The 113,131-nt window shown below is 67.8% G+C and carries 103 protein-coding genes, 1 tRNA gene, 4 pseudogenes and 1 riboswitch (1 of these 109 cut by a window edge); of the genes and pseudogenes, 58 read left to right on the top strand and 50 right to left on the bottom strand.

Translation table 11 applies throughout. From position 1 onward, the window contains the following. The 5 genes from AB5T46_RS11465 to AB5T46_RS11445 form a co-directional block, all read left to right on the top strand. A protein-coding gene (locus AB5T46_RS11465; RefSeq protein WP_370564087.1) for a protein kinase domain-containing protein crosses the window boundary here: on the top strand, positions 1-343 show its end. Its footprint begins 2,291 nt before the window's first position; 343 of the gene's 2,634 nt are visible here — the last part of the coding sequence; its start codon lies off the left edge, out of view; the stop codon is at positions 341-343. A gap of 124 nt (positions 344-467) precedes the next feature. Beyond that, the gene (locus AB5T46_RS11460) at positions 468-866 is read left to right on the top strand and encodes a hypothetical protein (protein ID WP_370564086.1); all 399 of its coding nucleotides are present in this window, start codon (positions 468-470) and stop codon (positions 864-866) included. Positions 867-1,037: 171 nt separating this feature from the next. Beyond that, positions 1,038-2,549 (top strand): OmpA family protein, encoded by a 1,512-nt coding sequence (locus AB5T46_RS11455; protein ID WP_370564085.1) that lies wholly within the window; start codon positions 1,038-1,040, stop codon positions 2,547-2,549. A gap of 250 nt (positions 2,550-2,799) precedes the next feature. Beyond that, a complete protein-coding gene (locus AB5T46_RS11450) occupies positions 2,800-3,330 on the top strand; it encodes a hypothetical protein (protein WP_370564084.1) in 531 nt (176 codons plus the stop codon). A 45-nt stretch (positions 3,331-3,375) separates the two neighbouring features. Continuing rightward, positions 3,376-4,431: a hypothetical protein gene (locus tag AB5T46_RS11445; protein ID WP_370564083.1), complete on the top strand. Its 1,056-nt coding sequence runs from the start codon at positions 3,376-3,378 to the stop codon at positions 4,429-4,431. A 38-nt stretch (positions 4,432-4,469) separates the two neighbouring features. Here the strand turns inward: AB5T46_RS11445 and AB5T46_RS11440 are convergent. Further along, positions 4,470-4,574 (bottom strand): annotated as a pseudogene (locus AB5T46_RS11440) (TatD family hydrolase); the annotation flags it as partial. 69 nt (positions 4,575-4,643) lie between these two features. On the opposite strand from AB5T46_RS11440, the gene AB5T46_RS11435 reads away from it, so the two are divergent. From AB5T46_RS11435 to AB5T46_RS11400, 8 genes are all read left to right on the top strand, one after another. Then, positions 4,644-5,120 (top strand): hypothetical protein, encoded by a 477-nt coding sequence (locus tag AB5T46_RS11435; protein WP_370564082.1) that lies wholly within the window; start codon positions 4,644-4,646, stop codon positions 5,118-5,120. A 162-nt stretch (positions 5,121-5,282) separates the two neighbouring features. Then, positions 5,283-6,173, top strand: coding sequence for a LolA-like protein (locus tag AB5T46_RS11430; RefSeq protein ID WP_370564081.1), 891 nt, complete (start codon positions 5,283-5,285; stop codon positions 6,171-6,173). Between the two features lie 169 nt (positions 6,174-6,342). Further along, positions 6,343-7,431, top strand: a complete 1,089-nt coding sequence (locus tag AB5T46_RS11425; protein WP_370564080.1) for an OmpA family protein — start codon at positions 6,343-6,345, stop codon at positions 7,429-7,431. A gap of 111 nt (positions 7,432-7,542) precedes the next feature. After that, a complete protein-coding gene (locus AB5T46_RS11420; RefSeq protein WP_370564079.1) occupies positions 7,543-8,049 on the top strand; it encodes a hypothetical protein in 507 nt (168 codons plus the stop codon). Between the two features lie 556 nt (positions 8,050-8,605). After that, positions 8,606-11,728 (top strand): TonB-dependent receptor domain-containing protein, encoded by a 3,123-nt coding sequence (locus tag AB5T46_RS11415; protein ID WP_370564078.1) that lies wholly within the window; start codon positions 8,606-8,608, stop codon positions 11,726-11,728. A 217-nt stretch (positions 11,729-11,945) separates the two neighbouring features. Beyond that, positions 11,946-12,497, top strand: coding sequence for an ECF-type sigma factor (locus tag AB5T46_RS11410; protein WP_370564077.1), 552 nt, complete (start codon positions 11,946-11,948; stop codon positions 12,495-12,497). Further along, positions 12,497-15,208 carry a serine/threonine-protein kinase gene (locus AB5T46_RS11405; protein WP_370564076.1) on the top strand — a complete coding sequence of 904 codons (2,712 nt, stop codon included), beginning with the start codon at positions 12,497-12,499 and terminating at the stop codon, positions 15,206-15,208. Before AB5T46_RS11410 ends, AB5T46_RS11405 begins: the two co-directional genes overlap by 1 nt. Positions 15,209-15,536: 328 nt before the next feature. Continuing rightward, on the top strand, positions 15,537-17,468 hold the full coding sequence (locus AB5T46_RS11400) for a YadA-like family protein (protein ID WP_370564075.1): 1,932 nt from the start codon (positions 15,537-15,539) through the stop codon (positions 17,466-17,468). Positions 17,469-17,536: 68 nt separating this feature from the next. Here AB5T46_RS11400 and AB5T46_RS11395 read toward each other — a convergent pair whose 3' ends face one another. Next, positions 17,537-18,328 (bottom strand): TatD family hydrolase, encoded by a 792-nt coding sequence (locus AB5T46_RS11395; protein WP_370564074.1) that lies wholly within the window; start codon positions 18,326-18,328, stop codon positions 17,537-17,539. Positions 18,329-18,378: 50 nt separating this feature from the next. Between AB5T46_RS11395 and hrpB the strand changes: the two genes are divergently transcribed. Both hrpB and AB5T46_RS11385 read left to right on the top strand, forming a co-directional pair. Beyond that, entirely contained in the window at positions 18,379-20,919 is a 2,541-nt protein-coding gene (gene hrpB, locus AB5T46_RS11390; protein ID WP_370564073.1) for an ATP-dependent helicase HrpB, read from the top strand. A gap of 112 nt (positions 20,920-21,031) precedes the next feature. Next, positions 21,032-21,427: a hypothetical protein gene (locus tag AB5T46_RS11385; RefSeq protein ID WP_370564072.1), complete on the top strand. Its 396-nt coding sequence runs from the start codon at positions 21,032-21,034 to the stop codon at positions 21,425-21,427. Between the two features lie 82 nt (positions 21,428-21,509). On the opposite strand, the gene AB5T46_RS11380 is transcribed toward AB5T46_RS11385, so the two are convergent. Both AB5T46_RS11380 and AB5T46_RS11375 read right to left on the bottom strand, forming a co-directional pair. Further along, entirely contained in the window at positions 21,510-22,616 is a 1,107-nt protein-coding gene (locus AB5T46_RS11380) for a hybrid sensor histidine kinase/response regulator (RefSeq protein WP_370564071.1), read from the bottom strand. 124 nt (positions 22,617-22,740) lie between these two features. Further along, entirely contained in the window at positions 22,741-23,280 is a 540-nt protein-coding gene (locus tag AB5T46_RS11375) for a pseudouridine synthase (RefSeq protein ID WP_370564070.1), read from the bottom strand. Between the two features lie 189 nt (positions 23,281-23,469). Here AB5T46_RS11375 and AB5T46_RS11370 point away from each other — a divergent pair, with 189 nt between their 5' ends. Together AB5T46_RS11370 and AB5T46_RS11365 are read left to right on the top strand one after the other, a co-directional pair. Next, a complete protein-coding gene (locus AB5T46_RS11370) occupies positions 23,470-24,285 on the top strand; it encodes a hypothetical protein (RefSeq protein WP_370564069.1) in 816 nt (271 codons plus the stop codon). Positions 24,286-24,382: 97 nt separating this feature from the next. Beyond that, positions 24,383-25,129 carry an MHYT domain-containing protein gene (locus AB5T46_RS11365; RefSeq protein WP_370564068.1) on the top strand — a complete coding sequence of 249 codons (747 nt, stop codon included), beginning with the start codon at positions 24,383-24,385 and terminating at the stop codon, positions 25,127-25,129. A 169-nt stretch (positions 25,130-25,298) separates the two neighbouring features. Here AB5T46_RS11365 and AB5T46_RS11360 read toward each other — a convergent pair whose 3' ends face one another. The 3 genes from AB5T46_RS11360 to AB5T46_RS11350 form a co-directional block, all read right to left on the bottom strand. Continuing rightward, positions 25,299-25,709: a PPC domain-containing protein gene (locus tag AB5T46_RS11360; RefSeq protein WP_370564067.1), complete on the bottom strand. Its 411-nt coding sequence runs from the start codon at positions 25,707-25,709 to the stop codon at positions 25,299-25,301. 100 nt (positions 25,710-25,809) lie between these two features. Then, complete coding sequence (locus tag AB5T46_RS11355; protein ID WP_370564065.1) at positions 25,810-26,688, bottom strand: class I SAM-dependent methyltransferase; 879 nt, start codon at positions 26,686-26,688, stop codon at positions 25,810-25,812. Between the two features lie 52 nt (positions 26,689-26,740). After that, entirely contained in the window at positions 26,741-27,697 is a 957-nt protein-coding gene (locus AB5T46_RS11350) for a LysR substrate-binding domain-containing protein (protein ID WP_370564064.1), read from the bottom strand. A gap of 88 nt (positions 27,698-27,785) precedes the next feature. Here AB5T46_RS11350 and AB5T46_RS11345 point away from each other — a divergent pair, with 88 nt between their 5' ends. The 3 genes from AB5T46_RS11345 to AB5T46_RS11335 all read left to right on the top strand — a co-directional run bounded on the left by AB5T46_RS11345 (position 27,786) and on the right by AB5T46_RS11335 (position 30,046). Continuing rightward, positions 27,786-27,950 carry a hypothetical protein gene (locus tag AB5T46_RS11345; RefSeq protein WP_370564063.1) on the top strand — a complete coding sequence of 55 codons (165 nt, stop codon included), beginning with the start codon at positions 27,786-27,788 and terminating at the stop codon, positions 27,948-27,950. A 99-nt stretch (positions 27,951-28,049) separates the two neighbouring features. Then, a complete protein-coding gene (locus AB5T46_RS11340) occupies positions 28,050-29,027 on the top strand; it encodes an aldo/keto reductase (RefSeq protein WP_370564062.1) in 978 nt (325 codons plus the stop codon). Continuing rightward, positions 29,024-30,046, top strand: a complete 1,023-nt coding sequence (locus AB5T46_RS11335; protein ID WP_370564061.1) for an NADP-dependent oxidoreductase — start codon at positions 29,024-29,026, stop codon at positions 30,044-30,046. Before AB5T46_RS11340 ends, AB5T46_RS11335 begins: the two co-directional genes overlap by 4 nt. 309 nt (positions 30,047-30,355) lie before the next feature. Here the strand turns inward: AB5T46_RS11335 and AB5T46_RS11330 are convergent, their stop codons facing one another. Together AB5T46_RS11330 and AB5T46_RS11325 are read right to left on the bottom strand one after the other, a co-directional pair. Then, positions 30,356-32,590 carry an NADP-dependent isocitrate dehydrogenase gene (locus tag AB5T46_RS11330; protein ID WP_370564059.1) on the bottom strand — a complete coding sequence of 745 codons (2,235 nt, stop codon included), beginning with the start codon at positions 32,588-32,590 and terminating at the stop codon, positions 30,356-30,358. A gap of 202 nt (positions 32,591-32,792) precedes the next feature. Next, positions 32,793-33,184: pseudogene (locus AB5T46_RS11325) on the bottom strand (hypothetical protein); the annotation flags it as partial. Positions 33,185-33,355: 171 nt separating this feature from the next. Between AB5T46_RS11325 and AB5T46_RS11320 the strand changes: the two are divergent. Next, complete coding sequence (locus tag AB5T46_RS11320) at positions 33,356-33,577, top strand: AbrB/MazE/SpoVT family DNA-binding domain-containing protein (RefSeq protein ID WP_370564057.1); 222 nt, start codon at positions 33,356-33,358, stop codon at positions 33,575-33,577. Positions 33,578-33,585: 8 nt separating this feature from the next. Then, entirely contained in the window at positions 33,586-34,011 is a 426-nt protein-coding gene (locus tag AB5T46_RS11315) for a type II toxin-antitoxin system death-on-curing family toxin (protein WP_370564056.1), read from the top strand. Positions 34,012-34,107: 96 nt separating this feature from the next. Here the strand turns inward: AB5T46_RS11315 and AB5T46_RS11310 are convergent, their stop codons facing one another. Together AB5T46_RS11310 and AB5T46_RS11305 are read right to left on the bottom strand one after the other, a co-directional pair. Next, positions 34,108-34,842, bottom strand: a complete 735-nt coding sequence (locus AB5T46_RS11310; protein WP_370564055.1) for a hypothetical protein — start codon at positions 34,840-34,842, stop codon at positions 34,108-34,110. A gap of 99 nt (positions 34,843-34,941) precedes the next feature. Further along, entirely contained in the window at positions 34,942-35,841 is a 900-nt protein-coding gene (locus AB5T46_RS11305) for a dienelactone hydrolase family protein (RefSeq protein ID WP_370564054.1), read from the bottom strand. Positions 35,842-36,264: 423 nt separating this feature from the next. Between AB5T46_RS11305 and AB5T46_RS11300 the strand changes: the two are divergent. From AB5T46_RS11300 to AB5T46_RS11285, 4 genes and pseudogenes are all read left to right on the top strand, one after another. Beyond that, a pseudogene (locus AB5T46_RS11300) lies at positions 36,265-37,417 on the top strand (saccharopine dehydrogenase family protein). A 26-nt stretch (positions 37,418-37,443) separates the two neighbouring features. Next, entirely contained in the window at positions 37,444-37,779 is a 336-nt protein-coding gene (locus AB5T46_RS11295) for a DoxX-like family protein (RefSeq protein WP_370564053.1), read from the top strand. After that, the gene (locus AB5T46_RS11290) at positions 37,779-38,255 is read left to right on the top strand and encodes a DUF2269 family protein (protein WP_370564052.1); all 477 of its coding nucleotides are present in this window, start codon (positions 37,779-37,781) and stop codon (positions 38,253-38,255) included. The genes AB5T46_RS11295 and AB5T46_RS11290 overlap by 1 nt, the downstream gene beginning before the upstream one ends. A 264-nt stretch (positions 38,256-38,519) precedes the next feature. Beyond that, a complete protein-coding gene (locus tag AB5T46_RS11285) occupies positions 38,520-40,010 on the top strand; it encodes a serine hydrolase domain-containing protein (protein ID WP_370564051.1) in 1,491 nt (496 codons plus the stop codon). 61 nt (positions 40,011-40,071) lie between these two features. Here AB5T46_RS11285 and AB5T46_RS11280 read toward each other — a convergent pair whose 3' ends face one another. Further along, entirely contained in the window at positions 40,072-40,962 is an 891-nt protein-coding gene (locus tag AB5T46_RS11280) for a LysR family transcriptional regulator (RefSeq protein ID WP_370564050.1), read from the bottom strand. Between the two features lie 98 nt (positions 40,963-41,060). Here AB5T46_RS11280 and AB5T46_RS11275 point away from each other — a divergent pair, with 98 nt between their 5' ends. The 9 genes from AB5T46_RS11275 (at position 41,061) to AB5T46_RS11235 (ending at position 47,649) form a co-directional block, all read left to right on the top strand. Then, on the top strand, positions 41,061-41,930 hold the full coding sequence (locus AB5T46_RS11275) for an SDR family oxidoreductase (protein WP_370564049.1): 870 nt from the start codon (positions 41,061-41,063) through the stop codon (positions 41,928-41,930). A 33-nt stretch (positions 41,931-41,963) separates the two neighbouring features. Continuing rightward, positions 41,964-42,437: an AtaL-like protein gene (locus tag AB5T46_RS11270; protein WP_370564048.1), complete on the top strand. Its 474-nt coding sequence runs from the start codon at positions 41,964-41,966 to the stop codon at positions 42,435-42,437. A 254-nt stretch (positions 42,438-42,691) separates the two neighbouring features. Beyond that, positions 42,692-43,087: a BlaI/MecI/CopY family transcriptional regulator gene (locus AB5T46_RS11265; RefSeq protein ID WP_370564047.1), complete on the top strand. Its 396-nt coding sequence runs from the start codon at positions 42,692-42,694 to the stop codon at positions 43,085-43,087. After that, positions 43,084-44,607: a M56 family metallopeptidase gene (locus tag AB5T46_RS11260; RefSeq protein WP_370564046.1), complete on the top strand. Its 1,524-nt coding sequence runs from the start codon at positions 43,084-43,086 to the stop codon at positions 44,605-44,607. The genes AB5T46_RS11265 and AB5T46_RS11260 overlap by 4 nt, the downstream gene beginning before the upstream one ends. Before the next feature lie 39 nt (positions 44,608-44,646). Then, positions 44,647-46,191 carry a serine hydrolase domain-containing protein gene (locus AB5T46_RS11255; protein ID WP_370564044.1) on the top strand — a complete coding sequence of 515 codons (1,545 nt, stop codon included), beginning with the start codon at positions 44,647-44,649 and terminating at the stop codon, positions 46,189-46,191. Positions 46,192-46,305: 114 nt separating this feature from the next. Then, positions 46,306-46,785, top strand: a complete 480-nt coding sequence (locus AB5T46_RS11250; RefSeq protein ID WP_370564043.1) for a hypothetical protein — start codon at positions 46,306-46,308, stop codon at positions 46,783-46,785. A 73-nt stretch (positions 46,786-46,858) separates the two neighbouring features. Then, entirely contained in the window at positions 46,859-47,152 is a 294-nt protein-coding gene (locus AB5T46_RS11245; protein WP_370564042.1) for a VOC family protein, read from the top strand. A gap of 59 nt (positions 47,153-47,211) precedes the next feature. Continuing rightward, entirely contained in the window at positions 47,212-47,427 is a 216-nt protein-coding gene (locus tag AB5T46_RS11240; RefSeq protein ID WP_370564040.1) for a hypothetical protein, read from the top strand. 9 nt (positions 47,428-47,436) lie between these two features. Further along, positions 47,437-47,649: a GNAT family N-acetyltransferase gene (locus tag AB5T46_RS11235; protein ID WP_370564039.1), complete on the top strand. Its 213-nt coding sequence runs from the start codon at positions 47,437-47,439 to the stop codon at positions 47,647-47,649. Between the two features lie 30 nt (positions 47,650-47,679). Here AB5T46_RS11235 and AB5T46_RS11230 read toward each other — a convergent pair whose 3' ends face one another. Next, positions 47,680-48,585: a sigma-70 family RNA polymerase sigma factor gene (locus AB5T46_RS11230; RefSeq protein ID WP_370564037.1), complete on the bottom strand. Its 906-nt coding sequence runs from the start codon at positions 48,583-48,585 to the stop codon at positions 47,680-47,682. A 74-nt stretch (positions 48,586-48,659) separates the two neighbouring features. Between AB5T46_RS11230 and AB5T46_RS11225 the strand changes: the two genes are divergently transcribed. The 5 genes from AB5T46_RS11225 to AB5T46_RS11205 all read left to right on the top strand — a co-directional run bounded on the left by AB5T46_RS11225 (position 48,660) and on the right by AB5T46_RS11205 (position 56,238). After that, positions 48,660-49,118 carry a carboxymuconolactone decarboxylase family protein gene (locus AB5T46_RS11225; RefSeq protein ID WP_370564036.1) on the top strand — a complete coding sequence of 153 codons (459 nt, stop codon included), beginning with the start codon at positions 48,660-48,662 and terminating at the stop codon, positions 49,116-49,118. Between the two features lie 359 nt (positions 49,119-49,477). Then, positions 49,478-51,466, top strand: coding sequence for a TonB-dependent receptor domain-containing protein (locus AB5T46_RS11220; RefSeq protein ID WP_370564035.1), 1,989 nt, complete (start codon positions 49,478-49,480; stop codon positions 51,464-51,466). 1 nt (position 51,467) lies between these two features. Next, positions 51,468-55,391, top strand: a complete 3,924-nt coding sequence (gene cobN, locus AB5T46_RS11215) for a cobaltochelatase subunit CobN (RefSeq protein ID WP_370564034.1) — start codon at positions 51,468-51,470, stop codon at positions 55,389-55,391. Then, entirely contained in the window at positions 55,388-55,879 is a 492-nt protein-coding gene (locus tag AB5T46_RS11210; RefSeq protein WP_370564033.1) for a MotA/TolQ/ExbB proton channel family protein, read from the top strand. The genes cobN and AB5T46_RS11210 overlap by 4 nt, the downstream gene beginning before the upstream one ends. Further along, positions 55,879-56,238, top strand: a complete 360-nt coding sequence (locus tag AB5T46_RS11205) for a DUF2149 domain-containing protein (protein WP_370564032.1) — start codon at positions 55,879-55,881, stop codon at positions 56,236-56,238. The genes AB5T46_RS11210 and AB5T46_RS11205 overlap by 1 nt, the downstream gene beginning before the upstream one ends. A 268-nt stretch (positions 56,239-56,506) precedes the next feature. Here AB5T46_RS11205 and AB5T46_RS11200 read toward each other — a convergent pair whose 3' ends face one another. From AB5T46_RS11200 to AB5T46_RS11155, 10 genes are all read right to left on the bottom strand, one after another. Next, positions 56,507-56,971, bottom strand: a complete 465-nt coding sequence (locus AB5T46_RS11200) for a metallophosphoesterase family protein (RefSeq protein WP_370564031.1) — start codon at positions 56,969-56,971, stop codon at positions 56,507-56,509. Positions 56,972-57,132: 161 nt separating this feature from the next. Beyond that, positions 57,133-58,206 carry a fatty acid desaturase gene (locus AB5T46_RS11195; RefSeq protein ID WP_370564030.1) on the bottom strand — a complete coding sequence of 358 codons (1,074 nt, stop codon included), beginning with the start codon at positions 58,204-58,206 and terminating at the stop codon, positions 57,133-57,135. Positions 58,207-58,473: 267 nt separating this feature from the next. Continuing rightward, positions 58,474-58,770 (bottom strand): VOC family protein, encoded by a 297-nt coding sequence (locus tag AB5T46_RS11190; RefSeq protein ID WP_370564028.1) that lies wholly within the window; start codon positions 58,768-58,770, stop codon positions 58,474-58,476. Positions 58,771-58,854: 84 nt separating this feature from the next. Then, positions 58,855-59,556: an RES family NAD+ phosphorylase gene (locus AB5T46_RS11185; RefSeq protein WP_370564027.1), complete on the bottom strand. Its 702-nt coding sequence runs from the start codon at positions 59,554-59,556 to the stop codon at positions 58,855-58,857. Continuing rightward, on the bottom strand, positions 59,557-59,970 hold the full coding sequence (locus AB5T46_RS11180) for an antitoxin Xre/MbcA/ParS toxin-binding domain-containing protein (protein ID WP_370564025.1): 414 nt from the start codon (positions 59,968-59,970) through the stop codon (positions 59,557-59,559). 318 nt (positions 59,971-60,288) lie between these two features. Next, positions 60,289-60,780, bottom strand: coding sequence for a hypothetical protein (locus AB5T46_RS11175; protein WP_370564024.1), 492 nt, complete (start codon positions 60,778-60,780; stop codon positions 60,289-60,291). A 45-nt stretch (positions 60,781-60,825) separates the two neighbouring features. Further along, a complete protein-coding gene (locus tag AB5T46_RS11170; RefSeq protein WP_370564023.1) occupies positions 60,826-61,188 on the bottom strand; it encodes a LysM peptidoglycan-binding domain-containing protein in 363 nt (120 codons plus the stop codon). A gap of 231 nt (positions 61,189-61,419) precedes the next feature. Next, entirely contained in the window at positions 61,420-62,241 is an 822-nt protein-coding gene (gene queF / locus AB5T46_RS11165; RefSeq protein ID WP_370564022.1) for an NADPH-dependent 7-cyano-7-deazaguanine reductase QueF, read from the bottom strand. Positions 62,242-62,345: 104 nt separating this feature from the next. Beyond that, entirely contained in the window at positions 62,346-63,680 is a 1,335-nt protein-coding gene (locus AB5T46_RS11160; protein ID WP_370564021.1) for an amidohydrolase, read from the bottom strand. A 214-nt stretch (positions 63,681-63,894) separates the two neighbouring features. After that, positions 63,895-64,854 carry a ribonucleotide-diphosphate reductase subunit beta gene (locus AB5T46_RS11155; protein WP_370564020.1) on the bottom strand — a complete coding sequence of 320 codons (960 nt, stop codon included), beginning with the start codon at positions 64,852-64,854 and terminating at the stop codon, positions 63,895-63,897. A 168-nt stretch (positions 64,855-65,022) separates the two neighbouring features. Between AB5T46_RS11155 and AB5T46_RS11150 the strand changes: the two genes are divergently transcribed. Then, positions 65,023-65,373: a four helix bundle protein gene (locus AB5T46_RS11150; protein WP_370564019.1), complete on the top strand. Its 351-nt coding sequence runs from the start codon at positions 65,023-65,025 to the stop codon at positions 65,371-65,373. A gap of 86 nt (positions 65,374-65,459) precedes the next feature. Here AB5T46_RS11150 and AB5T46_RS11145 read toward each other — a convergent pair whose 3' ends face one another. The 3 genes from AB5T46_RS11145 to AB5T46_RS11135 form a co-directional block, all read right to left on the bottom strand. Further along, entirely contained in the window at positions 65,460-67,862 is a 2,403-nt protein-coding gene (locus AB5T46_RS11145; RefSeq protein WP_370564018.1) for a ribonucleoside-diphosphate reductase subunit alpha, read from the bottom strand. 233 nt (positions 67,863-68,095) lie between these two features. After that, a riboswitch (cobalamin riboswitch) is annotated at positions 68,096-68,403 on the bottom strand. A 154-nt stretch (positions 68,404-68,557) separates the two neighbouring features. Further along, entirely contained in the window at positions 68,558-68,971 is a 414-nt protein-coding gene (locus AB5T46_RS11140) for a DUF3037 domain-containing protein (RefSeq protein ID WP_370564017.1), read from the bottom strand. Next, entirely contained in the window at positions 68,952-69,725 is a 774-nt protein-coding gene (locus tag AB5T46_RS11135) for a HipA family kinase (RefSeq protein ID WP_370564166.1), read from the bottom strand. The genes AB5T46_RS11140 and AB5T46_RS11135 overlap by 20 nt, the downstream gene beginning before the upstream one ends. Positions 69,726-69,884: 159 nt before the next feature. On the opposite strand from AB5T46_RS11135, the gene AB5T46_RS11130 reads away from it, so the two are divergent. After that, positions 69,885-70,691 carry a fructosamine kinase family protein gene (locus tag AB5T46_RS11130; RefSeq protein WP_370564015.1) on the top strand — a complete coding sequence of 269 codons (807 nt, stop codon included), beginning with the start codon at positions 69,885-69,887 and terminating at the stop codon, positions 70,689-70,691. 91 nt (positions 70,692-70,782) lie between these two features. Here AB5T46_RS11130 and zapE read toward each other — a convergent pair whose 3' ends face one another. The 5 genes from zapE to AB5T46_RS11105 form a co-directional block, all read right to left on the bottom strand. Then, positions 70,783-71,943, bottom strand: a complete 1,161-nt coding sequence (gene zapE / locus AB5T46_RS11125; RefSeq protein ID WP_370564014.1) for a cell division protein ZapE — start codon at positions 71,941-71,943, stop codon at positions 70,783-70,785. After that, positions 71,936-72,610, bottom strand: coding sequence for an alpha/beta hydrolase (locus AB5T46_RS11120; RefSeq protein ID WP_370564013.1), 675 nt, complete (start codon positions 72,608-72,610; stop codon positions 71,936-71,938). Before AB5T46_RS11120 ends, zapE begins: the two co-directional genes overlap by 8 nt. Positions 72,611-72,636: 26 nt before the next feature. Further along, positions 72,637-74,382: an ExeM/NucH family extracellular endonuclease gene (locus tag AB5T46_RS11115; RefSeq protein WP_370564012.1), complete on the bottom strand. Its 1,746-nt coding sequence runs from the start codon at positions 74,380-74,382 to the stop codon at positions 72,637-72,639. Between the two features lie 77 nt (positions 74,383-74,459). Further along, entirely contained in the window at positions 74,460-74,975 is a 516-nt protein-coding gene (locus AB5T46_RS11110) for a c-type cytochrome (RefSeq protein ID WP_370564011.1), read from the bottom strand. A 126-nt stretch (positions 74,976-75,101) separates the two neighbouring features. Continuing rightward, positions 75,102-75,178 (bottom strand) — tRNA-Arg (locus tag AB5T46_RS11105). Between the two features lie 180 nt (positions 75,179-75,358). Between AB5T46_RS11105 and AB5T46_RS11100 the strand changes: the two genes are divergently transcribed. Next, positions 75,359-75,532, top strand: a complete 174-nt coding sequence (locus AB5T46_RS11100) for a hypothetical protein (protein WP_370564010.1) — start codon at positions 75,359-75,361, stop codon at positions 75,530-75,532. Positions 75,533-75,649: 117 nt separating this feature from the next. Next, positions 75,650-76,294 carry a phosphatase PAP2 family protein gene (locus tag AB5T46_RS11095; RefSeq protein WP_370564009.1) on the top strand — a complete coding sequence of 215 codons (645 nt, stop codon included), beginning with the start codon at positions 75,650-75,652 and terminating at the stop codon, positions 76,292-76,294. Positions 76,295-76,976: 682 nt separating this feature from the next. On the opposite strand, the gene AB5T46_RS11090 is transcribed toward AB5T46_RS11095, so the two are convergent. The 15 genes from AB5T46_RS11090 to AB5T46_RS11020 all read right to left on the bottom strand — a co-directional run bounded on the left by AB5T46_RS11090 (position 76,977) and on the right by AB5T46_RS11020 (position 94,606). Further along, positions 76,977-78,329 (bottom strand): O-antigen ligase family protein, encoded by a 1,353-nt coding sequence (locus tag AB5T46_RS11090; RefSeq protein ID WP_370564008.1) that lies wholly within the window; start codon positions 78,327-78,329, stop codon positions 76,977-76,979. 218 nt (positions 78,330-78,547) lie between these two features. Next, complete coding sequence (locus tag AB5T46_RS11085; RefSeq protein ID WP_370564007.1) at positions 78,548-79,597, bottom strand: hypothetical protein; 1,050 nt, start codon at positions 79,595-79,597, stop codon at positions 78,548-78,550. Positions 79,598-79,603: 6 nt separating this feature from the next. Further along, positions 79,604-80,587, bottom strand: a complete 984-nt coding sequence (locus tag AB5T46_RS11080; protein WP_370564006.1) for a glycosyltransferase family 2 protein — start codon at positions 80,585-80,587, stop codon at positions 79,604-79,606. A 23-nt stretch (positions 80,588-80,610) separates the two neighbouring features. Further along, positions 80,611-81,915 (bottom strand): lipopolysaccharide biosynthesis protein, encoded by a 1,305-nt coding sequence (locus tag AB5T46_RS11075; RefSeq protein WP_370564005.1) that lies wholly within the window; start codon positions 81,913-81,915, stop codon positions 80,611-80,613. Next, positions 81,912-82,919 (bottom strand): UDP-N-acetylmuramate dehydrogenase, encoded by a 1,008-nt coding sequence (murB, locus tag AB5T46_RS11070; RefSeq protein ID WP_370564004.1) that lies wholly within the window; start codon positions 82,917-82,919, stop codon positions 81,912-81,914. The genes AB5T46_RS11075 and murB overlap by 4 nt, the downstream gene beginning before the upstream one ends. Continuing rightward, on the bottom strand, positions 82,912-84,255 hold the full coding sequence (locus AB5T46_RS11065) for a UDP-N-acetylglucosamine 1-carboxyvinyltransferase (RefSeq protein WP_370564003.1): 1,344 nt from the start codon (positions 84,253-84,255) through the stop codon (positions 82,912-82,914). Before AB5T46_RS11065 ends, murB begins: the two co-directional genes overlap by 8 nt. Positions 84,256-84,307: 52 nt before the next feature. Beyond that, on the bottom strand, positions 84,308-85,099 hold the full coding sequence (locus tag AB5T46_RS11060) for a WecB/TagA/CpsF family glycosyltransferase (RefSeq protein WP_370564002.1): 792 nt from the start codon (positions 85,097-85,099) through the stop codon (positions 84,308-84,310). Further along, complete coding sequence (locus AB5T46_RS11055; RefSeq protein WP_370564001.1) at positions 85,077-86,090, bottom strand: NAD-dependent epimerase/dehydratase family protein; 1,014 nt, start codon at positions 86,088-86,090, stop codon at positions 85,077-85,079. The genes AB5T46_RS11060 and AB5T46_RS11055 overlap by 23 nt, the downstream gene beginning before the upstream one ends. A gap of 24 nt (positions 86,091-86,114) precedes the next feature. Next, positions 86,115-87,281: a nucleotide sugar dehydrogenase gene (locus AB5T46_RS11050; RefSeq protein WP_370564000.1), complete on the bottom strand. Its 1,167-nt coding sequence runs from the start codon at positions 87,279-87,281 to the stop codon at positions 86,115-86,117. Positions 87,282-87,394: 113 nt separating this feature from the next. Further along, the gene (locus tag AB5T46_RS11045) at positions 87,395-88,732 is read right to left on the bottom strand and encodes an undecaprenyl-phosphate glucose phosphotransferase (protein ID WP_370563999.1); all 1,338 of its coding nucleotides are present in this window, start codon (positions 88,730-88,732) and stop codon (positions 87,395-87,397) included. 555 nt (positions 88,733-89,287) lie between these two features. Further along, positions 89,288-91,495, bottom strand: a complete 2,208-nt coding sequence (locus AB5T46_RS11040; protein ID WP_370563998.1) for a YjbH domain-containing protein — start codon at positions 91,493-91,495, stop codon at positions 89,288-89,290. Between the two features lie 20 nt (positions 91,496-91,515). Then, positions 91,516-92,310 (bottom strand): capsule biosynthesis GfcC family protein, encoded by a 795-nt coding sequence (locus AB5T46_RS11035; protein WP_370563997.1) that lies wholly within the window; start codon positions 92,308-92,310, stop codon positions 91,516-91,518. Beyond that, the gene (locus AB5T46_RS11030; RefSeq protein ID WP_370563996.1) at positions 92,307-93,053 is read right to left on the bottom strand and encodes a YjbF family lipoprotein; all 747 of its coding nucleotides are present in this window, start codon (positions 93,051-93,053) and stop codon (positions 92,307-92,309) included. Before AB5T46_RS11030 ends, AB5T46_RS11035 begins: the two co-directional genes overlap by 4 nt. A 24-nt stretch (positions 93,054-93,077) precedes the next feature. Continuing rightward, entirely contained in the window at positions 93,078-94,175 is a 1,098-nt protein-coding gene (locus AB5T46_RS11025; protein ID WP_370563995.1) for a polysaccharide biosynthesis/export family protein, read from the bottom strand. Between the two features lie 113 nt (positions 94,176-94,288). Further along, positions 94,289-94,606, bottom strand: coding sequence for a hypothetical protein (locus AB5T46_RS11020; RefSeq protein ID WP_370563994.1), 318 nt, complete (start codon positions 94,604-94,606; stop codon positions 94,289-94,291). Between the two features lie 844 nt (positions 94,607-95,450). On the opposite strand from AB5T46_RS11020, the gene AB5T46_RS11015 reads away from it, so the two are divergent. From AB5T46_RS11015 to AB5T46_RS11000, 4 genes are all read left to right on the top strand, one after another. Beyond that, complete coding sequence (locus tag AB5T46_RS11015) at positions 95,451-95,888, top strand: low molecular weight protein-tyrosine-phosphatase (RefSeq protein WP_370563993.1); 438 nt, start codon at positions 95,451-95,453, stop codon at positions 95,886-95,888. A 255-nt stretch (positions 95,889-96,143) separates the two neighbouring features. Then, positions 96,144-98,372, top strand: coding sequence for a polysaccharide biosynthesis tyrosine autokinase (locus AB5T46_RS11010; RefSeq protein WP_370563992.1), 2,229 nt, complete (start codon positions 96,144-96,146; stop codon positions 98,370-98,372). Between the two features lie 135 nt (positions 98,373-98,507). After that, positions 98,508-99,407, top strand: a complete 900-nt coding sequence (ubiA, locus tag AB5T46_RS11005) for a 4-hydroxybenzoate octaprenyltransferase (RefSeq protein ID WP_370563991.1) — start codon at positions 98,508-98,510, stop codon at positions 99,405-99,407. Positions 99,408-99,481: 74 nt separating this feature from the next. Next, positions 99,482-99,685, top strand: a complete 204-nt coding sequence (locus AB5T46_RS11000; protein ID WP_370563990.1) for a hypothetical protein — start codon at positions 99,482-99,484, stop codon at positions 99,683-99,685. A gap of 227 nt (positions 99,686-99,912) precedes the next feature. Here AB5T46_RS11000 and AB5T46_RS10995 read toward each other — a convergent pair whose 3' ends face one another. Then, positions 99,913-100,665, bottom strand: a complete 753-nt coding sequence (locus AB5T46_RS10995; protein ID WP_370563988.1) for a double zinc ribbon domain-containing protein — start codon at positions 100,663-100,665, stop codon at positions 99,913-99,915. A gap of 49 nt (positions 100,666-100,714) precedes the next feature. On the opposite strand from AB5T46_RS10995, the gene bioB reads away from it, so the two are divergent. The 7 genes from bioB to AB5T46_RS10960 all read left to right on the top strand — a co-directional run bounded on the left by bioB (position 100,715) and on the right by AB5T46_RS10960 (position 106,653). Then, a complete protein-coding gene (gene bioB, locus AB5T46_RS10990; protein WP_370563987.1) occupies positions 100,715-101,806 on the top strand; it encodes a biotin synthase BioB in 1,092 nt (363 codons plus the stop codon). Continuing rightward, positions 101,803-102,171, top strand: coding sequence for a hypothetical protein (locus tag AB5T46_RS10985; RefSeq protein ID WP_370563986.1), 369 nt, complete (start codon positions 101,803-101,805; stop codon positions 102,169-102,171). Before bioB ends, AB5T46_RS10985 begins: the two co-directional genes overlap by 4 nt. Then, positions 102,164-103,381: an 8-amino-7-oxononanoate synthase gene (gene bioF / locus AB5T46_RS10980; RefSeq protein WP_370563985.1), complete on the top strand. Its 1,218-nt coding sequence runs from the start codon at positions 102,164-102,166 to the stop codon at positions 103,379-103,381. Before AB5T46_RS10985 ends, bioF begins: the two co-directional genes overlap by 8 nt. Next, positions 103,378-103,833: an ACT domain-containing protein gene (locus tag AB5T46_RS10975; protein WP_370563983.1), complete on the top strand. Its 456-nt coding sequence runs from the start codon at positions 103,378-103,380 to the stop codon at positions 103,831-103,833. Before bioF ends, AB5T46_RS10975 begins: the two co-directional genes overlap by 4 nt. 5 nt (positions 103,834-103,838) lie before the next feature. Continuing rightward, positions 103,839-104,642, top strand: coding sequence for a pimeloyl-ACP methyl ester esterase BioH (gene bioH / locus AB5T46_RS10970; RefSeq protein ID WP_370564165.1), 804 nt, complete (start codon positions 103,839-103,841; stop codon positions 104,640-104,642). A 174-nt stretch (positions 104,643-104,816) separates the two neighbouring features. Next, positions 104,817-105,707, top strand: a complete 891-nt coding sequence (gene bioC / locus AB5T46_RS10965; protein ID WP_370563982.1) for a malonyl-ACP O-methyltransferase BioC — start codon at positions 104,817-104,819, stop codon at positions 105,705-105,707. A 349-nt stretch (positions 105,708-106,056) separates the two neighbouring features. Further along, positions 106,057-106,653 carry a hypothetical protein gene (locus AB5T46_RS10960; RefSeq protein ID WP_370563981.1) on the top strand — a complete coding sequence of 199 codons (597 nt, stop codon included), beginning with the start codon at positions 106,057-106,059 and terminating at the stop codon, positions 106,651-106,653. A gap of 119 nt (positions 106,654-106,772) precedes the next feature. On the opposite strand, the gene AB5T46_RS10955 is transcribed toward AB5T46_RS10960, so the two are convergent. Together AB5T46_RS10955 and AB5T46_RS10950 are read right to left on the bottom strand one after the other, a co-directional pair. Continuing rightward, complete coding sequence (locus AB5T46_RS10955; protein ID WP_370563980.1) at positions 106,773-107,396, bottom strand: YdcF family protein; 624 nt, start codon at positions 107,394-107,396, stop codon at positions 106,773-106,775. Then, entirely contained in the window at positions 107,393-108,379 is a 987-nt protein-coding gene (locus AB5T46_RS10950; protein ID WP_370563979.1) for a pyridoxal-phosphate dependent enzyme, read from the bottom strand. The genes AB5T46_RS10955 and AB5T46_RS10950 overlap by 4 nt, the downstream gene beginning before the upstream one ends. A 120-nt stretch (positions 108,380-108,499) precedes the next feature. On the opposite strand from AB5T46_RS10950, the gene AB5T46_RS10945 reads away from it, so the two are divergent. Next, positions 108,500-109,153 (top strand): hypothetical protein, encoded by a 654-nt coding sequence (locus AB5T46_RS10945; protein ID WP_370563978.1) that lies wholly within the window; start codon positions 108,500-108,502, stop codon positions 109,151-109,153. Between the two features lie 480 nt (positions 109,154-109,633). Beyond that, complete coding sequence (gene mnmG / locus AB5T46_RS10940; protein WP_370563977.1) at positions 109,634-111,523, top strand: tRNA uridine-5-carboxymethylaminomethyl(34) synthesis enzyme MnmG; 1,890 nt, start codon at positions 109,634-109,636, stop codon at positions 111,521-111,523. A gap of 8 nt (positions 111,524-111,531) precedes the next feature. Here the strand turns inward: mnmG and AB5T46_RS10935 are convergent. Further along, positions 111,532-112,535: pseudogene (locus AB5T46_RS10935) on the bottom strand (integron integrase). Positions 112,536-112,717: 182 nt separating this feature from the next. Here AB5T46_RS10935 and AB5T46_RS10930 point away from each other — a divergent pair. Further along, a complete protein-coding gene (locus AB5T46_RS10930) occupies positions 112,718-113,125 on the top strand; it encodes a DUF6892 domain-containing protein (protein WP_370563976.1) in 408 nt (135 codons plus the stop codon). Positions 113,126-113,131 lie beyond the last annotated feature (6 nt).

Below are 113,131 nucleotides of genomic sequence, written 5' to 3'. Positions count from 1 at the left end.
CAAGGGTGCGCTGGCCGACAACCATCTGGCGGATGCGCTGTGCGAGCAGGCGACCCTGTACCTGGATCTCGGCCGACCTCGCCCGGCTTCGACCGCGGCTCGGCGCTGCCTCGCCATGCGGGCTGCGGCGCTGCCGCAAGCCGCCTGGCAGCGGGCCGAGGCGAAAGCGATCGTCGGGGCCTGCGAGCTCGCCGCCGGCGATCCTGCTGCGGCATCGCGCCTGGAAGGCGCTGCGGCAAGGCTGTCCGGCCTTCTCGCCGAAGAGCACCCCCGGGTGCAGTGGCTTCTTGCAAGGCTCCGTCCGCGCACGGTGCGGACTTCCGGGCCAAATTCCGCTTACTAAGGGTAGCGGGCGTGTCCATTGCATTCGGCCCGGCCGGATGACGGGACGTTCATGGGCGCACGACCGCGATCGTTGGACGACATGGCACATGCGCCCTTGACCCATACGCCTTAGGAAGTGAGATATGAAGAAGATGTTTAGGATCTCCGGAATCAGTGCGGCCATCGTGCTTCTGGCGTCATGTCAGGGCTCGCCTGTTGGCAACATGATGAGATCCGAGAGGAGCATGACGCTGAGTGACGTCATGCAAGGCTGGGTCGGAAAAAATGAGGCTGACTTGGTAGCAGACTTGGGGGCTCCGTTCTCGTCTTATCAAAATAGGGACGGATCCGTTGTCATCACTTGGAAAGAGATTACAAAGCTCTACAACCGGACCACGCAGCTTTACGATTTCGCGCATTGTGAGAAAACATTCCTGATCGATCCATCTGGTGTCGTGTCCAAGTGGAAGTACAAGAATTGCCGCTCCACCGTGCGCGGAACCGTGCTCGCAAGCACGCCGATTCCACGGCCATCCCTTTAGTGCCTTGTAAAGGAAATTGGCTTCCGTCGACGATGCGGACCGGCAATGCGCCCGGAGAGTTCGGGTCGACCCTGGCTCCATGCTGCTTGCCATGGGGTGTGTCGATGGAAGCCGGTCGACGTGCAGGCGCGCCTGAAAGCCACCGAAATTGAGGACAGACAGGAGCTCCCAATGGTCCGACAGACCATCGCCGTTTCATGCATCGCCCTACTCCTGGCAGCCGGTTGCAGCGAAGAGCGGCCCGCCGACCCCGCAGCCGAAACAACGGCGCAGGAGACGCCGACCGAGGAAGCCGAGCCTGCGGAATCTTCCGCGGAAGAGCCGGACGATGCGACTCTAGAAATCCGGCAAGCAGACGCCTCCCTGGCCGAAAGCCGGTTCGACACGAGTCGAGTGCCGGTGACCGATCACGATCTCGGTACATTTCCATTCCTGGCATTTCCGTCAGGATACGAACCGGTAAACCGTCCGCACAATCGCGCTTATGCGCGCTTTCCGTACTGGTTGGGGGATGGCGTCCGTTGGGTGGAAGGCAGGACATACTCCACCGCTATCGGCACCAAGCGCGGCAAGACCTACTCGGAACTCGAGCTGCGCCGCAACATGGAGAAACTGCTGGAAGCGGTCGGTGGCGTCGAGATATTCGAAGGCACCGTGGGTCGTACGGTGTACTACGAGAACCCGTACGAGGACGAGATCGGTGGCGGCTTCATCGATGCGGTCAACGGCTATACCGATGACGATGCCGAGGTGACCGTGCATCTGATCCGGCAGACCGACCGTGAGGTCTGGGTGCAGCTGGCCACAGACAGCCTGAGCGCCGGTTACGTGTTGACCGAAACCAGGCCGTTCGAGGCCACCGCGAAGTGGGGCGACGAGTTCCCCCATTTCACCGCGCCGGACGGATACGAGGTGCGGACGCAACAGCGCGATTTCGACCGTTTCCCATTCTGGGCAGGCGATCGTTGGGAGTGGGTTGAGGGCAGGACGCTCGATGCGCGCGTCACGCACAAGGATGGCAATCGCTATTCGATGCACGAGCTACAACGCAATCTGGATGCCGCGATCGAGCAGGTCGGCGGCACCAAGGTATTCGAGGGCACCATCCCGGAGGGTTCGTTGCAGGATATCGACGAGGAGATCTTCAGAACGTACAGCGACGGCGCCGGATTCCGATGGAACAAGCCGATCACGATCTACAAGGTGGAGCGCGACGGCAAGGAAGCCTGGATTCACTCGCGGCTGGAATATCTCAGCGGCGGCTGGGTCATCGCCGAACGCGAAGGATTCGAGCAGACGGCTGGACTGATCGAAGCCGATCGACTCAAGCAACAACTCGATACCGACGGCAAAGTCGCCCTGCAAGTCCATTTCGCGACCGACAAGGCCGATATCCTGCCGGAGTCGCAACCGCAGATCGAGCAGGTTCTGAAGCTGCTGCAGGACGACCCCGACCTGAAGCTGTCGATCGACGGACATACCGACGACACGGGCAGCGTCGAGCACAACCAACGGCTATCCGAAGCGCGCGCCCGCTCGGTAGTCGCCGCGCTGACCGACCAAGGCATCGACGCCAATCGCTTGAAAGCCCGAGGCTTCGGGCAAGGCAAGCCGGTGGCCGACAACGACACTGAGGAAGGCAAGGCCGACAACCGCCGGGTTGAACTGGTACGACTGGATTAGCTGCGATCTCTCAGTAGGTTGTTCATCAAACCTTCGCTGAACCGATACGGCGATCACGGAATCGAACTGCACCAGCGAACGCGGTGCGGACATCCGCGCCGAGTTCCGCTTATTAAGTAGAGCCATGCTTGATGGCGGTTGCCCAGTTTGATCGGCGATCGAGTTCAATGCTTGATCGATGAGCTCGAGTATCAGAAAGGTTCGATCTGCAATCTGCGTTTTGACTTTAACTCGACAAAAGGAGTTTGCAATGAAGCCTATAGCGGTACTTTTAATCCTCATGCTTGGCATGAGTGACGTGAATGCGCAGAGCAACGATTGCACTGGCGATCAAATTCTGGACATCTACGTAGATGTCAGAGACAACGAAGTTCCGATGCTTGACGGCTTGAGTACTGAAGACAAGCAAAAAATATCCGTCATGTATCAGGGCATCATCGACGCGGTGGAGTCTCAACTCCTGCCGAGTACCAATGGCGAGGCGCCGGAACCTCGCATGCGAAACGATCTGAACCTAGTAAATATATCCACAAACGACACACTCACCGGGACGCTTGCAATACAAACGGATTTGATTCTATCGCTATTGCAGGCGGAAGATCGCGAAAACCTTATCGATACGCTGAAAGAGGCCGTTGCCGCTTTAAATGGAGAGTCGAGCATAACGTTCGGGGACCACCAGGACCACATGAATAGGGGGATTGTCGAAAATGCGCTGGAGTCGTATGGCTGTCCATCGGATCTCATGCAGGACTATGGAATATCTGGCTACACCCCTTAAGTTGGCAACGATGGGTTCTAAAGATAATCCAAAGGAGATAAGGAAATGAGAGCGATAGCGATTTTGACCCTGTGTCTGCCGCTGATGGCCACAGCCAATGCGCAAGAGGGGTGCGCTAGCAGCGGGGCCTTGCAGCGGTACGAGGATATAAGGGACAACCACATTTCTGCGATTGATGAGCTGGGCGACGCCGAAATCGAGCTCGCCAAGACAGCATACGGCGCGATTCAATCTGGCGTTATAAAGGAAATAGTTCGGCGCACAGGGGCCCATAAGTATGGGGTTAATATGCTGATGCCGATTCTTGGCAACGCAGGCAACATTTCGGACACCCTGTCGCCAGAGCCTGAAGTGCGGCTTGATGGTGCGCTCGGTATTCTCAACAACATCGCATGGAAGTTTATCCAGCCCCTAGGGATGGATGATCTTGCTAAAAGCATAGTGGATGGTCTTGGTGGGTTGGCCCCCGCTTCTCCGGGAGAGATGCAGGATCGATTGAATAGAATGCAGTTAGCTGAAACAATGAAGGGGCATGGCTGCTCGGAAGATACTTCAGGTTTGCCGGCATACCAGGATGAAGGTTTGGATCTTTATGGAATGGACTATGGCGCATGCGAGTATTTGGATTTTTCCTCTATGATTTCTCCGTTTGATTATGAAAAAGAAAGGAAGGGAAACGTAGGCGGAGGGGATTTTTGGTGCGATCAATCCGCGTTTAGCAGTGAGGATGGAAGAACCGTGTCGGATCAGGGTGGTGTAGAGGTACGTGCCTACCGTTACACTTCCGTTGAGGCTACAAAGGCTCATTTTGACGAGTTAAACGCCGCTTTGGGCGGTCCCAGCCTAGGTGCGATGGGCGCGCCTAATATTTTTTCAGAAGAATCAGTAGGATATACTGTTCACAACGAGTATGGCTCAGAAAAGGCAGAAGGATATATTGGGATTTATAGAGATCTAAATCTGCTGGTTAGAGTATCTGCAGTCGTCAGTGCAGATGATAAGCCGCTAATGAAACTTCCCCTGTCATCGGCGAGTCATTCAATCGCAAAGCAAGTGTTTCAGATCATGTGGGAGGCAAGGCAGAGCGAGTCGGAGAATTGACCTGTAAGCCACGGAAAACGTCCAGTTGTTGCGGACGTTCATGTCTTGATTTCAGGCGGGCTGAAGAAAGCGCGCACGGCGGTGGCATTGGCCACCGTCACCTCGACGTCCTCGCCGCGGTCGCGTGCGAGCTCCTCAACGAGACCGAACTGAACGCGACATCTTCATTGATGCCCCCGAGACCGCCAGCCATTCCCACGAAGGAACTCTCCATGACGACACCCACTCTGCCTTCCGCCATACGCATCGCCGCATCGGTCACGCTCGCATGCGCGATGGCTGCCTGCAACCCCGTTGACGACGAAGCAAAGGCCGCGCCCGAGGCCATCGACGAGTCGGCGACGTCCTCGGAAGCTGCGCCTGCGGAACCCGCTGGAACCGAAGGCGCGCCTGCACCGGCAGCCATGATCGACTCGCATGCCAAGCTCGCCGGGTTCGGCGGCAGCGTGCAGGCGGTGGCTGAAGCATGCGGCGGCTCCAGTGCCGACGAGCTGGCTGCCGCCAAACGGCAGCAGAAGGCCTTATTCATCCAGGGCGGCGGGAACGAGGCGGCGTTCGAAGCCGCGTTCGAAGCCGGCTACGACAAGACTCGCACGGAGATGGCCAACGCAACGCCCGCGGAGCGCGCGAAGGGGTGCGCCGAGATCCGGGAGATGTCCGAGGCCGCAGCCGCCATGCCGACATCGTAGCCGCCGGCTCGTGACCCGGGCTGCATTGAAACCGGCAACGGGCGTCCTGGCGTCCACCATGGCGGCGATGGATCCCATCGGCACTCGCAGCGGAAACGTGGCGCCGGACGGTCGTAGCGGAATGCCATTCGACAGCAATCTGCGCGTTCTCGACAAGGCGGCTTGATCATCGTGAAAACCAAACCGTTCGAGATCGCCGCGGCGTTGTTGCCGGCCGGTCCTTGTCTGATTCCCAACCCATCCCCGATCATGCCAACCCTCTTCAAGCTTCTGCCTGCCGTCGTTCTCGTGTTCTCGCTTGCCGCCTGCGACAGTGGCGGAGACGGCGATGGCGATATCGACGACGGCGAAATCGATGTCGAAATCGACTGTGAGGCCTATCCCGGTTTTCCCGGCTGCGGTTCGAAATTGCGTCCCGGCTTTGCCAAGTTCAGTTTGGGCGCCGCCGAAGCCGTGCGCTGGGCGGGTAACGATGGCTGCATGCAGCTCGACTTTCGAACGGGCAGGCACGGCGATGAAAACAAGCTGACGAAGGTCGAGGGAGAGGTCACGAACGGGTGCAACAATGAGGTCTCGCACTTCGAGTTCGTCTATCGGCAGTCGTCACGCACGCCAGGAAAGAAGAGTTGGACGACCGCCTATCGGCCGCTCAACGAGGTTGCAGCCGCTGATTTGCTGGATTCCTGTACCCAGGAGACCCGGCCGGACCCGTCGGTTGCCGTGGGGCACTGGTGGGAAGCCAACAACACCTACGCCGAGAATCCGCTGTTGGGCATCATCGCCCCGGTCGCCTACGCCACGAAATTGATTCCATTCGATGACGACGGCTTTGAGCGGGTCGGCGAAGAAACCATCGACGGCGTGGAGACCGTTCACTTCCGAAACGAACGGGCCAGCGTCTGGCTGATCGCCGGAGATGATCGAGATCGCCCGGTGCGCGCCACGGACGACGATGGGTCCAGGGACATGCGCTTCACGGAGTGGGATGCCCCATTCGCCGCGCAGATTCCGGAGGAGTTGCGACGACTCGAGCAGATCTGCACGAGGAACTAGCGTCGGCGGTATTCCAATGGGTGCATTCTTGTCATGGACTGCAGATGCCAAGCCAATAGCGGGTACTACGGGCTCACGGACATCCAACAGACAAATCGGTCGCGAGTGAGCATGGCGATGCTGCCATGGGCAACGTGGCCAGCCAAAACCCTTTCGGGAGAAACAAGAGATGGACAACCGACCTTGCCAGTCGCTGCGGACCGGCCTGGCTTTGATGCTGCTGGTTGGGGCGCTTGTTGCCTGCGGCAAGCGCCAACAGACCGATGATGCGACCACCCAGAGCAACGAACCCGCGGAGCAGATCGGGCAGACCGTAGAGCCCGCAGCCGGACAGGAGCTGGAGCAGCCGGGGGACAGCAAAGCCGCCGCCGACAAGGGCGACACGCCAGTTGGCTTTGACCTGGACAGCATTCCGATCTCGACCGCTCCGTTGGGCGAGTTCCCATACTTCTCCGTTCCCGAGGGCTACAGAGAGGACTCGCGCAATGCAAGACGCCTGGATTTCGCGCAGGTGGCGTTCTGGACGGGCGACCGCTTCGAGACGGTCGAAGGCAAGGTGTATGCCACCGGGATCCGGGTGAAGTCCGACAGCGACAAGCAGTTCTCTGCCCTGGAAGTCGTCCGCAACCTCGAACATGTCGTCACTTCGGCCGGTGGCGTGCAAGTGGCCGATGGCCAGGTGCCGAGGGAGGCCCGCAAGGACAAGGCCATCGAGGCGCTGATGCGCGAATACCATACCGAGGCCAAGTGCTGGGCCCATGATCCCATGCAGACGTTTGTCCTGCGCCGCACGGACAGGACCATCTGGGTGCGGACCTGCAAGAGCCAACGTTTTGCGGGCCTGATCGTCGCCGAAACGCAACCCTTCGTGCCGACTTCGAAACTGCTGCCGGCCGAGACGCTCAAGCAGAAGCTTGAGGCCGATGGCAGGGTGGCGCTTCAGGTCAACTTCGCCACCGACAAGGCCGACATCCTGCCCGGGTCGCAGCCCCAGATCGCGCAGGTGCTGCAGTTGTTGCAGCAGGACCCGGCGTTGAAGCTTTCCGTCGATGGGCACACCGACGACACCGGCGGTGCCGCCCACAACCAGGCATTGTCCGAGGCCCGCGCGCGCGCGGTGGTGGCGGCGCTGGCCGCCGAGGGGATCGATCCGGCACGGTTGCAGGCGCAGGGTTTCGGCCAGGATGCGCCCGTGGCCGACAACGCGACCGAGCAGGGCCGGGCGCAGAACCGTCGCGTCGAACTCGTCCGCATCTGAGCCCGGCCGACTCCGCACCGGGCGCAGGCGCCGGTTCTGCCCCCGGCCGCCGGGGACCGCCGCCCGCGCACGCGGGCCGCTTTTTTCCAATCGCGTCGACAAGGAGTGCCCATGACCACAGCACCGATCATCCGCAAGATCCGCCCTCTCGCCGCCGTCTCGATCGCCATCGCCTTGGCCGCGTGCGCCGCGGATGCACCGGAGGCCGCCGCAACGCCGGCACCGGTCACGACAGATACCGCGGCTCCCGTCGACCTGGCGGAAGCGGCCGTACCGGAAACTGGCGCGTCGGCGACAGAAGCGGAAGCGGGCCCGGAAGGGCAGATGATGGAAACATGGGTCGTCGCCGCGCAGGCCGGCGGTGGCCTGCATGCGCTTGCCGAGGCCTGCGACGACTATTCCGCCGGCGAACTCGAAAAGATGAAAGCGGAGCAGAAGCAAGCCGTCGTGGACGCGGGCGGCGATCCGGAACAGTTCGAGACCGTATTCGCGTCGTCGTACGACCAGGCCAGGCAGAAGATCGTATCCGTGCCGAAGGCGGAGCTGGCCAAGGAATGCGCGTCGGCGCAGCAGATGAAAGCGATGGCAGAGAAGATGGAACAGCAGGGCCAGCCGTAAGCCGTCATGATCGCTCCCGGCGTCGCGCAGCCGGCGCCGGAGCGTCGTGCCCGCGCGGTCCGGGAGACACCTGTGCCGGACCGGTTTCCGGGTCGGAGAGACGGGTGATGCGATTGACCGACCGTCCGCATCGCGGCTCTTCGTCATCATGCTGGCAGCGGTTGTGGCTGCTCCGGCGCGGGGTCGGCTTGCGCAGCTGACGGCCGCCAGCCGATCGTGTCTTGGGGACGAACCTCCACGCGCAGTCGACGGATGTCGGCACCGTCACATCCACGTCTGGTCGGCACGGTTCGCAGCCCGGTGGATGCGCAGCTGCTTCCCGTGACGCCGGCTAGCCACCGCGATGGGATCAGGACAACCCATTGCCCCCGAGCAGCCTGTGCGCCGCGGTTTTCGCCAACAAAAGTTTAGTCCGGGCCAGGTAATGATCAAGTCCTGCACATCCGCCGCGGAGAGGCCGGGTGGGGCACTTGTTAACGTTTTTTTTCAGGAGTAAAGGGAAGGAATCCGTATCCGGATCTCCGTGATGCGGAATGCCTATTCAGGGAGGTGGAACATGATCGCCATCCAGAATTCAGGGGCCCGGTCCTGGGCTTGCAATGCGCTCGGTCTGGGAATCGTCCTCGCGCTGTCCTCGCCGGCCTACGCGCAGCAACCGGATCCGCCGCCAAGCACGGATGAAGCCGCCGACCCGACCGAGCTCGACACCATCGTCGTCACCGGCTCGCGTATCCGGCGGGCCGGCTTCGATACGCTGGAGCCGGCAACGGTCGTGTCGCGCGAATACATCGACGAGCGCGGTCTGACCAACGTCGCGGACGCGCTCAATGAAATCCCGGGCTTCGGCGTGGGCATCACGCCCGAGGGCGCCCAGTCGAGCTTCGGCGTCGGCGTCAATTTCGTGGACCGGTTCGGGCTCGGCAGCAATCGCACGCTGACCCTGGTCAACGGGCGCCGCTTCGTCTCCAGCAATCCTCCCAGCCTGTTCGGGCCGGCGGCGCCCGGGGTCCAGGTCGACCTGAACGTGGTTCCGACCGCGATGGTCGAGCGGGTCGAGAATCTCGCCATCGGCGGAGCGCCGACCTACGGCTCGGACGCCATCGCCGGCGTCGTCAACGTGATCCTGCGCAAGGACTACGAAGGCGTCGAATCGGGCCTCAGCTACGGAGTGACGGAGCAAGGCGACAACGAGCGCTACAACGCTTATGCGTTGTTCGGGCAGAACTTCGGCGACGGCCGTGGCAATGTCACCTTCTCGATGTCCTATGACAAGGTGCAGGGCGTCCTGCAGAAGGAGCGCGACTTCTTCGCCGAGGGCTATACCAACACAACCAACCCTTTGGCCGACGTCATCGACGCGGTGTTTCCGGGCCGGTCGGCCGCCACCGATGGGCGCTACAACCCCGATGTTCCCTACAACACCGGCAGCGGCGACGGAATTCCAAACGGCGTGCTGATCCGCAACCGCCGGATCTGGACCACGCCGTTCGGAGGGCTCATCTCTCCCGTGGATACGGGGCCGTTCCGGCCCGGTTCGGCCAATCTGATCCCGGGCGGATTCGGCCCCGATGGCGAAACGGTCCTGGCATTCGATACCGACGGCAACCTGGTGCCCTACGGTCCGGGTAGCACCTTCTCGCCGGTCGACGCCAGCGGCGGCGACGGGCTGAACCTGGTCGAGGCGGGGCAGATCACCGCCGACGTCGAGCGCAACACCTTCAATACCACCATGCGCTGGGGGCTGACCGACTATGTCGATGTGTTTCTCGAAGGTACCTTCTACTCCGCCGAGAGCACGGAATTATCCGATCAGTGGATGTACAACGCGCCGTTGTTCGGCGGTCTGAGCCAGATGATCCGGTTTCCCGGCGATCATCCGATGCTGACGCCGCAGGCGCGTGCCACTTTGGCGGAGCTGGGCGTGTCCGAGTTCAACCTCTCCAAGGCTTCCCGCGACCTGGTCACGAACAATGCCAGCAGCACCACCGACCTGAGCCGCGTGGTCGCGGGCCTCGAAGGCAGCTTCGAACTCGGCGAGCGGGTTTTCTACTGGGAAGGCTATGCCAACTATGGCCGGAGCGACTCGCGGTTCTTCGGCACGTCGCTCAATCAGCAGAAATTCATCAACGCCCTGAATGTCACGTTGGATGCGCAGGGGCAACCCGTGTGCTCACCGACGCCGATTCCGGGCCTGGCGATCCCGGGCGGCGGCACGCCGGTGGCCGATCCCAACTGCGTGCCGCTCGACATGTTCGGTGATGGCCGTCCCAGCGACGCAGCGCGCGGCTATGTGACCGAACGCACCGAGTCGCAGGCGTTGCTGGAGCAGCAAGTCTTCAACGTCAACCTGTCCAGCACCCTGCTCGATCTCTGGAGCGGACCGTTGCTCTACAACATCGGTTACGAATACCGCAAGGAAAGCGGCCTCTTCGATCCGGGCCCGTTCCTCGAGCAGGGGCTGGGACGGGGGGTGCCGATCACGCCGTTGAATGGCGAGTTCAACACCGACGAGTTCTTCGGCGAGTTCGTGCTGCCGCTGGTGAATCCGGACAGCGAATTGCCGGGGCTGAAAAAGCTCGAGGTCGTCGGCAAGTACCGAACCGTCGACAACACCATCAACGGCCGCGCCAATACCTACACGTACGGACTGCAATGGAAGCCGGTCGACGATCTGGAGATGCGCGGCAACTTCACCCGTTCCATTCGTGCGCCGGCCATCACCGAACTGTTCCTGCCGCAGGCGACTTCGTTCCAGTTCGTCACCAACGACCCTTGTGACTCGCGCTTCATCAACGGTGGCCCGAATCCGGAAGCGCGCCAGCGCAACTGCCAGGCTTTTCTCGACCACTACGGCCTGAGCTCCTTCACCTCGACCGCGGCAGGCGCTTCGATCCAGGGCATCTCCGGCGGAAATCCAGATCTCGACAACGAGGCCGCGGATTCGGTCACCTATGGTTTCACCTGGGCGCCGTCGTTCCTCGAGGGACTGACCGTTGCGGCCGACTACTACAAGATCGAGATCGAATCGGTGATTTCCAACCTGACGGCTACGCAGCTGGCATCCGCCTGCTTCGATAGCGACGATTTCAACACGACCGACGTGCCGAACGCCAATCCGTTCTGCAGCCAGATCACCCGCAATGCTCCGGGAAGCCCGGATCCGGGCCAGGCGACGACTTTCGTCAGCGGCTTCGTCAATGGCCGCTACTTCAACATGGAAGCCTACTCGGCCGAGATCCGCTATCGGTTCGATACCGACCGCTTCGGCCAGTTCAATGTCGGCCTGCTCGGTTACTTTCCGCAGGAGCTTACCGTCGACAATACCGGCACCAGTCCGGATCCGGCGGTGGACGAGATCGGCACCTCCAAGCGGCAGTACCAATTGCTCGGGCGCTGGGAGTACGGAAACGTCGGTCTCAATCTGTCTGCCAACTACCAGAGCAGTGCGGCGTTCAACGTTCTCGACACGGACGAAACGCGGGACATCCTGCGGGTGGACAGCTATTGGCTGTTAAATGCCGGCGCCAGCTACCGGTTCAGCGAGCGCGGAAAGCTGCGGCTTGCGATCAGCAACCTGCTCGACGAGGATCCGCCGTTCCCGGGATTCATTGCCGGTATCGGCAATTACGACATCCTCGGCCGGCGATACAACCTGGCCTTCGAGTGGAAGTTCTACTGACCCTGCCGGCGTAAACGCTCCATCCGAGGCCCCGCGGTACCGCGGGGCCTTTTTACTGCAGGCGTTCCATCGCAGTGGCGGATCCGATGCCGGGGCGCATGGTCGCGTGCTCCACGGCGCGATTCGCATTCAGCCGCATCTGGGAGTTCGACCGCTTCGCCCCTCCGCACGACGCCGGAGGTAGTATGGCGCGCAGGGGCAGGAGCAAGGGGTTGGCGTGGACGGGGAGGCAATTACCCAATTGCTGGCGCAGGCGCGCGCCGGCGAGTCGGCGCGGCTGTCGGCGGTGTTCGAATCGCTGTACCCGGAGTTGCGGCGGCTGGCGGCCTCGCGCCTGGCAGGTGGCGATCACACGGTCACGCCGACAGTGCTGGTGCACGAGCTGTACCTGCGTGCGACCACCGGCGAGCCGCTCTCGGTCACCGACCGCCATCACTTCTTCGCCGCGGCGGCCAAGGCGATGCGCTGGATCCTGGTCGACCATGCGCGCCGCAGGTACAGCGAAAAGCGCGGCGGCGGGCAGATCGCTGTGACCCTCACCGAAGGCCTGCCGATGGATGCCGCGTCCGAGCAGGTACTGGCGCTGCACGAGGGACTCGAGGCGCTCGGCGAGATCCACCAGCGGCAGCGGGAAGTCGTCGAGCTGCACTACTTCGCCGGACTCGAGTTCGCCGAGATCGCCGAACTGCTGGGAATCTCCACGCGCACCGCGCGCCGCGAATGGGAACGCGCCCGCGCGTTCCTGTACGCCATGCTCGACACGCCCTAGTGGATGCGCGGCAGAGGGTCGCCTGGCGCGAGGCGGACCGCATCCTGGACGGCCTGCTGGACCTGCCGCCGGAACGACGCGCGGCGGCCTTGGCGGCCACAACGCTCGACGCCGACGTGCGCGCGCTGGCGCAGCGTCTGCTGGCGGCGCATGACTGCCGCAGCGGCCCGCTCGAGGCGGCGCCGGCGCTCGAGCTGGCCCTCGCCGATGCCGGCGACGCGCTGAAGGACCGCCGCCTCGGTCGCTGGCGCCTGCTCGAGCAGATTGGCCGCGGCGGCATGGCCGTCGTCCATCGCGCCGTTTCGGCGGAAGCGCCGGTCGGGCAGCAGGCCGCGGTCAAGGTGCTCACCCTCGGCGCGCTGGCCGGCGGCGGCCGCGAGCGTTTCCTGCGCGAACAGCAGCTGCTTTCGCGCCTGCGGCATCCGGGCATCGTCCCGCTCTACGACGCCGGGGTCGCCGAGGACGGCACCCCCTGGCTGGCGATGGCGCTGATCGACGGCAAGCGCATCGATACCTGGTGCGAGCAGCGTCGACTCGAGATCGAGCAGCGCGTCGATCTGGCGTTGCACGTCGCCGATGCGCTCGCCCATGCACACCGCAGCCTGGTGATCCACCGCGACATCAAGCCGTCGAACGTGCTGGTCGACGACGACGGCCATGCGCAGCTGCTGGATTTCGGCATCGCCCGCCTCGATGACGAACAGGAAGCGGAGCGGACCGCGACCGCGCTGCGTGCGCTCACGCCCGAGTACGCCGCGCCGGAACAGTTCCTCGGCGCACCGCCGAGCACGGCGATGGACGTCTACGGCCTGGGCGCGCTGCTGTACCGGATCCTCACCGGCCAGTCGCCGCGGCCGCAGGGCCTGCACGGCATCGATACGCAAACGCTGCCTCCGTCGCGGGCGGTACAGCGCGATCCGGAATGGCCTTCGCCCACGCGGCGGCTGTGGGTACGGCGCCTGCGCGGCGACCTCGACACGGTCGTGATGAAGGCGCTGGCCAGGCAGCCCGAGCAGCGCTACGCCAGCGTCGAGGCCTTGGCGGAAGACCTGCGGCGCTGGCGCGGCCGGCATCCGGTCCGCGCGCGTCCGCAGAGCCGGCGCTATCGTGCGGGGCGGTTCGCGGCCCGGCACCGGCTGGGCGTGACCGCCGCCGCGTTGCTGGCGCTGACGCTGGCCGCAGGCATCGCCGGCACGCTGTGGCAGGCGCACCAGGCCCGGCAACAGGCGGCCCTGGCGCAGGCGGCGCAGCAACGCACCGCGCAGGCGCTGGCGCGCTCCAACGCGATCCGCGATTTCCTGTTCGAGCTGTTCCGCACCACCGCGCCGGGCAAGCCGCGCGAGCAGCTGCCGACCACCGCGGAACTGCTGACCGCGGCGGTCGAACAGCTGCCCGAGCGCTTCAGGAACGATCCCGAGACCGAGGCCGAATTTCTCGCCGCCATCGCCGAGGTCTACTACCAGCGCGACCTGCCTGAGCACGTCGAGTTGCGCCGCCGATTGCTGCAGCTGCGCACGCCGCAGCGGCTGCGGCAACCGGCGGCCTACGCAACGGCGCAGGCCGACCTGGCGCATAGCCTGGCCAGCGCCGATGCTTCCGACCAGGAAGAGTCGCAGCGGCTGTTCGCCGAGGCCATCGCGCAGTTGGAGCGCTCGGCGCCGGACTCGACGGAGCTCGCCCATGCCTATCGGCAGCGCACCACGCTGCACATGCATCGCGGGGACGGCGCCGCGCGGCTGGGCGACAGCGAGCGCGCCTGGGACATCCTGGCCGGCCGCGACGAGGTCAGCGAGCGGGAGCGGTTTTTCGCGGTCGCCGCCGTGGCCGCCGGCCACCACCAGGCGGGCGGCTATGCGAAGTCGCTGGGTTTCTACGACCAGGCCATCGATCTGGGCCGGCGCGTGTTCGGCCGGGAACACGTCCATCCCGCGACGCTCACCCTCAACCGTTCCGGCGCGCTGTCGCACCTTGGGCGTTTCGCCGAGGCCGAGGCCGGCCTGCTCGCCAGCCTCGCCGACTACGAACGGATCTTCGACAAGCCGCGCGGGTACATGCTGGCCGCCTGGCGCGAGCTGGAGCTCCTGCACTATCGGCAGGGGCGTTACGAACAGGCGCTGCAGGCACGCGACCAATGGGACCGGCTGTTGCACGAGGCCGAACCGGACAACCGCGAGGAGCAGGCCAAGAGCCGGCTGTGGCGGGCGCGCAACCTGGTCCGCCTGGGCCGGGTCGCCGAGGCCGAAGCGCTGCTGCGCGCCGCGACGCCGGTGTTGCAGGTCGACGGCGGATCGGGCGCCCGCAACCGGTTGATGGCGGCATCGAGCAGCCTGCGCCTCGCCTGTGATCGGGCACTGCCGACGGGGCTGCCGGAGATCCGCGAACAGGCGCTGGCGCTGGCGCGCGAGATGAACGGCCAGGACCTGGTCCACGCTGCCGAGGCCCATGCCGTGGTCGGGTACTGCGCCCTGCGCGACGGCGATCCGCGCCAGGCGCTGCTGCATCTGCAGCGCGCCGCGGCATTGCATGCCGCGCTTCCGCAAGGCGATGCCGCCGAGGTCGCCGAGCACCTGCTGTGGCGCGGCCAGGCGCTGACGGCACTGGGCGACGCCGGGCAGGCACGGGCGACCTGGGACCAGGCGCAGCACCTGCTGCAATCGGCCGACCTGCAGGCCCATCCGGTGAGTGCGCAATTGCGCCGCGCGATGCGCTGATCGAGCTGTGACACCGGCGTCGGTGCGAATTCGGGTGAGTCGTCGGCTCCGAACGGGACATTCCGCTCGCTGAAACCGCCGTGCGCGGCAGCCATGCCGAAACAGCCGCTGTCGCGATCGGCTGCGTCCCATGCCGAGGAAAACGGGCGATTCGGCAGGAATACCTCCAAAGGCCATCTGCCTGCCGCACACGCTCAAGCGGGGCGTGGCCATCGGCGCCCCCCAAATACGGATGTATGACCAGGAACGGATCGCGGGCAGACGTCGCCGCGACCGCGACAGGGGTTCGGCCGGCCGCTTCCGGCCTCATGCACACGGGAAGAAGACCATGAAAACGTCCTGCAATCGTCATCCGCTGTCCGCGGCGCTGATCCTGGGCCTTGGCCTGCTGGCGGGGCCGGCCTGGGCCGGGGACACCTGCGAAATGAACGACGGCGACCCCACCACCCATGAGGTGACCGGTGGCGCAACGGCGGCCGGCGGCTCGGCCTTCGCCTGCGGCGGCAACGCCGATGCCGCCGGCGATTCGTCGACCGCGATCGGCGACTTCAGCGACAGCCTGGGTCTCAGAAGCACGGCCGTCGGTGCTGTGAGCCGGGCCTACGGCGATTTCAGCACCGCGATCGGCGGCGGCGCCCGCGCCGAAACCCATGCGACCGCGCTGGGCGTCTCCAGCGTCGCCAGCGGCGACCACAGCGTTGCGCTGGGCGGATGGATGGACATCGACGGCGACGGGCTGCTCAGCCAGAACGAGGTGGCCCATGCCGCCGGTGAGAACGCGGTCGCGCTCGGCGCCGCCGCCCAGGCGCTGGACGTCAACGCCACCGCGCTCGGCACCCGGAGCGTGGCCAGCGGCCTACGCAGCACCGCGATCGGTTTCGGCAGCGAGGCCGGCGCCGTCGGCAGCACGGCCATGGGCTTCGAAAGCCTCGCCGACGCGGCGGGCGCCATCGCGGCGGGTGGCTGGCTCGACGAAAACGGCAACGGTATCGTGGACGCGCACGAGACGACCCACGCCGGGGGGAACGGCGCGAGCGCGTTCGGCGCCGCGGCGCAGGCGACAGGTTCGTTCAGCACCACGAGCGGCGCGTTCAGCCGTGCGGAGGGTGTTGCGTCCATGGCCGGCGGGTTGCGCAGCCATGCCGAGGGCGGGCGCAGCACCGCGATCGGCGTCGACAGCCACGCGCTCGGCATCAGCAGCACCGCGCTCGGCGATTCCAGCGCCGCCGAGGGCGATTTCAGCGTCGCGACCGGCCGTTCGGCGGTGGCGCAGGGCGAGTTCGGGGTGGCGGTCGGCTACGACAGCCTGGCCAGCGGCGGCGGCGCCACAGCGCTGGGTGCGTCGGGCTCGGCCACCGGTGGCGACGCCACCGCGGTCGGGTACTTCAGCGTCGCCGCCGGCAGCCAGGCCGCGGCGTTCGGTGCGATCAGCAATGCGTCGGGCATGCAAAGCACCGCGATCGGCGGCGTCGCCGTCGCCAGCGCCGACGTCTCCACCGCGCTCGGCCATACGAGCCGGGCGACTGGCTTCGGCAGCACGGCGCTGGGCAACAGCAGCCTGGCCACGGGTATCGGCAGCACCGCGCTGGGATACGGTTCGGTCGCCGACCGCAATGGCACGGTGTCGGTCGGCACAAGCGTCAGCCAGAGCCAGATCGTCAACGTCGCCGCCGGCACCGAGGGCACCGACGCGGTCAACCTCGACCAGCTGCAGTCGACGCTGGCCACGGCGAACGCCTACACCGACACCGCCGTCGCCACCGGCGGCACCGCCACCAATGCCTACACCGACAATCGCGAGGCGGCGATCCGCGGCGACGTGGCGGCCGGCGATGCCGCCACGCTGAGCGCGGCGGAAACCCACGCCGACGCGGGCGATGCGGCGACCCTGACGGCGGCCAACGCCTATACCGACACCCAGATCGCCGGGTTGGCCGGCTTCGACCCGGCCTCCATCAACGGACGGATGGAGGCGCTCGAGGATCGCTTCCTCGAGGTCGACGGTCGCCTGCATCGGCAGAATCGCCGCATCGACCGCCAGGGCGCGATGAGCTCGGCGATGCTCAACATGGCGATGAACGCCGCCGGCTCGCAGAGCCCGCGCGGTCGCATTGCGGTCGGCGCCGGCTTCCACGGCGGCGAGCAGGCGCTGTCGATCGGCTACGGCAAGCGCATCGGCCAGCGCGCCTCGTTCTCGCTGGGCGGCGCCTTCAGCGGCAGTGAGAAGTCGGGCGGCATCGGCTTCGGTGTGGACCTGTAATCCGGAATCCGTTCCGGAGACAGCGGATCGGGCGCCCAGCGCGATGCCGCGCAAGCGCGCCGCGCGAATCAGTCCGGCAGGCGGAAGAGCGCCCGTGCGGCGGCGGCGGTCGCGGCGGCGGTGACGGCGACGTCCTCGCCGCGATCGCGCGCCAAGCCCTCGACGATGTGCGGCAGGAAGGCGGGTTCGTTGCGGCGGTCCTTCGGCATCGGCCTGAGCGTGCGCGGCAGCAGGTAGGGCGCATCGGTCTCCACCATCAGCCGGTGCGCGGGGATGTTCGGCACCAGCTCGCGCAGGTGCGCGCCGCGACGCTCGTCGCACAGCCAGCCGGTGATGCCGATGTGCCAGTCCCGGTCCAGGTAGTCGAACAGTTCCTTGCGGGAGCCGGTGAAGCAGTGCACGACGGCCGCGCCGAGGCGGCCGTCGAACTCGCGCATGATCGCCATGAAATCGTCGTGCGCGTCGCGCTGGTGCAGGAACAGCGGCTTGCCGTTCTCGGCGGCGATCTGCAGCTGGCGTTCGAACGCCCTGCGCTGCGCCGGGCGCGGCGAGAAGTCGCGGAAGTAGTCGAGCCCGCATTCGCCGACCGCGACCACCTCCGGATGCGTATGCAGCGCGCGCAATTCGGCATCGCACTCGTCGGTGTATTCGGCGGCGTGGTGCGGGTGCACGCCGGCGGTGGCGGACAGGAAATCCGGGTGCGCCTGTGCCAGCGCGAGCGCCTTCGGCGAATGCTCGCGGCTGGCGCCGGTGATGACGATCCGGCCGACGCCGGCGGCGCGGGCGCGCTCCAGCACTGCATCGCGGTCGCGGTCGAAGCTGTCGTGGGTGAGGTTGGCGCCGATGTCGATCAGGGGCATGTGCAGGCAGTGAGCGGGGTTGCGACATTGTAGGAGCGCGCTCCTACACAATGGGGAGGATGGTACGTCCCGACTTCCCGATCGATGCGCTGCTGCCGGACGTGCGCGCCAGCCTCGCCGCGCATCCGCGCCTGGTGCTGGAGGCGCCGCCGGGCGCCGGCAAGACCACCCAGGTGCCGCTGGCGCTGCTCGACGCCGGCTGGCTGCAGGGCCGCCGCATCGTGATGCTGGAACCGCGCCGGGTCGCCGCGCGCGCGGCCGCCGGGTTCATGGCGCAGCAGCTGGGCGAGGCAGTGGGCGAGACCGTCGGCTACCGGATCCGCTTCGACAGCCGCATCTCCGCGCGCACCCGGATCGAGGTGGTCACCGAGGGCATCCTGACCCGCATGCTGCAGGACGATCCGCTGCTCGAAGGCGTCGGCGCGCTGCTGTTCGACGAGTTCCACGAGCGCCACCTGGCCGGCGACCTCGGCCTGGCGCTGGCGCTCGACGTGCAGGCGGGGCTGCGCGAGGACCTGCGCATCGTGGTCATGTCGGCCACTCTGGATGGCGAGCGCCTCGCCGGTTTTCTGGATGCGCCGCGCCTGTCCAGTGCCGGACGCAGCTTTCAGGTCGAGGTGTCGCACTTCCCCGCGCGCCGCGAGGAAGCCCCAGAACACCACGCCCGCCGCGCCGCCGAGCACGCGCTGCGCGAACACCCGGGCGACGTGCTGGTGTTCCTCCCCGGACGTCGCGAGATCGACCGGCTCGCGGCGATGCTCGAATCCCTGCGCTCCGGGCCCCGCTCCCGGACCATGCCGAAGCCCGGCATGCCGCCCATACCGGCAGCGATCGAGATCCTCGCCCTTCACGGCGACCTCCCCGTCGAACAGCAGGCGCGCGTGCTTCAGCCGCACGCCGACGGCGACCGCCGGGTGGTACTTGCCACCAACGTCGCCGAGTCCAGCGTCACCCTGCCCGGGGTGCGGGTGGTGATCGACTCGGGCCTGGCGCGCGAGCCGCGGCACGATCCCAACAGCGGCTTCTCGCGGCTCGACGTGGTGACGGTGGCACTGGCCTCCGCCGACCAGCGTGCCGGCCGCGCCGGCCGCGTCGCCGCCGGCTGGGCCTACCGGCTGTGGCCGCAGTCGCAGCGGCTCGAACCGCAGCGGCGGCCGGAGATCGCCCAGGTCGAACTGGCGTCGCTGGCGCTGGAACTGGCCGCCTGGGGCAGTGATGCGCTGCGGTTCCCCGATCCGCCGCCGGCGGGCGCGCTCGCCGCCGCGCGTGACCTGTTGCGCCGACTCGGCGCCCTGGAGGACGACCACCGCATCACCGCGGCCGGCCGGCGCATGCTCGCGCTCGGCACCCATCCGCGGATGGCGGCGATGCTGCTGGCGGCGGCCGGCGACGCGCAGCGCCCGCTGGCCTGCGATCTGGTCGCGCTGCTGGAAGCGCGCGATCCCCTGCGCGGGCGCTCCGATGCGCTGGCCGTGCGTTGGCAGGCATTGGCCGCCTTCCGCCACGGACGGGCCCCGGCCGACGCCCATCGCGGTGCGCTGGCGGCGATCGACGCCGCGGCCGCGCAGTGGCGCCGCCGCCTGCGCATCGCCGCACCGCCGCCCGCATCGGTGCCGGCGCATGCGCTCGGCGACCTGCTCGCGCATGCGTTCCCCGATCGCATCGCGCGCCAGCATCCGCAGGACCCGTATCGCTACCAGCTCGCCAACGGTCGCATGGCGCGGCTGTTCGACGACAGCGCGCTGTACGGCGAACCGTGGCTGGTCGCCAGCGAACTGCGCTTCGAGGCCAAGGACGCGCTGCTGCTGCGTGCCGCACCGGTCGACGAGACCGCGCTGCGCGCCGCATTCGCGCCGCGCTTTCGCGAACACGACGAGACGCGCTGGGACCCCGCGCGCCGCGCCCTGGTGGCCGAACGCGTGCGCCGCTTCGACGGCATCGTGCTCGACAGCCGGCCCGGTGCGCGCGTCGATCCGCAGCAGGCCGCGCGTGCATTGACCGACGTCGTACGCCAGCTCGGCCTCGACGCGCTGCCGTGGAGCGACGGCCTGCGGCAATGGCGCGAGCGCGGACGCTGCCTGCGCGAGTGGATGCCCGAACTCGACCTGCCGGACCTGTCCGACGAGGCGCTGCTGGCGACGCTCGACGACTGGCTGCTGCCGGCCTTCGCCGGCAAGACGCGCCTGGACGCGCTGGACGCGCCGGCGCTCGGCGAGGCGCTGCGCGCCGGCGTCGACTGGCACCTGCGCCGGCGGATCGACCTCCTGGCGCCGGAGCGGATCGCCGTGCCGTCGGGCATGCAGCGACGCATCGACTATGCGCACGGCGCCGCGCCGGTGCTGGCGGTCAAGCTGCAGGAGCTGTTCGGCCTGGCGGATACCCCGCGCATCGCCGACGGCCGGGTGCCGCTGACGCTGCACCTGCTGTCGCCGGCCGGGCGGCCGCTGCAGGTCACCCAGGACCTGCGCAGCTTCTGGGAACGGACCTGGCCGGAGGTGCGCGGAGAAATGAAGGGGCGTTACCCGAAGCATCCCTGGCCGGAGGATCCCTGGAACGCCGCGCCGACCCATCGCGCCCGGCCCAGGACATGACGGACCGCCGCATCGGTGCGGCGTCAGCCCGACAGGCCGGGCGATCACGTCGCCGCTACGGCGGCGCGTCGATACTTGCGGCAAGTGCGACCACCGCCACGAGGATTCCGCGATGAGCAAGCTCGACACCCTGCAGGGCAGGGCCCTGGAACTGGTTGGACATGTTGGCGACGGCGTCCGCTATGTCATTCCCGACAACGCAGGCAAGTGGCTGCAGGCCGGCGCCGTGCTTGGGGCGGCGCGTACCGGCGCGAAGACCGCGAGCCATGTGGTGCGGCGCAATCCGACATTGGCCGTGACGGCCGCGGTCGCCGTGGGTGCGGGCCTGGCGCTCTACGCGATCCTGCGCAGGCAACGGAAGGCGAACGGCCAGGCTGCCGGCGCGACGATCGAAGGCCGGTCCAAACGTGTCGATGCCGATCGCACCTCGCGTCCGCGCAAGGCCGCCAAGCGGCGTGCGTCGAGCGCGCGCAAGCGCACCGAGGGCGGCACCGAAACCGGAGGCTGATCGCCGAAGCGGGCCGTGGACGCTGCGTGCGGGCGTTTCCCGCGCCGTGGCCGCGGCTGCAGGGGCCTCCCTTCCCGTTCGCTCATGACCTCGTGCGCGCTTCCGGCAGTTCGACGACGAAGCGCGCGCCGCCGCCCTCGCGGTCCTCGTACCAGAGCCGGCCGCCGGCTTCGCCGATGATCTGCCGGGCCAGCGACAGGCCGAGACCGCTGGACATGTCGCCGGCCGCCGGCGGGCCGTCGTGCAGGCGCACGAACGGCTGGAACAGCTGGCGCTGCTCGGCAGCCGGGATTCCCGGGCCGCGATCCTCGACCAGCAGCCGCAGGAATCCGGGTCCGCCGCGGCGGCAGGCGATTTCGAGGTCGCTGCGCGGCGCGTATTTCATCGCGTTGGTGACCAGGTTCTCCGCGACCTGCCGCAGCACCAGCGCATCGACCGCCACCTGCATGTCCGACTGCGCGGGCATCACCTTCAGGTGACGCTCGCGCGCCTCGTACTGCAGCCCGTAGCGGTTCTCCAGCCAGCGCACGACCTCGGGCAGCGAGGCGACGCCCTCCTGCGGCGCGACCTGCCGCACCGTGCGCTGGGTCTCAAGATAGCGCCTGATGTAACCGAGCGCATCGTTGGCGCTTTCGTGGATGGTTTCCAGGTAGCGCGCAACGCGCTCCTCGCGCACGTTGCCGCTGCGCAGCATGTCGATCGCGAACAGCACGCTGCTGAGCGGGTTCTTGAGATCATGCGCGACCAGGTTGACCAGTTCCTGGCGTTCGCGCGCCACCCGCTCCAGATGATCGCGGGTGAGCTTGAGGCCGACGTGCGCCGCGACCCGTGCCAGCAGCTCCTCGGGCAGGAACGGCTTGGTGACGTAGTCGACCGCGCCGGCGTCGAAGGCGCGCAGCAGCTGTTCGCGATCGCGCGCAGCGGTCAGGCACACCACCGGCAGCCGCATCAGCGGCTCGCGCTGCTTGATCTCGGCGAGAACCGCGAAGCCGTCCATGCCGGGCATCAGCACGTCGAGCAGGATCAGGTCGGGCAGTTGCTCGGAGGCGATCCGCAGCGCTTCTTCGCCGTGGCCGGCGTTGAGCACCTCGTAGCCGTTGCGCGCGAGCAGGGCCCCCACCACCCGCAGGTTGGCCGGCTGGTCGTCCACGACGAGGATGCGCCCCGCAGTGGAGCGGCCTTTGACCATGTCGCATCGTTCTGAACGGGGGTGTTCGGGCAACTTAGCAGAAACGCAAACGCGCCACTTCACTGACGAGCACGCGGATTGCGCGGAAGTCCGGCCAGGCTGAAGGGTTCAGCGTCGCGAAGACCTAGTCGTCCAGTTCGCGCCAGTGCCCGGGCGCCAGCTCGCCCAGGCGCCATGGCCCGATCGCGACCCGCACCAGGCGCAGGGTCGGCAGTCCGACCGCCGCCGTCATGCGCCGGACCTGGCGATTGCGGCCCTCGCGCAGCACCAGTTCCAGCCAGGCGTCGGGTACCGTCTCGCGATGGCGCACCGGCGGGTCGCGCGGCCACAGTGCCGGTGTCGCGATCGTCCGCACCGCGGCCGGGCGCGTGCGCCCGTCGCGCAGCTCGACGCCGTCGCGCAGCGCCGCGAGTCGTCGCGCATCCGGCATGCCCTCCACCTGCGCCCAATAGGTCTTGGGCAGCTTGTGCCGCGGGTCGGTGATCCGGTGCGCCAGCGCGCCGTCGTCGCTCAACAGCAGCAGGCCTTCGCTGTCGCGGTCCAGGCGCCCGACGGGATAGACGCCGGGCGGCAGGCCGAAAGCGGCAAGCGTCGGCCGCGGCGGCGTACTGCGATCTGTGAACTGGCACAGCACGCCCCAGGGTTTGTTCAACGCGATCAGCATGGGTCCGGATACGGGAAGCGATGTCGACGCTGCCGTGGTGCGCGGCACCGCTGTGCCGGGTTCATCATTGTGAGTGCGCTCCCGGTTTTTGTCCGCAGAACTTGTTATTCATGACATGGCCGCAGGCAGGAGGGTAACCACCTTCCGGGCGGCAGACAGGATGCGGTGCGTATCCGGGGGAAGGGAAGCATGGTGACCATCGAGCTGAAGGTCGTCTCGGAACAACGCAATGGCCTGCTGCTGGCGCTGGGCGAGGTGCTGCTCGCCAACCAGTTCAAGCTGCTGCGCCATCGTCGCGCCAACACCGACCGCAACGTGGTGATGGTGCTGGTCGTGCAGGGGCCCGAAGCGCGTCTGTTGCCGCTGGAGGAACAGCTCGGCACGCACTGGATGGTGCGCAGCTTCGAGGCGGCGCCGTACGAACCCGGGGTGTCGACCTCGCCGCAGACGTTGGCCGAAGTCGTCGCGTCGATCGATCCCGCCCATGCCGATGCCCTGCCTGCGTCGTCCGCTCCGACCGCTGCGCCTGCCGCGCCCGCCGCGCAGTCGGCAGCGCCCGATCCGGCGCGCGTGGAGGTGCTGCTGCCGCAGCTGGCGCGCGACTATCCGCGCGTGTTCGGCCTGGTGCTGGGGTTCGAACGCAGCCTGGAGCCGGCGCAGCGCGCCACGACGATGCGCTACATCGGCACCCGCGTCGGCGCCTGGGTCTACAAGCGCGACTTCGCCCTGGGCGCCGCGCTCGACCTGTCGCGCTCGATCAGGCACGTCGCGCTGCCGGCGATGCGCCAGCTGCTGCCCACCGAGCCCGACGGCGATGCGCTGACCACCGGCGGCAGCCCGTTCTGCGTGGTCGCCGGCCATTCCGTGACCGCGCAGTGCCATTTCCTGTGCGGGTTCCTGGAAGGCCTGCTCAACGAATCCGGAAGGCTGCCGCGCGTGCGCGTGTCCGAGACCGCGTGCCGCGCCGGCGGCGCCGCTGGATGCCGCTTCGTGTTCGACGCCTGAGACCCGGCCGCCGAGCGTCGCCCAGGTCGGTGCCCCGCAGCGCGATCGCCAGGTTCCAAGCGCCCGCCCGGCGGGACATCCATCGAGGAGAACGTTCATGCCACACGACCATGCCATCCAATGCGTCCACGACCCGCTGCTGGTCGTGCTGTCCTACCTGGTGTCCGTGCTGGGTGCGTTCACCGCCCTGCAGATCGCCATCGGCATTCCCGCCGCACGCACCGATGCGCAGCGCCGGGCCGCGATCGCCGGCGGTGGTGCGGCGATGGGCGGCGGCGCGATCTGGGCGATGCACTTCATCGCCATGCTGGCGTGCCGGATGGACATTCCGGTGACCTACGACCCGGCCCTGACCCTGCTTTCGGCGCTGATGGCGATCGGCGCCTGCATGCTGGGACTGACGATCGCCGGCACCGGGCTTTTCAGCTGGGGCAAGCTCGCCCTGGCGGGCACCTGCATGGGACTGGGCGTGGCGGCCATGCACTACACCGGCATGGCCGCGATGCGCATGCCGGCGACGCCGCACTACGACATGGGCGTGGTCGCGCTGTCGATCGCGATCGCGATCGTCGCCGCCGCCGCGGCGCTGTGGCTGGCGTTCAACCTGCGCGGCTGGGTACAGATGCTCGGCAGCGCCCTGGTGATGGGCGTGGCGGTCTGCGGCATGCACTACACGGGCATGTACGCGGTCGGCTTCGTTCCCACCGGCGAGGCGGCCATGTCCGGCGGCCTGGGCGGCGACTATCTCGGCATGGGCGTGTTCATGGTGACCACGCTGCTGCTGTCGGCGATGCTGGTCATCATCCTGCTGCGCCGGCAGCGCCGGGCGGCGGTCACGATCTGAAGGATGGCTTCGGCTTTCCGGTCGGGTTCCGTTCGTTGGCGGCGCTCTTCTGGCTGCGCGAGGCAGTCCGGGCCGGTGCTTTGACCGGCGCACTACGCCGGGTCGTCGTACCCACGAAGCGCCCGCCCCATGGCGGCGGGCGCTCGTGTCGAGGCCGGGGACGCTGCGCTCAGTCGTCGCTGACCACCAGCGCGCGCAGGCTGTAGTCGCCGGTGTGGCCTTCGCCCATCGGCAGCGAGTTCAGGCGCACGGTGTAGGTACCGGTCGCGGGGGCCGACACCACCAACAGCGAATCGGTGCCGCCGCCTTCCTTGTCGTCGTTCTCGGCGACGCGGTCGCCGTCCGGGCCGAACAGGATCAGCACGGTGTCGAAGTCCTCCGACTTGGCGCTGATCGCGACCAGCTGGCCGGCGTCGAGATCGAGCGCGTAGTCGTGGCTGCGGCCGCCGCTGTCGCTGGAACGATCGCTGGCCTGCAGCGCGCCTTCGATGGCGCGTCCGGGTGTGAGCTTGTCGGCGGCGAACGCCGGGGCGGCGGCCAGCGCCGTCAGCAGCGCGAGCGAGAACAACGGAAGACGCATTCGGATCCCCTGGAGGGCGACGGAATTGTCGCGGCGCGCAGAGTACACCGGGCGCGACCGGGGAGGCGCGCCTGCCGCCGGCCGGCAGGCGCGCGCCGGATCATTCCGGCTTGACGAAGCGCAGCGTCATCCGGTCGCTCTCGCCGATCGTGCGGTACTTCTCGGCGTCGGCCTCCTCGTGCCTGTTCGACGGCGGCAGGGTCCAGACGCCGTTCGAGTGGTCGCGGGTGTCCCCGGGATTGGCGTTGATCTCGCTGTTGTCGACCAGGCGGAACCCGGCGCCCTCGGCCAGGGCGATGACGGTCTGCTCGCCGACGTAGCCGGACTCGTCGTCGGCCGGCAGTTCCTTCTCGGCGCGGTGCTCGACCACGCCGAGCACGCCGCCCGGCTTGAGCACGCTGAAGAAGCCCTCGAACATCGCCTCGGCGGTGTCGTCGCCGAGCCAGTTGTGGACGTTGCGGAAGGTCAGCACCGCGTCGGCCGAGGCGTCGTCGCCGAAGCGCGGCGCTGCGGGATCGAACTCGACCATGGTGGCGCGGCCGTAGACCTCGGTGGGCTCGCCGCCGAGCCGTTCGCGCAGGCCGTCGCGGCCACGGGCGTAGTACTCACGGCTGCGTTCGTCCTCCTGGCTGTCGGGCGCGACCACCGCACCCACGTAGGTGCCGTTCTCAGACAGGTAGGGCGCCAGGACCTCGGTGTACCAGCCGCCGCCGGGGGTGATCTCGACCACGGTCATGTCCGGGGTGATGCCGAAGAAGGTCAGTGTTTCCTTCGGGTGGCGGTACTGGTCGCGGGCGACGAACTCGGGCGTGCGCCAGTCGCCGGCCAGCACCGTATCGAGCGCGGACGAAGCATCCACGGCGACGTCGGGCGCGGGCACCGGAGTCTCGCTGTCGGTTGCCGGCGGTGGCGCATCGTTCTCGGCAGCGCAGGCGACGAGCAGGGCGGGCAACAGGGCGGCAAGCAGGACACGCTTCATGACATCTCTCCGTGAACGGGGGTCCAAGCCTAGCGCCAAACGCATCGGCGCGTCAGCGCGTCAGGCCATCGCGCGCGCGCCGGCTGCCGCGGGCCATGGCGGCGGCATGGACCCGCGCCTCGCCGTGCAGCCAGTCGCGGAATGCGCCGAGCGCGGCATGGCCGCGATTGCGCGGCGGATACACGAGGTAATGCGCATAGTCGGTTTTCATCCGTTGCCGCCCGAGCCGCCGCAGCTGCCGGGATTCGAGCAGCAACCGCACCCGCGTCAGGCGCCCGAGCGCCACGCCGAGCCCGGCGGTGGCGGCCCGGTGCAGCGCTTCGGCGTCGTCGAAGCGCGCGGCGAACCGCGCCGGCATGTCGCCCCCGTGGCGCGCGAACCAGGCCGGCCAGGCGTCGGGATCGGGATCGCCGAGCAGCGGCCAGTCCTGGAGCCGTTCGACGCCGGCCTTGCGCATCCGCGCCGCCAGCGCCGGGCTCGCCACCGGCGCCAGCCAATCGTCGAACAGGTGTTCGGCGACCACGCCAGGCCATTGCCCGCGCCCGGTGCGCAGCGCCGCATCGACCTGGCCAGGTCGGGAGAAGTCGACCACTGCCGCGTCCGACAGCAGGTTCAACTCGACCTGCGGCTGCGCGGCCAGGAACTCCGGCAGCCGCGGCAGCAGCCAGGCCGACGCCAGCGACGGCACCACGCTGAGCGTCAGCACGTCGTCGCGGCGCGCGGCGAACGGGCGCAGCGCCTCCTCGATCGCATCCAGGTGCGGCGAGACCTGCTCGAGCAGGCGCTGTCCGTCCGCGGTCGGATGCACGCCGCGCGGCCCGCGCTCGAACAGGCGGCGGTCGAGCCGCTGTTCCAGCGAACGGATCTGATGGCTGAGCGCGCTGACCGTCAAATGCATCGCTTCGGCGGCGCGGGTGAGATTGCCGGCGCGCGCCGCCGCCACGAAGCCCTGCAGCGCGTGCAGCGGCGCGCGGATCCCGTCGGGGCGTGTGGCTGGAGTTGAATTCAATTCAAGGCTGCCTTGCGAATACGTCGCTTTTCCGCCGTGGACTATCGGCCTATCTTCGATCACGGTCAACTCGAAGAGGGAAAGCGTCATGAACATCTGGAATGAATTGCTGTTCCTGCAGGGGCATGTCGCCAGTCCGCGGCTGGCGCTCGCGCTGGCCGATGCCGAACCCGCCGCGGAGCCGGCGCCCGCCGTCGCGCCGCCGCCCCGCGGCGACGAGCATCGCCGGTGCGCCGCGGCGGCTTGCGGCTGAGGCGTTGCGCCGCCGGAACACAGCATCACGCCGCGGATTCGCGCACCGGCAACATCGACGCCGGTATCTTGGTCGGCCTTGCCAACCCCGGAATCGCGCATGGCCGCAGCAGGAGACGCAAGACCGCTCGGCCGCTCGGGCCTGCGGATCCGTCCGCTCGCCTTCGGCGGCAACGTGTTCGGCTGGAACGCCGACGAGAAGACCGCGTTCGCGCTGCTCGACGCCTTCGTCGACGCCGGCTTCTCCCTGGTCGATACCGCCGATGTCTACCCGGCCTGGGTGCCTGGCAACCGTGGCGGCGAGTCGGAGACGATCATCGGCCGCTGGCTGGCGGCGCGCGGGGGCCGCGACCGGCTGGTCGTCGCCACCAAGGTCGCCAAGTGGAGCGCGCGTCCGGGGTTGTCGCCCGACAACATCGCCGCCGCGGCCGATGATTCGCTGCGGCGCCTGCAGACCGACTGCATCGACCTGTATTTCGCCCACGAGGACGATCCGGACGTCCCGCTCGAGGACACCCTCGGCGCGTTTGCGCGCCTGATCGAACGGGGCAAGGTGCGCGCCATCGGCGCCTCCAACTATGGCGCGCCGCGGCTGGCCGAGGCGCTGGCGGTGGCGCAGCGGCATGGGCTGCCGCGCTACGAGGTGCTGCAGCCCGAGTACAACCTCCACGACCGCGCGGACTACGAGTCGTCCCTCGAACCGCTGGCGCGCGAACACGGCCTCGGCGTGATGAGCTACTACTCGCTGGCCAGCGGCTTTCTCAGCGGCAAGTACCGCAGCGCCGCCGACGCCGCCAAGAGCGACGCCCGCGGCGCCACCGTGGTCCGGCGCTATCTCGACCGCCGCGGCGAACGCATCCTCGAGGCGCTCGATGCCGTGGCCGCCGCGCACCAGGCCACCCCGGCGCAGGTGGCGCTGGCCTGGCTGATCGCGCGCGAGTCGATCACCGCGCCGATCGCCAGCGCCACCAGCCTCGAGCAGCTGCGCGAGCTGCTCGCCGCCGCCGACCTCTCGCTGTCGGCGGCCGACATCGCCGCGCTGGACGCCGCCGGCGCCGACACCGGGGAGCCGTCATGACCGCCGCCGACAACATCCGCATCGTGCTCGCCTCGCGCCCGCAGGGCGAGCCCGCCGCCGAGAACTTCCGCGTCGAACGCGTGCCCCTGCCGCGGCCGGCCAAGGGCCAGGTGCTGCTGCGCAACCGCTGGCTGTCGCTCGACCCGTACATGCGCGGACGCATGAATGCCGGGCGCTCGTACGTCGCGCCGATCGAGGTCGATGCGGTGATGGAGGGCGGCACCGTGTCCGAGGTGCTCGAGTCGCTGCATCCGGAATTCGAACCCGGCGACCTGGTGCTGGCCGACGGCGGCTGGCAGACCCATGCCGTGGCCGACGGCGACACCCTGCGCCGCAAGCTCGATCCGCAGGACGCACCGGTCACCTCCGCGCTCGGCGTCTACGGCATGCCCGGCTTCACCGCCTATGCCGGCCTGCACGAGATCGGCAAGCCGCGGCCGGGCGAGACCCTGGTGGTCGCCGCCGCTTCCGGCCCGGTCGGCGCCACCGTCGGCCAGATCGCCAAGCTGCGCGGCGCGCGCGTGGTCGGCATCGCCGGCGGCGCGCGCAAGGTCGCGCACCTGCGCGACGATCTCGGCTTCGACGTCGCCCTCGACCACCGCGCCGACGACTTCGCCGAACAGTTGAAGGCGGCGGTGCCGGACGGCATCGACGTGTACTTCGAAAACGTCGGCGGCCACGTGTTCGACGCGGTGCTGCCGCTGCTCAACGAGTTCGCGCGGGTGCCGGTGTGCGGCCTGATCGCCCACTACAACGACAGTGCGCCGCCCGAGGGACCCGACCGGCTGCCGCAGCTGATGGGGCTGGCGCTGGCCCGGCGCCTGACCATCCGCGGCTTCATCGTCTTCGACTTCAACAAGCTCTATCCGGAGTTCCTGCGCGAGATGGGTGCGTGGCTGCGCGACGGCAAGGTCCGCTACAGCGAGGACATCGTCGAAGGCCTGGAGAACGCGCCGCAGGGCTTGATCGGCCTGCTGCGCGGCGAGAACTTCGGCAAGCAACTGGTGCGGATCGCATAGCAAGCAAAAATTCCCCTCGATCCCTGGGAATTTCGCGCATTTCTGGCGCCTGTCTTCCCCCTTTGAAAAAGGGGGATTGAGGGGGGACGAAAGCCGCCGCTTGCAAGCCGCAGGCTTGCGGCGGCTTGAGCGCCCCCGCGCGATGCTCGCGCGGCGGGAGACACGGCGGATTGCGTCATCCCGGCGCATCCGACGATGCCGGTATCGCGCGCATGGCGCGCTCCTACGGATCGGTATTGCCACCCGTCCGGGATGACGAAAAAAAGGCCCGGCAATGCCGGGCCTTTTCGGTACCGCGTTCACTGCGCCTCAGCCCGCGGCCAGGCGCTCCAGCGCGGCGTTGAAGGTCTCGCTCGGGCGCATCGCCTGCGCGGCCTTGGCATGGTCCGGATGGTAATAGCCGCCGATGTCGACCGCCGCACCCTGCACGCGGTTGAGCTCGTCGACGATCGCCGACTCGTTCTCGGCCAGAGCGTGCGCCAGCGGCGCGAACCGTGCCTTCAACGCGGCGTCGTCGTCCTGCGCCGCCAGCGCCTGCGCCCAGTACAGCGCCAGGTAGAAATGGCTGCCGCGGTTGTCCAGCTCGCCGACCTTGCGCGACGGCGAGCGGTTGTCGTCGAGGAATCGGCCGTTGGCCGCGTCCAGCGTCTTCGCCAGCACCCGCGCGCCGGCGTTGTCGTGGCGCTCGGCCAGATGTTCCAGCGACGCCGCCAGCGCCAGGAACTCGCCCAGCGAATCCCAGCGCAGGTGGTTCTCCTCGACGAACTGCTGCACGTGCTTGGGCGCCGAGCCGCCGGCGCCGGTCTCGAACAGGCCGCCGCCGGCCATCAGCGGCACCACCGACAGCATCTTGGCGCTGGTGCCCAGCTCCAGGATCGGGAACAGGTCGGTCAGGTAGTCGCGCAGCACGTTGCCGGTGACGGAGATCGTGTCCTCGCCCTTGCGGATGCGCTGCAACGAGAACTTCGTCGCCTCCACCGGCGGCAGCACGCGCAGGTCGAGGCCGGCGGTGTCGTGGTCCTCCAGGTAGGCCTCGACCTTGGCGATCACCTGCGCGTCGTGCGCGCGGTTCGCGTCCAGCCAGAACACCGCCGGGGTCGCGCTCAGGCGCGCGCGGCTCACCGCCAGCTTCACCCAGTCGCGGATCGGCGCGTCCTTGGTCTGGCACATGCGCCACACGTCGCCGGCCTCCACCGCGTGCTTGAACAGCACGTTGCCGGCCTCGTCCGTCACCCGCACGGTGCCGTCGGCGGGGATCTGGAAGGTCTTGTCGTGCGAGCCGTACTCCTCGGCCTTCTGCGCCATCAGGCCGACGTTGGGCACGCTGCCCATCGTCGCCGGGTCGAACGCGCCGTTGGCCTTGCAGTCGTCGATCACCGCCTGGTACACGCCGGCGTAGCAACGGTCCGGGATCACCGCCTTGGTGTCCTGCAGCTGGCCGTGGGCATTCCACATGCGGCCCGAGTCGCGGATCATCGCCGGCATCGACGCGTCCACGATCACGTCGCTGGGCACGTGCAGGTTGGTGATGCCCTTGTCGGAGTTCACCATCGCCAGCTCCGGACGGGCGGCGTACACGGCGGCGATGTCGGCCTTGATTTGCGCCTGCTTCTCTTCCGGCAGCGTGCCGATGCGCGCATAGAGGTCGCCAATGCCGTTGTCCGGGTCGAAGCCGACCTGCCGCAGCGCCTCGGCATGCTTGTCCAGCGCCTCGCCGTAGAAGGTGCTGACCGCCTGGCCGAACAGGATCGGATCGGAGACCTTCATCATGGTCGCCTTCAGGTGCAGCGAGAACAGCACGCCCTGCGCCCGGGCGTCCTCGATCTGCGCCTGCAGGAACGCCGCCAGCGCCTTGCGCCGCATCACCGAGGCGTCGGCGATCTCGCCGGCCTGCACCGCCACCTTCTGCTTGAGCACCGTGCTGCCGCCGCCGGCGTGCAGCAGCTCGATCTTCAGGCCGCCGGCCGCGCCGATCGTCGCCGAGCGCTCGCTGCCGTAGAAATCGCCGTCGTCCATGTGCGCCACGTGCGTCTTCGAGTCCGCGCTCCAGGCGCCCATCCGGTGCGGATGCTTGCGCGCGTAGTGCTTCACCGACAGCGGCGCGCGGCGATCGGAATTGCCCTCGCGCAGCACCGGGTTCACCGCGCTGCCGGTGACCTTGCCGTAACGCGCGTGGATGTCGCGCTCGTCGTCGTCCTTCGGCTCGTCCGGGTAGTCCGGCAGCGCGTAGCCCTGGCCCTGCAGCTCGCGGATCGCCGCCTTCAGCTGCGGCTCGGAGGCGCTGATGTTCGGCAGCTTGATGATGTTGGCGTCCGGCGTGGTGGCCAGCGCCCCCAGCTCGGCGAGGTGGTCGCCGATCCGCTGCCCGGCCGTCAGCCGCTCCGGGAACTGCGCGAGGATCCGCCCGGCCAGCGAGATGTCGCGGGTCTCCACCGCGATGCCGGCGGTGGCGGTGAACGCCTGCACGATCGGCAGCAGCGACTGGGTGGCGAGGAACGGGGCTTCGTCGGTCAGGGTGTAGATGATCTTCGGCGTGCTGGGCATGGGGGCGTCGGGATCCTGCGGGCGAGAAGGGGAAGCGCGGCGCGGGGCAAGGAAACCGGTGGCCCGGCCATGCACGGCCCGCGAGCGGTCGGTCGGCCCTGCCGCGGAACGGCGCGAGCGATCACGCCATTGTCGCGTGTTCCGCAGACGCGGGCAAAGCACGGTAAACCCCGAATGCCGATGATGCACAGCAGGAGGGGCTTCAGCCCCGGCCCGCCGTAGTCGGCGCCGAAGCCTCCTGCAGACGGTCGCCGTCGGCGGCCGCTTCGCGCTGCGGCGCCGGCTCCCGGCCGAACACGCTGCGGCCGCCGTCGGCATGCGATTGCCGGCGTTCGTCGGCGATCAATTGCCGGGCCGAAGGCCCGTCGGCATGGCGTTCGCGCCGGCGGCCCGTGCGTCCAGGCGCTCGAGTGCCTGCAGCTGTTCCTCGCAGCCGAGCTTCATGTTGCGCACCGCGCGCTTCAGCCCGCCGATGATCTGGTCGTACACGCGCGTCGGCACCGGAAACGGATGCCGGTCCTTGCCGTGCGCCGGCGATAAGCGCGCCGGATCAGTGAACCGACACCGCGCGCCGTGTAGCGCCTCGGCCACCAGCCCCCCGCTGCACTGCTTCCATCTGTGGCGCGCCCACGTACCGCTTCCCCCGCACATCCGGCTAGCCCCTCCCGTGCGTTCGGAAGAAGCGGGCGCGCCGAAACAGGGCTTGCACGCCCACACGAGCAGGCGTATATACGTTAGTTATAACGAAACCCCGGAGCCACGCCCATGAAGCTCAAGATCACCACCATCGGCAATTCCGCCGGCGTCATCCTGCCCAAGGAACTGCTCGCCCGCCTGCGCCTGGCCAAGGGTGACGAGTTGTTCGCGCTCGAAACCCCCGACGGCATCAAGCTCAGCGTGTTCGATCCCACCTTCGCCGCGCAGATGGACGTAGCCGAGAAGATCATGCGCGAGGATCGCGCCGTGCTGCACAAGCTGGCGCAGTAGCCGCGGCCATGATCATCTGGATCGAAAAGCCGCTCGCGCTGGCCATCCACGACCGCCAGCTGGCCGAGCACGGCGGCAACCCCGGCGTGCGCGACGAGGGCCTGCTGGACTCCGCCCTCGCCCGCCCGCAGCAGCTGCACGCCTACGGCGACCCGCCGCCGGACCTGGCCGACCTCGCCGCCAGCCTCGCCTTCGGCCTGGCCCGCAACCATCCCTTCATCGACGGCAACAAGCGCACCGCGCACGTCTGCTATCGCGTGTTCCTTGCCCTGAACGATGCCGACCTGAAAGCCGGCGACGAAGACAAGTACGTCACCATGCTGGCGCTCGCCGAAGGCAGCCTGCCCGAAGCCGACTTCGCTGCCTGGCTGCGCCGGCATATCGCGCCAGCCGACACCAGGCTGCACGAGCCGCGGGCGCGCTACGCGCGCTGAAGCGGCGCGGCGGGTTGAGGCGTCGCCGCTTGCGGTGGACCGTCCGGTCGCTCACGACCCGAAGCGGACATTCTTGCGACCCGGATCGGGTATTGGTCACCGATTCGGTCCCGCTGCCAATCCCAGCTCGAGAGCATGCCAACAATCGTAGAAGAAGGTTCGGTCGAATGAGGATTGGACGTGTGCAGGGTCGAAATCGCGCGCGGCCTCAAACCGGCAGGCGGGATTGGTCGGATGCGCGCAAATGAGTAGCCAATAGGTGTCATAGCCTTTTGCACGATAGTCGGGCAACAGCTCCTGCTTGACGTCCACACGCTCCTGAAGAATCTCTTTGGTGAGGGGGGCGACCCAACTCGCCTCGGAGCACTGCCATATTCCACGTCTAGATTCGCGCCAGAATCTGAGTTCTCGGAAGTACTGTCTCAGCATGGAGGGCAGGCGCTCGCCAGACACAGCCACCACGTCATACTCATGCTCGAGACGCAGACTGAGAAGGAACTCGACGATCCGTCGGCTCAGATCGGAGCGATTCACAGTTCGAAGGTCTGCTTTGTCGAAGAACGAGAAGCACACACTTAGTGGAGGCCCGTTTTGCGCTTCGTACCCGCGCTTGGCGCGCTCCAGTATGTCGTCCTTCGGAGCGCGTCTCGCACGCTCTTCTTTGCTCTTTTGGATTTCAGTGATCTCAACACCTATCGTACTGCCATCCAGGACGATAGCTAAGTCGGGTGATTCAAATTCACCTGACAGAAACTGAGCGGGAATAGCTAGCTGCTGCAGCAAGCCATGAAGCATTGCGCGTTCGAACTGCTTCTTTCGTAACGCCGTCACGTTGATCCTACCTGTCGGGAGTTGCTTCCTCTCGAAGCGAAAGCCACATGATCTCATGTGTCAAGTGGATAGTCCGCTACTGGCCGTAGGTGTCCGTTCTCACGGATTGGATACGCGGTCGACGATCCATTCGACGATCGCGTCGAATCTCTCTTGATCGAGAGGATGTCCGCGGTCGACGCGGAGCTCGGTGATGAAGTCGCCGGGGACCTTGGCTACGACCTGGTCTGCATCCCTTGAGTACTTGTCCTTGGTACCCGATACGACCAGTGTCGGCCGAGGTCCGATGGCTGAAAGAACATCGTGCGTGTCAATCTGGCGAGCGAGCCCGGGCACGGTCTCGAAAAGGGTGATCCCGGTGCCCTCCCGGCGACGCGTCTCAAAGCTGCACACAGCACCGCTGACGCATGCGAACCTGCATCGCGAATCAACTGCCGCGTGGTAGAGCGCCGTGTAGCCACCGTACGAGTGTCCTGCCACGCCCACGAGCCGCTCGTCTACGTCAGCGGCTTGGAGCAGAACGCTTAGGGCTCGCTGGGCGTCATCAAGGCACTTCCTCATTAGCAGGTCGCCATCCAGCAACCGGTAGCTCATGGCGTTGTAGTGCTGAAGCCAATCGTAGTAATCCGGCTCTACCCCCTGAACCGATCCTCGTCGATCCTCGAAAGTGATGGAGTCCGGGGCCAGAACCGCGAGACCTCTACGAGCGAGCGCTGGCCCGAAGGCTTGAAACGCGTCGCCCACAACGCCGGCTACCTCGCTCTTGCCGAAGTGGAACTCCCCGTTGTGTTGGTGGAAGACAACCACTCCACCGAGCGTATCGCGCCCCATGGGCGTGAACAGGAAAGCCGGAATGAGATCACCTTCGAGTCCCCGGTATTCGATCCTTTCACGGGCGAATCCGTCGTTCTCGTCGGCGTCGCCTCGCTGGAATTCCATCGGAACAGGGTCCGCTAGGCCAAGGCGCTCTTGAAGCGTCGTAGAGAGGTCGGTCATCATCTGTGGATAATAGCTCGCAGGATGGGATGGCTCGTTAGCTGCCTCATAGAAAGGCCGGACGTTCTTCATTCAAGCCGACGCCACTTCGCGGTGCGACTCATGCATGCGTCGGACGTCTGGTTCTGGCCTATTCTGTTGAAAAACTCGCCCGCCTCGGAACTGATCGGAAAATCGCAGCGCGAGAGTTCTATTTCGACAGATTTCGAGCCCAAATTCTGCTGAAATCGAATCGATTTGGCGCCTGATTCTGGAAGCCCAGAGTTTTTCAACGGAATAGGCCGAAAGGGGTCCGGCAGTCTTTGACGGTCGCGCTTACCCATAACCTCGGCCAGCAAAGACCGTCAGCCCTGGGCGATTCGACGGTGCGCCAAACGAGCCTGTTCGGCGATACTGCTTGCTGCGTCCAAGGGGCACTGGGAGCGGATGAAGACACTGGTACTGGGCGGCTACGGAAACTTCGGCGCTCGCATCTGCCGGGCGCTTGCGGGCGATGCGAACATCGACCTGCTGGTAGCGGGACGCAATGCGGGGCAGGCCCGACGATTCGCAGACACCCTGGACGGGCGGGCCAGCGCCGTCCCGATCGACTGCAATGCCCCCGGCTTCAGCCAGGCCTTGGCCGTACTGGACGTCGACTTGGTGATCCACACTGCCGGCCCGTTTCAGGAGCAGTCGTATGCGGTGGCACTTGCGGCCGCAGGTGCCGGGGCGCACTACATCGACCTGGCTGACGGCCGCCGCTTCGTCTGCGATTTTCCACGGGTACTGCAGGACGCATTCCAGCGGGCTGGAAGAACGGCCATCAGCGGCGCGAGCACGGTGCCGGCTCTGTCCTCGGCCGTTGTCGAGCACCGCCGGTTGGCGGGCCCTGCATGCGATCGACATGTGCATCGCGCCTGCGCAGAACGCACCGCGGGGCAAGGCGACGTTGGCGGCGGTGTTGAGCTACTGCGGCAGGCCGGTCGGGCTCTGGCGAGACGGACAGTGGACGCAGGCGCCCGGCTGGGCCGCGCCCGAGCGCGTCGAGTTCAAGCGATTGCGCCCCCGCATCGGCGCGCTGTGCGACATCCCCGATCTCGAACTGTTCCCGGCGCGATATGGCGTGCGCGACCGGGTGATGTTCCGCGCCGCGCTCGAGGTGGGCGCAACGCAGCGCGCCTTCGCCGTGCTGGCGGCGCTGCGCGGCATGGGCCTGCTGAAGCGGCCGGAACGCCTGGCCGGGATCCTGGACCGCATCAGCGGCGTGTTCGACCCGCTGGGTACGTCGCTGGGCGGCATGGTCGTGCGCATTGAAGGGCTCGACCATGCCGGACGCCCCGCAGGGCGCGCCTGGCACATCGTGGCCGACAACAACGATGGTCCCGAAATCCCCTGCATGGCCACGATCCTGCTGGCGCGAAAGCTCGCTGCCGGCGATGCCTTGGCGACGGGCGCCTTCACGGCCGCGGGCCTGCTGTCGCTGGACGCGTTCGAACCCGAGTTCGCCAGGTGGGGGATGGTCACCGACGTCGTCGACGAAGCCCTCGAAGCCTCACAGCAGGCCCCCTCCGCAGGCTCAACCGTGGCCTTGCGATGAGTACTGGAGATGAAAGGCTATTGCGCATGGGCGTGGTATTCGTGTGGCTGGCGACGGCGGCTGTCAGCCTATGGGAGTTCAACGGCCAGAGCATGGAGCTCCTGGCGAAGGCAGGCATTACCGACCATCGTGTCGCCACGGTCCTGGTCACCCTGGGCGCGGGCGCCGACTTCCTGGTCGGTATCGCGATGGCGCTGTGGCCGTCGCGACGCGTCTATCTGACCGCGCTGACACTCATGTTGGCGATGACGGCGGTGGCCAGCGTGCTCGATCCCTCGCTGTGGCTGCATCCCCTGGGGCCGCTGACGAAGAATGTCCCCATTGCCGCGGCCCTATGGATTCTGATCAGGGGAGCGAAATGATGACGACCTATTTCGTAGTGAAGTGGATCCACGTGCTGTCCAGCGTCGTCCTGGTCGGCACCGGCTTGGGCACAGCGTTCTACATGTTCTTCGCCAACCGCAGCGGGAGCCTGGAGGCGCAGGCGGTCGTGTCCCGGCTCGTGGTCCGCGCAGACTGGTGGTTCACCACCCCGGCGGTCCTGGTGCAGCCCGCCAGCGGCCTGTACCTGGTGCACCTGGCAGGTTGGCCGCTCACTACGCCATGGCTGGCGCTGTCGATAGGGCTCTTCGTGGTCACCGGCGCGCTGTGGCTGCCTGTGGTGTGGCTGCAGCTGCGCATGGCGGCCATGGCCTCCGCGGCGCGGGCCGGCTCGGGCGAGCTGCCCTCCAGATACTGGCGCTATGTGCGCTGCTGGGAAGCACTGGGCTACCCGGCCTTCGTCGCGATGTTGGCGGTGTTCTATCTCATGGTGGCAAAACCGACGCTGTGGGAATAGGTGCCGCCATTCTGAGCCCAGGGAGTGATGGTCGAATCCGGCCCGAAGCGGACGTGCGTGCAACTCGCCCCTGCGCAGCCGATGTCATTGCGGCATCCGGATGGGCTCGTCGCCCCCGACAGTTGCGTGCCGGCACGGTGGCAACCGAGACTGCAATACCGGCCTGCCACAGGCGCTCCAGGCCGTTTCATTTACCGCTACGCTGCGGACACGGTGCCGGTCCGGCATCTTGCGATGGGAGCTCTACACATGCGAAGGATCGGCTTGACGCTCGTCCTCACCGGATTGCTGACATTGCAGGCGGCGACCGCCGCAACGCCGCCCTCACCTGCCGAGTTCGCAGGCTATGCGGAAACGCTACTGGCGGACGCGTACCGCGCGGATGTACCGGGCGGGGCGGTGCTTGTGATGCGCGGGGACGAGGTGTTGTATCGGGGCGCGCGCGGCCAGGCCGATGTTGCGGCCGACGTGCCGCTCAAGCCGGGCGATCGGTTTCGCATCGCGTCGGTCACCAAACAGTTCTCCGCTGCCGGGCTTTTGACGCTGGTCGACGCCGGCAAGGTCTCGCTGGATGATCCGCTTTCGAAGTACCTGCCGACTTATCCGGGCGGTGCGCGCATTACGATTGAGCAATTGCTCAACCACACGTCCGGCATCAAGGACTACTACGACTCCAAGAACGACACGCCGGACTTCGCGCCGGGCGAAGGGTGGAGATACAGCAACTCCGGCTATGTCCTCGTCGGCGCCGTGATCGAAGCGGCGAGTGGCCAGCGCTGGTACCGCTATCTGGACCAGGCGTTGTTCAAGCCACTGGGCATGAACGACACCGGATACGCCGCCGACCACGCCGTCGTCGTGCATCAGGTCAAGGGCTACACCATGAACCGCGGGGCCCCCGCGCCTCCGCGGCTGTTCAGCATGACCCAAGCTCATCAGGCTCATGCCGCAGGTGCGCTGGTTTCGACGGTCGATGACCTGGCACGCTGGAACCGCGCCCTGCACGAGGGGGACCTGCTCAAGCCTGCGACCTACGCGCGCATGATCTCGCCGGCCGGCCAGGCGAAGGCCTACGACTACGGGTACGGCATCTGGACGTCTGCAGTGCGGGGCGCACCGGCGTTGCAGCACAGTGGCGTCATCGCAGGCTTCTCCTCGCACCTGCTCTATGTGCCGGGAGCGGATGTCACGGTCGCCGTGCTCCTCAACAACGAAACGCCTTCTCCAGCGCATGAGCCCAGTACGGTCGCGCGCCGCCTTGCGGCCGCCGCCCTGGGCGATCCGTATCCGCCGGTGAAGCCGGTTCACGTGGACGTTGCAGTACTCAAGCAGTACGAGGGCGTGTATCGCGTCGACCGGGATGCGACGCGCACGCTGCGCGTTGTCGACGGAACCCTGACCGCCAAGCGCACTGGGGGGATGCGCTCTGAACTCACCGCGATCACCGCCGACACATTCGTGTATCCCGAGGGTCTCAGTCGATTGCAGGTGATGCGCGATGCGATGGGCAGGGTGACAGCCATGCGTTTCTGGCCCGAGGGCGAAGGTGAAGGCGTCGTCGCTCCGCTCACCGATCTGGCGGTGCCGGTCGATATTACGCTTCCACGCGATGCGCTCGGGCGCTTGGTCGGCAAGTACTGGGCTCCGGCCCTCCTGATCAGCGCCGCGATCGCCATGTTCTACGCGGCGAAGCTATGGCGCAGACGCAAGCGCCTGTCCAGCAAGAGCGCTCTGACGCAAGGTGCGCGTGGGTAAGTGGCGTCCGTTTCTGGCCGAAAACAAACGTCGAGTTGGACGCCTGGAACGTGCCAGCCAACTAGCCTTCGATGTAGGCGGAGAGTTCTTCGGGTATTCCGAGCGGGAAGGCTTCTTTCAAGAATTCCAGGAAAGCCGAGACCCGAGTACTCAGCAGGCGCCGAGACGGGTAGAGGGCCCAGATCTCGATAGGGCGCCCCTTCACATCGCCCCAGTGCTCGAGCACGCCTGAGCGCAGGTCGCCCGTCACAAGCGATAGAGGAAGTACGGCCGCGCCGATCCCGGTGCGCACCGCATCGCGAATCATGACCAGCGATGCCAGGCGCAAGATCGGGTCGATATGAACCCGCAAGTCTCCTTCATGGGTCGTCAACTCCCAGGTTGACTGATCGCTTGACGCTCTCACTACCGCGGGGACCGGCGCATCCTCCATCGGCCGCTGCAACGCAGGACTAGCCACCGCCACCAGGCGGTCGCGGAGCAGGATGCGCCCGATCAAGTGCTCGTTGGGATCGGGATTGACCCGGATCACCAGGTCGTAGCCCTCTTCCACCATGTCGACCGCCCGATCCTCTGTCGTGATCTCCAGGCGCACCTCTGGATAGCGCAGCGCGAATTCGGCGGACAGTTTGCCCAGCGCCATCTGGGAGAACAGCAGTGGCGCGCTGATGCGCAGCCTGCCACGCGGGGTTTGACCTCCCGAGGCGATCGCGGCGGTCGCTTCGCCCAGTTCGGTGAGCAGCGTCTCGGTGCGCTCGAACAGGACCCGCCCCTCCTGGGTCAGCTTCAGGGCGTGAGAGCCACGCTCGAACAGACGCACCCCCAGGCCCGCCTCCAAGTCCGCAACCCGCCGCGACAGTGTGGCCTTGGGTCTTTCAGCCGCCCGCGCGGCCCGGCCGAACCCCCCATGACGCGCCACCAGGTTGAAGTCAGCCAGAGCCAGGAGGTCCATGTGGTCCACTGGTGAGACGGGTGGTCCAAGTATATGGGCTATCGGACCGTCAGTGGATCACGAACGATAGGGCCTCCCAACCAACCCGGAGCAGTCCCATGACCATCCTCGTAACTGGCGCCACCGGAAATGTCGGTCGGCACGTCATCCAGCAACTCACCCGGCGTGGCGCAAAGGTGCGCGCCCTCGTCCGCAATCCAGCCGCCGCCAAGCTGCCCGATGGGGTGGAGGTCGTGCAAGGTGACCTGCTCGATGTGGATGCGTTGCGCAGCGCCTTCCAGGGCGTCTCCACCCTCTTCCTACTCAACGCTGTAGTGCCCGATGAGTTCACCCAGGCGCTCATCACGCTCAACGTGGCCCGCGAGGCCGGTGTTGAACGAGTGGTCTACCTCTCGGTCATCCACAGCGATCGTTACGTGAACGTGCCGCACTTCGCCGGCAAGTTCGGAGTGGAGCGCATGATCGAACAGATGGGCTTCAGCGCCACCATCTTGCGTCCGGCCTATTTCATGGACAACGACCTGACGATCAAGGATGTAGTGCTGGGCTACGGCGTGTATCCCATGCCGATCGGAAACAAGGGCCTTGCCATGATCGATGCGCGCGACATCGGCGAGATTGCCGCCATCGAGCTGCTCTCCCGCGATCAGGCACCCGATGGCGACGCGCTGACCCGCATCAACCTGATCGGTCCGGACACGCTGACCGGCGCCGAAGTGGCAGGCATCTGGTCGGACGCACTCGGCCGCACGATTGCTTACGGCGGCGACGACACGGCTGCCTTCGAGCAGAACCTGCGCCAGTTCATGCCGGCGTGGATGGCCTACGACATGCGCCAGATGGCCGAACGCTTCCTCACCGACGGGATGGTGCCCGAGGCGGACGACGTCGAGCGACTGCGCCAGTTGCTGGGCCGTCCCTTGCGCTCCTATCGCGACTTCGCCGCTGCAACCGCGGCGGCCGCCTGACTCGAACGCAACCTCACCCACAAGGAGTCCATCATGATCTACTCAACCGCCACCCTGCCGGTGAATGTCGCCGGCCAAGCACCGCTTACCCGCGCTCAAGTGTGGGAGGGGCTGGTCCAGAAGGCGCGTGACGCCAAGCTCTTCTTCCCACCCAATGAGTGCACACGCTGCGAGATCGTCGAAGAAAGCACCTCGCATCTGGTGCGCGAGGCGACCATCCTGGGTGATGACCTTATCGAGATCATCACTTTCGACGCAGGTACGAAGATCACCTTCTTCCAGGCGCAGAGCCCGCGCGAGGGCGCGATCATCAACGAGCTCTTGGAGGACGCGGACGGCGCGCTGTACCTTCGCTTCTATTGCTACCTGGGCCTGCGCGGCAAGGTGGCCAGCGGCCCCGAGGAGCAGGCCGCCCAGACCTGGATGGATAGCGATCAGGGGTTCAAGGCTGCGATTCAGTCGACGCTGAAGCGCACGCGCGAGCTTTTCGAAGAAGGCAAGATCTGATCAGATCGGGCGCCAGGGGTCGGGCCCAGCTCGCCCCTCGGCGCTTACATTGGCTCACCCACGACAAGAAGACGGGCACTGGGGAGCCGGACATGGACCCGCCGCAAGACGTGCATACCGAGGCAGCCGTGTGAGGAGGGTGGCGGTCCCGCTTTTCGGCGGAGGACGACAGACAACTAGTTTTTTAGTTGACAGCACCTGCGGGCCCGTTTAGGATGCCGCCAATCAACTAATAAATTAGTAAGGAGCAGCCGATGGCCCGCCCGGCCTCGCCTACGCTGACCAATTCCGAGCGCGCGATCCTGGAGGTCCTCTGGGCCCGCAAGGAGGCCTCGGTGCGCGAGGTGGCCGAGGAGCTGTCGAAGAAGAAGCCGCTGGCCTACACCACGGTGCTGACGATGTTCAAGGTGCTCGAGCGCAAGGGGCTGGTGACCTATCGCACCGAGGGCCGTGCCTTCATCTACAGCGCCGCGATCAGCCGTGGCGAGGCGCGCCGGCAGGCGCTGGACAATGTGCTCCGGCAGTTCTTCGGCGGTTCGCCGGACGTGCTGGCCCAGCACCTGATCGAGGAACACGATCTCGACCTGGCCGAGCTGCAGGCCCTGCAGGACCAGGTGGATGCCGCACCCAAACCGAGGAAGCCAAAATGAGCGATCGTTGGCCGGATGTCGTCGTTGCCATCGGCGCGCAGCATCTCTGGCAGAGCGCGGTGCTCCTGCTGCTGGCATTGCTGGTCTTCCGGCTGCGGCGGCCGAGCGCGCGGGCGCGTCCGTGGATGTGGCTCTGCGTCTTCCTGCTGGCGGCGGTCTCGCCGCTGGCGGTGTTGCTGCCGGGCGACGCGTCGACAGCCGGTGCGATGACGAGCGCGTCGCTGGCGACCACCGCGCCGACAGCCCACGCAACCACCGGTGCATCCGTCGTGGCGCGCGAGGCATTGCCCACTCGCGCAATGCTGGCAGCGTTGCAGCCGGTCGCGCTGCTGGCCTGGGCGCTCGGCACGCTCTGGGGTATCGGGCGCCTGTGCACCGGCTGGTACCGGGCGCGGCGCCTGCGCGATACGGCGCGCAGCTCGCCCTACCTGGAGCGCCTGGTTCGCAGCGAACTGCCCGCCAACGCGATGGTCCGGGTGTCCGCCGGCATCCGCAGCCCGATGGTGGTCGGCCTGGCGCACCCCTGCATCCTGGTGCCGCGGGCGCTGGTGGCCGAACTGTCCGAGGCCGCGCTGCGCGACGTGCTGCGCCACGAGATCGCACACGTGCTGCGCGGCGACATGGGGTGGTCGCTGGTCCAACACCTGCTCGCCGCCGTCTACTGGTGGAACCCGTTCCTGCGGCTGATCGGGTCGCGGCTCGACCTGGCGCGCGAGATGGCCTGCGATGCGTTCGCCGCCACGCGCGCCGGCGAGGGCCGGCATTATGCGAACTCGCTGCTGCGCAGCGCCGAGCAGGCACTCCTGCTTCCCGATCCCCTCGTGCTGGCCAGCGGCATCTTCGCCGGCCGCGCGGGCCTGCGCCAACGCATAGAAGGACTCCTGGAAATGGACAGGCACGTTTCGCCGCGGGGCAAGCCCGCACTGCTGCTGTTCGGGCTGATGCTGGCGTCGAGCGTGACGCTGACGCTCGCGGCCACGCCGCGAATGGGCACGCCGAACGATGCAGAGGACTCCCTGCGCATGGCCGACGCCCGGCTGCTGGTGGAAGCCGCAGGTGAAGGCCGCATCGACGAGGTGCAAGCGCTGCTGCGACGCAGCGTGGACATCGACGCCGTGGTGCCCGGCGACGGCACCGCGCTGATCGCCGCCGCGAAGGCAGGTGACCTGCCCATGATTACCTTGCTGCTGCGCAAGGGCGCGGACGTGGACCGCCCGGCGCGCGGCGACGGCAATCCGCTGATCGTGGCGGCGATGGCCGGACACCATGAAGCTGTCGCGCTGCTGCTGAGCTTTGGGGCGAGCGTCGATGCCATCGTCCCGGGCGACGAGACCGCGCTGATCAACGCCGCGCGCGGCGGGCACCTGCAGAGCGTCAAGTCTTTGGTCGCATACGGCGCCGACGTCAATCTCGGCGTGCGCGCCGAATTCGGCCAGTGGCGCTCGCCGCTAAACCAGGCGCGCGGCCGCAAGGTGCGCGATTACCTGATCGCCCATGGCGCGGTACTGGGCAACGGCTGATCGTCGATCGACCGCAATGGCCACCTGAGGGAGCTCACCTTGAAGACGAACGCGATGCACCGTGCCGGGATCGTCCCGGCGCTGATGACGGCCTGCGCCCTCATTGTCGCGGCCGGCGCGCAGGCGCAGGACCGCGAACGCGAGCCTGCACCGGCCGGGCCGCAAACCGCACTGACGCACGGCCTGCGCCCGAACCTGCTGAAGATCGGCGAGCCCCTGCCGCGCTGGTCGCTGCAGGCGCGCATGGCGCACCACCGCGTGCCCGGCGTGGCCATTGCCGTGCTGAAGGACGGCCAGGTGGTGCAGGCGATGGGCTTCGGCGTGCGCCAGGCCGGCACGCAGGAGGCCGTCGACGCCGACACCCTGTTCTCGGTCGGCTCGATCAGCAAGATCGCCACCGCGGCCACGTCGCTGCGGCTGGTCGCCGACGGCAGGCTCGACCTGGACCGCGACGTCAACGGCTACCTACGCGCGTGGCAGGTAGCGTCGTTGCCGGGCGTCGCGAACGCACCGGTCACGCTGCGCATGCTGATGTCGCACACCGCCGGGCTGACGGTGCACGGATTCAAGGACTTCCTGCCGGGCGAGCCCTTGCCGACCCTGCCGGAGATCCTGGACGGCACGTCGCCGGCGAAGAACAATCCCATTCGCCTGCAGCACGCGCCGGGCCTGAAGGTGGACTACTCAGGCGGCGGCACGATGGTCCAGCAGCGGATGATCGAGGACGTCGCTGGCCAGCCGTTGGAGGCGGTCGCGCGCGCGCAGGTGTTCGATCCGCTGGACATGCATCGCAGCACCTTCCTCAGTCCGTTGCCGGCGGAGCGCGGCAACATCGCCCGGGCGCACGACCGCGACGGCGCGCCGACCGCCCTGCCGCGCGGCTGGCAGGCATTTCCCGAGCAGGCCGCCTCCGGCCTGTGGACCAGCGCCAACGAACTGGGCGCCTTCGTCGGCGCGTTGATCCAGAGTTATCACGGCGCTGACGGGCTGCTGCCGCAACCGATCGCGCGGCAGATGATGACCGAGGTCGCGCCGAGCCCGCACGGGTTGGGCCCGCGGCTGGAGGGCGCCGGCGCCACCCGCATCTTCCACCACGGCGGCGCCAACGACAGCTATCACGCATGGATCGAGGGCTACCTGGAAACCGGCGACGGCTTCGTGATCCTGACCAACGGCGCCAACGGTTACGCCCTGCACCGCGAGATCCGCAACGCGCTCTCCGATGCGATCGGTCTGGGGGTGAACCCGCTGGTCCGCACCGTCGACCTGGACCTGAACGCGCCCATCTATGCCGACTACGCCGGCGTCTACCGGCTCGACCCCGCGGCGCCGATGGACCATCGCGGCGGCTTGGCCGACTCGTTCGACGCCGACACGGTCGAGGTCGCGATCGACGACGGCGCGATGCGCATCCGGCTGCCGGACCAGGACGAACCGCGGACCCTGCAGCCACTGTCCCCCACCCGCTTCGCCGCCACCACCGCCACCCAGTACGAATTCCACCGCGACGCGCACGGCAAAGTGCGGGCATTGAGCGTGGAACAGGGCAGCTCCCGCGCCTACTACCGACGCACGCCGGAGTAGTCCCTGCGGGCACACCCCCCCGTAGGAGCGCGCCACGCGCGCGATGCCGCGGGCACTTCGCCGCCAAGGAATTAAGGCCACCGGCGCGCGCTCCGGCTCGCGACGGAACCGTTGATGGCCGGACCCGTAGACGTCACCGGCATCGCGCGCATGGCGCGCTCCTACGGGAGGGTCGCGCTCGATCTAATCGTAGGCAGGCCGCCGCGTGACGGCGGAAAGGCATTCAAGCCGAACCCGCTTCGCGGCGCGGCTCAATTCAAGCGTCAAGGCTACAATCGCACGATGGATTACCAGCTCGTCATCAAGTTCTGGCGCAAGTCTTTGGCAGATGAAGCGTTTCTCGCGACGATCGAGAGCGAGTTGAAGGATGCGCTTGGCGATACTGTCGAACTTGAGGGCCATGACGTCAGTCCGAAGGAAATCAACCTATTCGTGCTGACGCCCGATCCCCGCCATTCTTTTCGACGAGCAAGAGATGTTCTGGAAAGGTTGGGTGTCGTGCAGGGCGTTTCCGCCGGCTTCCGCCTGGTCGGCGGCGCAAGATTCACCTCGATCTGGCCACTACGCAATACGCGGAAGTTCACGCTTCCGTAGTGCCGTGCAGGCTTAGCCATTCATTCAATGCGGACCCGCTTCACGGCTCGGCCCGATTCAGGCGATAGCGCCCATGGAAGGTATCAGCCACATCACGTTCGTCGTTCGTGACCTCGAGCGCATGGCCGTCTTCCTGTGCGAGGGGCTCGGAGCGCATGAGGTCTATGACAGTGCGGGCCGCAACCACTCGCTGTCTCGCGAGAAGTTCTTCGTGCTTGGCGGCGTCTGGATTGCTGCCATGGAGGGAGACTCCCGGATCCGCGGGGAGGGGTTGTCTCTGTACTTCCATGACTTCGAAAATCATCTGTTCGAACTGCATACTGGTACTCTGGAGCAGCGCCTGGCCGCATATGGCGTCGCGCGTTAGCAACGCATTCTTGTCGACTCGATTCCTTCGGCTCGGCCAAGGTCTGGATAGCATCGGGAATGATCATGGCGATCGAATGGCGTGACTCGGCCGATCTCGTGGACTGGGCGGATCTCTCGGAGATGTACCGGCTTGCCCCGCTCGGGAATAAGAGCCCGGCGTGGCTGGAGAATGCCTTCTCGAACAGCATGTTCAAGTGCTTCGCGTACGACGACGGGGCGGTCGTCGCCGCCGGCCGCGCGGTCGCCGACGGCGTCGATTGTTCCTACCTGTGAGACATCGCGGTGCATCCGGCCCACCAGGGACGCGGACTCGGCAAGCAGGTCATTCAGCGGCTGGTCGACCGCTCGCGCGGGCACCGCAAGATCCTCCTGTACGCAGTGCCGGGGAAGGAGCCGTTCTACGGGACGTTCGGCTTCAGGAGAATGCGCACCGCCATGGCCATCTTCGAGAATCCCGTCCAGGCTGCGATCGACGGCTACACGGACGACGCCTGAGCGGATTTCGGGGGGGCATGAATTCGGCCGTCAGCCGTCGAGGATCGCGACGTCCAGCTGGCCGATCCGCGCCGGATCCGCGACCACGTCGATCCCGGCGACCTTCCCGCCCGAGAACCGGAACGCGAACACCACGCGCGGTTGTCCCTCCGGGGCGTACACGGCGCCGGCGGCGCCGTCGATGAGCGCCGGCTGTGCCGCCTGGGCGCGGCCCAGGAAGGTCTCCACGATCGCACCGGGGCCGCGGGCCTCGGCGGTCAGTTTCGGTGCCTTCGCGGCCTGGCCGGCGGCGCTCGCCTGCACCGCGGCGCGGTCGGCGCGCAGCACCACCTCGGGGTCGAGCAGCGCCAGCAGGGCGTCGAAGTCGCCGTTGCGCGAGGCGTGGAGGAAGGCGGCGACGATCTCGCGTTGGCGGGTACGGTCGGCGTCCGCGTCCGCGTCGGTGCCCTGCACGCGGCGGCGGGCGCGGCTGGCGAGCTGACGCGCCGCGGTGGGGGTGCGATCGACGATCGCGGCGATGTCGTCGAAGGACATGCCGAACATGTCGTGCAGCACGAAGGCGAGGCGCTCGGCCGGGGTCAGGGTGTCGAGCACGATCAGCAGCGCGGGACCGATCGCATCGGTGAGCAGCAGTTCGTGTTCGGGGCCCTGGACTTCGGCGTGGGTGGCGTCGGGATCGGCGAGCTGCGGATCGAACGGTTCCTCGCGCCGCGACTTGCGCGCGCGCAGCTGGTCCAGGCAGACGCGCGCGACCACGGTGGTCAACCAGCCGCCGAGGTTGTCGATGGCGCCGGCGTCGCTGCGGTCGAGGCGCAGCCAGGCCTCCTGCACCACGTCGTCGGCCTCGCTGCGCGAGCCGAGCATGCGGAAGGCCACCGCGCGCAGGTGGCCACGGTGGGCCTCGAATTGCCGGGCCAGCCAATCGTCGTCGGTCATCGTCACGTTTCCTCGTTGCGGTTCGTCATCCGGGTGACGTACCACTCCCAACCAACGTGACAGGAGATAGCACGATGCAAGCAAGAATGCCCAATCCGGCGGTTGTCCTTCCCGAGGCGATGAAGGCGCTGTGGGCGCTGAAGACGGCCACCGAGGACCGCGGCGTGCCGGCCAGGACGATCCACCTGGTGGAGCTGCGCGCCAGCCAGTTGAACGGCTGCAGCGTCTGTGTGGACATGCACTGGCGCGAGGCCCGCAAGGCCGGCGAGACCGACGAGCGCCTGTTCGCGGTGGCGGCCTGGCGCGAGGCGCCGTGGTTCGACGACGCCGAACGCGCGGCGCTGGCGCTGACCGAGGCGCTGACGCGGCTGAGCGACCGCCCCGAGGCGGTCACCGACGCGATGTGGGAAGAGGCCGCGCGGCACTACGACGAGCAGGCGCTGTCGGCGTTGTTGCTGGCGATCGCCAACATCAACGTGTGGAACCGCTTGAACGCGGCCACGCGGCAGGTGGCGGGCGCCTGGAAAGGCTGAGCTCTGCCGCGATGGGCGGATACCCGCACCGGCCGCTCCTGCAGGCGGGGAAGGCTTCATCCCCGCCTGCGGGCGGCCGTGCCCGGGCAGGGCAAGCCCGATGCCATGGAGAGAGCGGGCTTCGGCCCGACGCGGTCAGCCCGATTCCGGAGGAATCGGCACCGTGGCGCGAAGGCTGCGGTGAATGCCGGAGGCGTGGCAGGAGGGTCGCGGCGCCGGCCGGTCGGCGGGGCTGAAGCTCTTCGTGCAGGGAGATCCCGGCTGTGATCCGGGGCCGGGCAATGGCGAGGCTTGGAGGTTCGATGCAATGATGTCATGTTATAACATCCTGCTTCCTCCTCTCCCTGCAGTCCCCGCCGATGTCCCTCGCTCGTGTCGTTCCGCCTGCCCTCAAGCCCTTCCTTGCCAGCACGCCTTCCCTGCTGTTTGCCGCCGTTCTCGTCGGCCTGGCCGGCAACACATTCGCCGCGAGCCCGATGGAATCGGGCGCCACCGACCTCGACGCGGTGGTGGTCACCGCCACCGCCAGCGAGCGCACCTTGGATACCGCGCCGGCCTCGATGTCGGTGATCACCCGCGAGGAGCTGGCGGCGCGGCCGGTCTACGATCTGGCCGACGCGCTGCGCGGCGAGCCCGGCATCGGCCTGACCGGTGTCGGCCTGGACCGGCGCGGGGTCAGCGTGCGCGGCATGGATCCCAGCTACACCATGACCCTGCTCGACGGGATGCGGGTCAACAATTCGATCGGCGCGATCGCGCACAGCGACTACGACCTGGGCTGGATGCCGGCCGAGGCGATCGAGCGGGTCGAGATCGTACGTGGGCCGATGTCGTCGCTGTACGGATCGGAAGCGCTGGGCGGCGTGGTCAACGTGATCAGCCGCAGCGCCACCGATGCCTGGCGCGGCAGCCTGCGCGCCAACGTCGGCGAGCCCGATGCCGCCGGCGGCGCGCGCCGGCAGATGGCCGTGTATGCCGGCGGCCCGCTGGTGGCCGACACCCTCGGCCTGAGCGTGTTCGCTGATCGCAGCCGGACCGACGAGACGCCGGACCCGCTGGTGCCGGGCACCAGCCGCCGCGAGGCGCGCGACGCCGACAGCGGCAGCGCCACCCTGAGCTGGACGCCGGGCGAGTTCCACCGTGTCGACCTGCGCTGGCTGGGCGGCCGCGAGGAGCGCGTGCGGCATGGCCTGCAGAGCGGCAGCAACCCGTACATCTACGAATCCCGCGACGAGGTCGACCGCGAGCAATGGGCGCTGTCGCACCGCGGCCGCTGGGGCTGGGGCGAGAGCGGCCTGCGGCTCAGCCGCGCCAGCCTCGACAAGATCAACGAGCGCGCGCCCGGCACGCCGACCGGACCGCAGCATCTGCGCGACGAGATCGCGGACGGTCACCTGGCGCGCATGTTCGGCGAACGCCACCGCGTCACCGTCGGCGGCGAATGGCGCCGCGAGTCGCTCGAAGACGCCCTGGTCAACGACGCCGGCGAGGACGAGGCGACCCACCGCGCCGTGTTCGTGCAGGACGAGATCACGTTGGCCGACGGATGGGACCTGGTGCTCGGCGACCGCTACGACCGCCACCAGCGCTTCGGCGGCCAGCACAGCCCGCGTGCCTACCTGGTCCACGAGCGCGGCGATTGGGTGTTCAAGGGCGGCGCCGGCCGCGGCTTCAAGGCGCCGACGCTGAAGCAGCTCTCGCCGGAGTATTACGCCAGCATCGCCGGCCTGCTCGAGCTGTTCGGCAATCCGGACCTGCGGCCGGAAGTGAGCACCACCTATGAGCTGGCCGTGCAGTACCGCGGCGATGGCTGGCACGCGCAGGCGACCGCGTTCGAGAACCGCCTGCGCGACCTGATCGAGATCGTCTGCGTGGAGCGCTGCGGGCAGCCGGGGGTGATGGAGATCCGCACCTATCGCAACGTCGACCGCGCACGCCTGGCCGGCATCGAGCTGGCCGGCGCGGTCGACCTGACCGACACGCTGGCGCTCGAGGCCAACTACACCTACCTCGACGCCCGCGACGAGGAGGCCGACCGCAAGCTGGAGATGCGCTCCCACCACAGCGGCGCCGCCACGCTGGCGTGGGCGCCGGTCGATGCGTTCACCGGCCGGCTGCGCGCCGAGTACATCGGCAGCCAGCTCGAATACCCCAGCCGTGGGCCGGCGATCGCGGTCCCCGCCGACACCCTGTACGCGCTCGACCTGAGCTACCGGATCACCGATGCGCTGACCCTGCGTGGCGGCGTCGAGAACATCGGCGACGCCCGCCAGGACAGCATCGACCTGCAATACCCATACCCGCAGCTCGGCCGCAGCTACCACGTCGGCCTCAACCTGAGCTTCTGACATGACCGGGGCATTTCGCCGGCTGCTGTTCGCGGTCGTACTGGCCTGCACGGGTTCGGTGCAGGCCGCCGAACCGCTGCAGGTCACGGTGGTGACCACCGACTTCACCCTGCCGGGCAAGACGCTGAAGATCGACCGCTGGGGCCGCGCGCATGGCGTGCGGGTCGCTTATCTGTCTATCGACCGGCCGCCGCCCGGCGAGCCGCGCGACTGGCTGGCCGCGAGCGGCCTGGTGATCATCGATACGCCGGTGACCAGCCATGCCGAACGCGTGCGCACGCTGATCGCGCCGGCACTGGCCGAGCGCGGCGTGCCCTGGATCGCGATCGGCGGCGGCCCGCTCGCCTTCGACGAACTCGAACCCGCACGGGCGCGGCGCGTGGCCGACTACTACCAGCAGGGCGGCGAGACCAACTTCCGCCGCATGCTCGACTGGCTCGGCCGCTGGCATCGCGGCGAAGCGACCGCCGCGGTGCCGCCGCCGGTGCCGATGCCGGCGACCGGCTACTACCATCCCGAGGCCGCCGAGCCGTTCGCCACGCTCGAGGCCTATCTCGACTGGCAGCGCCGGCGCGGCCACGCCGACGACGCCCGGATCGCGCTGGTGATCTCCAGCCACGCGCTGTCGTCGATGCAGCTCAAGGATGTCGATGCGCTGATCGCCGCCAGCGAACAACGCGGCCTGGTGCCGGTCACGTTCTGGTTCGAGCGCAACGATCCCGACGGATTGATGGACGGCCTGCGCGACGCCGGCATCGTCGCCCTGGTCAACCTGACCCACCTGGGCAACGGGGAGCAGCGCCTGCGCGACTTCATCGCGCTCGACGTGCCGGCGCTCGTCGCGTCGACCGCGCGTGGCACCACCGTGGAGGCGTGGCGCAGCGAAACCAGCGGCATGAGCGCCGCGGCGATGGCGACCCTGCTGGCGGTGCCGGAGAGCTGGGGCATGAGCGACCCGGTGGTGCTGGCCGCGGTCGAGGACGGTGAGCCGGTGCCGATTCCCGAGCAGGTCGAGCTGCTGGCCGACAAGCTCGCGTCGCTGGCGCGGTTGCGCGCGACGGCCGCCGCCGACAAGCGCCTGGCGCTGATGTTCTGGAACTACCCGCACGGCGAGCGCAACCTGTCGGCCTCGCAGCTCAACCTGCCGCGCAGCGTGGCCGACGTGACCGCCGCGCTGGCCGAGGCCGGCTATCCGGTCGCCGCGACCGACGAGGCGCAGGTGATCGAGGCCGGACAGGCGATGCTGGCCGGCTGGTACCGGCCCGACACCCTGCCCGACCTGGTCGAACGCGACCTCGCCGCCACCCTGCCGCTGGCCGACTACGAGCGCTGGCTGCAAACCCTGCCGGATCGACAGCGAGAGGCATTGCTGGAACGTTGGGGCGATCCGGCCGACAGCCGCGCGGTGATCGCGGTCGATGGCGTGCGTGTGTTCGCGATCCCGCGCTGGCAGCTCGGCGAACTGGCGGTGCTGCCGCAGCCGCCGCGCGCCGGCGAATACGGCGTGGCGACCCATGACGGCGCGGTGCCGCCGGCGCATGCATACCTGGCCGCCTACCTGTGGCTGCGCCAGCAGCACGACCCGCACGCGCTGATCCATTTCGGCACCCACGGCACCCAGGAATGGCTGCCGGGCAAGGACCGCGGCTTGTGGGCGTTCGACTGGCCGAACATCGCGATCGGCGATCTGCCGGTGTTCTATCCCTACATCCAGGACAACATCGGCGAGGCGGTGCAGGCCAAGCGCCGCGGCCGCGCGGTGCTGGTCAGCCACCAGACCCCGGCGTTCGCGCCCGCCGGCCTGTACGACGAACTGCGTGACCTGCATCACCTGGTCCACGAGTACCAGATGACCGATCCGGGGCCGGTGCGCGAAGCCGCCATGCGACGCTTGCGCGAGGCGGTGGTCGCGCAGAACCTGCATGCCGACATCGGCTGGTCGGAAGCCGCGATCGAGGCCGATTTCGAAAGCTTCTTCGGCGACCTGCACGACCATTTGCACCAGCTCGCGCGCAGCGCCATCCCGCTCGGCCTGCACGTGTTCGGCACGCCGGCCGCACCGGAGCACCGGCTGTCGACGGTGATGCAGCAGCTGGGCGACGACTACTACGCCGCGCTCGGCCTCGACCCGCAGGAAGTGTTCGCCGACGACTTCGGCAAGCTGCAGGCGAGCAAGCCGTACCGATTCCTGCAGCGTTACCTGCGCGGCGGCGAGTCGCCGCAGGCCATCGAGGACCCGGCGCTGCGCGAACAGGTCGAGCGCGCGATCGCGAGCGACCGCCGCCTGGCCGAGACCGGCGAGATCGAGGCGCTGCTGTCGGGCCTGCGCGGCGGTTTCGTGCGGCCCGGCGAAGGCGGCGATCCGGTGCGCAATCCCGAGGTGCCGAGCGGTCGTAACCTGTACTCGTTCGATCCCGACAAGATCCCGACCCATGCGGCCTGGCAGGCGGGCGAGGAGGCGTTCGAACAGCTGCTCGCGGCCCATCGCCAGGCGCACGACGGCGCCGCGCCGGACAAGCTGACCTTCGTGATGTGGTCGGTCGAGACCGTGCGCCACCTCGGCGTGGTCGAGGCGCAGGTGCTGCACGCGGCCGGCCTGCGCCCGGCGTGGAGCGCGGGCGGCGACGTCGAACGGATCGAGATCGTGCCGCAGGCCGAGCTGGCACGCCCGCGCATCGACGTGGTGGTGCAGGTGACCGGCAGCTACCGCGACCAGTTCGACGGTTTCATGCACAAGCTCGACGCCGCGCTGCAGCAGCTGTCGCGACTGGACGAGCCCGGCAACGCGATCGCCGCCAACAGCCGCAGGATCGCGGCGTCGCTGGCGGAACGGGGCGTCGATGCCGAGCGTGCCGCCGCGCTCTCCCGGCTGCGCATGTTCGGCAACGCCCCGGGCGACTACGGCACCGACCTTGCCGACAAGGTGATGGACTCGACCGAGTGGGACAGCGAGACGCCGCTGGCCGAGCAGTTCCTGGCGCGGCTGCAGTACGGCTACGGCGGCGAGGACTGGGGCACTTCCGGCGGCGAGGACGGCAACCTGCTGGCCGAGCATCTCGCCGGCACCGACGGCGTGGTGCTGCCGCGCTCGTCGAACGTGTACGGCGCGCTCAACACCGACCACGTGTTCGAGTACATGGGCGGGCTGTCGATGGCGATGCGCCATGTCGACGGCAGCACGCCGGCGCTGTACGTCAGCGACCTGCGTACGGCTGCGGCGCGCACCACCACCGCCGCCGAGTTCCTCTCCGCCGAGCTGCGCAGCCGCTACCTCAACCCGCAGTGGATCGGCGCCATGCAGCAGGAAGGCTACGCCGGCACCCTGCAGGTGCTCGACGTCGCCAACAACCTGTTCGGATGGCAGGCCACCGCGCCCGGCACCGTGCGCGCCGACCAGTGGCAGGCGATGCACGAGACCTACGTGCTCGACAAACGCGAACTCGGCATCGACGCCTGGTTCGAGCGGCACAATCCGACCGCGCAGGCGCAGCTGATCGAACGGATGATGGAGGCGGTGCGCAAGGGCTACTGGCAGGCGGACGCGCAGACCCGCCGTGAACTGGCCGAGCGCTGGCAGGCGCTGACCGCCGAACATGGCGGCGATGCCGGCGCGCGCGTCACCCGCGAGTTCATCGAGCAGATCGCGGGCGGTTTCGGGCTGGACGCGGCGGCGCCGCGAGCGGCCGCTGCGTCCTCGCCACCGCCCGCGCAGGTCGACGCCGCACCGCCCGAATCCGAACCTGCGGCCGCGGAGTCCGCGGAACCGGCGACCGTGCGTGGGCAAGTCATGCAGGAAGTCGCGCACACGGCGCCGGCCGAACCGCCCTGGCAGGCCTGGCTCGGTGGCCTGCTGCTGCTCGCCTGCTCCGGTCTCGGCGGCTGGCGCCAGGCCCGTCCCCCACGTCCTCTCTGGAGTCACCGATGAACGGTTTCGAATCCGCCCTGTACCAACTCGCGCACGTCTTCCTGGTCCCGGTGCTGGTCCTGGTGGTGCTGGCACTGGCCTACAGCTTCATCGCCCTGGGCGGTTTCGCGGTCGAGGCCTGGCAGCGCCGCGACCGCGGCTACCGCTCGCCGCTGGCCGCGCATCACGCCGCCACCGGCGCCAGTTCCGCCGAGCTGGAGCTGTGGGTCATGCGCCAACTCGAATGGCTGCGCATCACCGCGCGCAGTGCACCGATGCTGGGCCTGGTCGCCACCATGATCCCGATGGGTCCGGCGCTGCTGGCGCTGACCCGCAACGACGCCGCCAGCGTCGGCGAGAACCTGGTGGTCGCGTTTTCCTCGGTGATCCTCGCCCTGATCAGCGCCTCGATCGCGTTCCTGATCCTGACCGTGCGCCGGCGCTGGCTGCTGCAGGAACTGGTGGCGATCGAACGCGCGCAGTCGGTGCAGGCCGGGACGACCGCCTGATGCGGTTCCTCGAGACCGACGAGCACGACGACCCGATCCTGTCGGTGGTCAACCTGGTCGACCTGTTCCTGGTGGTGATCGCGGTGCTGATGATCGTCATCGTCAGCAATCCGCTGAACCCGTTCTCCGACAAGTCGGTGGTCGTGATCGAGAACCCAGGCCAGGCCGACATGCGGATGCTGGTCAAGGACGGCGAGGAGCTGCGCGAATACGAGTCCAGCGGCGAGATCGGCGAGGGCGAGGGCATCAAGGCCGGCGTCGCCTACCGCCTGGCCGACGGCCGCATGGTGTACGTGCCGGAAGCGCCGGCCGGGGGCGCGAGCGGCGGTGCGGCATCTGCCGACGGCGCGGCGCAATAGCGGGCGACGCCCGCGTGCGCAGCGGCGCGCGCGCGATGGGTGCGTGGATATCGCGCGGGCCGCTGTCGTAGGAGCGCGCCATGCGCGCGATGCCGCGGGTACCGGCAGGATCCGGTGGACGCCGCGATTCTGGACCGGCAGACGCGCCGGTCACCGGAATTTGCGGGCGGCGCCATGCCCGCGGCATCGCGCGCATGGCGCGCTCCTACGGAGGTGCGCTCCAGGCGCGAGCCATGCCGCGCACCGACCCCGAAGCGCCATCGACAGCCTACGATGCGAGCAGGTCCACGATCCGCGGTGTAACCGCTCCGTCCGACACCACCAGCTCCGCCGCGGTGACCGGCAGCTTGAAGCGCCGCGGACCGGCGCTGCCGGGATTGACGTACAGCACGCCGTCGCGCTCCTCGATCAGCGGCTTGTGCGAATGCCCGGAGACCACCACGTCGATCCCGTCGGCCGCCGGGTCGCGGTCGAGCTGCTTGCGGTCGTGCAGCACCAGCAGGCGGAGCCCGGCCAGTTCCACGCGTCGCGTCTCGGGCACGGCCGCGGCCCAGGCGGCGGTGTCGATGTTGCCGCGGATCGCGGTCAACGGCGCGAGTTCGCCCAGTTCCGCCAGGATCTCCGGCCGGCCGATGTCGCCGGCGTGAACGATATGGTCGCAACCGCGCAGGAAGGCCCGCGCCTCGGGCCTGAGCAGGCCATGGGTGTCGGAGATGAGACCTATGCGAATCATCGACAGCTCGGCGGTCGGGATCATGCCTGCGCGGCGGTTTCCGTCACAGGCCGATCCGGCGAGACAGGCCGCCGGGTCACCCTGCAGGGTCGCATGGTCGCTTCTCCACGGAAACGCACGATTCCGGGGCCGGCATAGGGGGAGGCGTGACGGCCCACCGCTCAGTCGTCACGCGCTTCGTCCCCGGTGCGAGTCCCATGCCTTTGTTCCTTTCGAAGCTGCCGCATGCGCCCGTAGCCGACCAGCTTCTTGGCCTTCTCGTCCCAGAACCGGAACGCCAGGGATTTCAGGCTGGACGAAAGCGTCAGCGGCTTGACCTGCTGGAAGATCGGATCCGCCTCGTGGCATTTCTGCAGGTTGTAGTTGGGGACGCGCGGGCTCAGGTGGTGGATGTGGTGGAAGCCGATGTTGCCCGAGAACCATTGCAGGATCTTCGGCAGCTTGTAGAACGAGCTGCCCTGCAGCGCGGCCGCGGTGTAGTCCCAGTTGTCGCCCCGCTCCCAGTACGCGTCCTCGAACTGGTGCTGCACGTAGAACAGCCAGACGCCCGTCGCACCCGACACCATGGTGACCGTGAGCTGGATCAGCAGATACGGGACGATGCCGTAGATCCAGCACAGCACGACCGCCATGCACAGGATCGCCAGGTTCATCCACCAGACGGAACGGCGCTCGCGCGGATTCGCCTTGGCGGAAGGGAACCGCTGCTCGATCACGAACATGTACAGGGGCGCGATGACGAAGAGCACGAACGGATTGCGTGCCAACCGGTATGCGAACCGCTTCCAGCGGGACGCATCCAGGTATTCCTGCACCGTCATCGTCCAGACGTCGCCGGTGCCGCGCTTGTCCAGGTGGCCGGCCGTTCCGTGATGGATCGCGTGCTCCCAGCGCCACTGGTAATAGGGAGTGAACGTCAGCATGCCGGCGATGAAGCCGACGATGTCGTTGGCCCGTCCGGACTTGAAATACGAGCCGTGCCCGCAGTCATGGAAGATGATGAAGATGCGCACGAGGAACCCGCTCGCCAGCACGGCCAGCGGCACGGTGAGCCACCACGAGACCGACAGGCTGAGGTAGATCAGGTACCACAGCAGCACGTACGGGACGAAGGTGTTGACGATCTGCCATAGCGCACGGGGCGTCGACGGCTGCTGGTACCCGGCGACGGCTTGTTTCCAGGCCGCCTTGTCTTCCGCGCGAATGGCGGAAGCCGAGGATGAATTGCTGGTCATGTTTGGCGGCGCACCTTGGCCGATTGCCGTAGGACGTCCCGCCGGGAAGCGGATGGTGTCATGAAACAAGCCGGGGCACCGGTCTCCGGCGATCGGGTTCCCGGCGACTGCGGTTCCGAAGGCCACGGGCCTTTTTACGATAGGTCGTCCATCATCGCGCGTGCGCGATCAAGCGCCTGTCAATCCGTGGTTAAACCCGGGTGAGCGCGCCCGGCCGCAACGGGCCGTGGGCGTGCGCATACGCAGGTCCGCTTCGGCAGGCAATGCTCATCTGGCGGAATAGGTGACGGCCTCGATCTTGTTGCCGTCCGGATCGAGGACGAATGCGCCGTAGTAGTTCGGGTTGTACTCGGGCCGGAGCCCGGGCACGCCGTCGCTGACGGCGCCGCTGTCCAGGGCCACACGATGGAACGTGTCCACCTGCGTCCGGCTGCCGGTCGCGAACGCGATGTGCACGCCGTTGCCGCGGTTCGCGGATGTGCCGTCGGCCGGGGTGACCAGGCTGAAGAGGAAGGCGCCGGCACGGGCGACATCGTTGGTGCCGAGCGAGACGTGATGGATCATGCGGCGCTCCTGTGCCCGCGGGCACGCGGATGGAAACGGCCACAGGGTATGTCGCGGGCGTGGAAAGCCGGTGACGGCGCGTGGTTACCGGTACCGCCGCAGGTCGCTCGCATGCAGCACGCGCTCGACCACGCCAGGCGTGCGTTCGACGGTGACGGTCTGCGCGATCGTATCGATGCGGTAGGTCAAGTAGTGCTGCAGCAGCGGTTGGCTCAGCGGCTCGGCGCGAAACGCCGCCAGACAGCTGCCGTCCGGCCAGCGCGCCGAGGGATACAGCAGGCCGGGCAGGCCCTGGGCGGCGGCGTGCTTGCCGATGGCCTGGGTGGCGGCGTAGTCGTCGTCGAGCAGTTCGGGGTGTTCGGCCTCCTTGCCACGCAGCTCCAGGAACAGGCCGCGGGCGCGCACCTCGTACACCGCGCGGTAGCGGGTGACCGGCGCGGCCACGCCTTCGATCGCGGCCAGCTGCTGCAGCTGGTGCCAGCAGGTCTCGGCGATGCCGGTGGTGGCGTCCAGGGCGCCGTACCAGACGCGCACGCTGCCGTCGCCGTAGCGGCTGGCGACGGTGCCGTCGCTGGTGAAGGGATAGCCGATGGCCTGCGAGTAGTGCAGGCCGCGGTCGACCACGCCGGTGCGGGCGGGCCGCATGCGCAGGTCCGCCGCCAGCGCCGCGGCGCGTCCGGCGCCGTCGGGCACCAGGTCGTCGAACAGGTCGGTCGACACCCGCAGCGAGGTGATGTTGCGCAGCAGCCGGCCGTCGAAGTCGGTCAGCCGGTCGTACAGCGACATCTACTGTCCCCGCTGGAAATCGACGAAGCGGGCGATCCGCGCCAGCCCCACCAGGCCTTCCTCGAGCATCACCTCGAGCGGCGTGCGCCCGTCGAGCATCCGGTTGCGCCGGCGCACCCAGCCGAAGCGCAGTTCCGGATCCTCGGGAAACAGCAGGCGCAGGCCCTTGTGGATGCCGAGCAGGTAGCCGGCGCGGTCGAGGGTGTCGCGGCTGTTGGGCAGCGCGCGTTCGCCGCGACGGTACTGCGCTAGCACCTTGCGGCTCTCGGGGCTCATGCCGAGCAGGGCCAGCTGCTGTTCGGTCGGCAGCGCCCATTGCTCGAACAGGGCAGCGAGGATCCGCGCGAGATCGCGGCGGGCATCGTCCCGGGCGAGGTCCGGGATACCGGGGAAGGCATGGGCGAGCGTGGACATGAGAGGTTGCCTGTGTATCTGGCTACATAGTATGGGGATATAACCCCAAAATCCAGAAGGCTGTGGTATCTCGTTCAGGCGGCAAACGTGATGCCTTCGGAGCCAGGGACCAACACCTCACCCGTTGGCTCGAGGTGCGAGCTATTCACTGACACCGCCCGTGGCGACGGCCCATTCTTCACTGTGGCGGAAGGGGCTGCCTGGCGCGGCGCGCTCCTACGGTGGCGGGGCGGGGAGGCGATCGAAAAAAAGGGCGCGACTCGCGTCGCGCCCGTGCTTGCCCGCCTTGCGGCGATGAAATCGATGATTCGGCGGCGGTTACTCGACGGTGAACTCGCGCGTCTGCACCACCTCGTCGTTGAGCAGGACCTCGAGCTTGTACTTCCCTTCCGGCCACGACTCGGGATTGTTGATGCGGAAATTGGTCACGCCTGTGCCGCTGAAGGTGAGCATCTCGCTGCTCTCGTCGACCAGCTGGCCGTCCTGGTAGGTCCAGCGCGCGACGAGCTTGCCGTCGACGTCGGCGGTGGGATCGCTGGTGGCGGTGCTGACCGAGGCGACGATGGTGTCGTCGGTGGGCGCGAAGCTGGTCTTGGGTTCGGCGACGGCCTCGTTCTCGGCGGCTTCGGTGCCGAGCTGGACGTCGACAATCGTGGCGGTGGCGGCCGGTGCGGCGGGCTCGGCGGCCGGCGCCGGTTCGGTGGCCGGCGGCGGCGTCGGCGTGGCGGCCGTGTCTTCCTGCTGGCGGCAGCCGGCCAGGGCGATGGCGCCGAACAGGGCGGCGGTCAGGATCGGGGTGAGGCGCTGCATGGCGGCATTCCTTGTGTGTGGCCGAAAGGCGGAAGCGGGGGACGGTCAGGCCGCGTCGGGCGCGTCGTCGTCGAGGTCCGGAATCCTGAGCGTCTGCCCGGGATGGATGAGGTCGGGATTGTCCAGCTGGTCGCGGTTGGCGTCGAAGATCGCCTTCCAGTGCATGGCCGAGCCGTAGACCTGCTTGGAGATCTGCGACAACGTGTCGCCCTTCTCGACGGTGTGGCTGCGGGCGTTGCCGGCGCGCGCCTCGGTGGAATCGGCGGACGAGCGGACCTTGCTGAAATCCGCCTGCGGCGCCGCCTCGGTGCTGTCGACGTTGCTGCCGACCTTGGAGAAATCGGCCTTGCCGCTGCCCGTTGAGGGCGACAGGGTCTGGGGTTCGTCGGGTTTCGAGGGATTGGTCATGAGCGGGCTCCGCAGCCGGATTGCAGACTTGAGCGTCCCATGCGGCCTGTTAAGGAATCATTGCGGCGGCGTGAATCCGGTGCGTGGATTTCGTTGCGGTACCGGTTCGGGCCAGGGCCGGCGCCGTGCCCCGGACGCGTCGTAACCTTGGGTCAAAGTCGAAGGCCAAAGGTCGGAGGCGTGGGATTCAGGGGGCGCCGGCAAGGAGCGACGCCGATTGCGTGTGCGGCGCTACTGCCGCGGTTCGCGCGCCGGCGCAGGGGCGGCCAGCCCGGGCGTGCCGCGCCAGGGATTGATGTCGAGCCCGCCGCGACGGGTGTAGCGCGCCTCGACCGACAGCGATTGCGGGCGGCAGCGGGCGAGCAGGTCGACGAAGATGCGCTCGACGCATTGCTCGTGGAAATCGGCGTGGTCGCGGAACGACACCAGGTAGCGCAGCAGGCCGGCGCGGTCGATGCGCGGGCCGCGATAGGCGATGCGCACGCTGGCCCAGTCGGGCTGGCCGGTGACCGGGCAGTTGGACTTGAGCAGGTCCGAGCGCAGCGTTTCGTCCGCGGGGTCGGCGGCGTCCGCGCGCAGGTGGCCGGGATCGGGCGGGCCGTAGCCGTCGATATCGAGCTCGAGCGCATCGATGCTGGTGCCGGGACCCGCATCCGCATCCGCATCGCTGGCCGGCAGGCCGAACGCGACCGTGACCGCGCCGCCGGCGGCCTGAGACAGGTCGTCGGCGATCCGCGCGCGGACCTCGGCGTCGCTGTCGAAGCGCGTGGCGTTGAACGAGTTGAGATACAGCTTGAGCGACTTCGACTCGACCAGCCGCGGCGAATCGGCCGGCACGGTAAAAGTGGCCGTGGCGACCCGCGGCTTGCCGCGGGCGTCGAGCCAGCCGAGCTCGTAGGCGTGCCAGCGGTCGTGGCCGGCGAACGGCAGCGCGTCGCCCAGGCCGAGCGCACTGCGGCCGCGCTTGCGGTCGATCGGATACAGCAGCGAGGCGTCGTAATGGCGCGGGTAGGCGGTCTCGCGGCCGAGGACCGGGGGGCGGGAGGAATCCATCGCGCCATTTTAGCGGCCGCCGCGGTTCCGCTGCGACATGAACCGCCGCCTCGTAGGAGCGCGCCATGCGCGCGCCTACGGAAGCAGGGCCGCCGCCGGGTCGATCAGCTCTCGTTGTCGTGCAGGTAGTCCAGCGCCACCTGCAGCATCGCGCGGAAGCCGAGATCGAGCGCGGACTCGTCGACATCGAACTGCGGCGAATGGTTGCTCGGCGCCGCGGCCGGATCCTCGCCCACCGGCGTGGCGCCGACGAAGAAGTACATCCCCGGTACCTTCTGTGCGTACAGCGAGAAATCCTCGGCGCCCATGATCAGCGGCAGCTCGACCAGCTTGCCGGCGCCGGCGGCGGCGGCCAGGCTCGGACGCATGCGTTCGGTCAGCGCCTCGTTGTTGAAGGTGACCGGGTTGCCCTCGTCCGCCGGGATCTGCGCCTCGACCGTGGCGCCGTTGGCGGCGGCCACGTGCTCGGCGATGTGGTTCAGTCGCGCGAACACGTCCTTGCGCATGTCCTCGTCGAAGGTGCGGATGGTGCCGACCAGCTCCACCTCGTCGGGGATGATGTTGTAACGGATGCCGCCGTTGATCGCGCCGAAGGTGACCACCACCGGCTGCTTGCTGATGTCCATCTGCCGGCTGACGATGGTCTGCGCCTGGGAGATGATCTGCGCGCTGGCGACGATCGGGTCCACCCCGCCCCACGGCCGCGAACCGTGCGTCTGCCGGCCGATCACCTTCAGGCCGAAACGATCGGAAGCGGCCATCATCGGCCCGGCGCGCACACCGACCTGGTCGGCGTTGAGAGTGCTGAAGACGTGCAGGCCGAACACGGCATCCGGTATGAACTCCTCGAACACGCCTTCCTTCAGCATCAGCGCGGCACCGCCCTCCTCGCCTTCGGGCGCGCCCTCCTCGGCCGGCTGGAACACGAACAGGATCTCGCCCGGCAGTTCCTCGCGCATGCCGGCCAGCGCCTCGGCCACGCCCATCAGGATCGCGGTATGGGCGTCGTGGCCGCAGGCGTGCATCACCCCGGTACTTTGGCCGCGGTAGGTGTCGGTGACCTTGGAGGCGAACGGCAGCCCGGTCTGCTCGGTGACCGGCAGCGCGTCCATGTCGGCGCGCAACGCGATGCGCGGGCCGGGCCTGCCGCCCTTGAGCACCGCGGTCACGCCGGTGTGGGCGATGCCGGTCTTCGGCTCCAGTCCCAACGACCGCAGGTGCTCGGCGACCAGCTCTCCGGTGCGCGTCTCGCGATTGCTGAGCTCGGGATGTTCATGGATGTCGCGGCGCCAGGCGACCACCTTGCCCTGCAATGCCTGTGCGGCGGTCGCGACTTCTGCGCGCGGCGCGGCGGGAGTGTCCTGCCCATGGACGGCGGCGGCGAGCAGGCACAGCGGCAGCGCGAGCAGCGCGGAGACGGCGGGACGTGCAGTAGGCATCGCGGGATTCCATGACGTGATCGGAGGATCCTAACGCGATCGTCGTCGCATCGCGCGCTTCCGGTCGTTGACCGGAACGGCGGATTCGCGAGCGTACGCATCGCGATGCGGAGGCGGACGGCCCCTTCGCACCCGTAGAGCGGAGCTTGCTCCGCTACGTGGCTTCCGGAGCCGGGAGCAGCGGAGCAAGCTCCGCTCTACAAAGGAAGGTGCGTCAGAACGCCTCGTCGAAGGCTACGTCGCCCTGTACGCCGACCTGATAGGCGGAGACGCGCCGCTCGAAGAAGTTGGTCAGCTCCTGCACGTCCTGCAGGTCCATGAAGCCGAACGGATTGTGCGAGCCGAAGTGTTTGGCGAATCCCAGCTGCGCCAGGCGCTGGTCGGCGCAGTACTGCAGGTACTCGCGCATGTCCTTGATCGACAGCCCGGCGACGCCGCCGGACAGCGTGTCCTCGGCGAACGCCACCTCGCAGTCGACCGCCTCGCGCAGCATCTCCACCACCTGCACCTTGAAGGCCTCGTCGACCAGGTCCGGCTCCTCCTCGCGCGCGGTGCGGATCACCTCGAACGCGAACGCCATGTGGCAGCTTTCGTCGCGGAACACCCAGTTGGTGCCGGCGGCCAGGCCGTTGAGCAGCCCGCGCGAGCGCAGGTAGTAGACGTAGGCGAACGCGCCGAAGAAGAACAGGCCCTCGATGCAGGCGGCGAAGCACACCAGGTTGAGCAGGAACCGGCGCCGCTGTTCGAGGGTCTCGATGCGGCCGAGGTCCTGGATCGAGTCGATCCACTTGAAGCAGAACTCGGCCTTCCGGCGGATCGAGGGAATGTTCTCGGTGGCGGCGAAGGCCCTGGCGCGCGCGTCCGGGTCCGGCAGGTAGGTGTCGAGCAGGGTCAGGTAGAACTGCACGTGCAGCGCCTCCTCGTACAGCTGCCGCGACAGGTACATGCGCGCCTCGGGCGCGTTGATGTGGGTATAGAGGTTGAGCACCAGGTTGTTGGAGACGATCGAGTCGCCGGTGGCGAAGAACGCGACCAGGCGCTCGATCAGGTGGCGCTCGGCCGGGCCGAGCTTGTGCTTCAGGTCGTGGGTATCGAGCGAGAAGTCCACCTCCTCCACCGTCCAGGTGTTGCGGATGGCATCGCGGTACATCTCGTAGAACTGTGGGTAGCGCATGGGGCGCAGGGTCAGTTCGAAGCCGGGATCGAGAAGGCGAGGAACGAGTGGAGAGGAACGAGGAACGAGAGGAGGAGCATGGGTGTCGGCTGACGGGGACATGGGAAGTTTCCTGACAAAAGGGGAAGGCGTGCCTGGTTAACCTGATCGGGGTGGAAGGAGACCGGGATGCACTATCGCGATGCCGTGATCTGGGAGAAGTCCATGCAGTTGGCGGAAACTGCATGCAGGGAAGCGGCGGGGCTGCCGCGGGAAGAGCGATTCGGCATGCGCGCCCAGATCACCCGGGCCGCAGTCTCTGTTCCGAGCAACATTGCCGAAGGCTGGAGCCGGGAATCGCGGAAGGAGAAGGCTCAGTTCATGGCGATTGCGCACGGATCCTTGGCTGAACTTCATACACAGCTCCTGCTATGCGTACGAATCGGCTGGCTGGAGGACGACGACATGAGACCGGCGTTTGCGTTGATCGATGAAATCAGCCGCATGCTGACGGTGCTGCGGCGACGAATGCGGAGCTAAGGCGAGGAACGAATGAAGAGAAACGAGGAACGAGTAAGAGCAAGTTGACTCCACTCGTTTCTCGTTCCTCGTTTTTCGTTCCTACTCTACTGACATGCCTCGCAACCCTCTGGATTCTCCAGTGAGCAGGCGACGGCTTCGGCTGGCGCGATACTGCCGATCGTCGCCTTGGCGATCCTGGTCGCCGGCCGCGAGCGCAGGTAGTAGGTGGTCTTGATGCCGCGCTTCCAGGCATGCATGTACATCGACGACAGTGCGCCGATCTTCGGGCTCTCCATGAACAGGTTGAGCGACTGGCTCTGGTCGATGAAGGCGCCACGCTCGGCGGCCATGTCGATCAGCGCGCGCATCGGCAGTTCCCAGGCGGTGCGGTAGATCGCGCGCAGCACTTCCGGGATCTCGGCCACGCCCTGGATCGAGCCCTCGGCGCGCTTGATCGCTTCGCGCATCTCCGGCGTCCACAGGCCCAGCTTCTTCAGCTCCTCGACCAGGTAGCGGTTGACCTGCAGGAAGTCGCCCGACAGCGTCTCGCGCTTGAACAGGTTGCTGACCTGCGGCTCGATGCACTCGTAGCAGCCGGCGATCGAGGCGATGGTGGCGGTCGGTGCGATCGCGATCAGCAGCGAGTTGCGCAGGCCGTGCTCGCGGATGCGCGCGCGCAGCGCCTCCCAGCGCTCGCCGTTCGCCGGCGTCGCGTTCCAGGCGTCGAACTGCAATGCGCCGTCGGCGGCGCGGGTGTCGGCGAACGACGGGTGGCGGCCGCGTTCGACGGCCAGCTCGCACGAAGTCTCCAGCGCGTGGAAGTAGATCTCCTCGGCGATGCGCGCCGAAAGCGCCCGCGCCTGTTCACTGTCGAACGGCAGCCGCAGCCGGAAGAACACGTCCTGCAGGCCCATGCAGCCCAGGCCGACCGGGCGCCAGCGCAGGTTGCCGCGGCGGGCGGACTCGATCGGGTAGAAGTTGAGGTCGATGACGCGGTCGAGCTGGCGCACCGCCAGGCGCACGGTCTCGGCCAGCCTGTCGAAATCGAACCGGCCATCGTCGTCGAAATGCCGGGCGAGGTTGATCGAGCCCAGGTTGCAGACCGCGGTCTCCTCGGCCGAGGTGATCTCGAGGATCTCGGTGCACAGGTTCGACAGGTGGATCACGTTGCCGGCCCTGGCGGTCTGATTGCCGGCGCGGTTGCAGGTGTCCTTGAAGGTCATCCAGCCGTTGCCGGTCTGCGCCAGGGTTCGCATCATCCGCGCGTACAGCTCGCGTGCCTTGACCGTGCGCACCGCCTTGCCCTGCTGCTCGGCCTGCACGTAGGCGCGCTCGAACGCTTGGCCGTACAGGTCGGTGAACTCCGGCACCACGCGCGGATCGAACAGCGACCACTCGGCGTCGGCCTCGACCCGCTGCATGAACAGGTCGGGGATCCAGTTGGCCAGGTTGAGGTTATGGGTGCGGCGCGCATCGTCGCCGGTGTTGTCGCGCAGCTCCAGGAACTCCTCGACGTCGGCGTGCCACGGCTCGAGGTACACGCAGGCCGCGCCCTTGCGCTTGCCGCCCTGGTTGACCGCCGACACCGAGGAGTCGAGCGTCTTCAGCCACGGCACGATGCCGTTGGAGTGGCCGTTGGTCGATTTGATCAGCGAACCGCGCGAACGCACCCGGGTGTAGCTCACGCCGATGCCGCCGCTGAACTTCGACAACTGGGCGATGTCGCCGTACTTCTGGTAGATCGACTCCAGCGTGTCCTGCGGCGAGTCGAGCAGGAAGCATGAGGACAGCTGCTCGTGAGTGGTGCCGGAATTGAACAGTGTCGGCGAACTCGGCAGGTAGTCCAGCTGCCCCATCCGCCGATAGAGCGCCAACGCCTCGGGCACGTCCTCGCTCAGCGCGCAGGCGATGCGCATGAAGAACTGCTGCGGGGTCTCGATCACCTTGCGTGCATGCGGATGGCGCAGCAGGTAGCGGTCGTACAGGGTGCGCAGGCCGAAGTAGTCGAAGCCCATGTCCAGCGCCGGGTCGATGGCGTCGTTGAGCTTGCGCGCATTGGTCTGCACGAAGTCGAGCAGGCGGTCGTTGATCAGGCCGAGCTCATGGCCGCGCATCACCGACTGCGAGAAGGCGTGGATCTCCTGCCCCATCACCTCCTTGCCGATCACGTTGGCCAGCAGGCGCGCGGCCAGGCGGCTGTACTCGGGCTCCTCGGCGGTCAGCAGCGCCGCGGTGCGGATCGACAGCTCGTCGAGCTCGCGGGTGCTGGCGCCGTCGTAGAGGCCGGAGATGGTGCGCGTGGCCACGCGCATCGGGTCGATCGCATGCAGGCCCTCGCAGCAGCGCTGCACGGCACGCACGATCTTGTTGAGGTCGACCGGCTCGCGGCTGCCGTTGCGCTTGGTCACGTGCATGGCGGTGGCGGTGGGCGGCGGGGTCAGCAGGAAAGAAGGATCCTGCTGCGCGGCGGCCCGATCGGCGGTAACGACGGCGTCGCTCTGGTTCATTTCGGTGTTCTCCATGCGGGACGCACAGCCGCCTGACCCGCGCAGGCGGCGGAGGACACGGGCGCGCGACGGCGATGACGTCGTCGCGGCCTCGCCCCCTCGGGCGAGCGGTCTCGTCGCAGGATGGGAAAGCGGCGTCGCAGCGGTCGCGACCGCATCCGGTGACGGACGGTCGCGCGTCTGCTTCGCCAGCCATCTCCCCCCGGAGATTCCGCAGCCGGCACCGCGCGTCGTGCTTCGCGCGGCTGTCGGCAGGTCTTCGGACTCATGGGCGTGGAGCGAGGAACGAGTGAAGAGGAACGAGGAACGAGTAAAGGCCAAGACGACCCGCTTTCAGCTGTTACTCGTTCCTCGTTCCTCTCTACTCGTTCCTGCTCTGTTCCTAGCCCGCCGCTTCCCGAGGCCGTGCCTCAGTGCTGTGTGGCGGGGTCGTTCCCAATTACCGCTGCGGGGCAGTGCCGGACTGGCCCGAAGGCGTCACCGGCTTCCCGTTTTCATCCGGCGGGTAGCGACCGCCGGAACCGACGACCACAAGATAGTGGGGGCGCCATGTTCCGTCAACACCAAATGTGGTGCACATCGTGCAGCCGCATCAGCTGCCGGCGTGTCCACGCGGGTGCGCCGCCGAAGCGCGCGCGGGTTCGGTCCGCAGCCAGCCAATCGCTCGCCCATGCGCATCGCGCCGCGAATCCGCTTCAGCGCCCGTTGCCGTCCGCCGGTGCGGGCGGCAGCACCATGCGCTGCATCAGGTGTCGAAGGGTGCTGGCGGGATCGGCGGCGCATTGGCCGGTGTGTACGGGCGACATCTGGATGACGGCGCTGCGCCGGGCGGTCAGCGAGTGGAAGCGCGCGCGCGGCGGCAGCTGTCCGATCGGGCCGCTGTCCGGGCCGCCGCGACAGACCGCCACGATCGCGTCGAGGTGGCGGCGCAGGGCGTCGACGTCGATGGTCGGGTCCAGCGTGCGCAACCGTGCCGGTTCGAGCGCGACAGCGGCGTCGAGGAAGCCGAGTGCGGGGCAGGACAGCAGCACGCCGACGTTGACGAACTCCTCGCGCTCGACCCGCGGCACGGCGCGGATCACCGCATAGTCATACAGATGCGCGTGCACGCAGGGCCTCCTCCACGAAGACGTGCCGCGCCTGCAGGCGCCGGCACAGGTGCTCGATGTAGCCGTCGCGACGCGATTGCGCCGTCGCCGCCTCCGCGGTCTCGTCCAGCCAGTCGTCCGGCACCAGGTCGACCGCTCGCCGGATCAGCGTCTCGTCCAGTGCCGCCGTCATGCGTGCGTCGGCCGCCTCCAGCGAGTCCGCGAAAGGCAGCAGCACGTGGTCGGCGATCATCCGGAACGGGCTGGCGGCGGCCTTCTCCGCATTGTCCCAGTCGTGGTGGAAGTACAGCGCGGCGCCATGGTCGATCAGCATCAGCCGGCGATGCCAGATCATCAGGTTCGGATTGCGCGCGGTGCGGTCGACGTTGCTGACATAGGCGTCGAACCAGACGATGGCCGAGGCGAGATCGCTGTCGGGCCGGTCGGCGACGGGGTCGAAGGCGATCGCGCCGGGCAGGTAGTCCAGGCCGAGGTTGAGCCCGGCGCTGGCGCGGATCAGCGCCTGGATCTCCGGATCGCCCTCGGTCCGGGCGAGCTCCGGATCCAGCGTGATCTTCACTATTTCAGGGACCGGAAGCCCGAGCGCGCGCGCGAGTTCGCCGGCGATCAGTTCCGCCACCAGCGCCCTGGGGCCCTGGCCGGCGCCACGGAACTTGAGCACGTACATGCCCTCGTCGTCGGCCTCGATCACCGCGGGCAGCGAGCCGCCCTCGCGCAGCGGCGTGACATAGCGGGTGGTGCGGACCGTTCTCAGGATCGGGCTCCCGAAGGCAGGCGCAGATGGTACCCGTCGCCGCTGTCGCGCGCCGGGGCGTCGATCGGCGGCACATCCGCGAGGCCGCGCCGGTACTCGGAGGCCACCGGCTGTCTGCGGCGCGCGGCGCCTCCGGGCCCCGCAGGCGACAATCGCGGCATGGACGCGGACCTGCGCACCCGTCTCGATGCCTTCGGCGATGGCCTGCACCCGCTGGTGCTGGCCGACGGTCGCGCCGCGATCGCCAAGCGTCGCCGCAATGCGCCGGCGGGATTCTTCGCGATGGAGGCGCATGGCCTGGCGCTGTTGCGCGACGCGCGCGGGCTGCGGGTGCCGGCGGCGATCGCGCTCGCCGGCGATGCGCTGGTGCTCGAGGATCTCGGACGCGGCCGGCCGTCGCCATCGGCGTGGGCGCGCGCCGGCCGCGCGCTGGCGCGGCAGCATGCGTGCGTCGCCGACCGTTTCGGCCTCGACCGCGACGGCTGGTGCGGCGACAGCGCCCAGGACAACACGCCGATGGCCGACGGCTGGCGCTTCTTCGCCGAATGCCGGCTGTTGCCGCAGGCGCGCCGCGCGCGCGATGCGGGGCGACTCGATCGTGCCGACGTCGTCGCGGTGGAGCGCCTGTGCGCCGCGCTGCCGGCGCGCGTTCCGGCGCAGCCGCCGGCGCTGCTGCATGGCGACCTGTGGAGCGGCAACCTGCACCCCTGCGGCGACGGCGAGCTGGCGCTGATCGACGCCGGCGCGGTGCACTACGGCTGGGCCGAGGCCGACCTGGCGATGCTGACGCTGTTCGGCGAACCGCCGACGGTCTTCTTCGACGCGTACCGGCAGGCGACGGGCAGCGACGCCGGCTGGCGCGCGCGCGCGCCGCTGTACAACCTCTATCACCTGCTCAACCACCTCAGCCTGTTCGGCCGCGGCTACCTGGGTGCGGTGCGCGAGGCGCTGCGGCAGGCCGGATGAACGGTGGTCCGCGTGGCCGCCGTTTGCGCAGCGGCGGCGCGACTTGCCCGTAAGAGCGCGCCGAAGCCTGTCGTCTGCCGGCGCGAGCGCCTTAGCCGCGGTGCTCGCGCGCCAGGTATTCGGCGCTGCGCATCTCGATCAGGCGCGAGGCGGTGCGTTCGAAGGCGCCCTGCAGGCGTTCGCCGACGTAGAGTTCCGGCGGCTCGGCGGCGGCGGTACAGACCAGGTTGACATGGCGGTCGTAGAGCTCGTCGACCAGGGTGACGAAGCGGCGCGCGGCATCGTCGCGGCGGCCGTCCATCACCGGCACGCCGCCCAGCAGCACGGTGTGGAACTCGCGCGCGATCTCGATGTAGTCGTTGGCGCCGCGCGGCCCCTCGCACAGCGCGTCGAAATCGAACCAGGCCATGCCGGGCGCACGCGCGCGCACCGCGATGCGGCGGCCCTCCACCTCGATGCCGGCGTCGCGATGGCCGTCGTCGCCGCCGAGTTCGCGCCAGCGCCGCTGCAGCCATGGGTCCGCGTCGTCGTCCAGCGGCGTGCGGTACACCGGCGAGCGGGTCAGCGCACGCAGCCGGTAGTCGGTGTCGCTCTGCATGTGCAGCACGTGGCAATGGCGCTCGATCAGCTCGATCGCCGGCAGGAACCGCACGCGCTGCAGGCCGCCCCGGTACAGGTCGGAGGGCGCGGTGTTGGAGCTGGTGACCAGCCCCATCGACTCGGCGAACATCCGCTCCAGCAGCCGTGCCAGCAGCATCGCGTCGCCGATGTCGCTGACGAAGAATTCGTCCAGCACCAGCACCCGTAGCCCGGCGTCGCGCCAGCCGTGCACGATCGCCGCCAACGGATCGCGCTCGCCGCTGTGCGCGCGCAGCCCGGCGTGCACCTCGCGCATGAAGCGGTGGAAATGGGTGCGGCGCTTGCCCTCGCCGCGGCCGTATTCGGATGTCGCGCCGTCGAGCGCCTCGGGCTTGAGATCGCGCAGCGGCAGGCCGCGGAAGAACAGGTCGATCAGGAAGGTCTTGCCGCGGCCCACGCCGCCCCACAGGTACAGGCCCGGCACGGGATCGGGGACGCCGCCGAGCAGCCGGCCGAGCAGGCCGCCGCGGGCGGGCGCGGCCCGCAGCGCCTCGTGGATGCGGTCGAGTTCGCGCAGCACCGTGCGCTGTGCCGGGTCGTCCTGCCAGTCGCCGCGGGCGATGCCGGCGTCGTAGGCCTGCGATGGCGTCGGCGCCGTCTCCGCCTCAGCCATGCGCGCCGGGCAGACCAGGCAGGTATGGGCGCACCCCGTTCTTGATCGCGCCGCGCAGGTCCATCAGCTTGCGGTGGAAGAAGTGGCCGGTGTCGGGCATGCGCACCAGCTCGGCCTGCGCCTCGCTCGACTCCAGCCAGTCGTAGACCGCCTGCGGGTCGACGATCTCGTCGGCGTCGCCCTGGATCACCAGCCAGGGACAGGCCGGCAGTTCGATGTCCTCGAAATCCCAGCGCCCGGCCGGCGGCGCGACCGAGATCAGCATCGCCGGCTGCAGTTCCGCCACGGCGCGGATCGAGACGTAGGCGCCGAAGCTGAAGCCGGCCAGCCACAATGCGTCGTCCGGACACTGCGCGCGCACCCAGGTGGCCACGGCGCGCAGATCGTCGAGCTCGCCCTTGCCCTCGTCGAACTCGCCCTCCGACTCGCCGGTGCCGCGGAAGTTGAAGCGCACCGTGGTCGCGCCCAGTTCGCGCAGCGCGCGGCCGAGCATCGTGACCACCTTGTTGTGCATGGTGCCGCCCTCGGTCGGCAGCGGGTGGCAGAGCACGGCGACCAGCGGACGCGGCGCCGCCTCGTCGGGTCGGTCGACGGCGACTTCCAGCCTGCCGGCCGGGCCGGGCAGGACGAGGGTGGTCGATTCGGCGGGAAAGGCGGGGGCGTCCATGGCCACGATCATAGGGGGTGTGGCGTTCACGGTGTGCGCAGGTGCAGCCCGACCAGCAGCGGATCGTGGTCGGAACTGCGCCACGGCCCCTGACCGGAGTTGCCGCCGTTGCCTGCACGATAGCCGACGTTCGTTGGTTCATCGGCGTTGTTGTGCCATTCCGTGGCGCCCGCCAGGCGTGCCGCCAGGGCCGGGCTGAGGAAGGCGTGGTCGAGCCGGCCGGCCTGGCCGTCGTAGACGTAGCTATAGGGCCGGGTGGCGGACTCGAGTGCATCCCGCCAGCCGGCCTCGCGGAGCTCACGTACCGGATCTTCCATCGCGTAGGCATTCAGATCGCCGACGATCGCCACAAGATCGCTGCCTGATCCCGTGGGATCGGTGTCCAGCCAGTCCAGCAGCCGCCGCGCCGACTCGTGCCGCAGGGCGTTCCAGCACCCCTGGCCGTCGCCCCGGTCGCGGTTGCCGCCGCTGGCGTCGCCGCAGCCCTTGGACTTGAAGTGGTTGGCGACCACGGTGAACACCGGGCCGGCGTTGGTGCCCGCCGCGACCGGCACGAACGCCTGCGCCAGCGGCGCGCGGCTGCGATGGCGGAACGGCCCGCTCTCGAGTGTGGCTGCCGCACCGACGGCGCGTATCCGCGTGCCGCGATGGAGCAGGCCGACGCGGATGACGTCGTCACCCGGTCCCGAGCCGGCGTCGACGAAGCGCCAGTCGCCGCCGTCGCGGTTCAGCGCCGCCACCAGCCGGGCAATGCTGGAGTCGGGCCCGTAGCCGTCGTTCTCCAGCTCCATCAGCGCGACGATGTCGGGCTCGAGCGCCGCGATCGTCGCCACCAGCCGCGCGAGCTGCGCCTCCAGTTCCGCCGGCGCGCGCGCGCCGCGCTCGGTGGGAAAGCCGCCGCCGCGGCCGTCGCCGTTGAACAGGTTCTCGAGGTTGAGCGTGGCGATGCGCACGTCGCCGCCGACCCGTGGCGGCGGCGGCCGCGGTGCGGCCCGCAGGCGGATCGGCGCAGTCAGCTGCAGGCGATAGCGGCCGAAGCGCTGGTCGACGATGCCCGCGACGTCTTCCACCACGCTGCCTGCGCGCGGCGCCTGTGCGCCGTCGGGCAGGTACCAGACCCGGGCGGGATCCTGGTCGGCGCGGGCATCGTCGAGCAGCAGCATGCGGCGGGCGTTGTCGGCGGCGACCGCGGCCGCTTCGCGGCCGGGGCTGGCGATCTCGGTGGGCGTGAACAGGCGGCCGTCGAAGGCGGTGACCAGCACGCCGCGGCGGGCGAGGTCGTGCTGGCCGCTGACCGTCAGCGGCGCCTCGATCCGGACCTGCATGGCTTCGTAGCGCTCCCAGTCGTCCGGGGGTGCCGCGATCGCGGCGACATCGACGTCGCCGCGGCCCAGCGGCTCGACCGCGAGCGGCCGCAGTGCGGTCACGGTGGCGTCGTCGCCATCGCCGTGCTCGAGCACGCGGCCGCGCACCCGCACGCGCTCGCCATGGCGCACCTCGAAGGCGTTCTCGGCGAGCACGAACAGGCCATCGGCGGTCGCCGGATCGCCGTCGCCGGCGTCCTGCAGGAACCAGCCGCCCAGGTGGCGGCCGAAGTTGCCGGTGACCACGCCCTCCACGGTGACCTCGCGGCCCTCGAGCGGACTGCGTGCGCCGTCGCCCTGCACCGTGCCGATGGCGTGGGTGCCGCCATCGGTCGCCTGCGGCGGCGCGACGGGCGGATCGCAGGCGGCCAGCAGCGTGGCCAGGGCGAGCGGCAGCATGGGGCGCATCGGGATCTCCTCGGTCGGCGGGCGCAAACGAAGACGCCGCCCGAAGGCGGCGTCGTGCGAACAGCCCGGGACAGAGCTTACTTCAGGTTCTCGATCATCCAGTCGACCGCCGCGATCACCTGCTCGTCGCTCAGCGCCGGGTTGCCGCCGCGCGGCGGCATGACGCCGGCCGCGCCGGTGAAGCCCTCGATCGCATGCCGGTCCATGGTGTCCTCGCCCTGGGCGATGCGCGCATCCCAGTGCGCACGATCCAGCGTGGGCGCGCCGCCGGCGCCGCTGGTGTGGCAGCCGGCGCACAGGTTCTGGTAGATCACCGAGCCGTCGGTGGTGCCGCCGTAGGCGACCCGCGAGGCCGCGGCCGCGGCTTCCGCGGCGCTGGCGGCGGCCTGTGCCGCGGCACCGGTGGCGCCGGCGTAGACATCGCCGGCCGGTGCGATCCGGTCGAGCTGTTGCTGGACGACAGCGTCGGGCACCTCGGCCGGGATCGCACGGTGCAGCCAGGCGGCCACGCCGATCAATCCCGCGGTGACCAGCATCAGGAACAGGATCACCAGCGAGAATTTCTTCAGGAAATCGAGATCGTAATTGCGCACGAAAACACCCTTGGCGCGTGGCCGCGCGGCCACAGCTAGCGGCGGAGTATAGAACACGCGATAGCCGGGTCATCCCGGCCCGGCGGCCGTACGACGGCGATCACAGCGAGGTTTTTACGGCGAAGCTGGCGCGCCTGGAGGGATTCGAACCCCCGACCAATGGCTTCGGAAGCCACTACTCTATCCGGCTGAGCTACAGGCGCGTAGCCGGCTATTTTCCACGATCAGGGCGTCCGGCGCGAGCTTTCCGCTTTCCGCGACGTAAAGAGGTGTTGCGGCGCGGTGGATCCGGGGCCGCCGCAGCGACTCCGGGCGTCGCCGCGGACTGCGCCGCCGCCGTAGCACCGGGCCTGCTCGGCTGCTTCCGCAAGCGGAGCGGGCACGTGCTCGACGTGCCCGCCGCGTCGCTGCAGGCGCAGGCCGACAGCACCCGTGCGCTGGTCCTGGTCACCGCGGACGGTGCGGCGTTCGACGGCGCCGACCTCGCGCCGGACAGCGATGGGTCCGGCGACGATCTCCGTCGTGCCCTGCGGCTGGGTACCGGACCCGACGAGTAAGCGGCCGCTAGAATGCGGGACGCCCCGCCGAAGACGACGTATGCGCCCGTACCGTGGAACCTGCCTCATCGCCCCCCGCTCCAGACCGTATCCGCCGCGTCGGGGCTGAAATCCGGCATGGGCTGGCACTGGCTGACGCCGGTCGGCGATCTGCTGTTGGTGTGGCCGACGGCCCTGCTGACCGCGGGGCTGCTGGCACGTCGGGGCGCGCAATCCGCGTCCGCAATCCGGCACTGGCTGCTGTGGCTGGGCGGTGCCTGCCTGCTGGTGGCGGCCAGCAAGGTGGCGTTCTACGGGTGGGGGACCGGAGTGCGGGCCTGGAACCTGACCTGCTTCAGCGGGCATGCGGTGCTGGCCCTGGGGTTCTGGCCGATGCTCCTGGCAATCCTGGTGCCCCCGCGGCGGAGGCGACTGCGTATCGCGATGCTTTGTCTGGGGCTGTGCCTGGGCGTTCTGGCCGGGTTGTCGCGGGTGATGCTGGGCGTGCACTCGCTGTCCGAGGTGCTGGCGGGGATCGCGTTGGGCGGCGGCGTGGCCTGGCTGGCGCTGCGGGCGTTGCGTGCGACCTGGCTGCCGCTGGACCGGGGATTGGTGGCGTCGGCGGTTCTGCTGGCCCTGGCGGTATGGGGCGGTAGCCGGCTGGCGCCTCCGTTGCCTACCGAGCACTGGTTCCGGCAGGTCGCGACCGCGTTGTCAGGCGATGAAGAGCCGTATTCGCGCCGCAGGTGGCGGCATGCGGAGCAGATGCGGGGCCGGCATTAGCCATCTGCCGAAAAGCGGGCATCCTGTGCATTCCCACTCGCGCTCGATCGCGGACTATGTCTGTTGGATCAATGCCTTGCATGGGTATCTGCAGCGAAGAGGCCTTGGCTTCTGGCCATGGCGGGCGGCGCGCCGGAGGTGGAGCCCCGGCCATCTGAATGGGATCCGGTCGTCATCGAAGATGGGGATCAACGCCTATTCAGAATGCGCACTGGGTCGTCTTTTGCTGCAGTGCAGGTTGCATCTGGCCGCCGTCGAGGCAAAGTGTGCGCGTGGTAACACAAAGGCGCCCGGGCCGCAGGCCGTGCGGGTTCGTTTGACTAGGAGAGTGCCGGCGACAGCCTGGCGTCAGGGGGTAAGGACAATGCTGATTTTCCTGTTGGGTCTTTCGCTGGGCACCTGCCTGGGCGCCCTTGCGCTCGGGATCGTGGCAAGCAACAAGAGCGAAGCCCGCTAAGCGCGCGAAGTATCAAGAACACTGGAAGCATAAGGCCGGGTCCGATCGACGGATCCGGCCTTTTTCGTCTCACGGATGACCTTGCCCCACTTGAACCCTCGAGGCGCGCGTGGTCGGTTCCGGCAACAGGCGCCGCGATCGGAGTTCAGAGCCCGCCTACGAGCGGTACCGGTCCCGGACATGCCTGGAGCGACTGCGATCTGTTCCTCGACGAGCTTCGGCCTCCTATGGCAACGGACCTCTGCCGGGCAGAGCGTCGCCGAATGTCCCTGCCGATCCTTCAGTGGGCGCCATCAAGGCGCCATCGGCATTCGATGCATTGGCGGAAACACGCCACAATTTGTCAATGGAATAAATCGCACCGAAGTAAATAGAAATGAAGAAAACGTGAATCGCATCGACCACCGGCTCGGCCGTCAAGCATAGCGCCGCATGCGCGCAAACGGTCACGGCAAGCATCAAGGAAAAATTGCGCCGGCCGTCCAGCCTGCCGAACGCGAAGATGTTATTGATGGACTTCGCGTAGGTGATTGTCAGAAAAACTATAAATGGAATGAACCCCAGGAGGCCTTGCTTGTAGAGCACGGACATGTACCAGTTATGGCTTCCAAGGGGTATCCCGATGTCCTCGACGGTCGTCTGCGTTCCGTGCCCCAGGACCGGAGACTTTATTATCTCCTGCATCGAGAGGCTGTAGATCTCGAACCGCTCCTCGTAGCTGGATGCGCGCTGCTGGACGAAGTAATAATCAAAATATTCGAAAAGCACGGAATGCGAAATCAGATAGACAATCCCGCCGAAAGCCGCGATGACCGCGACCATGAGGACGGATCCCGACCTCGAAAAATACCTGCTCCTCGCCAGCGGATGCGCAACGATCATGGAGATGACGGCCAGCGCGGAAAGCACGATAGCGGTACGGCCCTGAGAAAAGAACATCCCGACGCACGAGACGACGAATACCAGCGCGAAGAACATCCTGCTGCTTCTGCTTCCCCTGAACATGAAGTAGAAGGCGGACGGAATGGTCAGCAATGATGCGGCCGCGTACTGCATGGACGATACGAAGACGGATGCCAGCCTGGTGCCGATGCCCAGGAAGTACAGCTCCCTGCCCACGCCATGAACGGCGACCTTGCTGCCCACCTGCGTCGCCTTGATCGAGGCGGGGATCAGCTTGCCTATCAGTGTTTCGAATCGCCAATCGCCGATTATGAAATACGTAAGCGCCAGCAGGTGAAAAAGGAACATCAGCATTACCAGGTGTCTCACGACGAGCTCTACGTCATGAAACGACTCCGAGGCCCGGTAGAAGTGAAAAGCCACCAGGAACAGGCACAGGTAGATCAGAAAATCCCAGAAGAAGGTGATGTACCTGACCGTGGACTCGACCTGCAAGGCGGACACCAGATATGCGGCCAGGAACAGCAGCAGCCAGAAAACGGGGCGCGGCAGGGAACCGATATTGAAGATGGACAGCCCGAATACTGCAACGACGACAACCGGCAGCAAAAGCCGCTCGCCCCCGATGATCCACAAGAAGGGGATCAGCCAGATGATGTACAGGATCCTGCGCATGGGGCCGCTGGCGCGCGGAAGGGATGCATTTGTCATGAGTTGTCAACCTGCCCCGCTTTGCAGATGGTGCGGCCAACCAGGCAGGTTTCTTGGGGTATTCCTTCTTGCCATCTCGATGCTTTTTGCTCGGAATGAAAAAATTCGGCCTGGCTGGTCCGGCCCTCGCCCGTGGGTCGCGGGGTTCGATCCCGGGCATTCGCCCATTCGATGAGTGCGGATCAGATCCAGAAGGCGGACTTGATGATGTCGACGGGCGCGATGTCCGTGTCGACAAGCGTCTCCCGCCGCCCGGCGATCAAGGCGCATTCGTGCATGGTGGCCAGCGCACCGGGAAGCTTGTGCAGTGAATAGCTGTCGGGAACCTCTCCCTTCAGGAAATCGAGTACATCGCCTGCGAACCGGAGGGATCGGGCGACGACCGGGTCGTCGCCCGTGTCCGCCGCGCCCAACGTCGTGCGAACCAGTTGAACGATGTCGAAATCCAGGCAATAGGGCATGGCCTCGATGAAAGGGCTTCTTTGCATCTGCAGCCAGGCGCTGCTGTTGAGCGCGTCGGCGCCGACGTAAGGCCGATCCATCGCGTGATGAATCCATAGCAGATGGACCACGCCGCCGAGGTCGCCCAGATCCGGATCATGGCGCAATCTGTAGAGCGTGCGGAAAGCGGCCTGGAGGGATCGAGACCGGTAAGGGCGCAACAGTCCGGAATCGGCGTCGACGATGTGGCGCTCGCACGCCGAAAGAACCGTTCCGACGAAGGTCTCGTCTATTTCGCCGTGCCCGTAGTGCGCAAGTTGAAGCAGGATGGAGGGAATGCCGCCGATCCAGTGACTGACCCTCCATATGTGGTGGGTCCACTTCCTCGGCCAGATGGGCAGCATCCGCTCATCGACAAGCCTGCCGATGTCCCAGCCATGGGCAAGCTCCGAAAGATCGTCGACATGGCCGGTGACATGCAGCAATCGAGCGGCACCGAGCGCGTATGCCGTCAAATGGGCCGACGGCGGAGGTTGACGCTCGGGTGAATGCAGCGGGCGCCCATGCAGGGGGGCGTGCTTCAACATGTCGATGAAGCGCTCTGCGGAACGCCGATCTATCATGTCGGGCTTTCCGACGAGATAGAGCGAATATACGATGTCGGCGTGGTCCTGCAGGTCCAACTGCCGGGGATCGTTACTGGCGGATGATCCCAGCCAATAGTCCAGCCCGGCAGGACACCTGGCACCGATCAACTTGAGAACGGAAGAGGAAAAGACGACATCTGACATGCGGGTTTATCTCTGACGGTCCATCCCGAACACCTTCGAAACGATTCGGCGCAGGGGAGAGAGAAAGGGCGACCCGTAGACTCTGATGAAGGAAACCAGTGCGAACCGAGCAGGCCGGTTCACGATATTCTCTTCCGCCAAGGCCTCGGCTTCTTTGGACGCGCCAAAGACCGCAGAGCGAAGCGCCGCCTTGATATAGCGCTTCTGAAGGGCGGAATCGGACTTGTCTATCAAAGGCAGGGGGCCGGACGCCGCCAATGCGGCGATGGTCGTGGCGGCCTCGTTTTCAGGCATCTGCGCAATACGCCGCGTCAGAAGAAAGTAGCGGGCCTGGACCGAAAACTTGCGTGGATCATAAGAGACGCCGTCGAACCGAATGAATCTTTCGTACAGGAACTCCGGGACGGTGGCGAGCTTCGAAACGCGAACCATGCGCAGCCAAAGATCGTAGTCCTGGCAGTTCTTGAACGCCGCACGATAGCCGCCGGCCTGGTCGTAAGCGCTTCGGCGCATCATGACCTCGCCGTGGGAAAACACGTTTCCCTTCAACAGTCCGTCGAAGTTGACGCCCTCTGCAGAAGGTTGGCGCGGGCGGCGAGCGCCGGACGTCGAAACGACATTGGTGTACCAACAACCTACGGCGCCGACCCGGGGCTGCGCATCAAGAAGCGCGACCTGGCGTTCGATTCGCGCGGGCAGGGAGATGTCGCCCGACCCCTGCACGCAGATGTAGTCGCTGGACGAAGCCGCTATGGCATCGATCATGCCTTGAGTGAATCCCCTGTTGGACTCGTGCACGATGACTCTGAACCGAGGATCCTTGAGCTCTTCGGACAACTCGAGCAGGCGATCCGCAGTGCCGTCGCTCGAGCAATCATCGAAGGCGATGAGCTCGATGTCGGCGAATGTCTGGCTCAGGACGGAGTGGATGGTCATGTCCACGACGTCTGCACGGTTGTAGTAGCCCGTCACGACGGTCACTTTAGGCATTGGCGGCCTTTACTGATGTTTGGCTATCGCTTGCGGAAGCGGAGCGATAGATTGAGTAGCGAATCGAAGATGCTCGAGAAATCCGAGGCGCTTGGGACCAGGAATCCTCGCGAAGGCAGATTGAACCGCACGCGGCAGACGATGATGTATCCGAACAGCATGATGTACTGGCCAAGTACCAGCGCAAGCGCACCGCCGTTGATTCCGAACCGAGGCACCAACCACCAGGCGAGAAGGAAGTTGCTTGCCAGACTGGCGATGATGACCGGCGAGCCGAACAGCGGCCGTCCCTGTCCGGCGACCGCCGGGTAGATGATCTTGTTGGCCGCGGCCGCACCCAGCCCGAAGGCGAGAATGCGCAGGGCATCGCCGGCGCCGCTGTAGCCGTCGCCCAGCAACAGGCGCAGGACCAAGGGGGCGAACATCGCGATGAACACCGCGCCCAGGGTGAAGCTCCAGAAGATCCAGCAGGCCACGCGCGCCGTCTTGGCGAGCACCTGCTCGGTCCTGGCGTCGCGGACGGATTTGGAGAACACCGCCAGTCCGAACGCCGTGGCGCCCTCCAGCAGGATCTCGTTGACGCGGGCCGCCGCGAAGAAGATGCCGGCCGCCGCAGCATCGAAATGATGCTCGATGACGAACATGCTCAGGCGTGAGCAGAGCGTCACCAGGAACAGGTTGAACGCGAACGCGATGCCGTAGCCGATCAGACCCTTGAGGCGGCCCAGTCTCGGCCGCAGATCGGCAACGCCGCGAAGTGCAAGCCGAATGGCGACGGGAACGGCGATGGCGAAGCCGAGCGCATATGCCCAGATGGCGCTCGAGATGGTGGTGGCTGCGGTCGCGGCCAGGAGCAGTGCGAACAGTGCGAGCAGGACGCGGGGCAGCGCCTCTGTAAAACCGAAGGCACGGATATCTCCGCGCCCGAGGAACACCCCTTGCAGCACCATGATCGCCATCATGCCGGCGACGCCGACGAAGATCGCGCCGCCGGACGCGACCGGGGAAAGCCCGGGCAGCGCCCGGCCGTAGGTGAAGAAGACGGCCGCCGCGCTGACGGCCGCCAGCAGCGGCCAGAGGGTCAGCGCCGTGGCGGCGCCCTCGCCGACCGCGATCTGCGCACGACCGATCTGGTAGGCGATCGACTGGCGCAGTCCCAGGCTGCCCAGCAACGCGGACAGCGTGATCGCGGTGGTGACGATGCCGAACCACCCGAACTCGGCGGGGGACAGCAGCCGGGCCAGCAGGACGAAGGACAGCAACTGCGCCAGGCGGATGAAGCCGCGGGCGAACAGGATGGTGAACGCGTCGCGGAAAAGCCCCTTCATGCCACGTCCGCCGCTTCGGCGCGGACGGGCCATCGCTCCTCGGCCGCCTCATGCGCCGGACGCAGCAGGCCATCCGGGCTCAGGTGGCGCACCTCGCAATCCATGGCATAGCCGGTTCTGACGCGCACCTCGTGGCGCAGCCTGGCGATCAGCCACAGGACGTCGTCGGAAGACGCGCCGCCCAGGTTGACGATGAAGTTGGCGTGCATGGGAGAGACCTGCGCATTGCCGCGGCGCACGCCTTTCAGACCGGCGTCCTCGATGGCCTTGCCGGGAGGCCCGACCGTCGCGTACATGGCCGGATCAGACAGGAAGGTCGATCCGCAGTTCGGCAGCCTTTTCGGGAACCTCGCCCGTCGGGAGCGCATGATCTCGATCATTTCGCGGCGGATGGCCGAGGCGTCGCCGCGCTCGAGCGCCAGCGTCGCTTCCAGGATCACCGCCCGCCGCTGCTGCAGGCTGGACGCGCGGTAGGAAAACTCGCATGCCGCGCGATCGAGTTCGAACAAGCGGCCTTGTTCGTCGGAGCAAAGCACGCTCGAGACGTTGAGGCCGATGCCCTTGCGCTGGCTTCCGCCGTTCATCAGCACCAGGCCGCCGAGCGTGCCCGGAATGCCGATCACATGCTGGATGCCGTCGAGTCCGCTGCAGCCCACGTTGCGCGCGAACCGGGGCACCCAGATGCCGGCTTCCGCCCAGACGGTGCGACCGACGATGGCCATGCGCGACATGCGCCGCCCGATCCGCACGACGACGCCGTCGAACCCGGCACTGTCGAGCAGGACATTCGATGCGTCACCCATGACGAAAAGCGGCTCGGGCCGATCCGACATCACCGCCATCACCGCCGCGGCCTCGGCGGAACTGCGGGGCTCGACATAGACGGAGGCGCGCCCGCCGATCTTCCAGCGCGACAGCGGCGCCAGATCGACATCCGTGGAAACCGCGCCCGGCGCGCTGCGTTCGAGCCCCGTGATCAGCCCGGAGCGGCGGTGGTCAGGCATGGACGGCTTCCCGCGGTTCGGCCTCTGCGGCCACTTCCTCCTCGTGGATGGCAATGCGCGAGCCCAGCTGGGTGAGCTTGCCCTCCAGGTCGTTGTAGCCGCGCAGGGCCATGTGCACGTTGAGGATGGTGGACCTGCCGTTGACGCACAGCGCCGCGATCACCGCGGCCATGCTGCCGCGCAGATCGGTCGAATTCGCGACGCCGGACTTGAACGCCGCCGGCCCGTGGATGGTGATCTTGCCGCGCTCGGCCGCCAGGTGGTCGCCCTTGACCAGCTTGGCGAGTTCGCGCACGAACGCGATCCGCTCCGGATAGCGGTAGTCGAACACCCGTGAGGTGCCCGCGGCGGCCAGTGCCAGCAGCACGTAGAACGCCTGCATGTCGGAGATGATGCCGGGATGGGCGCCGCAGGCGAGTTCGAACGGTTGCACCCGGCCCGAGACCAGGCACTCCGGGGTGACGTGGATGGCGCTGGAATTGCGCAACAGATCGATGCCGGCCTGCTGCAGGTGGATGAGCGGCACTTCCATGGAGGCGAACGGAACCCCGTCGATCGTCAGCTCGCCCTTGCCGAGGATCGCATAGACGATCCAGGTCAGCGCCTCGATGCGGTCCGGCATGACCGACATCCGCGCGCCAGACAGCTTGCCGGCGCGGCCTTCGATCACGATATGGCTGGTGCCGTACACGGAGATGTCCGCGCCCATGCGGCGAAGCAGCGCGATCAGGTCCTCGACCTCCGGGGTGATGTAGGCATTGAAGATCTGCGTCGTTCCCTTGGCCACGCTGCCGCAAAGCAGCGCGTTCTCGGTGCCCCCGACGGTGCTGATGGGGAAATTGATGACGCCTCCGGCGAAGCCGTCGCCGGCGACGATCTCGATGTGGTCGTCCTTCTCGGCGACCTCGGCGCCGAGTTGCCGCCAGACCATCATGTGCAGGTCGTAGCCGCGGCCACCCCCAGTGCCGCCGCCGATCGGGCAGCCGCCGGGATACGGAATGCGGGCGCAACCGGAACGGATGACCTGGGAGGCCGCCAACAGGTACGTCGTCCGGATGGGAACGTCGAACGCGTCGCGATCGAGCAGGTGCGATTCCAGCTGCGAGGCGTCGATGGTGACGGTCTCGTTGCCATGATCGACATCGATCCTGGCGCCTGTCCTGCGGCAGAAATCGATCTTGTGCCCGACATCGACGAGGCGGGTCGGGAAGTTGGCGAGTTCCACGCCCTGGTCGCTGAGCAGACCGGCGGCCAGAAGCCGTGTTGCGGAATTCTTCGCACCACTGACACGAACCCGCCCAACGGGCGCGATACCACCGTCGATGACCGCATACATCACGAAATCTCCTGACCTGGTTGAAACGTTCGGCCCCGGACCGCGGGGGTTCTCAAAAAACGGGAGCGCGTTGCGTGTACCGGACGAGGCGATAGGCGGCAACGGGATTGGTGATCACGTAGCGCCAGAGCAGGTGCTTCGGATCGTCGAGCGCCCGGAACAGCCATTCCAGGCCGAGCTTCTGCATCCACAGCGGCGCCCTGGGCGCGTCTCCCGCCAGGAATGCATAAAGGCCGCCGCATGTCTTGATCCAGCCGACGCCCTGCAGGTTCCTTCGGTTCCTGATGGCCCAGTACTCCTGCCGCGGCTTGCCCAGCGCGACCCAGAGCACGTCCGCTCTGCTGCGGCGGATCTCCTCGCAGACCGCATCGTCCTGGTCCGATGCGAAATAGCCGTCGCGGCTGCCGACGATCTCCACCTTCGGATAGAGGCGCTGGATGGCTTCCACGGCGGCGCGGTTCTGCTGTTCCTTCGCGCCCAGGATGTAGAAGCGCAGGCCGTGCCGTTCCGCCGCATGGGCCGCGTCATGGAAGAAGTCGGTCGTGGCGATGCGCTCGGGCAACGGATGCCGGGTGAGGCGACTGGCGAGCACCACCGGCATGCCGTCCGCATGGATGATGTCGGCCTGCGCCATGGCCCCGGCGAACGCCGGGTCCCGTCCGGCCAGGGCGATGCCTTGCCCGTTGGACGACAGCACCACCTTTGGCAGCCAGCGCTCGCGATCGTTCCGCGCGGCCATGCAGTCCTGCACCATGCAGTCGGCCAGTTGCCGCCGGGTGACCGAGGCGGTGGCGAGTCCTCCCACACGGACAACGGGAAAGTCATAGGGGTTGGAGTGCGGCATCGGATGTTTGCGGTTGTTCAACGGGATAGAAGTCGCGGTACCAGCGGGCGAAACGCTCCAGCCCGGTGGCAAGGTCGGTCCTGGGCGCGAACCCGTGGTCGAGCTGGGTACGGTCGATATCGGCGTAGGTGGCGTACACGTCCCCCGGCTGCATGGGCAGCATGCGTTTCTCGGCGCGCCTGCCCAGCTGCGCCTCCAGCAGGGTGATCATGTCCAGCAACCGCTCCGGATGGTTGTGGCCCAGGTTGTAGATCCGGTGCGGCACCGGATCGGCGAGTGCGGCGGGTTCCGCGGCCACGATGGACTGGATGCCGTCGACGACATCGTCGATGTAGGTGAAATCGCGCTTCATGTCGCCGTGGTTGTAGACGTCGATCGGCTTGCCCGCCGTTATCGCGTCGGCGAACTTGAAGTAGGCCATGTCCGGCCGGCCCCAGGGACCGTAGACGGTGAAGAAGCGCAGGGAGGTGATCGGGAAGCGGTACAGATGCGCATAGGCGTGGCACATCATCTCGTCCGCCTTCTTGGTCGCCGCATACAGCGACACCGGCGTATCCACCCGGTCGTCCACCGAGAACGGAAGCCTGGCGTTGGCGCCGTAGACCGACGACGAGGAGGCGAAGACCAGGTGCTTGACGCCGTTGTGGCGGCAGCCTTCCAGCACGGTCAGCGCGCCGGTCAGGTTGCTGTCCACGTAGGCGAAGGGATTCTCCAGCGAGTAGCGCACGCCGGCCTGTGCACCCAGGTGCAGCACCAGGTCGAAGCCGTGCTCGCGGAACAGCGCGGCCATGCCGTCGCGGTCGGCCAGGTCCAGCTTGAGGAAGGAAAATCCCGGCCTTCCCTCGAGCTGGGCGAGCCGCGCGTGCTTCAGGCGCACGTCGTAGTAATCGTTGAGGTTGTCGATGCCGACAATCTCATGCGCGTCGCCGAGCAGGCGCAGTGAACTGTGATATCCGATGAAGCCGGCGGCGCCAGTGACGAGAATCTTCATGTGCTGATCGTCCAGAAGGGCCGGTCAATCCGCGCCGAACAGGTCGCGGCTGTAGACTTTGTGCTCCACGTCGCGCAGGTCGTCGGTGACCCGGTTGGCCACGATGACGTCTGCCTGCTGCTTGAACGCAGCCAGGTCGTTGACGACCTGCGAATGGAAGAACTCGGTATCGCTCAACACCGGTTCGTAGACGATCACCCCGATGCCCTTGGCCTTGATCCGCTTCATGACGCCCTGGATGCTCGAGGTGCGGAAGTTGTCCGAGCCGGCTTTCATGACCAGGCGATAGATCCCGACCATGCTTGGGCTCCGGCGGATCACCTCGGCGGCGATGAAGTCCTTGCGGGTGGAATTCGACGCGACGATGGCGTTGATCAGGTTCTGCGGAATGTCGCAATAGTTGGCCAGCAGCTGCTTGGTGTCCTTGGGCAGGCAGTAGCCGCCATATCCGAACGAGGGATTGTTGTAGTGGCTGCCCACGCGCGGATCCAGCCCGACGCCGCCGATGATCTGCCGCGTATCCAGCCGGTGACTGGCGGCATAGGTATCCAGTTCATTGAAGAAGGCCACGCGCATGGCCAGGTAGGTGTTGGCGAACAGCTTGATCGCCTCGGCCTCGGTCGAATCGGTGAACAGGACCGGCACGTCCTGCTTGATCGCGCCTTCACGCAGCAGGCCCGCGAAGATCTCGGCCCGGGCCGATCGCTCGCCGACGATGATCCGGCTCGGGTGCAGGTTGTCGTACAGCGCCTGGCCTTCGCGCAGGAACTCCGGAGAGAACAGGATGTTGTCGCAGCCGAACTGTTCCCGCACCTTGGCGGTATAACCCACGGGCACGGTCGACTTGATGACCATCACCGCCTTCGGATTGATCGCCAGCACGTCGGCGATGACCGACTCCACCGAGCCGGTGTTGAAACAGTTGGTCACCGGGTCGTAGTCGGTCGGCGTGGCGACCACGACGAAGTCCGCGCCCTCGTAGGCCAGCTGCTTGTCGAGCGTGGCCTTGAAGTCGAGCTCGTGGTTGCTCAGGTAGTGCTGGATCTCATGGTCCTCGATCGGGGTCTGCCGCCGGTTGAGCAGGTCGACCTTGGCCGAATCGATGTCGAGCGCCACCACCTGATGATGCTGGGCGAGGAGGATGGCGTTGGAGAGGCCGACGTAGCCGGTACCGGCGATGGCGATTTTCATGGACGTGGGGAGCTCGTTCTTATGTGGGTCTTGTCGTGTTCGGGCGTTGGGGAAATCCGGACAACTCCGTCCGCCGCCCGGGAGCGCACATCCTGTGCATGCAGAAAACGTGATCAGTAGGCGTTCTTGCCGAAGAACCCCTTCAGCACGGTCATCGCGATGATTCGCAGGTCGAAGGCAAGCGACCAGTTCTGCAGATAGAACAGGTCGTACCTCACCCGCTTGGCCATCTTCTCCAAGGTATCGGTTTCGCCGCGCAGGCCATTGACCTGGGCCCAGCCCGTGATGCCGGGCTTGACCCGGTGCCGCTGCATGTAGTGGTCCACCAGGGTCTTGTAGTGTTCGTTGTGGGCGATGGCGTGCGGGCGCGGGCCGACGATCGACATCGTTCCCTGCAGCACGTTGAAGAACTGCGGCAGCTCGTCCAGGCTGGTGCGGCGCAGGAAGGCGCCCAACGGCGTCACCCGCGGGTCGCCGCGCGTGGCCTGGGTCACCTGGCCTTCGTGTTCCTGGTGCACGCGCATGCTGCGGAATTTCCAGACCTCGATCGGCTTGCCGTCCCGGCCGTGGCGCAGCTGGCGGAACAGCACCGGACCGGGCGAGCTCAGCTTCACCGCGACCGCGATGGTCGCCAGCAGCGGCGAAATCAGCAGCAGGATCAGCGACGCCAACAGCTTGTCCTCCGCGGCCTTGACCACGCGGGCCTCGCCTTCCAGCGGGCTGGAACGCAGGTTGATCACCGGCAGGCCGAGAAAGCTGTCGACGGAGTGGTTCAGCAGGCGCATGCCGAACAGGTCGGGCAGGTACTTGACGTCGGCGGTGGAGTGTTCCAGCTGGGTGAGGGCGAAGGAAATCTTCGCCTGCTCGTGCATCGGCAGGGCAAGCCAGACCTGGTCGATGTGGGAGGACTCGACATAGCCGCCGAGGTTGTCCAGGCCGCCGAGCATCGGCACGCCGGTCAGCTGGCCACGATCGGCATGGGTGGCGAACCAGCCGCGCACCCGGATGCCGGCCCAGTGGCTGCGGCGCAAGGTGTCGAGAATGCGTTGTGCGTCCGGATTGGCGCCGACGATGACCGCGCTGCGCAAGTCCAAGCCGCGCTCGCGCACCCAATGCGCGGCACTGCGCACGCCCACGCGCAGCGCAACGGCGCCGCACAGCGACAGGCCGAACCAGCCCAGTGCCCAGATCCGCGAGATGTCGCCGGTCAGCTTCAATGCCGCCGCGTAGACCAGCAGCACGACGAACAGCAGCGCCCATTGCGCGGTCAGCTTGAGTATTTCGGCAACCAGGCCGCGGCCGCGCCAGCTGCGGTACAGCGACGAGCCGTTGAGGATGAGCAGGGCGAACACCAGGGTGTGGGCGATCGCGCGCAGATATTCGAGGGACAAATCGGCGTTGCCGAAGCGCAACCGGTAGGCAAGCGCGGCCGCGCCGGCAAGAATGGCCAAATCCCCAAGTCGCAGACCGAGGCCGAAGGCGACCGTGAATTTGCTGGCGCTGGGCCAAGCGCTCTCGGCTCCGCGCCGAAGGGAGATGGATGGCATTTCGCGTTTCCACTGATTCTGGCGTCGGTTTTTCCCTCCCGACCACCACGGCATCGCGGCGAGAGCCGGCGTTGCCGCACATGCATTGGTCAAGCCAACGTTGCAGACGTCAATAAGTACAACGAAGTTATGACCGAGGCATGGCAATTACATCTGGATAATGACTGGACTTACTCAACAGTTTCGCGCCAATTCCGCGACCATAGCGGCCGCCGCGGATGCACGGACCCCAGCACAATAATCTTCGGGATCAATTCCAGATGCCCCCGAAGCAAATATAGATGGGTCGAGACAGGCGGCGCAATACATATTGTTGCTTCAAAACCGGAACTGTGACGAATGCCGATATCGACCGAAGCGGAGTGTGCGCTTGATCGCAACACATGGCTCGGGGTCGGACGCAAACCGATACCGGCGCTGCGGTAGTTTTTTTTGCAACTTTTTTCTGGCGGCGAGCAGTTATTCATCGATCCGGTCGATATTCTCGAAGAAGAAGCTCCGGTCGCGTTCGTCGGTCAGGTCGTACAGGTGGTATTTGCGGCCAAGGCGGGCGCCGCCGTCGCGGGTGAGCGGATTCCAGAGCACGGTGGAGCGTGCGCGGGTGGAGCGTGGCAGGAACAGCTCGAAGGGCACGGAAAAGTAGATGCCCTTGTCGAAACTGCCTTCTCCGAACTGCTCCGAAGACACGTCGGTCATGGTGAAGTACGCGCCCATGATGGCGCCGTTGTCGAAGACCCGGGCAAGATTGAAGGTCGCTCCCCAGTCGCCCGCCAGGTAACGTCCCGCGCTGACGGTGGCCCGAATGCGCGGATCCTCGCCGAGCTGGTAGTACAAGGTGGCGTGGCCGGTCGCGACCTCGTAGTCGCGGAAACTGGCGTTCTGCCGGAAGCCGCGCTGCTTGACCCAGTTCGCCTCCAGGCCGAGCGCCCAGCGCTCGCCGAAGGGCCGGTACAGCACCTCGCCACCGACGCCGCCGTACATGTACTCCAGCATGCCGGCATAGGCCATGCCGTAGACATCGCGCGACAGCTGGCGGACGCCGGTGAGTTGCAGGTTGGGGAACGTGACGTCGGCAGTCGTCAGATAGCGGCGCAGGTCGGTGCGCACGCGCGGCAGGTTGCTCGGCGCGTCGTACCTGAACTTGTCGTAGTTGTTGAGCAGGTTGGCGCTGGCCGCGCCGCTGAGCCACAGGCTGCGGCTGAAGAAATAGCTTGCCGCATAGTCGGCCGAAACCTGGTACAGGAAGAAGGCATCGGGACCGCCGATGGTCTGGCCGAACCCCAGTGCCAGGTCATGGTCGAAACGATCAAGGGGCGCCTGGTACAGCACGTCGCGCCGCTGTCGGCTGGGTGGATTGAGCTCCACGTTGCGGGTCAGGTCGTCCAGGCCGATGCGGCCCTCGAGGTAGTCGGCGAACTTGCCGCGGTGGATGCTGGCCTCGGCCATCGGCATGCCGAAGGTGGTGTTGACCAGCGTGAACCACTCGACATTGGGGCCGGCCGCGTGGTCCAGGATGCGGGCGCTGCGCCCCAGCCCCTTGGCGGGGTAGAAATAGCGCCCTTGCGCACCGGTGACCAGCAGCTCGCTGCCGCGCAGCTGGATCTGCTCGACATTGAATCCGGCGTTGTCGTGCAGCAGGTCCGCCACGGCCTCCCAGTCGGTCCCGGCCAGCGCCTGCAGGTTGCGTTCGCGCTCGGCGTGGGCCTTGTCGGCGGCGTCGCGATGGAAGCCCGGCGCGCTGCCGCCATCGGCGCGTGCGCCGGCGGCGGCGGTGCCTTCAGCGGTCGCGTCGCGCTCGCGTGGCGCGACCGCCGGCGGGTCGAGCGGCTTGGCCATGGAGATGGCCTGGTCGAGGTTGGTGCGCAGAGTGATGCCGACCATGGCCTCGTTGCCGCGCTCCCAGCCGAGGCTGAACTGCACGTTGGGATGCGCGGTCAGCACCGCGCCGATGTTGATGGGGCTGCTCTGGCGTATCCGAATGTTCCGGGGCTCGTGGCGGTAGTCGTTGCCGTCGTACTCCAGCTTCAGTTCCAGCCGTTCCCACGGCGTCTGCCAGGCGATGCCGCCGAACATGCCGACCCGGCCGCGGAACATGCTGCCCAAGCCGAACTTGCCGGCATTGACGACCGAACTGCTCGGACTCGGGCGGGTCTCGAAGCGGTCGTCCAGGGCGCCGAGCGGATTGCCGAAGTCGCCACGGTTGCCGAGGTAGCCGGTGGCGGCGCCGAAGCTGACGTCGACCGGCCCGAAACGTTTGCTGGCGACCAGGTACTCGCCGGAAAACAGCCCGGTGCCGCCGAGGTCGCGTATGCCGAGGGCTACCTCGGGCAGCCACCGGCTCTCGCGCCACAGGCGCAGCTTGACGTCGATCGATTTGTCTTTGTAGTGCTGGTCGCCGCTGAGCCCTTCGGGGCCGTAGTTCAGGCTGGTGACGTTCATGTAGCGGAACGTGCCCTCCAGCCACGAGAACGGCTGCATCGAGACGTTGTAGCGGCTGTAGGGCGAGGTATGGGTCGCGGTGAAGGCGAGTTCGCCGGGCTCGGCCATGCGCGCGCTCGGGGTCTGCATCAGGCCGACCCCGCCCCAGTCGCTCTGGCTGGACAAGGTCTGCCCATGGACGCCGGCGCACACGCCCAGGGCAAGCAGCCCAAGGACCGGACGGGACATGTCTCGGCATGTCGGCGGCATCAGCGCGCGGCTCCGGCCGCGGGCAGCGGTTGCGTGGCGATGAAGTCGGCCAGCGCGGCGTTGAACCCGGCATCGATATCGCGCAGCTCGCGTTCGGACAAGGGAACGTAGAGAACCGCGCCCGGCGCCAGCGGATGGGACGCACTGCGGTTCCAGGCCGCGATGCCGAGCCGTTCCACATGACCGTCGGGCTGGATCACGTACAGCCAGTCCCGGTCCGCGACCGGTGCCGGCGGGCAATCGCGCAGATAGGCCTTGGCGTCGCGCAGCGGAACATGTTCCAGCTCGCACGCCTGCGCGACCAGGCCCACGACCCGGATGCTGTCGGTACGGAGCGGATAGAGAAAGCGGTCGCCGTCGGCGAGCGGACGGTTCTCGCGCAGGTCCGCTTCCAGCGCGCGTGGTTCCAGCCGGTTGGGTACCCGGCCGGTGACCGGCAACCCGGCCAGCCATTGCCGCAGGCGCGCGGCGGCGGCGGCGACTTCGTCGGCGGTCTGCGCATGCGATTGCAGCGCCTGCAGGTCGTACAGCAGGCCGGCCCTGGCGCGGGTCTGCGTGATCTCCGCGTCACGCCGCAGCAGCGCCGCGCCGAGGGGATAGGCGCGCGGGTCCGGCATCGCCGCCAGCACCGCGTCGGCCAGGCGCGAGCCGGCCGGGAATTCATGGACGCCGGGCCGTTGCACCGCGCCTTCCACCGTCGCGCGCAGCGCCGGTGCCTGTCCCAGTGCCGGCGCGCTCGTGGCAATCGCGAGCAAGGCGATCATGCCGAGCGGCAGGTGAAGGCGCGGCGTCATCCGGCGCCCTCCGCCTGGTAGGGCTTGAGCTGGAGGATTTCCAGCGTGATGCCCGGCGCCAGCAGCTGGCGGCTTTTCCAGATGAAACCGCTGGCCGGGTCGGCCCAGTACTCGTTGGTCGCGTCGACGCCGGGTCCACGCAGGGTTTCCCGGAAATGCAGCAGGTCGCGTTCGACGCCCAGGATCGTCACCCGGGCGCTGCCGACGCGTCGCAGCTGGCCGATGACCGGCACGCCGTAGCGGTAGCTTGGCATCCAGTCGTAGCGGCGCGCCACTTGCTGTGGTTGTTGCAGTTGCGGCAGGCGGGCGAAGGGATTGTCCCCTTCGATGCGGATATCGGCTGCGTCCTGCGCCAGGCCATAGCTGCCGCTGAGCAGGCCGTCGCGCAGATAGACGATCTTGCGGTCGCCGCTGTAGAAAGCCTGGCGGCCATCGTCGACATTGCCCAGCAGCAGGACGGCGCCTCCCTCCGGACCGACGACCTCGATCTGCGCGTACGGGCTGGCCGCCACCTGCTCGGCTGTCGGCGTGACATCCGGGTCGCGGGCAACGGCCAGGCGGAGCCCTTCCAGGCTGGCCCGGCCCAGGCTGGTGCTGCCGCAGCCGGCGACCAGCAGCGCCGTCGCCAGCAGCAGGCCACCGGAAAGGATGACCTGCCAGGCTTTTTTTCGAACCGGCGGCAGCAACCTCTGCCGGCCACCGCGAGAATGTCTGACCGCGGCGTGCGAAGCGACAAAACCCATGAACAAATCCCGGAGATGGTGGGCCTAGTCGTTGATATCGCTGCTGGTGCGGGCCGCGTTGGTGATGAGTCCGGAGAACGGCAGCAGCTGGACCACGAAACGGTTCCAGCGGGTGATGCCGGATACGCCGACGAAGACCACATCGCCCGGCAACAGCTGGAAGTGGCTGGCCACGGCGAATGCCGATGGCGATTTGGCCTCGAGCTGGTAGATCGCCGAAGGCGCCTGTTGCAGATCCGGGGTGCCACGAATGACGTAGACCGCGTTGCCGTTGGCGGTGGTCTGGGAAAGACCGCGGGCGCGGCCCAGCGCCTGGCTCAGCGTGATGGTGCCGGTCCTGAAGTTGAGCGCGCCGGGCTGGTTGACCTCGCCGACGACGAAGACCTCCTTCTCGTCCAGGAACGGAACGTAGACCCGATCGTTGCCCTTCAGGTAGACCGGCGCCCCGGCCAGGTCGTCGATATCCAGCGTGTAGGTGACGCCGTCGCGGCTCAGGCGCAATCCGGACAGATCGGCTTCGGTCGGATGGAGGCCGGCTTGGCTGACCGCATCGTTCAAGGTCAGCGACGTCACCGTCACCGGAATCGGCGCCGAATTCGTCACCGCGCCGCTCACCCAGATACGCTGGCTGGCGTAGTTCAGTACCGACACGTCCACCTGCGGCGATTCCAGGTAGGTGGCCAGCTCCGAAGTCAACGTGTCACGCAGTTCCTGCGGCGTCGCGCCCTCGGCCTGGATCTTGCCGATATAGGGATAGAACAGCGAGCCGTCGGATTGCACCAGGCGCCCGGCGGCGTTGAGCTGTTGTTGCGGCCCGGCGGGCACCGTCAATTCCGGATGCTCCCATACCGTGATGTACAGGATGTCGCCCGGGCCGATCCGGTAGGGGCCGGGTTGGTATTCGGTCAACGCCGCGGGCAGTTGCGGTGCCTGCCGTGCCGCCTGGTCCATGGCGATCAGCTTCGGCGTAATGGGGATGAGTTCGATCTGCTCGTCGCCGATGGTCTGGCTGTGGTCGATCCGGGACGACGCCTTGTACATATTCTGGCCGGGGGCCCAGATGCAGCCGGACAGGGTCAACGAAACTATCCACAGGGCAGCGGACAGGCGCAAAAAATACATTCAATGCTCCGTAAGCGGGGGAACTGGAGAGCATCCATGAAAAAGCCCCGCCGGGCGCAGCCCGGCGGGGCCATGCTTTGGGGCTTCAGGGGCCTCAGGCCCCGAGAAAATACTCAGTTGGTGCCGGTGGTTCCGGTGGTGCCCGTGGTTCCGGTAGTCCCCGTCGTACCGGTGGTGCCGGTAGTTCCGGTGGTCCCCGTCGTTCCGCTGGTACCGGTGGTGGCGAAGGCAGCCAGCGCGGCAGCACCGACACCGACCTTCGTTCCCGGGCTCAGATTGGTGCCAAGGGCAATCGCGGAATGCGCGCCCGCGGCCTTGGCGACACCGGCCTCGACCCTGGCGGTTGCGACGGGCGACGGGTCGCTTCTTTGTGCTTTTTCAGCTGCCTGGGGGGGCGCGGCGAAAGCGGCTCCGGACAACACTGCCAGCACGGCAGTCACACCATGGGTGAAAGATGGTCTTTTCACATGACTCTCCGACGAGATGGGGGGAGGGGAGAAAGGTCACGCACTTTTAAAATTAGGTCACCGTCAAGTTCCTGTCAAGGCAAAAGGCTGGGCCCAAGTCACAGAATAAATAAATCAGACCAAGGTCGATGGCGAAGAGTGGTGGAATCTTTTCGCAAATCCAGCTCGCCCGCAGCACGAGAAGTCAGAGTGCGCAGAAGATATGAGGACGGCGGTGTCCGTTGACCTGTGATGGAACGCTCGGTTGTACTTGTCGATCCGCTGTGATTCGGTGAAGACGCTGTCTGGAAGCGTCGCCGGAAAACAGCCCGAAGATAAAATAGATGCTTTCGTAACTAATCGATGACTGCAACATGCGAATCAAATGGCGTCCGGTCCTTCGAGGGAAGCGCGGACGCATTCATAGGCGGTAAAACCGTCCATGGGCGCGCCATTGACCGACTGCAGATCGGCCGACCGGCAGCGGTTCGGGCGTCCGCCCGGCCTGAAAAGTCGTTCATCGAAGGAATGGCCGGGTGTTCCCTGGCGGCATGGGTCACTGTAATGATGTGGTCGCTATCATCCTTCCGGAACTTCGCCCTGGAGAATGCATCGGCAATTGTTTGCCGCATGCCGAGCAACATGGGTATGCTAGAACCGCCTTGCAAATATCTGCCTCCGGATCTGAGCCAAGCCGGTTTTGGCATGGACGGCACCCGGTGGGCGACAAGGGCGGTACGTGAAAGTTGCGGCTCCGGCGTTCGTATCGTTGCTGCACAGGCGTCGACAGAGTGCAACAAATCTGTTTTAAATCATCAGTAGGATCTGAGTGTTTCGGAAGATACTTCTTGTCTGTGTCGGTAACATCTGCCGCAGCCCTACCGCAGAAATCTTGATGCGCCATATGATCAACCGCGACGACGTGGAGATTGCTTCGGCAGGGCTCAAGGCGCTGGTGGACAAGCCCATCGACCCGACTGCCCAGCAATTGCTGCTCGAACGTGGCCTGGATGGCACTTCGCATCGGGCCAGACAGGTAAATCCGCGGCTGCTGGTCGAATCGGACCTGATCCTGGCAATGGAACACAGGCATCTGGCCAGCATCGGCAGGGACCTGCCGCAGGTCAGCGGCAAGTTATTCCTGCTGGGTAAGTGGCGCGACGGTTGCGAGATCCATGATCCGCATCGGCAGCAGCGGCCCGCCTTCGAGCACGTCTGTGGGCAGATAGAAGACTGCGTCGCGAGCTGGAAGCGGTACATCCAATAACAATCCTGTGGGGGGGTCCTGTTGTTCCGGTGATTCGAAGTCTCGAATCGCCGGAACGAAGGCGGGCCGAGGATGGCCCGTTCACGCCCGGTGCGCCACGCCGGGCAATGGCCATCGGATCCGGTCATGCGCCCGCCCCGGAGGCACAGATATTGGGGCAGAACGCCCAATATTCGCTTGCCGGAACAACAGGCACGCCGGAACCTCTGAACGGTTCCGATGCGCCTTTAAATTACTGCCGGATAGAACAACTTGATGAGCAATCAAACCTCGAGGGCCGACGCTGCCCTCAATGAAGACGTCATCGATCTACGCGAGCTGTTCGGCATCCTGATTGACCACAAGTGGCTGATCATTTCCATCACCGCGCTGTTCCTGTTCGCCAGTGCCGTCTATGCGGTGTTGGCCGATCCCGTCTATCGGGCCCAGTCGATCGTGCAGGTCGAATCGAAGCTACCCTCGATTCCGGGACTGGCGGATCTGCCGTCCCTGGGAATGGGCAACGCCAGTTCGACGGCGACGACCGAGATTGCCCTGATCACCTCGCGTTCGGTGGTCGGCAGCGCCGTGGATCAGTTGCAGCTGGATACCGAAGTGCGGCCCTATCGCTTTCCGGTCTTCGGGAATTTCATGGCCCGAAGGTTTCAGCCCCAGTCGCCCGATGAGGTGGCCGAACCGCGGTTCGGGCTGAACGGCTATGGCTGGGGTGGAGAGCTGCTCGACATCTTCAGATTGACCGTGCCCGCCGCCTTGCTCGGCACCGAGTTGACGCTGAAAGCGGGGGATGCGCCCGGAAGCTATGAGCTGTACGCCGAAAACGGTGATCTGCTGTTGCGGGGGGCAGTAGGCGTGACCGCGCAAGGCAAGGGCATCGAGCTGCAGGTCGGCAAGCTCAATGCCAATCCCGGCACCCGCTTCCACGTACGGAAGTTGCGGACCTTGAGCGTGATCGCCGCCCTGCAGAAAAGGGTGAAGGTTTCCGAGTTCGGCAAGGAGTCCGGCATTCTGCAACTCACCTTCGAGAACGAGGACGCGCAGTATGCCGAGGCGCTCCTGCACCAGGTTGCCGATGCCTACGTAAAGCAGAACGTGGAGCGCAATTCCGCCGAGGCCTCGTCCCAGCTGGAGTTCGTCAAGGAACAGCTTCCCAGCGTGCGCAAGCAGGTCGAGGCCGCGCAGGCGGCGATGAACGCCTACCAGACCAGTGCGAACACGGTCGACATCACCATGCAGACCAAGGGCTTGCTGGAGCAGGAGGTCGCGGTGGAGACCAGCATCCAGCAGCTGCGCCTGCAGCAGGCGGAGGTGGACCGCGGTTTCACCCGGACGCATCCCGCCTCTCGTGCCCTGATGAAGCAGATCGATGAACTGGAAGGCCGCAAGCAGGGCTTTCAGCGCCAGGTGAACCAGCTGCCCGACACCCAGCAGGAGCTGCTCAGGCTGACCCGCGACCTGCAGGTCAGCAACGAGCTGTACACGGCGCTGCTGAACCAGGCGCAGCAGCTGGATGTGGCCCGCGCCGGCACCGTCGGCAACGTGCGGGTCGTCGACCCCGCGGTGGTGGACGTCACCGATCCGGTCAAGCCGCGCAAGAAGCTGGTGGTGCTGGTCGGCGCCCTGCTGGGGGGGCTGTTGTCGGTCGGCTTCGTGCTGCTGCAGCGGATGCTCAATCCCAGTATCGAAGATCCGGCGCGGATCGAGGAGCTCGGGTTGCCGGTCTATGCCGCCATTCCGCTGAGTCCGGCCAAGGACCTGCGGACCTTGGGCCATCGCGGCAAGAGCGATGGCCGCCAGCACCTGTTGGCGATCAACAATCCGGCCGACCTGGCGATCGAGGCGATCAGGAGCCTGCGTACCAGCCTGCACTTCGCCATGATCGAGGCCAAGAACAATGTCCTGAGCATTTCCGGTCCGCGGCCGGACGTGGGCAAGACCTTCGTGTCGGCCAACCTGGCCGCGGTGATCGCGCAGGCGGGCCAGAAGGTGCTGGTGATCGACGGCGACATGCGCAAGGGCAGCTTGCACAGGGTGCTGGGAACCTCGCCGACCGGCGGACTTTCGGACGTGCTGGTGGGCAAGATCGACGCGGCTGCCGCGATCCGCGCGTTCGACGGCCTGGACAACATGCATTATCTGGTGCGGGGCGAGATCCCGCCGAATCCCTCGGAACTGCTGATGCACAACCGCTTCGTCCAGCTGCTCGAGGCGCTGGCGCCGCAGTACGACCTGGTCATCGTCGATACGCCGCCGATCCTGGCGGTCACCGATGCGGCGATCGTCGGCCGGTATGCCGGTTCCAACCTCCTGGTGACCCGCTTCGGGGTCAACCACCCCAAGGAGATCGTGTTGGCCAAGAAGCGCTTCGAGCAGAACGGGGTCCAGCTGAAGGGCGCCATCTTCAACGCCGTGGAGCGGCGCGCGGTGGGCTACTACAGCTACGGTTACTACGAATACAAGGCCGACCAGGTGCCTGCCTCCTCGTAAGCGTCATCGATCGGCCGAGTCGCTTGCGCGGTAGCACCGGCGGCCCGGCCGCGATGTGTTTCGGGCGGGTCCGTGTGGCTGCGCCGCCGCTACGGGGGTGCGATCGCGGCGCCGGGCACTGGTAATCTTTGCCGGATGGGCTACGAACGTGATGCACCGCCGCCGGGAATGCCGCGCTGGCGCGAGCGGCTGGCGCTGTACTGGAAGCTGGTGCGCGGCGACCGCCCGATCGGCTGGCTGCTGCTGCTGTGGCCGACCTGGTGGGGCCTGTGGCTGGCCGCCGACGGCGTACCGCCGCCGTGGATCCTGTTCGTCTTCACCGCCGGCGTGTGGCTGACGCGCTCGGCCGGCTGCGTGATCAACGACTATGCCGACCGCTGGCTGGACCCGCAGGTCGAGCGCACCCGCGACCGGCCGCTGGCCAGCGGCGCGGTGCGCGGCCGCGAGGCGCTGGCGCTGTTCGCGCTGCTGATGCTGGCGGCGTTCGCGCTGGTGCTGACCCTCAACCGGTTGACGGTGCTGCTGAGCGTGGTCGGCGTGCTGCTGGCCGCCAGCTATCCCTACCTCAAGCGCTACACCTACCTGCCGCAGGTGTACCTGGGCCTGGCGTTCGGTTGGGGCATCCCGATGGGCTTCGCGGCGGTGCAGGGCACGGTACCGCCGATGGCGTGGGTGCTTTACATGGCCAACATCTTCTGGGCCACCGCCTACGACACCTGGTACGCGATGGTCGACCGCGACGACGACCTGCGCGCCGGGGCGAAGTCGACCGCGATCCTGTTCGGCGAGCTGGACCTGGTCGCGCAGGCGGTGCTGTACGCGCTGGTGTTCGTGGCGCTGGCGCTGGTCGGGCGCCAGGCCGGACTCGGCGTCTTCTACTGGAGCGGCCTCGGGCTGGCCGCGCTGCTGGTGGCATACGAGTTCCTGCTGGCGCGCTATCGCGACCGCGAGGCCTGCTTCCGCGCCTTCCTGCACAATCATTGGCTCGGAATGGCGGTGTTCGCGGGGATCGCCGCGGACCTGGCATTGCGCTGACGGCGCGGTGCGGCGGCGGGTATGGCACACTCGCCGCACCCGCGGGGAGCGGGGCCAACCAGAGGGGGAAGAAGATGAAATCGATCGGTGGATTGATGTTCGTGCTCGGACTCGGCTCGTTCCTGCTGCACTACCTGGGCATGGAGTTCAAGTTGCTGATGTGGATCGACAACTGGGGGCCCTCGACCGGGACCGCCATCCGCATCGGCCTGGTCGTGGTCGGCGCCGTGCTGTGGCTGGTCGCCGGCAGGCAGGAAAAGGCGGTCGCGGCGGAATAGTCCGCCGCCAGCCGCGCGCTGCACAGCTCCCGCTCCCCATGAAGGGAGCGGGAGCTGTGCAGGGACAGGCGCGCACTGCCCTGGCATGACGGGCTTGGCATGTGGGAGCGACGGCAGTCGCGACAGCCTGCGGACGCGTCGCAATCGGACCGGCCCACGCATCCGTCGCGACAGCTTCCAGGATCATCTCCACCATCGGCCGCCGGTTGCCGCTCCGCCCACTGACTTCACGGCGTGCGTGCGCAGACCCAGGCATCCACGCGCCGGACGCCGGCGCGGTGCAGCGCCTTCGCCGCCGCATGCAGGGTGGCGCCGGTGGTCATGACGTCGTCGACCAGCGCGACGTGCGCGGGCAGCCGCGCGCCATCCGGCACCGCGAACGCGTCGCGCAGGTTGCGTCGCCGCGCCTGCGCCTGCAGCCGCGATTGCGGCGCGGTGGCGCGCGTCCGTCGCAAGCTGCCCTCGAGCAGCGGCAGCTCCAGCGCCCGTGCCAGCGGCCGGGCCAGCTCCAGTGCCTGGTCGTAGCCGCGCGTGCGCAGCCGGGTCCGGTGCAGCGGCAGGGCGATCAAGGCCTCCGGCCGCGCCGCTGCGGCCAGCGATCGCGCCATCCAGCGCGCCAGCAGCCGCCCGGCGGCGAGATCGTGATGGAACTTGAAGCGCGGCAGCAGCCGGTCCAGCGGGAAACCATAGACGAAGGCGGCGTGCACCGCGTGCAGCGGCGGTGGCCGTCGCAGGCAGGCGCCGCAGACCGGGCCCGCCGATGCGGAGGCCGGTTCGGCGGCGAACGGCAGCGGCAGCGCGCAGCAGCGGCAGGCGCAGCGGTTCCAGGGCAGCGCCGCGGCGCAGGCGGGGCAGAGCCCGTCGAGTTCGCCGGCGCACTCATGGCAGACCGGGCAGCGCGGCGGGCAGAACAGGCGGCCCAAGCGCGCCGGCCAGCCGTCAACCTCGGGCCCCGGGTTTCGGTTGACAGGCCTCGGCATGCTTTCCAGACTGGCGCATTCGCGCCGTCGCGTCTGTCGGAAAACACCCATGCCCGCTGTCAGCCAAGCCACCCCCGCGCTCCGCCACGACTGGAGCCGGCACGAGGTCGAGACCCTGTTCGACCTGCCGTTCCCCGAATTGCTGCACCGCGCCGCGGCGGTGCACCGGCAGCATTTCGACCCGACCGAGGTCCAGGTGAGCACGCTGCTTTCGGTCAAGACCGGCGGCTGCCCGGAGGACTGCGCCTACTGCCCGCAGGCGCAGCGCTACCACACCGGGGTCGAGGCGACCAAGCTGATGAGCACCGAGGCGGTGCTGGAGAAGGCGAAGCAAGCCCGGGCGGCAGGTGCCTCGCGCTTCTGCATGGGCGCGGCGTGGCGCTCGCCCAAGGATCGCGACATCCCCAAGGTGGCGGCGATGATCCGCGAGGTGAAGGCGCTCGGGCTGGAGACCTGCGCCACCCTGGGCATGCTCAGCGGCTTCCAGGCGAACGCACTCAAGGCCGCCGGGCTGGACTACTACAACCACAACATCGACACCGATCCCGAGTACTACGGCGCGATCATCCACACCCGCGAGATGCAGGACCGGCTGGACACGCTCGCGCTCGTGCGCGACGCCGGCATGAAGACCTGCTGCGGCGGCATCGTCGGCATGGGCGAAACGCGCCGGCAGCGCGCCGGACTGCTGCAGACCCTGGCCACGCTGCCGGCGCACCCGGACTCGGTGCCGGTCAACCGCCTGGTGCAGGTGGAAGGCACGCCGCTGGCGGAGCGGAACACCGTCGCCGAGCTGGACCCGTTCGAGTTCGTGCGCACGATCGCGGTCGCGCGCATCCTGATGCCGAAGTCGATGGTGCGGCTGTCGGCCGGGCGCGAGGAGATGAGCGACGAACTGCAGGCGCTGTGCTTCCTCGCCGGCGCCAACTCGATCTTCTACGGCGAGAAGCTGCTGACCACCGGCAATCCGGATACCGAGCGCGACCTGGCGCTGTTCGCGCGCCTGGGCCTGCGGCCGATGCCGGTGACGGTCGATGCCGACGGCCACGATCACGGCGGCACCGTGCACGCCGACATCGCGGACACCCCGGTACAGAGCCGTCCGGCACAGAGCCGCTCGGCACGGAGCCGCGCGGCATGATGCCCTGGTACGCCTGGGCGTACCTGGTGCTGCTGGCACTGATCGGCATCAGCAACTTCCTGGCCGGGCTGCGCGGCGGCCAGCGCATCGGCCTGCTGCTGCTGCTGCTGCGCCTGGCCGCGGTGGCGGTGCTGGCGCTCGGCGTGGTGCTGTTTTATCGCGGCAGCGGTGCCGGGCTGGCGTTCATGGCGGCGCTGTTCGTGGCCGCGCTGCTGCAGGCGCAGAAGTCGGTGGCCGATGCGCAGCAGATGCGCGAGCAGCGGCTGCCGGCCGCCGCACGGATCGGAGTCGCGCTCGGCGGACTGGCGCTGCTGCCGGCGATCGCGCTGGGGGCGCTCGCGGTCTGGATCCAGCAGGGTGGTTGAGCGCGACGACCCCCGCCAACGCATCGCCGCGCAGCGCGCGCAGCGCGTCGCGCAGGCGCGCGTACGCGTCCGCCGCACGGTGGCCCGGCGCGACGGCGCGCGTTGCGAGGTCGACGGCCGCTGGCTGCTGAATTTCTGCGGCAACGACTATCTCGGCCTGTCGCAGCAGTTCCAGGTGGTCAATGCGCTGATGGATACGGCCGCGCGCGACGGCGCCGGTGGCGTCGCCTCGCACCTGGTCTGCGGCCACCATGCCGCGCACGACGCGCTCGAGCGCGCGCTGGCCGACTGGCTGCAGGCGCCGCGCGCGCTGCTGTTCGGCAGCGGGTTCCTGGCCAACCTGGCGGTGATGCAGGCGCTGCTGGGGGAAGGCGACGCCTGCGTGCAGGACCGGCTCAACCACGCCAGCCTGATCGACGCCGCGCGCCTGGCCGGCTGCCGCCTGCGGCGCTACCCGCACGCCGATGCCGAGGGCGCGCTGCGGCAGCTGCGCGGCGTGCCCGGCGGCGCCGCGATGCTGGCGACCGACGGCGTCTTCAGCATGGACGGCGATGTCGCGCCGCTGCGCGAGCTGGCGCTGGTGGCGCGGGCGCAGCGGGCGCTGCTGTACGTCGACGATGCCCACGGCATCGGCGTGTGCGGCGCGGACGGGCGCGGCAGCGTCGCCGAGGCGCGCCTCGACGGCGACGCCGTCCCCCTGCAGCTGGTCACGCTCGGCAAGGCGCTGGGCGGATACGGGGCCGCCGTGGTCGGCGCCGCCGACCTGGTCGAGCACCTGGCCGAAACCGCGCGTCCCTATCTCTACACCACCGCGCTGCCGCCACCACTGGCCGCCGCTTCGCTGGCCGCGGTGCAGCTGGCGCGGCGCGAGCACTGGCGCCGCGAGAAGCTGGCCGCGCTGGTGCGGCGCTTCCGCGGCTCCGCCCGCCGCCACGGGCTCGAACTGCTGCCGTCCGACACCGCGATCCAGCCGCTGCCCTGCGGCGACGACGCGCGGGCGCTGGCGATGTCGCGGCAGCTCGAGGCGGAAGGCTTCTGGATCGCTGCGATACGGCCGCCGACGGTGCCCGACGGCCGTGCGCGCCTGCGCGTCACCCTGTCGGCCGTGCATGAGGAGGCGCAGGTGGACGCGCTGGTCGAGGCACTGGCGCGGGCCCGCGACCGTGCGCCGGCGCAGGCCGGCGCGTCACCCGTCGCACGCGGCGCATGAGCGGGAGAACCGACCTGGCGGCGATGCTCGCCGGCCTGCGCGTGCACGCGCGGCCAGGCGAGTACGTGTTCGTCAGCGCCGCCGATGCGGATCCCGGCCTGGCCGCCGTGGCCGACGCCTGCGTGCGCGAGGACGAGGGCCTGACCTGCGTGCTGTCTCGCGCCGAGGCCGACGCCCGCGGGCTGCGCTACGGGTTCGTCGCCGCCTGGCTGACGCTGGAAGTGCATTCGGCGCTGCATGCGGTCGGGTTGACCGCGGCGGTTGCCGGCGCGCTCGCCGGGGACGGCATCGCCTGCAACGTGCTGGCCGGCTTCCATCATGATCATCTGCTGGTGCCCGCCGACCGGCGCGACGACGCTTTGGCGACGCTGAACCGGTTGTCGCACCGGGTTGCGGAACCGGACGGCGCGGTGCCGGCGGACGATCCGCCGAAGCAGGGGTCGCCGCGGTGAGCGCATTGCACATCGACACGCGCGGCAGCGGCCCGCCGCTGCTGCTGCTGCACGGCTGGGCCATGCACGGAGGCGTGTTCGCGCCGCTGGTCGAGCGCCTGGTAGACGATTTCACCCTGCACGTGGCCGACCTGCCCGGGCACGGCCACAGCGCCGCGGCGACCACTCCGCTGGCGCTGGAAGCGGTGGTGTCGGACCTGGTCGCGCGGGTGCCGCGCGCGCTCTGGCTGGGCTGGTCGCTCGGCGGCCTGTTCGCGCTGCATGCGGCGGCGACGCGGCCGCGTGCGGTCCGCGGGCTGGCGCTGCTGTGCGCGAGCCCGCGCTTCGTGCGCGGCGATGACTGGAAGTACGGCATGTCGGCGGAACTGTTCGCCGACTTCGCCGATGGCCTGCGCCGCGACTGGCGCGGCACGCTGGAGCGCTTCATCGCGCTGGAGGCGTTCGGTTCCGATCACGCCAAGGAAGAACTGCGCGCGCTGCGCGATGGCCTGTTCGCGCGCGGCGAGCCGGCGACGCCGGTATTGGCCGACGGGCTCGAGCTGTTGCAGACGACCGACCTGCGCGCCGCGCTGCCGCGGTTGTCGCCGCCGAGCCTGTGGCTGGCCGGGCGCCGCGACCGCGTGGTCGACCCGCGCGCCATGCGCGCCGCCGCCGATTGCGCGACGCAGGCGCGTTTCGAGCAGATCGAGCATGCCGGCCACGCACCGTTCCTCACCCATGCCGACGCGGTGGCCGATGCGCTGCGCCGGTTCTCGGCCGGGCTGGAGGAAGAGGCGAGCAACGAGGAACGAGAAACGAGGAACGAGTAAAAGCACGGGGCTCGCACTCGTTTTCGTTCCTCTTACTCATTCCTGCTGAACCATGTTGATTCCGACCGCATCCGCTTCCCGGCTCCAGATACAAAGAACAAGCCGAGAACAAAGCGGCCGCATGCTCTACTCGTTCCTCGTTCCTCTCCACTCGTTTCTACAATGAAGTCCCGCATGTTCGACTCCCGCCACATCCGCCGCGCCTTCTCCCGCGCGGCATCCAGCTACGACCAGGCCGCCGACCTGCAGCGCGAGGTCGAGGACTGGCTGCTGGAATCGCTGATGTACCTCGACGAGACGGTGCCGGCGACGGTGGTCGATCTCGGCAGCGGCCCCGGGCACGCCGCCGCGGCGATGCGCGAGCGCTGGCCGAAGGCGCGGGTGCTGGCGCTCGACGTCGCCCTGCCGATGCTGCGGCAGGCGCGTCCGCGCGGCTGGCGCCTGCGCGACGGGCTGTCGCCGCCGCGGCCGCTCGACCGGATCTGCGCCGATGCCGCCGCGCTGCCGCTGGCCGAGGGCAGCGTCGACGTGCTGTTCTCGAACCTGTGCCTGCAGTGGGTCGAGGACCTGCCGGCGGTGCTGGCGGGGTTCCGCCGCGTGCTGCGTCCCGGCGGCCTGCTGCTGTGCTCGACCTTCGGCCACGACACCCTGTTCGAACTGCGCGAGGCCTTCGCGCAGGCGGACGATGTCGCGCACGTCAGCCCGTTCGCCACCATTGCGCAGTTCGGCGATGCGCTGATGCAGGCGGGTTTCCGCGATCCGGTGCTCGACCGCGAACTGCTGCGGCGCGGCTACGACGACCTGCCGGCGCTGATGCACGAGCTGCGCGCGATCGGCGCCACCAACGCGCTCGCCACGCGCCGACGCACGCTGACCGGCCGCGTGCGCTTCGCCCGCGCCGCCGCCGCCTACGAGCCGCTGCGCGAGACTGCCGGCCGGCTGCCGGCCAGCTGGGAAGTGATCACAGCCATGGCCTGGGCGCCGGAGCCCGGCGCGCCGATCCGCGAACACGGCGCCGAAATCGCGAGCTTTCCTGCCGACCGGATCCCGCTGCGGCGGCGCTGAGCGTTTGCCTTCCGCAGTGGCGTGAGCCGCAGGCGCATGAGGTGTCCCTTTTTGTGTCCCTTTTTGTGGGAGCGACGGAAGTCGCGACGCCGCCAGTCGCGACTTGGTTCGCCGCTGCGCGGCTCGCCCCTTCGGGCCGGCTTCGCCGTTGACTCGCCGCGCTCGGTTCGTCGTTCCCACAGGGGGCGTCCGGTGTCGGCTGCAGCCAGCTCCATCCGCGTCGATTCGCGGCGAGAAAACTTGCCGGTCGGCGCCCCGTGCCGCGGAAGGCGTGGCGACATGCGAAATTCAGCTGCAGCGCCATAGACTCGCCGGCATTGCGGATCAGGTACCGATGATGGTCGCTCACATGCGTTCGCTCGTTCTCGGGCTGTCCGTGGCCGCGCTGGCGCTGCCGGCGGCGGCGCAACAGCAGTACGAGATCGACCTGTCCGCCATCGATCCGTCGCTGGTGCTGGCCAGTGCCGAGGACGTGATGATGCGTGCGCCCGACCGCGACATCGATCGCCTGTACCAGGCGGTGCATGCCGCCTCGCAGTCGGACAGCGAGGCGCAGACGCTGTGCGCGCTGTTCGATCCCGACGCCGACCGCAGCCTGTTTGGCCTGCAGCAGGCCGCCAACGCGCTGGGAACGACCAGCCGCGAACGCTTTATCGAAGCAGTCGCGGCGATCGCGGTCAACGGCTCCCAGGGCGAGCCCCAGCCCTACGACCCCGCGGCGGCCGCGCACGTGCTCAAGCAGGCCGGCGTCAGCGCCATGCTGCTGTACGACGGCTTCATGGTCGGCATGACGGCCACCGGCAACGACCCCGGCAGCCGCACCGCGCGCTGTCGTTCGTTCCGGCAGATCGTCGAGGTGCTGCAGGACTTCAGCGTGGCCGACCGCGCCGCGGCCACGCGCTACCTGCTAGTGGAAGGCCTGACCCGCTATGGCGAGGAGCTGTAGCCGCAGAGCGAGAAACGAGTGGAGAGGAACGAGAAACGAGAGTTTCCGGTCCCCCGGTGACCGTCGCCGGTACATCCCACTCGTTCCTCGTTCCTCGTTTCTCTTTATTCGTTCCTCGGCTACTGCACCGCGGGCGCGCCGGTCAGCGCGGTCCAGCGGTCGCGATGGAAGAAGTACACCTCGCGCAGCAGGAATTGCCAGCGCGCCTCGAGGCTGCGGAAGCGGCTGGTGGGGGTGGCCGAGCCGAGCGCCTGGATGCCTTCGCCGCGCGCCAGCCGCAGCGCGCGCGCCATGTGCAGCGGATCGCTGACCAGGATCGCGCGCGTGAGTTCGCGCTCGCGCATCAGCGCCGCCGCTTCGGTCAGGTTCTGCTGGGTGGTGCGCGAGACGGTCTCGATCAGGATGGCGTCTTCCGGCACGCCCTGCCGCAGTGCGTAGCGCCGCCCCACCTGCGATTCGGCGAAGCGCGCGCCGCTGCCGCCGTAGCCGCCGGTGAAGATCAGCGTGCCGGCCAGGCCGCGCTGGTACAGGTGCACGCCGTGCAGGATGCGCTGCTCGAACACCGGCGAGGGGCGGGCGTCGTAGGCGGCGGCGCCGAGCACGATGATGGCATCGGCCGGCGCGGCCTGGTCGCGCTCGCCGGCCCAGATGATGTAGGTCGCCACGCCGGCCAGCCACAGCGCCAGCAGCACCGCCAGGCGCAACAGCCAGCGCAGCGGACCCGCGCGCCGGCGGCGGCTCATGCGCGCGCTCCGTGCAGGGCGCCCGCTTCATACAGGGCATGCGGATCGACGTTGCCGCCGCTGATCACGATGCCCACGCGCAGCCCGGCGAAACGCTCGCGCTGCTGCAGCACCGCCGCCAGCGCGGTCGCGGAAGAGGGTTCGACCAGCTGCTTGCCGCGTTGCCACAGCAGGCGCATCGCCGCCAGCGTCCCGGCGTCGTCCACGGTGATCGCCTCGGCGCCGGCCGCGCGCAGGATGTCGAAGTTCGGGGCGCCCAGGGTGGCGCGCAGGCCGTCGCAGACGGTCTCGGGCACGATGTCGGTGACGCGCGCGCCGCGGGCCAGGGAGGCCGCGGTATCGGCGGCGCCCGCCGGCTCGGCCAGGAACAGGCGCGTCGACGGCGAGACGCCGGCGATCGCGATCGCGGTGCCGGCGCCCAGGCCGCCGCCGCCCACCGGCACCACCAGCGCATCCAGCCCGATGCCGGCGTTGAGCAGTTCCAGTGCCGCGGTGCCCTGGCCGGCGATCACGCGCGCGTCGGCATAGGGATGCACCAGTGTCGCGCCGGTGCGCTGCCCCACGGCGGCGCAGGCGGCTTCGCGCGCCGCCAGGTTCGCCTCGCAGCGGTGCAGCGTTGCGCCGTAGGCGGTGATCGCCGCCAGCTTGGCGGCGACCGCGTTCTCGGGCACGACCACGTGGCAGGCGATGCCGCGCGTGGCCGCGGCCAAGGCCAGCGCGGCGCCATGGTTGCCGGACGAATGGGTGACCACGCCGGGCGCCGCCTGCTCCGGATCCAGCGACCACACCGCGTTGCAGGCGCCGCGGAACTTGAACGCGCCGCCGCGCTGCAGGTGTTCCGCCTTGAAGTGCAGCGCGCAGCCGGCCAGCGCGTCGAGCGAGCGCATGCGCAGCACCGGGGTGGCGTGCGCATGCGGCGCGATGCGCGCGGCGGCAGCCAGCACGTCGGCGAAGGCGGGCGGTGCGAAGGCTTGGGAAGGCATTTCAGCAAGCGTAGCCGAGGGCGCGGCATTCAGCTATCGCAACGGTTACTGTAGAGGTTAAGCACGGATTCAATGCCCGGGGCCGATGCTGCGGGGACATACAGGACAGGGGCGGCCATCATGAGGACCCGCAATCTCGCCATCGCCTTATTCGCCGTCGCTCTGCTCGGCGGCTGCGCGAGCTATGGCTATCGCGGCGGCGGCGGCGACTACTACTACGGTCGTTCGTCGGATGCGTACTACGGCGCGCCCTACGGCAGCGTCGGCTACGGCTATCCGGGCGGTTTGCGCGGCGGCATCGGCTATGGCCAGCGCTACGGCTATCCCTACGGCTATTCGCGCTACCCGGGCTACGGCTACTCCCGCTATCCGGGTTACGGCTACGGCCACTACCCGCCGTACTACCAGCGCCCGATCGTGGTGCGTCCGCGGCCGGACCGTCCCGGGCGTCCCGACCACGACGGCGGTTCCGGCCGTCCGCCCTGGCGCGACCTGGAGAACATCCGCCGCGTGGAGCATCGCGAGCGGCCGGAGCGGATCAGCGAGCCGCGGCCGTCCGGCGTGCGCCGGCCCGAGGCACAGGATCGTCCGCGGCCGACGGGCGCGCCCTGGCGTGGGCGCCAGGTCGAGCGGCGGCAGATCCAGCCGTCGCCGCCTGCCGCTCAGCGTCAGTCGCCGCAACGTGTCGAACGACCGGTGCGCCGCGCTCCGCGTGCAGAGCGGGTGCAGCCGCGATCGCGGGATAGCGACCGGCGTCGCATTCAGGAGCTCTAAAACACTTGCGTTGGCGATCGAGTCGACGCAAGCTACGGCCAGGTGACCGCCAGCGTCGGATTTCGACACGAAACGGCTCACCTCAATGCCGACTCCCGGCGGGGGACTTCCGGATCCCCCCTGTTCCGCTCCCGCCGGGCGTCGGCGCCCAAATCCCGGGCCGGCGCGCCGCCATGGCGCCGCCAGGCCAAAAAAATCGGGGCCGGATGTCCCCCGACATCCGGCCCCTTCGCTTCCCCAGGTCACGCTCGGCCAGCCCTGTTCCAATCTCCGGCCGCGCCCCCCTTATGGCGCTCGCCTCCCCGGGTGCGGGGAAATACGTTCGCAGAAAGCGTGCCAACTTGCGCCGCATGGGCTGAATGCGGCGGCGTGCGAGCGATAATATCCGCCGCGGCGAATGCGTGATCCGCTGCCATCGATGTCGTGGCGGAGCCGTCCCGCGATCGCGTCGCCTGTCTCTTTTCCGATGAATCGTCCGTCATGACTGCTGCCTTCCACCGCTACGACGTGATCGTGATCGGCGGCGGCCACGCCGGCACCGAGGCTGCGCTGGCGTCGGCGCGTGCCGGCGCGCGCACGCTGCTGCTCACGCACAGCATCGAGACCGTCGGCGCGATGAGCTGCAATCCCGCGATCGGCGGCATCGGCAAGGGCCACCTGGTGCGCGAGATCGACGCGCTCGGCGGGGCGATGGCGCGGGCGGCGGACGCGGCGGGCATCCAGTGGCGCCGGCTCAACGCGTCCAAGGGCCCGGCGGTGCGCGCGACGCGTTGCCAGGCGGACCGCAACCTCTATCGCGGTTTCATCCGCCGGGCGGTGGAGTCGCAGCCCGGGCTCACGCTGTTCCAGGCCGCGGTCGACGACATCGTCATCGAGCGCGACCGCGTGCGCGGGGTGGTCACCCAGGCCGGCCTGCGCTTCGAGGCGCCGGCGGTGGTGCTGACCGCGGGCACCTTCCTGGGCGGCAGGATCCACGTCGGCGAGACCCAGTACGCCGCCGGTCGCGCCGGCGATCCGCCCGCGACCACCCTGGCCGCGAAACTGCGCGAAGGCCCGTTCGTGGTCGACCGGCTCAAGACCGGCACGCCGCCGCGCATCGACGGCCGCACCCTCGACTACGCGGCGATGGGGGAACAACCCGGCGACGATCCGCGGCCGGTGTTCTCGTTCATGGGCAGCGCCGCCGATCATCCCCGGCAGGTGAGCTGCTGGATCACGCATACCACCGCGCGCACGCACGAGATCATCCGCGGCGCCCTGCATCGCTCGCCGATGTACTCCGGGCAGATCGAAGGCACCGGCCCGCGCTACTGTCCCTCGATCGAGGACAAGGTGGTGCGCTTCGCCGAGAAGGACGCGCACCAGATCTTCGTCGAGCCCGAAGGCCTGGACGTGGCCGAGATCTACCCCAACGGCATCTCCACCTCGCTGCCGTTCGACGTGCAGCTGGAACTGGTGCGCTCGATCCGCGGCTTCGGCAACGCGCACATCACCCGACCCGGCTACGCGATCGAGTACGACTATTTCGACCCACGCGGGCTGAAGGCCTCGCTCGAGACCAAGGCGGTGGCCGGGCTGTTCTTCGCCGGGCAGATCAACGGCACCACCGGCTACGAGGAAGCCGCGGCGCAGGGGCTCATCGCCGGGCTCAACGCCGCGCGCGCCGTGCGCGAGCGCGAAACCTGGTCGCCGCGCCGCGACCAGGCCTACATCGGCGTGCTGATCGACGACCTGATCACCCACGGCACCAGCGAGCCGTACCGCATGTTCACCAGCCGCGCCGAGTACCGGCTGCAGCTGCGCGAGGACAACGCCGACCTCCGCCTGACCGGCATCGGCCGCGAACTGGGGCTGGTGGACGACGCGCGCTGGACGCGCTTCGACGCCAAGCGCGAAGCGGTGGAACGCGAGACCGCGCGCCTGCGCGGGCTGTGGGCGTCGCCGAACAATGCCGCCGGCCGCGCCGCCATCGACATGCTCGGCATCGAACTCAAGCGCGAGGCCAGCGCGCTCGACCTGCTGCGGCGGCCGGAGCTGGACTACGCGAAGCTGGCGTCGGTGCCGGCGTTCGCAGCGGAGGCGGTGGATCCGGCGGTGGCTGAGCAGGTCGAGATTGAGGCCAAGTACTCCGGCTATCTCGACCGCCAGCGCGCCGAGATCGAACGCCAGCAGCGACACGAGGGCACGCCGGTCCCGGACGGATTCGACTATGCCGCCGTGCGCGGCCTGTCGGCCGAGGTGCGGCAGAAGCTCGAGCGCGTGCGCCCGCAGACCGTTGGCCAGGCGCAGCGCATTCCTGGCATGACGCCGGCCGCGATCTCGCTGCTGCTGGTGCACTTGGAGCGTGCGCGCCGCAGCCGGGTGGCGTAGCGCGGAGATCAGCGATCCAGCGGGCTGCGCACTGCGTGGCCGCCGCGATTGAGCACATGGGTGTAGATCTGCGTGGTCGCCACGTCCTTGTGCCCGAGCAGTTCCTGGACCGTGCGGATGTCGTATCCCGCCTCGATCAGGTGGGTGGCGAACGAATGCCGCAACGTGTGCGCAGATACCGGCTTGACGATGTCGGCGTTGCGGCATGCCCGCTTGATCGCCCGCGACAGTGTCGCCTCGTCGACATGATGCCGGCGCTCGCGGCCATCGCGCGGATCGATGCTGCGGCGCCGTGCCGGAACACGTACTGCCAGCCGGGCTCCCGCGGCGGCCCGGGATACTTGCGAGCGAGCGCATGCGGCAGCCACGCCTCTCCGAATCCGGCCCGCAGGTCGTCCTCATGCCACACGCGGGTGCGCTCGACCTCGCGTTGCAGCGGCGGCACCAGCGAGGCTGGCAACACCGTCCGGCGGTCCTTGCCGCCCTTGCCGTTGCGGACGGTGATCTCGTTGCGGGCGAAGTCCACGTCCTTCACCCGCAGGCGCACCCCCTCCATCAGGCGCATGCCCGTGCCGTAAAGCAGGCTGGCCAGGAGCCATGTGCGCCCTTCCATGCCTGCAAGCAACCGCTTTGCCTCCTCTTGCGACAGCACGGTCGGCACCCGTGCCGGCCGCTTCGCGCGAACCACGTTCTCCATCCAGGGCAGCTCCATGCGGAGCACCTCCCGGTACAGGAACAGCAGCGCCGACAACGCCTGATTCTGCGTGCTGCCGGCGACCTTGCCGCGCACCGCGAGCCGGGTGAGGAACGCCTCCACCTCCGGCCCGCCCATCTCGCGCGGGTGCCGCTTGCCATTGGCGAGAATGAACCGCCGGATCCAGCCCAGGTAGGCGCGTTCGGTACGCAGGCTGTAGCGTTTGACGCGCAACCTGCCGCGAACCTCGTCCAACAGTCGCGGCTGGCGCGTCCCGTTTGCTTCTGTTACCGCCCCATTTCCCGCCTGATAAGACATAGCACCTCATTCCGTGAGATACGCAATGCCATCGTGGCCCTCGCAACGCGCGGCAGCCATCATCCAAACCGTTGATTCCGTATAGGAATACTCCGATTGACGGCTCCTGGAAGAGGCTGAATACTCCGCGCTATCACCCCAATCTGGGGTCTACTAAGCGTTAGGCCTCACGAGAGTTTCCTATGCACGACTTCCCAGACTCAAACTTCAAATTAGTGATTCTTGATCAACTCCTCAAGGAGGGGTCCTTCACGAAACGTCTTAATGAACTCCGAAGCGACCCAAAGTACGCCGAGAACTACACTGGCGAAGTTGATTACGGCGAACCTATCCCAGAGATCGAAGATTTCTTGAGAGATGTGAAGCTAACGGATGATGATCTGGAAAAGGTAACGGATCTTTGCTTCGATGGCGGCAATGATATCTACCAAATCATTTGCCCATTCTGGGACGGAGAAAGCGATTACTTCGATATTCGAGATATAGGCGGCTTCGAGTTGCTCAAGAACTTAAGATCTGTGACTTGTATCAGCATGATTTCTCGCGATCAAATCGACCGCCTCCGATCAACTGGGATCAGCGTAAGGTGAGGGGTG

This window comes from Luteimonas salinilitoris (genome assembly GCF_041300785.1).
GTDB classification, from domain to species: domain Bacteria; phylum Pseudomonadota; class Gammaproteobacteria; order Xanthomonadales; family Xanthomonadaceae; genus Luteimonas; species Luteimonas salinilitoris.
Note: the sequence above shows the minus strand (reverse complement) of the source record. Positions and strands in the feature narration are given on the sequence as shown.

What these genes read in the sequence shown, in the direction of transcription:
- ubiA (WP_370563991.1), top strand. Translation starts at nt 98,508, where the DNA reads ATGGGCTACGAACGTGATGCACCGCCGCCGGGAATGCCGCGCTGGCGC.
- AB5T46_RS11250 (WP_370564043.1), top strand. Translation starts at nt 46,306, where the DNA reads ATGGCCGGACCCGTAGACGTCACCGGCATCGCGCGCATGGCGCGCTCC.
- AB5T46_RS11420 (WP_370564079.1), top strand. Translation starts at nt 7,543, where the DNA reads ATGACCACAGCACCGATCATCCGCAAGATCCGCCCTCTCGCCGCCGTC.
- hrpB (WP_370564073.1), top strand. Translation starts at nt 18,379, where the DNA reads ATGGGGAGGATGGTACGTCCCGACTTCCCGATCGATGCGCTGCTGCCG.
- AB5T46_RS11150 (WP_370564019.1), top strand. Translation starts at nt 65,023, where the DNA reads ATGCACTATCGCGATGCCGTGATCTGGGAGAAGTCCATGCAGTTGGCG.
- AB5T46_RS11320 (WP_370564057.1), top strand. Translation starts at nt 33,356, where the DNA reads ATGAAGCTCAAGATCACCACCATCGGCAATTCCGCCGGCGTCATCCTG.
- AB5T46_RS11355 (WP_370564065.1), bottom strand. Translation starts at nt 26,688, where the DNA reads ATGAAGCGTGTCCTGCTTGCCGCCCTGTTGCCCGCCCTGCTCGTCGCC.
- AB5T46_RS11425 (WP_370564080.1), top strand. Translation starts at nt 6,343, where the DNA reads ATGGACAACCGACCTTGCCAGTCGCTGCGGACCGGCCTGGCTTTGATG.
- AB5T46_RS11090 (WP_370564008.1), bottom strand. Translation starts at nt 78,329, where the DNA reads ATGCGCAGGATCCTGTACATCATCTGGCTGATCCCCTTCTTGTGGATC.
- AB5T46_RS11200 (WP_370564031.1), bottom strand. Translation starts at nt 56,971, where the DNA reads ATGATTCGCATAGGTCTCATCTCCGACACCCATGGCCTGCTCAGGCCC.
- AB5T46_RS10975 (WP_370563983.1), top strand. Translation starts at nt 103,378, where the DNA reads ATGAGCGGGAGAACCGACCTGGCGGCGATGCTCGCCGGCCTGCGCGTG.
- AB5T46_RS10960 (WP_370563981.1), top strand. Translation starts at nt 106,057, where the DNA reads ATGCGTTCGCTCGTTCTCGGGCTGTCCGTGGCCGCGCTGGCGCTGCCG.
- AB5T46_RS11190 (WP_370564028.1), bottom strand. Translation starts at nt 58,770, where the DNA reads ATGATCCATCACGTCTCGCTCGGCACCAACGATGTCGCCCGTGCCGGC.
- AB5T46_RS10945 (WP_370563978.1), top strand. Translation starts at nt 108,500, where the DNA reads ATGAGGACCCGCAATCTCGCCATCGCCTTATTCGCCGTCGCTCTGCTC.
- AB5T46_RS11380 (WP_370564071.1), bottom strand. Translation starts at nt 22,616, where the DNA reads ATGGTCAAAGGCCGCTCCACTGCGGGGCGCATCCTCGTCGTGGACGAC.
- AB5T46_RS11180 (WP_370564025.1), bottom strand. Translation starts at nt 59,970, where the DNA reads ATGTCCACGCTCGCCCATGCCTTCCCCGGTATCCCGGACCTCGCCCGG.
- AB5T46_RS10955 (WP_370563980.1), bottom strand. Translation starts at nt 107,396, where the DNA reads ATGAGCCGCCGCCGGCGCGCGGGTCCGCTGCGCTGGCTGTTGCGCCTG.
- AB5T46_RS11210 (WP_370564033.1), top strand. Translation starts at nt 55,388, where the DNA reads ATGAACGGTTTCGAATCCGCCCTGTACCAACTCGCGCACGTCTTCCTG.
- AB5T46_RS11280 (WP_370564050.1), bottom strand. Translation starts at nt 40,962, where the DNA reads ATGGACCTCCTGGCTCTGGCTGACTTCAACCTGGTGGCGCGTCATGGG.
- bioC (WP_370563982.1), top strand. Translation starts at nt 104,817, where the DNA reads ATGTTCGACTCCCGCCACATCCGCCGCGCCTTCTCCCGCGCGGCATCC.
- AB5T46_RS11205 (WP_370564032.1), top strand. Translation starts at nt 55,879, where the DNA reads ATGCGGTTCCTCGAGACCGACGAGCACGACGACCCGATCCTGTCGGTG.
- AB5T46_RS11065 (WP_370564003.1), bottom strand. Translation starts at nt 84,255, where the DNA reads ATGTATGCGGTCATCGACGGTGGTATCGCGCCCGTTGGGCGGGTTCGT.
- AB5T46_RS11085 (WP_370564007.1), bottom strand. Translation starts at nt 79,597, where the DNA reads ATGTCAGATGTCGTCTTTTCCTCTTCCGTTCTCAAGTTGATCGGTGCC.
- AB5T46_RS10985 (WP_370563986.1), top strand. Translation starts at nt 101,803, where the DNA reads ATGATGCCCTGGTACGCCTGGGCGTACCTGGTGCTGCTGGCACTGATC.
- bioB (WP_370563987.1), top strand. Translation starts at nt 100,715, where the DNA reads ATGCCCGCTGTCAGCCAAGCCACCCCCGCGCTCCGCCACGACTGGAGC.
- AB5T46_RS11240 (WP_370564040.1), top strand. Translation starts at nt 47,212, where the DNA reads ATGATCATGGCGATCGAATGGCGTGACTCGGCCGATCTCGTGGACTGG.
- AB5T46_RS11050 (WP_370564000.1), bottom strand. Translation starts at nt 87,281, where the DNA reads ATGAAAATCGCCATCGCCGGTACCGGCTACGTCGGCCTCTCCAACGCC.
- AB5T46_RS11450 (WP_370564084.1), top strand. Translation starts at nt 2,800, where the DNA reads ATGAAGCCTATAGCGGTACTTTTAATCCTCATGCTTGGCATGAGTGAC.
- murB (WP_370564004.1), bottom strand. Translation starts at nt 82,919, where the DNA reads ATGCCTGACCACCGCCGCTCCGGGCTGATCACGGGGCTCGAACGCAGC.
- AB5T46_RS11435 (WP_370564082.1), top strand. Translation starts at nt 4,644, where the DNA reads ATGACGACACCCACTCTGCCTTCCGCCATACGCATCGCCGCATCGGTC.
- AB5T46_RS11400 (WP_370564075.1), top strand. Translation starts at nt 15,537, where the DNA reads ATGAAAACGTCCTGCAATCGTCATCCGCTGTCCGCGGCGCTGATCCTG.
- AB5T46_RS11365 (WP_370564068.1), top strand. Translation starts at nt 24,383, where the DNA reads ATGCCACACGACCATGCCATCCAATGCGTCCACGACCCGCTGCTGGTC.
- AB5T46_RS11120 (WP_370564013.1), bottom strand. Translation starts at nt 72,610, where the DNA reads ATGGACGCCCCCGCCTTTCCCGCCGAATCGACCACCCTCGTCCTGCCC.
- AB5T46_RS11195 (WP_370564030.1), bottom strand. Translation starts at nt 58,206, where the DNA reads ATGACCAGCAATTCATCCTCGGCTTCCGCCATTCGCGCGGAAGACAAG.
- AB5T46_RS11060 (WP_370564002.1), bottom strand. Translation starts at nt 85,099, where the DNA reads ATGCCGCACTCCAACCCCTATGACTTTCCCGTTGTCCGTGTGGGAGGA.
- AB5T46_RS11305 (WP_370564054.1), bottom strand. Translation starts at nt 35,841, where the DNA reads ATGATGACCGACCTCTCTACGACGCTTCAAGAGCGCCTTGGCCTAGCG.
- AB5T46_RS11385 (WP_370564072.1), top strand. Translation starts at nt 21,032, where the DNA reads ATGAGCAAGCTCGACACCCTGCAGGGCAGGGCCCTGGAACTGGTTGGA.
- AB5T46_RS11035 (WP_370563997.1), bottom strand. Translation starts at nt 92,310, where the DNA reads ATGACGCCGCGCCTTCACCTGCCGCTCGGCATGATCGCCTTGCTCGCG.
- AB5T46_RS11340 (WP_370564062.1), top strand. Translation starts at nt 28,050, where the DNA reads ATGGCCGCAGCAGGAGACGCAAGACCGCTCGGCCGCTCGGGCCTGCGG.
- AB5T46_RS11245 (WP_370564042.1), top strand. Translation starts at nt 46,859, where the DNA reads ATGGAAGGTATCAGCCACATCACGTTCGTCGTTCGTGACCTCGAGCGC.
- AB5T46_RS11160 (WP_370564021.1), bottom strand. Translation starts at nt 63,680, where the DNA reads ATGCCTACTGCACGTCCCGCCGTCTCCGCGCTGCTCGCGCTGCCGCTG.
- AB5T46_RS11145 (WP_370564018.1), bottom strand. Translation starts at nt 67,862, where the DNA reads ATGAACCAGAGCGACGCCGTCGTTACCGCCGATCGGGCCGCCGCGCAG.
- AB5T46_RS11335 (WP_370564061.1), top strand. Translation starts at nt 29,024, where the DNA reads ATGACCGCCGCCGACAACATCCGCATCGTGCTCGCCTCGCGCCCGCAG.
- AB5T46_RS11055 (WP_370564001.1), bottom strand. Translation starts at nt 86,090, where the DNA reads ATGAAGATTCTCGTCACTGGCGCCGCCGGCTTCATCGGATATCACAGT.
- AB5T46_RS11345 (WP_370564063.1), top strand. Translation starts at nt 27,786, where the DNA reads ATGAACATCTGGAATGAATTGCTGTTCCTGCAGGGGCATGTCGCCAGT.
- AB5T46_RS11275 (WP_370564049.1), top strand. Translation starts at nt 41,061, where the DNA reads ATGACCATCCTCGTAACTGGCGCCACCGGAAATGTCGGTCGGCACGTC.
- AB5T46_RS11075 (WP_370564005.1), bottom strand. Translation starts at nt 81,915, where the DNA reads ATGAAGGGGCTTTTCCGCGACGCGTTCACCATCCTGTTCGCCCGCGGC.
- AB5T46_RS10950 (WP_370563979.1), bottom strand. Translation starts at nt 108,379, where the DNA reads ATGCCTTCCCAAGCCTTCGCACCGCCCGCCTTCGCCGACGTGCTGGCT.
- AB5T46_RS11375 (WP_370564070.1), bottom strand. Translation starts at nt 23,280, where the DNA reads ATGCTGATCGCGTTGAACAAACCCTGGGGCGTGCTGTGCCAGTTCACA.
- mnmG (WP_370563977.1), top strand. Translation starts at nt 109,634, where the DNA reads ATGACTGCTGCCTTCCACCGCTACGACGTGATCGTGATCGGCGGCGGC.
- AB5T46_RS11095 (WP_370564009.1), top strand. Translation starts at nt 75,650, where the DNA reads ATGGGCTGGCACTGGCTGACGCCGGTCGGCGATCTGCTGTTGGTGTGG.
- AB5T46_RS11290 (WP_370564052.1), top strand. Translation starts at nt 37,779, where the DNA reads ATGACGACCTATTTCGTAGTGAAGTGGATCCACGTGCTGTCCAGCGTC.
- AB5T46_RS11315 (WP_370564056.1), top strand. Translation starts at nt 33,586, where the DNA reads ATGATCATCTGGATCGAAAAGCCGCTCGCGCTGGCCATCCACGACCGC.
- AB5T46_RS11000 (WP_370563990.1), top strand. Translation starts at nt 99,482, where the DNA reads ATGAAATCGATCGGTGGATTGATGTTCGTGCTCGGACTCGGCTCGTTC.
- AB5T46_RS11130 (WP_370564015.1), top strand. Translation starts at nt 69,885, where the DNA reads ATGGACGCGGACCTGCGCACCCGTCTCGATGCCTTCGGCGATGGCCTG.
- AB5T46_RS11155 (WP_370564020.1), bottom strand. Translation starts at nt 64,854, where the DNA reads ATGCGCTACCCACAGTTCTACGAGATGTACCGCGATGCCATCCGCAAC.
- AB5T46_RS11040 (WP_370563998.1), bottom strand. Translation starts at nt 91,495, where the DNA reads ATGTCCCGTCCGGTCCTTGGGCTGCTTGCCCTGGGCGTGTGCGCCGGC.
- AB5T46_RS10930 (WP_370563976.1), top strand. Translation starts at nt 112,718, where the DNA reads ATGCACGACTTCCCAGACTCAAACTTCAAATTAGTGATTCTTGATCAA.
- AB5T46_RS11025 (WP_370563995.1), bottom strand. Translation starts at nt 94,175, where the DNA reads ATGTATTTTTTGCGCCTGTCCGCTGCCCTGTGGATAGTTTCGTTGACC.
- AB5T46_RS11295 (WP_370564053.1), top strand. Translation starts at nt 37,444, where the DNA reads ATGGGCGTGGTATTCGTGTGGCTGGCGACGGCGGCTGTCAGCCTATGG.
- AB5T46_RS11185 (WP_370564027.1), bottom strand. Translation starts at nt 59,556, where the DNA reads ATGTCGCTGTACGACCGGCTGACCGACTTCGACGGCCGGCTGCTGCGC.
- AB5T46_RS10995 (WP_370563988.1), bottom strand. Translation starts at nt 100,665, where the DNA reads ATGCCGAGGCCTGTCAACCGAAACCCGGGGCCCGAGGTTGACGGCTGG.
- AB5T46_RS11115 (WP_370564012.1), bottom strand. Translation starts at nt 74,382, where the DNA reads ATGCGCCCCATGCTGCCGCTCGCCCTGGCCACGCTGCTGGCCGCCTGC.
- AB5T46_RS11225 (WP_370564036.1), top strand. Translation starts at nt 48,660, where the DNA reads ATGCAAGCAAGAATGCCCAATCCGGCGGTTGTCCTTCCCGAGGCGATG.
- AB5T46_RS11360 (WP_370564067.1), bottom strand. Translation starts at nt 25,709, where the DNA reads ATGCGTCTTCCGTTGTTCTCGCTCGCGCTGCTGACGGCGCTGGCCGCC.
- AB5T46_RS11330 (WP_370564059.1), bottom strand. Translation starts at nt 32,590, where the DNA reads ATGCCCAGCACGCCGAAGATCATCTACACCCTGACCGACGAAGCCCCG.
- AB5T46_RS11395 (WP_370564074.1), bottom strand. Translation starts at nt 18,328, where the DNA reads ATGCCCCTGATCGACATCGGCGCCAACCTCACCCACGACAGCTTCGAC.
- AB5T46_RS11010 (WP_370563992.1), top strand. Translation starts at nt 96,144, where the DNA reads ATGAGCAATCAAACCTCGAGGGCCGACGCTGCCCTCAATGAAGACGTC.
- zapE (WP_370564014.1), bottom strand. Translation starts at nt 71,943, where the DNA reads ATGGCTGAGGCGGAGACGGCGCCGACGCCATCGCAGGCCTACGACGCC.
- AB5T46_RS11230 (WP_370564037.1), bottom strand. Translation starts at nt 48,585, where the DNA reads ATGACCGACGACGATTGGCTGGCCCGGCAATTCGAGGCCCACCGTGGC.
- AB5T46_RS11455 (WP_370564085.1), top strand. Translation starts at nt 1,038, where the DNA reads ATGGTCCGACAGACCATCGCCGTTTCATGCATCGCCCTACTCCTGGCA.
- AB5T46_RS11370 (WP_370564069.1), top strand. Translation starts at nt 23,470, where the DNA reads ATGGTGACCATCGAGCTGAAGGTCGTCTCGGAACAACGCAATGGCCTG.
- AB5T46_RS11260 (WP_370564046.1), top strand. Translation starts at nt 43,084, where the DNA reads ATGAGCGATCGTTGGCCGGATGTCGTCGTTGCCATCGGCGCGCAGCAT.
- AB5T46_RS11415 (WP_370564078.1), top strand. Translation starts at nt 8,606, where the DNA reads ATGATCGCCATCCAGAATTCAGGGGCCCGGTCCTGGGCTTGCAATGCG.
- AB5T46_RS11170 (WP_370564023.1), bottom strand. Translation starts at nt 61,188, where the DNA reads ATGACCAATCCCTCGAAACCCGACGAACCCCAGACCCTGTCGCCCTCA.
- AB5T46_RS11175 (WP_370564024.1), bottom strand. Translation starts at nt 60,780, where the DNA reads ATGCAGCGCCTCACCCCGATCCTGACCGCCGCCCTGTTCGGCGCCATC.
- queF (WP_370564022.1), bottom strand. Translation starts at nt 62,241, where the DNA reads ATGGATTCCTCCCGCCCCCCGGTCCTCGGCCGCGAGACCGCCTACCCG.
- cobN (WP_370564034.1), top strand. Translation starts at nt 51,468, where the DNA reads ATGACCGGGGCATTTCGCCGGCTGCTGTTCGCGGTCGTACTGGCCTGC.
- AB5T46_RS11220 (WP_370564035.1), top strand. Translation starts at nt 49,478, where the DNA reads ATGTCCCTCGCTCGTGTCGTTCCGCCTGCCCTCAAGCCCTTCCTTGCC.
- AB5T46_RS11030 (WP_370563996.1), bottom strand. Translation starts at nt 93,053, where the DNA reads ATGGGTTTTGTCGCTTCGCACGCCGCGGTCAGACATTCTCGCGGTGGC.
- AB5T46_RS11445 (WP_370564083.1), top strand. Translation starts at nt 3,376, where the DNA reads ATGAGAGCGATAGCGATTTTGACCCTGTGTCTGCCGCTGATGGCCACA.
- AB5T46_RS11270 (WP_370564048.1), top strand. Translation starts at nt 41,964, where the DNA reads ATGATCTACTCAACCGCCACCCTGCCGGTGAATGTCGCCGGCCAAGCA.
- AB5T46_RS11265 (WP_370564047.1), top strand. Translation starts at nt 42,692, where the DNA reads ATGGCCCGCCCGGCCTCGCCTACGCTGACCAATTCCGAGCGCGCGATC.
- AB5T46_RS11080 (WP_370564006.1), bottom strand. Translation starts at nt 80,587, where the DNA reads ATGCCTAAAGTGACCGTCGTGACGGGCTACTACAACCGTGCAGACGTC.
- AB5T46_RS11460 (WP_370564086.1), top strand. Translation starts at nt 468, where the DNA reads ATGAAGAAGATGTTTAGGATCTCCGGAATCAGTGCGGCCATCGTGCTT.